Source organism: Ruegeria sp. YTSB088, assembly GCF_059609825.1.
In genome coordinates, this window is record NZ_JBXWMM010000004.1 from 115,343 (window position 1) to 230,685 (window position 115,343).

101 protein-coding genes and 1 pseudogene (2 of these 102 running past the window's edge) are annotated in these 115,343 nt (G+C 57.4%); 53 read left to right on the forward strand and 49 right to left on the reverse strand.

What is annotated here, in order from left to right; genetic code table 11:
- The 3 genes from AC2FFA_RS08005 to AC2FFA_RS08015 form a co-directional block, all read left to right on the forward strand.
- Nucleotides 1-749, forward strand: partial view of an SIS domain-containing protein gene (locus tag AC2FFA_RS08005; RefSeq protein WP_117873788.1) — the 3' portion only. It extends 280 nt beyond the left edge of the window; only the last 749 of its 1,029 coding nucleotides appear in the window; the start codon falls outside the window, past its left edge; it ends in the stop codon at nucleotides 747-749.
- Entirely contained in the window at nucleotides 746-1,879 is a 1,134-nt protein-coding gene (nagA, locus tag AC2FFA_RS08010; protein WP_496851009.1) for an N-acetylglucosamine-6-phosphate deacetylase, read from the forward strand. The genes AC2FFA_RS08005 and nagA overlap by 4 nt, the downstream gene beginning before the upstream one ends.
- A 324-nt stretch (nucleotides 1,880-2,203) precedes the next feature.
- On the forward strand, nucleotides 2,204-3,073 hold the full coding sequence (locus AC2FFA_RS08015) for a bifunctional allantoicase/(S)-ureidoglycine aminohydrolase (RefSeq protein ID WP_299897355.1): 870 nt from the start codon (nucleotides 2,204-2,206) through the stop codon (nucleotides 3,071-3,073).
- Here AC2FFA_RS08015 and bhcR read toward each other — a convergent pair.
- Entirely contained in the window at nucleotides 3,054-3,902 is an 849-nt protein-coding gene (gene bhcR, locus AC2FFA_RS08020; protein ID WP_496851011.1) for an HTH-type transcriptional regulator BhcR, read from the reverse strand. The two genes, AC2FFA_RS08015 and bhcR, sit on opposite strands and share 20 nt — an antisense overlap.
- A gap of 169 nt (nucleotides 3,903-4,071) precedes the next feature.
- On the opposite strand from bhcR, the gene bhcA reads away from it, so the two are divergent.
- The 4 genes from bhcA (at nucleotide 4,072) to bhcD (ending at nucleotide 8,503) form a co-directional block, all read left to right on the forward strand.
- Nucleotides 4,072-5,262, forward strand: a complete 1,191-nt coding sequence (gene bhcA / locus AC2FFA_RS08025) for an L-aspartate--glyoxylate aminotransferase BhcA (protein WP_496851013.1) — start codon at nucleotides 4,072-4,074, stop codon at nucleotides 5,260-5,262.
- The gene (bhcB, locus tag AC2FFA_RS08030) at nucleotides 5,262-6,230 is read left to right on the forward strand and encodes a beta-hydroxyaspartate dehydratase BhcB (protein WP_496851015.1); all 969 of its coding nucleotides are present in this window, start codon (nucleotides 5,262-5,264) and stop codon (nucleotides 6,228-6,230) included. Before bhcA ends, bhcB begins: the two co-directional genes overlap by 1 nt.
- A 27-nt stretch (nucleotides 6,231-6,257) precedes the next feature.
- A complete protein-coding gene (bhcC, locus tag AC2FFA_RS08035) occupies nucleotides 6,258-7,421 on the forward strand; it encodes a 3-hydroxy-D-aspartate aldolase BhcC (RefSeq protein WP_496851017.1) in 1,164 nt (387 codons plus the stop codon).
- A 116-nt stretch (nucleotides 7,422-7,537) separates the two neighbouring features.
- Nucleotides 7,538-8,503 carry an iminosuccinate reductase BhcD gene (gene bhcD, locus AC2FFA_RS08040; protein ID WP_496718397.1) on the forward strand — a complete coding sequence of 322 codons (966 nt, stop codon included), beginning with the start codon at nucleotides 7,538-7,540 and terminating at the stop codon, nucleotides 8,501-8,503.
- Between the two features lie 166 nt (nucleotides 8,504-8,669).
- Here the strand turns inward: bhcD and AC2FFA_RS08045 are convergent, their stop codons facing one another.
- The 3 genes from AC2FFA_RS08045 to puuE are packed head-to-tail and all read right to left on the reverse strand — an operon-like array spanning nucleotide 8,670 to nucleotide 12,060.
- Nucleotides 8,670-10,094 carry a uracil-xanthine permease family protein gene (locus AC2FFA_RS08045; protein ID WP_496851019.1) on the reverse strand — a complete coding sequence of 475 codons (1,425 nt, stop codon included), beginning with the start codon at nucleotides 10,092-10,094 and terminating at the stop codon, nucleotides 8,670-8,672.
- A 53-nt stretch (nucleotides 10,095-10,147) separates the two neighbouring features.
- Nucleotides 10,148-10,633, reverse strand: coding sequence for an ureidoglycolate lyase (locus AC2FFA_RS08050; protein ID WP_496851020.1), 486 nt, complete (start codon nucleotides 10,631-10,633; stop codon nucleotides 10,148-10,150).
- Nucleotides 10,630-12,060, reverse strand: coding sequence for an allantoinase PuuE (puuE, locus tag AC2FFA_RS08055; protein WP_496851021.1), 1,431 nt, complete (start codon nucleotides 12,058-12,060; stop codon nucleotides 10,630-10,632). The genes AC2FFA_RS08050 and puuE overlap by 4 nt, the downstream gene beginning before the upstream one ends.
- A 128-nt stretch (nucleotides 12,061-12,188) precedes the next feature.
- On the opposite strand from puuE, the gene uraH reads away from it, so the two are divergent.
- Complete coding sequence (gene uraH, locus AC2FFA_RS08060) at nucleotides 12,189-12,542, forward strand: hydroxyisourate hydrolase (protein WP_117873808.1); 354 nt, start codon at nucleotides 12,189-12,191, stop codon at nucleotides 12,540-12,542.
- Between the two features lie 5 nt (nucleotides 12,543-12,547).
- Here uraH and AC2FFA_RS08065 read toward each other — a convergent pair whose 3' ends face one another.
- Entirely contained in the window at nucleotides 12,548-13,468 is a 921-nt protein-coding gene (locus AC2FFA_RS08065; protein ID WP_117873810.1) for a LysR family transcriptional regulator, read from the reverse strand.
- Between the two features lie 101 nt (nucleotides 13,469-13,569).
- Here AC2FFA_RS08065 and AC2FFA_RS08070 point away from each other — a divergent pair, with 101 nt between their 5' ends.
- The gene (locus AC2FFA_RS08070; protein WP_496851023.1) at nucleotides 13,570-14,802 is read left to right on the forward strand and encodes a urate hydroxylase PuuD; all 1,233 of its coding nucleotides are present in this window, start codon (nucleotides 13,570-13,572) and stop codon (nucleotides 14,800-14,802) included.
- Between the two features lie 54 nt (nucleotides 14,803-14,856).
- Here the strand turns inward: AC2FFA_RS08070 and AC2FFA_RS08075 are convergent, their stop codons facing one another.
- Entirely contained in the window at nucleotides 14,857-15,759 is a 903-nt protein-coding gene (locus AC2FFA_RS08075) for a LysR family transcriptional regulator (RefSeq protein ID WP_496851025.1), read from the reverse strand.
- Between the two features lie 154 nt (nucleotides 15,760-15,913).
- On the opposite strand from AC2FFA_RS08075, the gene xdhA reads away from it, so the two are divergent.
- The 8 genes from xdhA (at nucleotide 15,914) to AC2FFA_RS08115 (ending at nucleotide 28,332) form a co-directional block, all read left to right on the forward strand.
- Nucleotides 15,914-17,377: a xanthine dehydrogenase small subunit gene (xdhA, locus tag AC2FFA_RS08080; protein WP_496851027.1), complete on the forward strand. Its 1,464-nt coding sequence runs from the start codon at nucleotides 15,914-15,916 to the stop codon at nucleotides 17,375-17,377.
- Nucleotides 17,378-17,392: 15 nt separating this feature from the next.
- Entirely contained in the window at nucleotides 17,393-19,711 is a 2,319-nt protein-coding gene (gene xdhB, locus AC2FFA_RS08085; protein WP_496851028.1) for a xanthine dehydrogenase molybdopterin binding subunit, read from the forward strand.
- 3 nt (nucleotides 19,712-19,714) lie between these two features.
- Nucleotides 19,715-20,593 (forward strand): xanthine dehydrogenase accessory protein XdhC, encoded by an 879-nt coding sequence (xdhC, locus tag AC2FFA_RS08090; protein WP_496851030.1) that lies wholly within the window; start codon nucleotides 19,715-19,717, stop codon nucleotides 20,591-20,593.
- Nucleotides 20,594-20,636: 43 nt separating this feature from the next.
- Entirely contained in the window at nucleotides 20,637-22,238 is a 1,602-nt protein-coding gene (locus tag AC2FFA_RS08095; protein WP_496851032.1) for a xanthine/uracil/vitamin C permease, read from the forward strand.
- A 535-nt stretch (nucleotides 22,239-22,773) separates the two neighbouring features.
- A complete protein-coding gene (locus AC2FFA_RS08100) occupies nucleotides 22,774-24,870 on the forward strand; it encodes a hydantoinase/oxoprolinase family protein (protein ID WP_496851034.1) in 2,097 nt (698 codons plus the stop codon).
- A complete protein-coding gene (locus AC2FFA_RS08105; protein WP_496851036.1) occupies nucleotides 24,870-26,534 on the forward strand; it encodes a hydantoinase B/oxoprolinase family protein in 1,665 nt (554 codons plus the stop codon). Before AC2FFA_RS08100 ends, AC2FFA_RS08105 begins: the two co-directional genes overlap by 1 nt.
- Nucleotides 26,531-27,598 carry a pyridoxal phosphate-dependent aminotransferase gene (locus AC2FFA_RS08110; protein WP_496851037.1) on the forward strand — a complete coding sequence of 356 codons (1,068 nt, stop codon included), beginning with the start codon at nucleotides 26,531-26,533 and terminating at the stop codon, nucleotides 27,596-27,598. The genes AC2FFA_RS08105 and AC2FFA_RS08110 overlap by 4 nt, the downstream gene beginning before the upstream one ends.
- A complete protein-coding gene (locus tag AC2FFA_RS08115; RefSeq protein ID WP_496851039.1) occupies nucleotides 27,595-28,332 on the forward strand; it encodes a maleate cis-trans isomerase family protein in 738 nt (245 codons plus the stop codon). Before AC2FFA_RS08110 ends, AC2FFA_RS08115 begins: the two co-directional genes overlap by 4 nt.
- A 162-nt stretch (nucleotides 28,333-28,494) precedes the next feature.
- Here AC2FFA_RS08115 and AC2FFA_RS08120 read toward each other — a convergent pair whose 3' ends face one another.
- Together AC2FFA_RS08120 and AC2FFA_RS08125 are read right to left on the reverse strand one after the other, a co-directional pair.
- Nucleotides 28,495-28,644 carry a hypothetical protein gene (locus AC2FFA_RS08120; RefSeq protein WP_299897408.1) on the reverse strand — a complete coding sequence of 50 codons (150 nt, stop codon included), beginning with the start codon at nucleotides 28,642-28,644 and terminating at the stop codon, nucleotides 28,495-28,497.
- Nucleotides 28,645-28,662: 18 nt separating this feature from the next.
- Nucleotides 28,663-30,018 carry an MmgE/PrpD family protein gene (locus AC2FFA_RS08125; protein ID WP_496851041.1) on the reverse strand — a complete coding sequence of 452 codons (1,356 nt, stop codon included), beginning with the start codon at nucleotides 30,016-30,018 and terminating at the stop codon, nucleotides 28,663-28,665.
- Nucleotides 30,019-30,247: 229 nt separating this feature from the next.
- Between AC2FFA_RS08125 and AC2FFA_RS08130 the strand changes: the two genes are divergently transcribed.
- Both AC2FFA_RS08130 and AC2FFA_RS08135 read left to right on the forward strand, forming a co-directional pair.
- Complete coding sequence (locus AC2FFA_RS08130) at nucleotides 30,248-31,135, forward strand: LysR substrate-binding domain-containing protein (RefSeq protein WP_496851043.1); 888 nt, start codon at nucleotides 30,248-30,250, stop codon at nucleotides 31,133-31,135.
- Nucleotides 31,136-31,507: 372 nt separating this feature from the next.
- Entirely contained in the window at nucleotides 31,508-32,812 is a 1,305-nt protein-coding gene (locus tag AC2FFA_RS08135; RefSeq protein ID WP_496851045.1) for a UDP-glucose dehydrogenase family protein, read from the forward strand.
- 72 nt (nucleotides 32,813-32,884) lie between these two features.
- On the opposite strand, the gene AC2FFA_RS08140 is transcribed toward AC2FFA_RS08135, so the two are convergent.
- Nucleotides 32,885-33,886 (reverse strand): sterol desaturase family protein, encoded by a 1,002-nt coding sequence (locus tag AC2FFA_RS08140; protein WP_496851047.1) that lies wholly within the window; start codon nucleotides 33,884-33,886, stop codon nucleotides 32,885-32,887.
- A gap of 107 nt (nucleotides 33,887-33,993) precedes the next feature.
- Here AC2FFA_RS08140 and AC2FFA_RS08145 point away from each other — a divergent pair, with 107 nt between their 5' ends.
- Entirely contained in the window at nucleotides 33,994-34,884 is an 891-nt protein-coding gene (locus AC2FFA_RS08145) for a LysR family transcriptional regulator (RefSeq protein WP_496851049.1), read from the forward strand.
- Here the strand turns inward: AC2FFA_RS08145 and AC2FFA_RS08150 are convergent.
- The 3 genes from AC2FFA_RS08150 to AC2FFA_RS08160 are packed head-to-tail and all read right to left on the reverse strand — an operon-like array spanning nucleotide 34,857 to nucleotide 37,242.
- On the reverse strand, nucleotides 34,857-35,936 hold the full coding sequence (locus tag AC2FFA_RS08150) for a helix-turn-helix domain-containing protein (protein ID WP_496851051.1): 1,080 nt from the start codon (nucleotides 35,934-35,936) through the stop codon (nucleotides 34,857-34,859). The two genes, AC2FFA_RS08145 and AC2FFA_RS08150, sit on opposite strands and share 28 nt — an antisense overlap.
- 47 nt (nucleotides 35,937-35,983) lie before the next feature.
- On the reverse strand, nucleotides 35,984-36,721 hold the full coding sequence (locus AC2FFA_RS08155; protein ID WP_496851053.1) for a hypothetical protein: 738 nt from the start codon (nucleotides 36,719-36,721) through the stop codon (nucleotides 35,984-35,986).
- Nucleotides 36,718-37,242 carry an RNA polymerase sigma factor gene (locus AC2FFA_RS08160; protein WP_254683861.1) on the reverse strand — a complete coding sequence of 175 codons (525 nt, stop codon included), beginning with the start codon at nucleotides 37,240-37,242 and terminating at the stop codon, nucleotides 36,718-36,720. The genes AC2FFA_RS08155 and AC2FFA_RS08160 overlap by 4 nt, the downstream gene beginning before the upstream one ends.
- 96 nt (nucleotides 37,243-37,338) lie before the next feature.
- Between AC2FFA_RS08160 and AC2FFA_RS08165 the strand changes: the two genes are divergently transcribed.
- On the forward strand, nucleotides 37,339-38,274 hold the full coding sequence (locus tag AC2FFA_RS08165) for a c-type cytochrome (RefSeq protein ID WP_496851055.1): 936 nt from the start codon (nucleotides 37,339-37,341) through the stop codon (nucleotides 38,272-38,274).
- Between the two features lie 454 nt (nucleotides 38,275-38,728).
- The gene (locus tag AC2FFA_RS08170; protein ID WP_496851057.1) at nucleotides 38,729-40,513 is read left to right on the forward strand and encodes an ABC transporter ATP-binding protein; all 1,785 of its coding nucleotides are present in this window, start codon (nucleotides 38,729-38,731) and stop codon (nucleotides 40,511-40,513) included.
- A gap of 453 nt (nucleotides 40,514-40,966) precedes the next feature.
- On the opposite strand, the gene AC2FFA_RS08175 is transcribed toward AC2FFA_RS08170, so the two are convergent.
- The 10 genes from AC2FFA_RS08175 to AC2FFA_RS08220 form a co-directional block, all read right to left on the reverse strand.
- The gene (locus AC2FFA_RS08175) at nucleotides 40,967-41,920 is read right to left on the reverse strand and encodes an ABC transporter ATP-binding protein (protein WP_496851059.1); all 954 of its coding nucleotides are present in this window, start codon (nucleotides 41,918-41,920) and stop codon (nucleotides 40,967-40,969) included.
- Nucleotides 41,917-42,894 (reverse strand): ABC transporter ATP-binding protein, encoded by a 978-nt coding sequence (locus tag AC2FFA_RS08180; RefSeq protein WP_496851061.1) that lies wholly within the window; start codon nucleotides 42,892-42,894, stop codon nucleotides 41,917-41,919. The genes AC2FFA_RS08175 and AC2FFA_RS08180 overlap by 4 nt, the downstream gene beginning before the upstream one ends.
- Nucleotides 42,895-42,898: 4 nt before the next feature.
- On the reverse strand, nucleotides 42,899-43,801 hold the full coding sequence (locus AC2FFA_RS08185) for an ABC transporter permease subunit (protein WP_496718372.1): 903 nt from the start codon (nucleotides 43,799-43,801) through the stop codon (nucleotides 42,899-42,901).
- A complete protein-coding gene (locus AC2FFA_RS08190) occupies nucleotides 43,801-44,808 on the reverse strand; it encodes an ABC transporter permease subunit (protein ID WP_496851063.1) in 1,008 nt (335 codons plus the stop codon). The genes AC2FFA_RS08185 and AC2FFA_RS08190 overlap by 1 nt, the downstream gene beginning before the upstream one ends.
- Nucleotides 44,808-45,902: a M24 family metallopeptidase gene (locus tag AC2FFA_RS08195; protein WP_496851065.1), complete on the reverse strand. Its 1,095-nt coding sequence runs from the start codon at nucleotides 45,900-45,902 to the stop codon at nucleotides 44,808-44,810. Before AC2FFA_RS08195 ends, AC2FFA_RS08190 begins: the two co-directional genes overlap by 1 nt.
- Before the next feature lie 68 nt (nucleotides 45,903-45,970).
- Nucleotides 45,971-47,554, reverse strand: coding sequence for an ABC transporter substrate-binding protein (locus tag AC2FFA_RS08200; protein WP_496851067.1), 1,584 nt, complete (start codon nucleotides 47,552-47,554; stop codon nucleotides 45,971-45,973).
- Nucleotides 47,555-47,819: 265 nt separating this feature from the next.
- Complete coding sequence (locus AC2FFA_RS08205; RefSeq protein ID WP_496851069.1) at nucleotides 47,820-49,877, reverse strand: adenylate/guanylate cyclase domain-containing protein; 2,058 nt, start codon at nucleotides 49,875-49,877, stop codon at nucleotides 47,820-47,822.
- Between the two features lie 224 nt (nucleotides 49,878-50,101).
- Nucleotides 50,102-52,078, reverse strand: a complete 1,977-nt coding sequence (locus tag AC2FFA_RS08210; protein ID WP_496851071.1) for a DEAD/DEAH box helicase — start codon at nucleotides 52,076-52,078, stop codon at nucleotides 50,102-50,104.
- Nucleotides 52,079-52,465: 387 nt separating this feature from the next.
- Nucleotides 52,466-54,847 carry a thiamine pyrophosphate-binding protein gene (locus AC2FFA_RS08215; protein ID WP_496851073.1) on the reverse strand — a complete coding sequence of 794 codons (2,382 nt, stop codon included), beginning with the start codon at nucleotides 54,845-54,847 and terminating at the stop codon, nucleotides 52,466-52,468.
- Nucleotides 54,848-54,861: 14 nt separating this feature from the next.
- Nucleotides 54,862-56,061 carry a methionine gamma-lyase gene (locus AC2FFA_RS08220; RefSeq protein ID WP_496851075.1) on the reverse strand — a complete coding sequence of 400 codons (1,200 nt, stop codon included), beginning with the start codon at nucleotides 56,059-56,061 and terminating at the stop codon, nucleotides 54,862-54,864.
- 115 nt (nucleotides 56,062-56,176) lie between these two features.
- Between AC2FFA_RS08220 and AC2FFA_RS08225 the strand changes: the two genes are divergently transcribed.
- Complete coding sequence (locus tag AC2FFA_RS08225; RefSeq protein WP_117873868.1) at nucleotides 56,177-56,629, forward strand: Lrp/AsnC family transcriptional regulator; 453 nt, start codon at nucleotides 56,177-56,179, stop codon at nucleotides 56,627-56,629.
- Nucleotides 56,630-56,697: 68 nt separating this feature from the next.
- Here the strand turns inward: AC2FFA_RS08225 and AC2FFA_RS08230 are convergent.
- From AC2FFA_RS08230 to AC2FFA_RS08260, 7 genes and pseudogenes are all read right to left on the reverse strand, one after another.
- Nucleotides 56,698-56,864: pseudogene (locus tag AC2FFA_RS08230) on the reverse strand (IS5/IS1182 family transposase); the annotation flags it as partial.
- A gap of 90 nt (nucleotides 56,865-56,954) precedes the next feature.
- Nucleotides 56,955-58,985 carry a phenylacetic acid degradation bifunctional protein PaaZ gene (gene paaZ, locus AC2FFA_RS08235; protein ID WP_496851076.1) on the reverse strand — a complete coding sequence of 677 codons (2,031 nt, stop codon included), beginning with the start codon at nucleotides 58,983-58,985 and terminating at the stop codon, nucleotides 56,955-56,957.
- A gap of 118 nt (nucleotides 58,986-59,103) precedes the next feature.
- Complete coding sequence (locus AC2FFA_RS08240) at nucleotides 59,104-60,291, reverse strand: cytochrome P450 (protein WP_496851077.1); 1,188 nt, start codon at nucleotides 60,289-60,291, stop codon at nucleotides 59,104-59,106.
- A complete protein-coding gene (locus AC2FFA_RS08245) occupies nucleotides 60,291-61,643 on the reverse strand; it encodes a TRAP transporter large permease (protein ID WP_496851079.1) in 1,353 nt (450 codons plus the stop codon). Before AC2FFA_RS08245 ends, AC2FFA_RS08240 begins: the two co-directional genes overlap by 1 nt.
- A complete protein-coding gene (locus AC2FFA_RS08250) occupies nucleotides 61,643-62,146 on the reverse strand; it encodes a TRAP transporter small permease (protein ID WP_496851081.1) in 504 nt (167 codons plus the stop codon). The genes AC2FFA_RS08245 and AC2FFA_RS08250 overlap by 1 nt, the downstream gene beginning before the upstream one ends.
- A gap of 57 nt (nucleotides 62,147-62,203) precedes the next feature.
- Nucleotides 62,204-63,223, reverse strand: a complete 1,020-nt coding sequence (locus AC2FFA_RS08255; protein WP_299897476.1) for a TRAP transporter substrate-binding protein — start codon at nucleotides 63,221-63,223, stop codon at nucleotides 62,204-62,206.
- A gap of 70 nt (nucleotides 63,224-63,293) precedes the next feature.
- Nucleotides 63,294-65,327, reverse strand: a complete 2,034-nt coding sequence (locus AC2FFA_RS08260; protein WP_496851083.1) for an FAD-dependent oxidoreductase — start codon at nucleotides 65,325-65,327, stop codon at nucleotides 63,294-63,296.
- Between the two features lie 103 nt (nucleotides 65,328-65,430).
- On the opposite strand from AC2FFA_RS08260, the gene paaG reads away from it, so the two are divergent.
- The 4 genes from paaG to AC2FFA_RS08280 are packed head-to-tail and all read left to right on the forward strand — an operon-like array spanning nucleotide 65,431 to nucleotide 68,579.
- Nucleotides 65,431-66,216, forward strand: coding sequence for a 2-(1,2-epoxy-1,2-dihydrophenyl)acetyl-CoA isomerase PaaG (gene paaG, locus AC2FFA_RS08265; RefSeq protein ID WP_117873880.1), 786 nt, complete (start codon nucleotides 65,431-65,433; stop codon nucleotides 66,214-66,216).
- A 2-nt stretch (nucleotides 66,217-66,218) separates the two neighbouring features.
- Nucleotides 66,219-66,644 carry a hydroxyphenylacetyl-CoA thioesterase PaaI gene (paaI, locus tag AC2FFA_RS08270; protein ID WP_117874108.1) on the forward strand — a complete coding sequence of 142 codons (426 nt, stop codon included), beginning with the start codon at nucleotides 66,219-66,221 and terminating at the stop codon, nucleotides 66,642-66,644.
- A gap of 24 nt (nucleotides 66,645-66,668) precedes the next feature.
- Nucleotides 66,669-67,979 carry a phenylacetate--CoA ligase PaaK gene (gene paaK, locus AC2FFA_RS08275; protein ID WP_496851086.1) on the forward strand — a complete coding sequence of 437 codons (1,311 nt, stop codon included), beginning with the start codon at nucleotides 66,669-66,671 and terminating at the stop codon, nucleotides 67,977-67,979.
- A gap of 3 nt (nucleotides 67,980-67,982) precedes the next feature.
- Nucleotides 67,983-68,579 carry a TetR/AcrR family transcriptional regulator gene (locus tag AC2FFA_RS08280; RefSeq protein WP_299897484.1) on the forward strand — a complete coding sequence of 199 codons (597 nt, stop codon included), beginning with the start codon at nucleotides 67,983-67,985 and terminating at the stop codon, nucleotides 68,577-68,579.
- Nucleotides 68,580-68,676: 97 nt separating this feature from the next.
- On the opposite strand, the gene AC2FFA_RS08285 is transcribed toward AC2FFA_RS08280, so the two are convergent.
- The 7 genes from AC2FFA_RS08285 to AC2FFA_RS08315 are packed head-to-tail and all read right to left on the reverse strand — an operon-like array spanning nucleotide 68,677 to nucleotide 75,655.
- Complete coding sequence (locus AC2FFA_RS08285; RefSeq protein WP_496851088.1) at nucleotides 68,677-69,732, reverse strand: aldolase/citrate lyase family protein; 1,056 nt, start codon at nucleotides 69,730-69,732, stop codon at nucleotides 68,677-68,679.
- An 11-nt stretch (nucleotides 69,733-69,743) separates the two neighbouring features.
- Nucleotides 69,744-70,544, reverse strand: coding sequence for a 2-oxo-hept-4-ene-1,7-dioate hydratase (gene hpaH / locus AC2FFA_RS08290; RefSeq protein ID WP_496672644.1), 801 nt, complete (start codon nucleotides 70,542-70,544; stop codon nucleotides 69,744-69,746).
- On the reverse strand, nucleotides 70,541-71,395 hold the full coding sequence (locus AC2FFA_RS08295; protein WP_496851091.1) for a fumarylacetoacetate hydrolase family protein: 855 nt from the start codon (nucleotides 71,393-71,395) through the stop codon (nucleotides 70,541-70,543). Before AC2FFA_RS08295 ends, hpaH begins: the two co-directional genes overlap by 4 nt.
- Nucleotides 71,392-72,789 (reverse strand): pyridoxal phosphate-dependent decarboxylase family protein, encoded by a 1,398-nt coding sequence (locus AC2FFA_RS08300; RefSeq protein ID WP_117873892.1) that lies wholly within the window; start codon nucleotides 72,787-72,789, stop codon nucleotides 71,392-71,394. The genes AC2FFA_RS08295 and AC2FFA_RS08300 overlap by 4 nt, the downstream gene beginning before the upstream one ends.
- Nucleotides 72,790-72,847: 58 nt before the next feature.
- The gene (gene hpaD, locus AC2FFA_RS08305; protein WP_496851093.1) at nucleotides 72,848-73,690 is read right to left on the reverse strand and encodes a 3,4-dihydroxyphenylacetate 2,3-dioxygenase; all 843 of its coding nucleotides are present in this window, start codon (nucleotides 73,688-73,690) and stop codon (nucleotides 72,848-72,850) included.
- A 54-nt stretch (nucleotides 73,691-73,744) separates the two neighbouring features.
- Nucleotides 73,745-75,253 carry a 5-carboxymethyl-2-hydroxymuconate semialdehyde dehydrogenase gene (gene hpaE, locus AC2FFA_RS08310; RefSeq protein WP_496851095.1) on the reverse strand — a complete coding sequence of 503 codons (1,509 nt, stop codon included), beginning with the start codon at nucleotides 75,251-75,253 and terminating at the stop codon, nucleotides 73,745-73,747.
- 3 nt (nucleotides 75,254-75,256) lie between these two features.
- A complete protein-coding gene (locus tag AC2FFA_RS08315) occupies nucleotides 75,257-75,655 on the reverse strand; it encodes a 5-carboxymethyl-2-hydroxymuconate Delta-isomerase (RefSeq protein WP_117873898.1) in 399 nt (132 codons plus the stop codon).
- A 105-nt stretch (nucleotides 75,656-75,760) separates the two neighbouring features.
- Between AC2FFA_RS08315 and hpaR the strand changes: the two genes are divergently transcribed.
- Nucleotides 75,761-76,201: a homoprotocatechuate degradation operon regulator HpaR gene (gene hpaR, locus AC2FFA_RS08320; RefSeq protein WP_117873900.1), complete on the forward strand. Its 441-nt coding sequence runs from the start codon at nucleotides 75,761-75,763 to the stop codon at nucleotides 76,199-76,201.
- A 33-nt stretch (nucleotides 76,202-76,234) separates the two neighbouring features.
- On the opposite strand, the gene AC2FFA_RS08325 is transcribed toward hpaR, so the two are convergent.
- The gene (locus AC2FFA_RS08325) at nucleotides 76,235-77,587 is read right to left on the reverse strand and encodes an aminotransferase class III-fold pyridoxal phosphate-dependent enzyme (RefSeq protein ID WP_496851097.1); all 1,353 of its coding nucleotides are present in this window, start codon (nucleotides 77,585-77,587) and stop codon (nucleotides 76,235-76,237) included.
- A gap of 34 nt (nucleotides 77,588-77,621) precedes the next feature.
- The gene (locus AC2FFA_RS08330) at nucleotides 77,622-78,401 is read right to left on the reverse strand and encodes an IclR family transcriptional regulator (protein WP_496851099.1); all 780 of its coding nucleotides are present in this window, start codon (nucleotides 78,399-78,401) and stop codon (nucleotides 77,622-77,624) included.
- A gap of 108 nt (nucleotides 78,402-78,509) precedes the next feature.
- On the opposite strand from AC2FFA_RS08330, the gene AC2FFA_RS08335 reads away from it, so the two are divergent.
- The 7 genes from AC2FFA_RS08335 (at nucleotide 78,510) to AC2FFA_RS08365 (ending at nucleotide 86,554) form a co-directional block, all read left to right on the forward strand.
- Complete coding sequence (locus AC2FFA_RS08335) at nucleotides 78,510-79,439, forward strand: tripartite tricarboxylate transporter substrate binding protein (RefSeq protein ID WP_496851101.1); 930 nt, start codon at nucleotides 78,510-78,512, stop codon at nucleotides 79,437-79,439.
- Nucleotides 79,440-79,502: 63 nt separating this feature from the next.
- Nucleotides 79,503-80,039: a tripartite tricarboxylate transporter TctB family protein gene (locus AC2FFA_RS08340; RefSeq protein WP_496851103.1), complete on the forward strand. Its 537-nt coding sequence runs from the start codon at nucleotides 79,503-79,505 to the stop codon at nucleotides 80,037-80,039.
- A 7-nt stretch (nucleotides 80,040-80,046) separates the two neighbouring features.
- Nucleotides 80,047-81,567 carry a tripartite tricarboxylate transporter permease gene (locus tag AC2FFA_RS08345; RefSeq protein ID WP_170345164.1) on the forward strand — a complete coding sequence of 507 codons (1,521 nt, stop codon included), beginning with the start codon at nucleotides 80,047-80,049 and terminating at the stop codon, nucleotides 81,565-81,567.
- A gap of 6 nt (nucleotides 81,568-81,573) precedes the next feature.
- A complete protein-coding gene (locus AC2FFA_RS08350) occupies nucleotides 81,574-83,058 on the forward strand; it encodes an aldehyde dehydrogenase (protein ID WP_496851105.1) in 1,485 nt (494 codons plus the stop codon).
- Nucleotides 83,059-83,071: 13 nt separating this feature from the next.
- On the forward strand, nucleotides 83,072-84,367 hold the full coding sequence (locus AC2FFA_RS08355) for an aspartate aminotransferase family protein (RefSeq protein WP_496851107.1): 1,296 nt from the start codon (nucleotides 83,072-83,074) through the stop codon (nucleotides 84,365-84,367).
- Nucleotides 84,364-85,305, forward strand: coding sequence for a phosphotransferase enzyme family protein (locus AC2FFA_RS08360; RefSeq protein WP_496718339.1), 942 nt, complete (start codon nucleotides 84,364-84,366; stop codon nucleotides 85,303-85,305). Before AC2FFA_RS08355 ends, AC2FFA_RS08360 begins: the two co-directional genes overlap by 4 nt.
- A gap of 13 nt (nucleotides 85,306-85,318) precedes the next feature.
- Complete coding sequence (locus AC2FFA_RS08365; RefSeq protein WP_496718338.1) at nucleotides 85,319-86,554, forward strand: Tm-1-like ATP-binding domain-containing protein; 1,236 nt, start codon at nucleotides 85,319-85,321, stop codon at nucleotides 86,552-86,554.
- Between the two features lie 61 nt (nucleotides 86,555-86,615).
- Here AC2FFA_RS08365 and AC2FFA_RS08370 read toward each other — a convergent pair whose 3' ends face one another.
- Nucleotides 86,616-87,083 (reverse strand): YqfO family protein, encoded by a 468-nt coding sequence (locus tag AC2FFA_RS08370; RefSeq protein WP_299638431.1) that lies wholly within the window; start codon nucleotides 87,081-87,083, stop codon nucleotides 86,616-86,618.
- Nucleotides 87,084-87,162: 79 nt separating this feature from the next.
- Nucleotides 87,163-87,867, reverse strand: a complete 705-nt coding sequence (locus AC2FFA_RS08375) for an ArsR/SmtB family transcription factor (protein ID WP_496851110.1) — start codon at nucleotides 87,865-87,867, stop codon at nucleotides 87,163-87,165.
- A gap of 267 nt (nucleotides 87,868-88,134) precedes the next feature.
- Here AC2FFA_RS08375 and AC2FFA_RS08380 point away from each other — a divergent pair, with 267 nt between their 5' ends.
- The 13 genes from AC2FFA_RS08380 to AC2FFA_RS08440 all read left to right on the forward strand — a co-directional run bounded on the left by AC2FFA_RS08380 (nucleotide 88,135) and on the right by AC2FFA_RS08440 (nucleotide 101,069).
- Nucleotides 88,135-88,935, forward strand: a complete 801-nt coding sequence (locus tag AC2FFA_RS08380) for a transporter substrate-binding domain-containing protein (RefSeq protein WP_496851112.1) — start codon at nucleotides 88,135-88,137, stop codon at nucleotides 88,933-88,935.
- A gap of 105 nt (nucleotides 88,936-89,040) precedes the next feature.
- Entirely contained in the window at nucleotides 89,041-89,670 is a 630-nt protein-coding gene (locus AC2FFA_RS08385; protein ID WP_496851114.1) for an amino acid ABC transporter permease, read from the forward strand.
- Nucleotides 89,671-89,681: 11 nt separating this feature from the next.
- Nucleotides 89,682-90,344 (forward strand): amino acid ABC transporter permease, encoded by a 663-nt coding sequence (locus tag AC2FFA_RS08390; protein WP_496851116.1) that lies wholly within the window; start codon nucleotides 89,682-89,684, stop codon nucleotides 90,342-90,344.
- The gene (locus AC2FFA_RS08395) at nucleotides 90,341-91,063 is read left to right on the forward strand and encodes an amino acid ABC transporter ATP-binding protein (RefSeq protein WP_496851118.1); all 723 of its coding nucleotides are present in this window, start codon (nucleotides 90,341-90,343) and stop codon (nucleotides 91,061-91,063) included. The genes AC2FFA_RS08390 and AC2FFA_RS08395 overlap by 4 nt, the downstream gene beginning before the upstream one ends.
- Before the next feature lie 39 nt (nucleotides 91,064-91,102).
- Nucleotides 91,103-92,062, forward strand: coding sequence for a dihydrodipicolinate synthase family protein (locus tag AC2FFA_RS08400; RefSeq protein ID WP_117873928.1), 960 nt, complete (start codon nucleotides 91,103-91,105; stop codon nucleotides 92,060-92,062).
- Nucleotides 92,053-92,985 carry a 4-hydroxyproline epimerase gene (locus tag AC2FFA_RS08405; RefSeq protein ID WP_496851120.1) on the forward strand — a complete coding sequence of 311 codons (933 nt, stop codon included), beginning with the start codon at nucleotides 92,053-92,055 and terminating at the stop codon, nucleotides 92,983-92,985. The genes AC2FFA_RS08400 and AC2FFA_RS08405 overlap by 10 nt, the downstream gene beginning before the upstream one ends.
- Before the next feature lie 66 nt (nucleotides 92,986-93,051).
- Nucleotides 93,052-94,302 carry an NAD(P)/FAD-dependent oxidoreductase gene (locus AC2FFA_RS08410; protein WP_496851122.1) on the forward strand — a complete coding sequence of 417 codons (1,251 nt, stop codon included), beginning with the start codon at nucleotides 93,052-93,054 and terminating at the stop codon, nucleotides 94,300-94,302.
- Nucleotides 94,303-94,317: 15 nt separating this feature from the next.
- Nucleotides 94,318-95,421: a cis-3-hydroxy-L-proline dehydratase gene (locus AC2FFA_RS08415; protein ID WP_496851124.1), complete on the forward strand. Its 1,104-nt coding sequence runs from the start codon at nucleotides 94,318-94,320 to the stop codon at nucleotides 95,419-95,421.
- 7 nt (nucleotides 95,422-95,428) lie between these two features.
- A complete protein-coding gene (locus tag AC2FFA_RS08420) occupies nucleotides 95,429-96,454 on the forward strand; it encodes a trans-3-hydroxy-L-proline dehydratase (RefSeq protein ID WP_496851126.1) in 1,026 nt (341 codons plus the stop codon).
- A gap of 315 nt (nucleotides 96,455-96,769) precedes the next feature.
- Nucleotides 96,770-97,450, forward strand: a complete 681-nt coding sequence (locus AC2FFA_RS08425; protein WP_117874114.1) for a GntR family transcriptional regulator — start codon at nucleotides 96,770-96,772, stop codon at nucleotides 97,448-97,450.
- Between the two features lie 72 nt (nucleotides 97,451-97,522).
- Nucleotides 97,523-99,037 (forward strand): aldehyde dehydrogenase (NADP(+)), encoded by a 1,515-nt coding sequence (locus tag AC2FFA_RS08430; RefSeq protein WP_496851128.1) that lies wholly within the window; start codon nucleotides 97,523-97,525, stop codon nucleotides 99,035-99,037.
- Nucleotides 99,038-99,264: 227 nt separating this feature from the next.
- Nucleotides 99,265-99,549: a malonyl-CoA decarboxylase domain-containing protein gene (locus AC2FFA_RS08435; RefSeq protein WP_496851130.1), complete on the forward strand. Its 285-nt coding sequence runs from the start codon at nucleotides 99,265-99,267 to the stop codon at nucleotides 99,547-99,549.
- A gap of 5 nt (nucleotides 99,550-99,554) precedes the next feature.
- The gene (locus tag AC2FFA_RS08440) at nucleotides 99,555-101,069 is read left to right on the forward strand and encodes a malonate--CoA ligase (protein ID WP_496851132.1); all 1,515 of its coding nucleotides are present in this window, start codon (nucleotides 99,555-99,557) and stop codon (nucleotides 101,067-101,069) included.
- Between the two features lie 87 nt (nucleotides 101,070-101,156).
- Here AC2FFA_RS08440 and katG read toward each other — a convergent pair whose 3' ends face one another.
- Nucleotides 101,157-103,337 (reverse strand): catalase/peroxidase HPI, encoded by a 2,181-nt coding sequence (gene katG / locus AC2FFA_RS08445; RefSeq protein ID WP_496851134.1) that lies wholly within the window; start codon nucleotides 103,335-103,337, stop codon nucleotides 101,157-101,159.
- 107 nt (nucleotides 103,338-103,444) lie between these two features.
- Here katG and AC2FFA_RS08450 point away from each other — a divergent pair, with 107 nt between their 5' ends.
- Nucleotides 103,445-104,377 carry a hydrogen peroxide-inducible genes activator gene (locus tag AC2FFA_RS08450; RefSeq protein WP_496851136.1) on the forward strand — a complete coding sequence of 311 codons (933 nt, stop codon included), beginning with the start codon at nucleotides 103,445-103,447 and terminating at the stop codon, nucleotides 104,375-104,377.
- 49 nt (nucleotides 104,378-104,426) lie between these two features.
- Here AC2FFA_RS08450 and AC2FFA_RS08455 read toward each other — a convergent pair whose 3' ends face one another.
- A complete protein-coding gene (locus tag AC2FFA_RS08455; RefSeq protein WP_299897567.1) occupies nucleotides 104,427-105,008 on the reverse strand; it encodes a carboxymuconolactone decarboxylase family protein in 582 nt (193 codons plus the stop codon).
- A gap of 153 nt (nucleotides 105,009-105,161) precedes the next feature.
- Between AC2FFA_RS08455 and AC2FFA_RS08460 the strand changes: the two genes are divergently transcribed.
- On the forward strand, nucleotides 105,162-106,268 hold the full coding sequence (locus AC2FFA_RS08460) for a hypothetical protein (RefSeq protein ID WP_496851138.1): 1,107 nt from the start codon (nucleotides 105,162-105,164) through the stop codon (nucleotides 106,266-106,268).
- On the opposite strand, the gene AC2FFA_RS08465 is transcribed toward AC2FFA_RS08460, so the two are convergent.
- Genes AC2FFA_RS08465 through AC2FFA_RS08480 form a run of 4 tightly spaced genes read right to left on the reverse strand, consistent with a single transcriptional unit; the run spans nucleotide 106,269 to nucleotide 109,178 of the window.
- Nucleotides 106,269-107,318 (reverse strand): aromatic ring-hydroxylating dioxygenase subunit alpha, encoded by a 1,050-nt coding sequence (locus tag AC2FFA_RS08465; RefSeq protein WP_496851140.1) that lies wholly within the window; start codon nucleotides 107,316-107,318, stop codon nucleotides 106,269-106,271.
- Between the two features lie 5 nt (nucleotides 107,319-107,323).
- On the reverse strand, nucleotides 107,324-107,659 hold the full coding sequence (locus AC2FFA_RS08470; protein WP_496851142.1) for a carboxymuconolactone decarboxylase family protein: 336 nt from the start codon (nucleotides 107,657-107,659) through the stop codon (nucleotides 107,324-107,326).
- Between the two features lie 10 nt (nucleotides 107,660-107,669).
- Nucleotides 107,670-108,428 (reverse strand): amino acid ABC transporter permease, encoded by a 759-nt coding sequence (locus AC2FFA_RS08475; RefSeq protein ID WP_299897579.1) that lies wholly within the window; start codon nucleotides 108,426-108,428, stop codon nucleotides 107,670-107,672.
- Between the two features lie 9 nt (nucleotides 108,429-108,437).
- Entirely contained in the window at nucleotides 108,438-109,178 is a 741-nt protein-coding gene (locus tag AC2FFA_RS08480) for an amino acid ABC transporter ATP-binding protein (RefSeq protein ID WP_117873952.1), read from the reverse strand.
- Between the two features lie 121 nt (nucleotides 109,179-109,299).
- Between AC2FFA_RS08480 and AC2FFA_RS08485 the strand changes: the two genes are divergently transcribed.
- Complete coding sequence (locus tag AC2FFA_RS08485) at nucleotides 109,300-110,070, forward strand: transporter substrate-binding domain-containing protein (protein ID WP_117873954.1); 771 nt, start codon at nucleotides 109,300-109,302, stop codon at nucleotides 110,068-110,070.
- A gap of 53 nt (nucleotides 110,071-110,123) precedes the next feature.
- Here AC2FFA_RS08485 and AC2FFA_RS08490 read toward each other — a convergent pair whose 3' ends face one another.
- The 3 genes from AC2FFA_RS08490 to AC2FFA_RS08500 form a co-directional block, all read right to left on the reverse strand.
- Nucleotides 110,124-110,732, reverse strand: a complete 609-nt coding sequence (locus AC2FFA_RS08490) for a helix-turn-helix domain-containing protein (RefSeq protein WP_117873956.1) — start codon at nucleotides 110,730-110,732, stop codon at nucleotides 110,124-110,126.
- A gap of 78 nt (nucleotides 110,733-110,810) precedes the next feature.
- Nucleotides 110,811-111,950 carry an aminotransferase class I/II-fold pyridoxal phosphate-dependent enzyme gene (locus tag AC2FFA_RS08495; protein WP_496851145.1) on the reverse strand — a complete coding sequence of 380 codons (1,140 nt, stop codon included), beginning with the start codon at nucleotides 111,948-111,950 and terminating at the stop codon, nucleotides 110,811-110,813.
- A 40-nt stretch (nucleotides 111,951-111,990) separates the two neighbouring features.
- Nucleotides 111,991-112,674, reverse strand: coding sequence for a DnaA N-terminal domain-containing protein (locus AC2FFA_RS08500; protein ID WP_496851147.1), 684 nt, complete (start codon nucleotides 112,672-112,674; stop codon nucleotides 111,991-111,993).
- A 468-nt stretch (nucleotides 112,675-113,142) separates the two neighbouring features.
- Between AC2FFA_RS08500 and AC2FFA_RS08505 the strand changes: the two genes are divergently transcribed.
- Nucleotides 113,143-114,450: an AAA family ATPase gene (locus tag AC2FFA_RS08505; protein ID WP_117873962.1), complete on the forward strand. Its 1,308-nt coding sequence runs from the start codon at nucleotides 113,143-113,145 to the stop codon at nucleotides 114,448-114,450.
- Nucleotides 114,447-115,343 carry the 5' portion of a ParB/RepB/Spo0J family partition protein gene (locus AC2FFA_RS08510; protein ID WP_496851149.1) on the forward strand. 213 nt of this gene lie beyond the right edge of the window, so 897 of the gene's 1,110 nt are visible here — the first part of the coding sequence; it begins with the start codon at nucleotides 114,447-114,449; the stop codon falls past the right edge of the window. The genes AC2FFA_RS08505 and AC2FFA_RS08510 overlap by 4 nt, the downstream gene beginning before the upstream one ends.

Below are 115,343 nucleotides of genomic sequence, written 5' to 3' on the forward strand. Positions count from 1 at the left end.
GCATCTCTGTTTCACAATCCGGCCAGAGCCCGGATATCGTGCAACTCACGCAGTCGCTCACATCCGGCGGAGCTTACTCGGTCGCGATCACGAACAACACTGCCTCTGCACTGGCCGACGCAGCCACGGCAACGCTGCCAATTCACGCGGGCCCCGAACTGAGCGTGGCGGCGACGAAGACATTCGTGACGTCTCTGGTCGCCGGGTTGTGGTTGATTGCGCAGGTGAAGCGCGATGATCATTTGTTACGCGCCATCCATGGGCTGCCGGACAGTTTGTCGACTGCAATTGCCTGCGACTGGAGCGCCGTGGCGGACGCGGTGGATGGTCGCTCTTTGTTTACACTGGGGCGCGGCATGTCTTTGGCAATTTCCAACGAAGCCGCGTTGAAATTCAAGGAAACCTGCCAGATTCACGCGGAAAGCTATTCGGCAGCCGAGGTTCTGCACGGCCCTGTTTCCATCGTGGATCAGGGCTTTCCTGTGCTTGCCTTGTCGTCCGGGGATGCAGCAGAGGACAATCTGGCTGAAGTTGCAGACGCACTGGCGTCCAAAGGCGCTGTGGTTTTCGCCACAACCGGCCGCGTGAAACACGCAACAGAACTGCCGCATGTCCGAACGTCCCATTGGATGACGGACCCCATACCAACAATTGCGTCGTTTTATGGAATGGTGGAGAAGGTTGCCACACAACGAGGGATTGACCCGGACACACCACGCCATCTGAAAAAAGTAACGGAAACGGTATGACCAGTTCTACCATCACCTTTGCGGGCGGCCCGATCTTCGATGGCACTGAATTGCGTGAAGGATACGCCGCACGGTTCAGAAACGGGCTGTTGGATGCGTTGGTCCCCTTGGACCAGATAGCGCATGAAGACCAGATCGAGGATCTGCATGGCGACATCCTCAGCCCTGGCTATGCTGATCTGCAGGTGAACGGCGGTGGTGGCGTGATGTTCAACGACGATCCATCTGTTCAGTCACTGACCCAAATCGCACGTGCTCATCGCGCGCTGGGTGCGATGAGCATCCTGCCCACCCTGATCACTGACACGGCCGAGAAAACCCGAGCCGCTATTGATTCCGCCATCAAGGCCGTTCAGACTGGTGTTTCCGGTATTGCGGGCCTGCATCTGGAAGGTCCTCACCTGTCTGAGCGGCGCAAGGGCGCACATGATGCTGCGATGATCCGCCCGATGCGGCAAACCGACCTGGAAACTTTGATCGATGCTGCAAAACACCTGCCTGCGTTGATGGTGACGCTGGCGCCCGAAAGTACAACACTGCAGCAAGTTGAAGCATTGAAGCGCGCAGGGGTGATCGTCTCTTTGGGCCACACGGACGCGCCTTTTGAGACCTGCCTGGCGTTCTCAAGGGCCGGGGCGCAGTGCGCAACGCATCTGTTCAATGCGATGAGCCAGCTTGGCAGCCGAGAACCCGGACTGGTTGGCGCGGCGCTATCCTGCGGATCGCTATCGGCGGGCTTGATCGCGGATGGTATCCACGTTCATCCCGACACAATGCGGATTGCCTGGGCCGCCAAGCGCGGACCTGGGCGGATTTTTCTTGTCAGCGATGCGATGGCGGTCGCTGGCACGTCACTGGCGGAGTTTCAGTTGGAAGGGCGCCCCATCCGGCGGGAAAACGGCAGGCTGACGTTAGAGGATGGCACTCTGGCCGGCGCCGATTTGTGTCTGACAACAGCGGTACAGGTTCTGACGGACCAAGCGGAGATCCCGTTTCAAGAAGCACTCGCAGCAGCAACAAGCGTTCCGTTAGCGATGATTTCCGGCAAGAGTACAGGACAAAAGCCAGCGCTCTCGCAGATGATACTGATTTCCCCGGATTTGTCCCGGGTCAGACCTGTGCAACCCTGATCACTTCCGGAGCCAACAAAATCGCATGTTCCAAGAATGAAACGGATGAACTGAACGTCCAGCCCGCGTAACATTCAGCCGATTTCCGACTGGACCAAACTGGCGTGAGACGGGTTGATAACAAGATCGGCGTCAACCGGCCCAAATCATCGTTGATCCGACCGGTCGTGCAGCGCGTGCGCGATGTCAGCGCTGCGTGCGTTTACTGGCGGCCAAATTTTGATTTTTCAAAACTTCGCGAATAGAGCTGTCACCTTTTTGCGGGTGGTCCGCACCGATCTCTCAGCGCATATTTCAGACATAGGACATTTTTCAGGAGCATGCATGACCGCCAAGTATTTTTCGCCACACGGTGGGCATCCTGGTCAGGAGCAATTGCTGACTGACCGCGCCGTATTTACTGACGCTTATGCAGTGATCCCAAAGGGAACGATGCGGGATATCGTGACCAGTTTTCTGCCGTTTTGGGAAGACACCCGCTTGTGGGTGATATCACGCCCGCTAAGCGGCTTTGCAGAAACCTTTTCGCAATACATCATGGAAGTTCAACCCGGCGGTGGCTCTGACCGACCCGAGACCGATCCCGAAGCCGAAGGCGTTTTGTTCGTGGTCGAAGGCACAGCGACCTTGACTGCCGACGGCACAACCTATGAGCTGACGCCCGGCGGCTATGCCTACCTGCCCGCTGAATGCAATTGGACCTTACGAAACCGAGGCGGCGAAATCCTGCGGTTCCATTGGATTCGAAAGGCTTATGAAGCGGTAGAAGGGCTTGACCGCCCAGACGTTCTGGTTCTCAACGAAAACGAGATCACGCCGACGCCGATGCCCGGAACGGACGGCAAATGGGCCACGACTCGCTTTGTCGACCCAAGTGACTTGCGGCACGATATGCACGTGACCGTGGTGACTTTCGAGCCCGGCGCCGTCATTCCTTTCCTTGAAACACATGTGATGGAACATGGTCTGTATGTTCTTGAGGGAAAGGCCGTTTACAGGCTGAACAATGACTGGGTAGAGGTCGAGGCCGGCGATTACATGTGGTTGCGCGCGTTCTGCCCACAGGCCTGTTATGCAGGTGGCCCGGGTAAGTTCCGTTACTTGCTATACAAAGACGTGAACCGCCATATGGCACTGCGGCCAGGTCCAGCCGCTTACCCGCAGCACCGGCGTCTCAGGACAGCGGCGGAGTAATAGTCCCGCCGATGGCCAGAGTTAACTGATGCGCCGCCTCGATGACGGGGCGGCTTAGTCGCTGAATCTCGACTTCGCTGACGCGACTTGTCGGTCCGGACACTGAAATCCCGGCAACCGCCTCTCGGTTGGTATCGAAGACCGGCGCAGCAATGCACCGCATTCCCGCGTTCTTTTCTTCGTTGTCTATCGAGAAGCCTTGTACCCGAACCATGGCAAGATCTTCTTTCAGCGCGGTCGGGCTGGTAATCGACCTGTCCGTGAAGGCCTGTAGTTCTGTCTTGGCCAACAGCCGGTCCAACCGATCTTCATCCATATATGCCAACAAAGCTTTCCCGATGCCCGACGCGTGCATCGGAGAAAGCGTGCCCGGAGGGAAAAACGCGCGAATGCTGGCATGGGTTTCCACCTGGCTCAGGAATAATACCATTCCTTCTTTCTCGACCCCCAGGTTTGCGGTCTCGCCGGTGGCCTCCATCAGCTTTCGCATCACGGGTCGGGCCCGGTCCACAAGGCTGGTGCGACGCAGGAAGCGCGAGCCGATTACGAACGCACGAGGACCGATGTGCCAGACCTGCTCGTCGTGATCGAACTCGACAAGGCCCCTGCCCTCAAGTGTAACGAGTATTCGGTAAACTGTGGCGGGCGACTGGCCCATTTCGTCGGATAGCGCGGTTAACGCCTTGCCCTGCGCTTCACTCAAATACTCAAAAACTTCCATCGCACGGTCGAGAGACTTGATCGTGTTTTGCGCTGTCTTGTCGTCCCATCCCCTTGGTCTTCCACGGGCTTTTCTGCGGACTTCGCGAGTATTGTCTTGAGAATCCATAAAAACCCTTTGATTATTCGTGAAAGACTAATTCATCATATGAAAAATATAAGGCACTGACAATTATAAATTATATTCGAAGCGTGGCGTTTTGAAAGTCTTTTTCAAAAATATATCAGACTGAGTGACGGGTGTTTATCGTTTGGTCAACGACGGAAGGAGACCATCCATGAGCTTTCAAAACCCCGTTTTCATCCCGGGTCCGACCAACATCCCGGAAAGCCTGCGCAAGGCCTGTGATATGCCCACGATCGACCATCGCTCGCCGCTGTTCGGGCAAATCCTGCACCCCGCGCGTGCTGGCGTTCAGAAAGTCCTGAAAAGCAACAGCGCCCAAATCTTCATCTTCCCGTCGACCGGAACCGGAGGCTGGGAGACCGCACTGACCAATACCCTGTCGGCCGGTGACAAGGTTCTGGCAGCGCGCAACGGCATGTTCAGCCATCGCTGGATCGATATGTGCCAGCGTCACGGTCTGAATGTCGAGATCGTCGAAACCCCTTGGGGCGACGGGCTGCCAGCTGATCGTTACGAAGAGATTTTGACCGCCGACACAAGCCACGAAATCAAGGCTGTTCTTGCCACGCACAACGAAACGGCAACCGGTGTGAAATCGGATATTGCGGCTGTACGCAAGGCGCTGAGGGCCGCCCGTCACCCTGCCATGCTGTTCGTCGATGGTGTTTCATCGATCGGGTCCATGGATTTCCGTTTTGACGAATGGGGCGTCGACGTGGCCGTCACGGGTTCGCAGAAAGGGTTCATGCTGCCTGCGGGTCTTGCCATCGTCGGGTTTAGCCAGAGAGCAATGGACGCGACCAAGACGGACACCCTGCCCCGCACCTTCTTTGATGTTCATGACATGGTCCAGGGGTACGCCAACAACGCCTATCCCTATACGCCTGCCGTTGGTTTGATGAATGGCCTCAACCAGGCCTGCGATATGTTGCTGAGTGAAGGTTTGGAAAACGTCTTTGCCCGGCATCACCGTATTGCCGAAGGAGTACGTGCCGCCGTGGGTGCGTGGGGGCTGGACCTTTGTGCGGCGAACCCGTCGGTATATTCTGACACCGTCAGCGCGATCCGAACGCCAAACGGCTTCAATGCGACGGGTATAGTCACCCATGCCGCTGAAAAATACGGCGTTGCCTTCGGTGTCGGCCTTGGTGAAGTCGCAGGCAAGGTATTCCGCATCGGACATCTGGGTAGCCTGACGGATGTCATGGCTCTGTCCGGGATTGCCACCGCTGAAATGTGCATGGTCGACCTGGGCCTGAACATCCAGCTGGGCTCCGGCGTGGCGGCTGCGCAGGAATATTATCGCGGTCATCCCGGTGCAGTTCAGAAGGATGCTGCGTGATGAAGGACTGCAACATGTACATCCCAACCTACGAGGACATGCTCGAAGCCCACAATCGGATCGAGCCCTTTATCCGCCGTACCCCGGTCCGAACCTCGGACTACCTGAATGAATTGGCCGGGGCGCAGCTGTTCTTCAAATGTGAGAACTTTCAGGAACCGGGTGCCTTCAAGGTGCGTGGGGCAGCAAATGCCGTGTTTGGCCTTGACGACGAACAAGCAAGGAAAGGCGTTGCAACCCATTCCTCGGGCAACCACGCCTCGTGCCTGTCCTATGCGGCGATGAAGCGGGGCATACCGTGCAACGTCGTCATGCCACGCACAGCGCCGCAGGCCAAGAAAGACACGGTGCGGCGCTATGGCGGGAAGATCACGGAATGTGAGCCCTCAACCTCGTCGCGCGAGGCCACGTTTGCCGAGGTTCAGGCCGCCACGGGCGGGGATTTTGTCCACCCCTACAATGATCCGCGCGTGATAGCCGGGCAAGGCACCTGCTCGCGCGAGTTCATCGAACAGACCGATTGGCTGGACGCGGTAGTCGCCCCCATCGGTGGCGGCGGCATGGTATCAGGCACTTGCCTGACATTGTCTACTCTGGCCCCTGAAACCGCGATCATCGCCGCAGAACCTGAACAGGCCGACGATGCCTATCGCAGCTTCAAGGCCGGCCACATCATAGCGGATGACGCACCCAAGACGATTGCCGACGGGCTGCTGGTTCCGCTCAAGGACCTCACCTGGCATTTCGTGTCGAACCACGTCTCCGAAATCTACACGGCTTCCGAGCAAGAGATCATCGACGCGATGAAACTAACGTGGAAACACCTACGGATCGTGATGGAGCCATCTTCGGCCGTTCCGCTGGCTACGATCCTGAAAAACCCGGACGCTTTCAAAGGCAAGCGGGTCGGCCTGATCATAACCGGGGGCAATGTCGATCTGGACAAGCTGCCCTGGCTGAACGCGTAACATCAATCCCGACATAGGAATACGGAAATGAAAGATATGACCAATCTCGACAATTTCGAAGTAGGCTTTGACATTCCGGCCAAGCCCGGAATGGATGAAGCAGATATCCAGACTCCCAGCCTGATTCTGGATCTCGACGCGCTAGAACGCAACATCAAGAAGATGGGCGACTATGCCAGGGCGCATGGCATGCGCCACCGCGTGCATGGAAAAATGCACAAATCGGTAGACGTGGCCAAGTTGCAGGAGAAGATCGGAGGCGCTGTTGGCGTTTGCTGCCAGAAAGTTTCAGAGGCCGAAGTGTTCGTGCGCGGTGGCATCAAGGACGTTCTGGTGTCGAACCAGGTGCGTGACCCCGCCAAGATCGACCGTCTTGCCAGCCTGCCAAAGCTGGGCAGCCGCATCATCGTTTGCGTCGACGATCTGGACAACGTTGCAGATCTTTCCGGCGCGGCGGTGGATCATGGAACACAGCTGGAAGTCTTTATCGAGATCGACTGCGGTGCCGGGCGGTGCGGCGTGACAACGACCCCGGAAGTGATCGAGATTGCCAAAGCAGTAGAAGCTGCTGACAACCTGAAGTTCACCGGGATCCAAGCCTACCAGGGGGCCATGCAGCACCTTGACAGCTATGAAGCGCGCAAGGAAAAGCTCGACACCGCCATCGCCATGGTGAAAGACGCCGTCGAGGGCCTCAAAGCTGAAGGCATCGAGTGCGAATTGGTCTCGGGCGGTGGCACCGGTTCATACTACTTCGAGTCCAACTCGGGCGTGTACAACGAACTGCAATGCGGGTCCTACGCGTTCATGGATGCCGATTACGGCCGCATCCTGGACAAGGATGGAAACCGGATCGATCAGGGCGAGTGGGAAAACGCCTTCTTCATCCTGACCAGCGTCATGAGCCACACCAAGGCGGATAAGGCGATCGTCGATGCAGGCCTCAAGGCGCAATCGGTGGACAGCGGCCTGCCGGTTGTCTTTGGCCGCGACGATGTCGAATACATCAAATGTTCGGACGAACACGGCGTCGTCATGGATCCGAACGGTGCGCTGAAGGTCAACGACAAGCTCAAGCTGGTTCCGGGACACTGCGACCCAACCGCAAATGTACACGATTGGTATGTCGGTGTTCGCAACGGCAAGGTCGAGACCGTCTGGCCCGTGTCCGCCCGCGGACGCGCTTATTGATCTGAACTTGCTCTGTTTGGGAGGGCTGGCTCGGAAGCAGCCAGACAGCCGCCCGCGTTTATGCTCTCCTTCCGGCAGGGGCACGCGGGCGCACGATTGTTTGATTGGAGAAAGAAATGCTGATCGTACCCGAGCGTGAGATCGCTGACCTTATGACCCGACAAGCGGCTTTTGACGCGGTCGAACAGGTCTTTGCTGCAATGGCGTCCGGCGACGCCTACAACTTCCCTGTCGTGCGTGAAGCCATCGGGCACGAAGATGCACTATACGGCTTCAAGGGTGGATTTGACCGCGCTGGCCTGACGCTTGGACTGAAGGCGGGCGGCTATTGGCCAAACAATCTGGAAAAACGCGGGCTGATCAACCACCAGTCCACGGTTTTTCTTTTCGACCCCGACACTGGCAAGCCATCTGCGATGGTCGGCGGCAACCTTCTGACGGCCCTTCGAACGGCGGCAGCATCTTCGGTATCGATCAAGCATCTCGCACGTACGGACGCCAGGGTCATAGGCATGATTGGCGCTGGCCACCAGGCAGCCTTTCAGCTTCGCGCGGCATTGGAGCAGCGCGATTTTGACAAAGTCATTGGTTGGAACTACCACCCCGAAATGCTGCCGAATATCGAAAAGGTCGCCAATGAAGCAGGTGTTCCGTTCCAGGCGGTCAAGCTTGACGAAATGACTGAGGCGGATGTGATTATTTCGATCACTTCGGCCTTTGCACCCTCACTGATGGCGAACCATGTCAGCCCCGGAACTCATATCGCCTGCATGGGCACGGACACAAAAGGAAAACAGGAAGTTGAAACCGCCCTTCTGGCCAAGGCGAGCGTGTTCACGGACGAAGTCGCGCAATCCGTCAGCATCGGCGAAGCGCAGCACGCCGTGGCCGAAGGCCTGATCCAAGAAAGCGATGTGGCGCAGCTTGGCGCGGTCATCAACGGCACCAATCCGGGCCGGATATCGGACAATCAGATCACGCTGTTCGATGGCACGGGTGTGGGCCTTCAAGATCTTGCGGTCGCCGCGTCCGTGGTTGACCTCGCCGTTCGGAAAGGGATCGCGATCGAGGTCGATTTCTGAAGCCAGACGGCAACACCTCCTTGGGCATTGTCTCGGCGGTCCTTTTGGGTGGAGAGCTTTTGACAGCAGATCTCCATTAAATGGTGACAAAACAATGAATCGCGGCGCGCCAAGGCGCGCCGCTTCATGTTTTTTCCAGGACGATCAGTGTATCACGTCGAACGCATCAGACGTGGTCGTCTTGCTCGATGGACCCAAGACCATGACCGGCCATGCCGCCCGAGACCTCTTCCGTCGCTTCGTCGGAAAGTTCTTCGGGAAGAACAAGATTCAATACAATGGCGATGACGGCGGCGGGCAGGATTCCTGATGTCGCCAGAACCTTCAATGTGCCGGGCAAGTATTGCAACGCGTTGGGTTCCAGCTGCAAACCCAGCCCAAGGCTCAGGGCGATTGCAAAAATCACCATGTTGCGCCGGTTCCAGTTCACGTCCGACAGCATCGAGACACCTGCCGCCACAACCATGCCGAACATCACGATCACGCCCCCACCGAGAACCTCAATCGGAATGGACGAGATTATCGCCCCGATTTTGGGAATAAGCCCGCATACGATCAGGAAAACTGCACCGATGGTCACGACCATTCGGCTCATGACGCCGGTCATCGCAATCAATCCGACATTCTGACTGAACGACGTGTTCGGCAGCGCTCCAAACAGGCCAGAGATCGCAGTGCCAAGACCATCGGCATAGGTCGCGCCCTGAATTTCCCTGTCGGTTGCTTCTCGCCCAGCGCCCCCTTTGGTGATACCGGATACGTCCCCAACGGTTTCAACTGCGGAAACAAAGGACATTGCACAGAAACCGATGATGGCCGCGACCGAGAATTCAATACCGAAATGCAACGGGTTCGGCAGAGCAAAGGATGCCGCGTTCCCGACGTTGCCCAGGTGGACCTGGCCAAGTAGGAACGCCACGGCGTATCCGACCAGCAGACCGATCAGAACAGCCGACACGGACAGCATGCCCCGTGTAAAGAATTTCAGGCCAAGCGTGACCACGATTACAGTTCCGGCCATGAACCAGTTCAGACCCGAGCCGTATTCCTCGGTCCCAATCGCAGGAACACCCCCCGCGGCATACTGAATGCCGACCTTCACAAGTGCCAAGCCAATCATGGTCACCACAAGGCCCGTAACCAGTGGCGGAAGAGCAAAGCGAATGCGTCCAATGAACAGCCCAAGCAAGGCGTGAAACAAACCACCGACAACAACCCCGCCCATCAGGACGGCAATACCGTCAACGCCCTTCCCCACCACCAGTGGAATCATGATCGGGATAAAGGCAAACGATGTTCCCTGCACGATAGGCAGCCGGGCACCGACCGGGCCCATGCCAACAGATTGAAACAACGTGGCGACACCTGCAAAGAACATCGACATCTGGATCATATAGATCATCTGCGGGAAATCGGGGCTGTTCGAGCCAAAACCGAAACCAGCTGCACCACAAACGATAATGGCTGGCGTGACGTTTGACACGAACATCGCCAGTACATGCTGAATTCCCAGTGGCACCGCCTTTAGCAGCGGCGGAGTATAATTCGGATCGCGGAGTTGTTCCGGCGTTCCGATGGATGCATCTGACATTTGGTTTTTCCTCCCTTGAAGTTCGCAGCCGGCTCCTCATCCGGCAACGCACCTCATTCTGTGATTTCAAAAGCCTCCTCGAACCAATGCTCTTCGAGGTTGGGCCCGGATCCAATTCGGTCGACCACCGCAAAAAGTCCGGGCGCATGAAGCGGGGTCAGAACGCCATGCCAAGTGTTGCGATGATAATTCACACCCTGTCCGGGCGCTGTTTTGAAGGCGATTGGCTGTCCCGGCGTGCCGTCTTCATCCGGGGCCACAACCACGACAAAAGGTTTATCCGACAAAGGCAAAAAGGCCTGGCTGCCATCAGGATGGCGTTCCACCATTTCCAATTTGATCGGCAAGCAGAAGACTTCGGACTGAAACACGCTGATACCCGCGTGCCCATCATGGAAATCCAACGCGGCCCGGTCGTGATAGCGCGCGCATTTACCCTGATTAATAAGTTTGTCCACCTGACCAGCCGCCTCGATGACATCGCCGAAAGGTGCAAATGCCTCTGACGTCAAAGGTCGGAGCTTCAAGGCAGCCGTCATTCCGCGAACTTCTCAATCAGGCGCAATTCGGCAATGCGCTCAACCTGACGGCAGGCTTCGGCAAATTCCCTGTCACGGTCATTGTCGATACGACGGTGAAAGGCTTCCAGAATGCTGGCTTTCGTGTTGTCCTTGACCGCGATGATGAAGGGAAAGCCAAACTTGGTTGTGTAGGCTTCGTTCAACGCCGTGAACATCGCGCGCTCTTCATCGGTCAGCATGTCCAGGCCTGCACCGGCCTGTTCCGCAGTACTTTCCTTGGTCAGGCGGCCGGCGGCGGCCAGCTTGCCCGCCAAGTCCGGGTGGGCTGTCAGAACGCCAAGGCGCTGCTCGGACGAGGCAGAACGGAATATACGCGCCAGTGCGTTGTGGACACCAGCAGCATTGTCATGCGTCGGGCCCAATTCCAGTTCATACGCACCTTCGGCAATCCACGGGCTGTGCTCGAACACGCCACCGAATTCTGACACAAAGGTTGGTCGATCCATTTCGGACGGGGTCAGACCTTGCACAGGTGGGTGTTCCTTGGCCCAATGATCGGCAATCTGCTCGCGCGTTGCGAACCAGACACCGTCGTGTTTCCTGAAGTAATCAAGTGCGCGTTTCAGCGCCATGGCACGACCTGGGCGACCAATCAGACGGCAGTGCAACCCGATCGAAAGCATCTTGGGCGCGCCCGCCTCACCTTCGGCATAGAGCATGTCAAAGCTGTCTTTCAGATAGCTTTCGAACTGTTCCCCATTGGTGAATCCAGCCTGGATTGCAAAGCGCATATCGTTGCAGTCCAGTGTATAGGGCATGATCAGTTGATCCTTGCCCCCTGCCTTGGTCCAGTATGGCAGATCGTCGGCGTAGCTGTCGGCGATATAGGCAAAGTCGCCTTCCCCGGCGGCCAGTTCGACCGTTTTCATCGAACAGCGGCCCGTATACCAACCACGGGGCGGCTGACCCGTAACCTCTGTGTGCAGCCGGATTGCTTCGCGGATCTGGGCGCGCTCTTCTTCGGCGTCCATGTCCTTGTGTTCAATCCACTTCAAACCGTGGCTGGCTATCTCCCATCCTGCGTGCTTCATCGCCGCAACCTGAGAAGGAGCACGGGCCAAGGCGGTTGCAACGCCATAGACTGTAACAGGCAGATCCTGCAGAAGGTGATGCACGCGCCAGAACCCCGCGCGGCTGCCGTATTCGTAGATCGATTCCATGTTCCAATGCCGTTGCCCCGGCCAAGGGGCGGCTCCGGTGATCTCGGACAGAAACGCTTCGGATGCGGCATCGCCGTGCAGAACGTTGTTTTCACCGCCCTCTTCGTAATTCAGCACGATCTGAATTGCGATTTTGGCATTGGCCGGCCAGTTTGCTTTGGGAACTTGCCCACCGTAACCGGTCATGTCTCGTGGATAAGGCTTCACATCGGTTTCCTTCTTCATGAATTGATCAATACCCCAGATAATCAAATATGTTTTTCAAAAAATACTGAAAGCAGCTTCCCACAGACTGCCTTTGCCCCTTGGGGCGAAAACAGACTAGTAACTGTATAACTTGAGGAGTAGCGCAAATGACCGGTTACCTTACAACACATGTTCTGGATACGGCGCGAGGGTGTCCCGCCGAAGGATTGAAGATCGAACTGTTCCGCATTGAAGGTGCAAACCGCGAGTTGCTGAAAACTCTGGTCACCAATGACGACGGCAGGACCGACAAACAAATTCTGCCCGAAGCAGAGTTTTCAACAGGTGAATACGAACTTGTCTTCCATGCCGGAGATTACCTTGATGCCTCTGGCACACCACCTGAAAACCCACGCTTTCTGAACGTCATCCCGATCCGCTTTGGAATGTCCGAACACTCGCATTACCACGTGCCTCTGCTGCTTTCACCCTTCGGATACGCGACCTATCGCGGCAGCTGAGCATCCTACCGGGACGTATTTGCTGCCGCAATCGACGACCCGATGCGTTCTATTATGAATTCCATGAAAAGCCGCGTTTTGGGGTCCTGCATACGGCGGTGCGTAAACAGACATGCCATCTGAATTGGTTCCGGCGGCGTCTTCTCTGCCACCGGAACCAGATTTCCCGCCTTGAGATGCTGCGCAATCTCAAATTTCGGCTTCAACGCGATGCCATGCCCGCCAAGCGCCCAGTCTGTCAGCACGTCGCCGTCGTCTGACTCGAAACGTCCGGAAACCCGGAACCGTTTTGGCCCCGCATCGGTCCTCAAGAGCCATTGAAACTCGGTCGCTCCGGGGAACCGCAAATTGAGACACTCGTGCTCATCAGCGATTAACGCGTCGCCGCTTTCAGGCATCCCACGTTTTTTGATGTATTTCGGAGATGCACAAAGCACCCTTTCGACATCGGCGATCTTGCGAATACGCAAGTTGCTGTCTTCTGGCTGACCCAGGAAAAAAGCCAGATCCAGACCCTCGGTTGTCAGATCAACCTTACGGTCCGTCAGCCTCAGCCTGACGTTCACCTCGGGGTACTCGGCAAGAAACTTTGGGACCTGCGGTGCTATCAACCGACGCCCAACCCCCAAGGGCGCAGCGACATAGAGTGACCCTTTCAGGTTCTCGGTAAGATTGACGATCTGGGCTTCGGCACTTTCGACTGCTTCTAGGATCTCTGCTGCGCCACGATAGAAAGATTTTCCCTGCTCGGTGGGCGTCAGGCTGCGTGTCGTGCGTTGGAACAAACGCACGCCAAGATGCTCTTCCAATTGCGATATACGCGCCGACGTAACAGCTGGCGAAACCCTCAAATCACGGCCCGCGGCAGACATGCTGCCCAGTTCGTAGACCCGGACAAAGGTTCTGATGTTATCAAGGTAGGACATTTTTTTGCATTTTTTGATACTGCTTGGTCTTTACCAGCAATACCAGAACAAAACACACTCGCATAGAGTAACCGGAACTATAGAATCTTAGGAGCAAAGCCATGTATGACTTGGCCGTAATGTGGGAGTGGATCGCCTTTTCCGTCCGTTGGCTGCATGTGATCACCGCGATGGCGTGGATTGGTGCGTCATTCTACTTTATCGCGCTGGACCTCATGTTGAAGCCAAACCCTGCCTTGCCGGACGGAGCCTACGGCGAAGAATGGGAAGTACATGGCGGCGGTTTCTACCACACCGTCAAGTATCTGGTTGCACCCTCGCGCATGCCCGAGCACCTGACCTGGCACAAATGGCAGAGTTACACGACTTGGCTGTCGGGCGCGGCGTTGCTCATGATCATATATTGGGTCGGGGGCGAGTTGTTCCTGCTTGATCCGACCAAAGTGGACCTGGCGCTGTGGCAGGGGGTCCTGATTTCTGGCGGATCGCTGACCATTGGCTGGTTGCTCTACGACCAGATGTGCAAATCGAAGCTGAGTGATCACCCGACCGTTCTGATGCTGCTGTTGTTCGTGATCCTGGTGATCATGTCGTGGGGTTACAACCAGATCTTCACCGGTCGCGCCGCGCTTTTGCATCTTGGAGCCTTCACTGCGACAATCATGACGGCCAACGTGTTCTTTCAGATCATGCCGAACCAACGGATTGTGGTCGAAGACCTCAAGGCCGGTCGGACGCCTGATGCCAAATACGGCAAGATCGCCAAGGTACGATCCACGCATAACAACTACCTGACTTTGCCGGTCGTTTTCCTGATGCTGTCGAACCACTATCCGCTTGCTTTCGGCACCGAGTATTCCTGGATCATCGCCAGCCTGATCTTTCTGACGGGCGTCACCATCCGTCACTACTTCAACACGATGCATGCAACCGGGAAAGGCCCGCACTGGACTTGGGGGGTGACGGTTCTGCTAATGGTCGTGATCGCCTGGCTGTCTTCGGTGAGAAACACTGAGACATGGGAGGACGCCGAAGCGCGTGACCTGACGCCATACGAACAGAAATTTGCGTCAGCCGCGGGCTTCGAAGACGCCTATGACACGGTCTTGGGCAATTGCTCGATGTGCCACGCCCGCGAGCCGGTGTACGGCACCATGAAATGGGCCCCGAAGAAGGTTTATCTTGAGACACCCGGCGATGTCGCCCGCAACGCCGACCAAATCTATCTGCAAGCCGGCATCAGTCACGCAATGCCACCACCATCTGCAGTGCAAATGGATGAAGAGGCACGCCAAACCATCATCGCATGGGTGCGTGAGGTCAGAGACCAATAGACGCCTGCGCGCAAAACGAAGATTGTTAACCGGGTCGTGATGCCCGGTTTTTCTTTATGCGAAAAAGCGTTTGCTGTGCTGCGCGATGTGTTCGACAAACAGACGCACCTTGGGGTCTTGCAGCTTTTTGTGCGGATAAAGACATCCGAAAATCGTTGGCAATGGGGGCGTCTCGGGCAGGACTTCGACCAGTCGCCCATCCTTGAGAAACTCCCGTACGTCAAAGCGCGGCTTGTTGACGATCCCCTTGCCCGCCAAGGCCCAGTCTGTCAGTACATCACCATCATCCGCGTCGTATTTACCGCGAACTTCAAGTTTTCGCGGACCCATATCAGTGCGGAGCGTCCAGTAGTATTCCGGAGACCTTGGATAACGCAGCAACAGGCAGTTATGGGGCATGTGCAACAAATCGTCTGGTGTTTTGGGCGTGCCAAACTGCGACAAGTAATCGGGCGAAGCGCACAGAACACGATCACAATCCGCGAACTTCCGCAGTTTCATGGTTGAATCACCGGGCTCACCAATGAAAAAGGCTATGTCCAGACCGTCGGCCAGAATGTCCACCTTGCGGTCGGACAAACGCATGCGAATCTCTGTTTCCGGGTAGCGATCAGAGAATTCCGGGACAAGTGGCGCAACAATTCTGCGCCCGACACCCAAAGGCGCGGTGATGCGGATGGCCCCCCGAGGCGCGTCGGAAAAGCTGGCGACACGCGCTTCAGCGTGATCAAGCGCCAGCAGGACCGCCTTGGCTTCATCGTAGAAAACCGTCCCCACTTCCGTTGGTGTCATCGACCGGGTCGTTCTGTTGAACAGCCGTACACCCAGATGGTTTTCAAGCTCTTTCAACCGTTTGCTGGCCACCGCCGGGGTCAACCGAAGATCACGCCCGCCAGACGTGATGCTGCCCAGTTCCATCACTCGGACAAAAACACGCAGACTTTCGATGTAAGACATTGGAACCTCCCAGCAGCGAAAGAATGCGTCATGGCCCTATCTTTTTCAACGATATGTTGAAAGTATTTGCCGTTTGCGGCGATTTTCCGACTCAATCTTTGCACCTATGGTTCCAGTGACCGCCCTCCGGAAGGCAGGGCAGAGGGAGAATTCCATGACGCATCGCACCCACATCCGATTTGTCCTGAACGGCAAGGATGTCTCCGCCCCAAACGTCTCAGCAGACCAGACACTTCTCGATTTCCTGCGCCTGGAACGTCGACTGACAGGAACGAAAGAAGGCTGCGCCGAAGGCGACTGTGGCGCGTGCACCGTGCTTGTCGGACGGCTTGGGCGCACGGGCCTGCACTATGCTCCGGTCAATGCCTGTATCCGGTTTCTTGCCTCTGTCGACGGCTGTCATGTCGTGACGGTTGAAAACCTGACCGGACCTGAAGGCCGACTACACCCGGTTCAACAAGCCATGGTCAATCATCATGGCAGCCAGTGCGGGTTCTGCACGCCAGGCTTCGTCATGGCCCTCTATGCGCTTTGGATGCAAACTCCGGAACCAACCGAAGTGCAGGTTCAAACCGCACTGCAGGGTAATCTGTGCCGCTGCACAGGGTATGAGCCTATCATCCGAGCGGCCATTGCCGTCAGCCGCTACGGCACCCCGGCTTCTGACCATCTGAACACCGAACGCGAAACCATGACGGCGCGCCTGGCGGCCCTGAAAGACGGGCGGCGCGTGGTGTCCGGTCCTGAAGGCAACCTGAGCATTCTCCCGTCCAGCGTTGATGATCTTGCCGCATGTCTGCAAGCTTATCCAAACGCCACGATCGTGGCCGGAGCCACCGATGTGGGCCTTTGGGTGACCAAGTTCCTGCGCGACATTGGCCCCGCCATCTTCACCGGTCATCTCGAAGACCTGAGAACAGTTGAAAGACAGGGGTCCCTCCTCCTGATCGGTGCCGGCGCCAGCTACACCGATTGCCAGGAACTTCTGTCTGAGCACCTGCCACACCTGTCCTCCTACTGGGATCGCATCGCAGGGTGGCAGGTGCGGAATATGGGAACTGTTGGCGGGAATATCGCCAACGGCTCCCCTATCGGGGATACGCCGCCGGTTCTGATTGCGCTAGGCGCAGAAATCACGCTGCGGCGCGGTTCCGAAAGCCGGACGCTGCCTCTGGCTGATTTCTTCATCGACTATGGCAAGCAAGATCGCCAACCCGATGAATTTGTCGCAAGCATCCACGTGCCCCTGCCCGGCCCCAACGATCTGAACGCGGCCTACAAGATTTCCAAGCGGCGTGACGAGGACATCTCTTCCGTCGCTGCCGGTGTCCACATGACGGTCACGGATGGCACGATCAGCAATGCGCGCATCGCATTCGGCGGCATGGCCGCTACGCCTAAGCGAGCCGCAGCTGCCGAGGCCGCGCTAAACGGTCAACCCTGGTCGCGCGAAAGCTTTGAAGCTGCCGCTGTGGCGCTGGCACAGGATTTCTCTCCTCTGACCGATTGGCGTGCATCGTCTGACTACCGGATGCTGACCGCCCAGAACCTGCTGCGTCGGTTCTTCCTTGAGAATGACGCTAAAACCGACACCCCCGTTCAACTGGCTAGCGCGTAATTAGGAGACGGCAAAATGAAAGATAACGTTTCCATCATTGGATCAGCCCACACCAACGTCAAACATGACAGCGCGATCAAGCACGTCACAGGGCGTGCCGACTATACCGACGATATTGCCCAGCCCGAAGGCACGCTGCATGCCTATCTGGGTGTCTCCGACGTCGCCCATGCCAAGTTATTGGACATTGATTTCACCGAAGTGCTGGCCACGCCGGGGGTCGTCGGTGTACTGACCGCAGACGACGTGCCGGGGGTCAATGACATCAGCCCGACACATCTGAACGACGAGCCGGTTTTCCCGACCGACGCCATTCAGTTTCACGGGCAGCCTTTATTTGCCGTAGCAGCGGAAACCCGTGACATTGCGCGCCGGGCCGCAGAACTGGCAAAGATCGAATACGAAACCCTGCCCCACGCGCTGGACCCGATTGCCGCGCAAGAAGCCGGATACCCGCATGTCACAGCCCCGCTCAAGCTGGAACGCGGCGACGTCGCCCCGGCGCAGGCCGCGGCACCAAACCGGATCAAAGGCCGCATGAATGTTGGCGGCCAGGACCACATGTACCTCGAAGGTCACATCGCCTTTGCCATACCGGGCGAAGACGATGATGTGGTTGTGCATTGCTCCACCCAGCACCCGTCCGAAGCGCAGCATATGGTCGCGCATGTCCTTGGAGTGCCGTCTAACGCCGTTGTCGTTAACGTGCGCCGCATGGGCGGCGGATTTGGCGGCAAAGAAAGCCAGATGAACCTGTTCTGCGCTGTTGCCGCTATGGCTGCCAAAAAGTGGAACCGCGCCGTGAAAATCCGCCCTGATCGGGATCAGGACATGACGGCGACGGGCAAACGTCATGACTTCGTAATCGACTATGACGTCGCCTTTGACGACGACGGCCGTATTCAGGCGGTCGAAGGCAGCTTTGCCGCGCGCTGCGGGTTCTCGGCGGACCTGTCCGGCCCTGTGACCGACCGGGCGCTTTTCCACGCGGATAACGCTTATTTCTATCCGAACGTGCGCCTGAACAGCCGTCCGATGAAAACCAACACGGTGTCGAATACCGCGTTTCGCGGATTTGGCGGCCCGCAAGGCGTTATCGCGGCTGAGCGGATGATCGAAGAAATTGCCTATGCCACGGGGCAGGACCCGCTGGATGTGCGCAAGGTCAATTTCTACGGTACCGAAGACCGCAACATCACCCCATATCATCAGGAGGTCGAAGACAGCATTCTCGACCGACTTATCGGAGAGCTGGAAGAGACATCGGGATACCGCAAGCGCCGTCAGGACATCATTGAATTCAACAAGACATCGCCAATCCTGAAAAAAGGCATCGCGCTTACTCCGGTCAAGTTTGGCATTTCGTTTACCGCGACCTGGTACAATCAGGCGGGCGCTCTGGTTCATGTTTACAATGACGGTTCGATCCATCTGAACCACGGTGGCACCGAAATGGGGCAAGGTCTCAACACCAAGGTTGCTCAGGTCGTCGCCGAGGCCTTCCAGGTCGATTTCAACCGGATCAAGATTACCAAGACAACGACCGAGAAGGTTCCCAACACCTCGGCCACTGCGGCGTCCAGCGGGACCGACCTGAATGGCATGGCAGCGTTGAACGCGGTCGAACAGATCAAGGAACGTCTGGTGAAGTTCGCTGCTGAAAACTGGAAAGTCGCTCCTGAGGAAGTCGGATTCCACGCCAATCAGGTGCATATCGGCCAAGACGTTCTGGCCTTCGATGCATTCATCAAACAGGCCTATCTGGCGCGCGTACAACTGTCGGCGGCCGGGTTCTACAAGACACCAAAAATCCATTGGGACCGAGCCAAGGGGCAAGGCCGCCCGTTCTATTACTTCGCCTATGGTGCGTCCTGTTCGGAAGTCACAATTGATACTCTGACCGGTGAATACCACGTGGATCGGACGGATCTACTGCACGACGTCGGACATTCGCTGAACCCTGTGCTGGACAAAGGTCAGGTCGAAGGTGCCTTTATTCAGGGCATGGGATGGCTGACCACCGAAGAGCTTTGGTGGGACGATGCCGGTCGTCTGCGCACCCATGCTCCATCAACATACAAAATCCCACTCGCATCAGACCGCCCGCGCATCTTCAATGTGAACCTCGCCGATTGGTCGGAAAACCGGGAACTGACCATCAAACGCTCCAAGGCTGTTGGCGAGCCGCCGTTTATGCTCGGTATCTCGGTGTTCGAGGCGTTGTCGATGGCCGTGGCTTCTGTTGCTGATTACCGGGAATGTCCGCGCCTCGACGCACCGGCCACGCCCGAACGCGTCCTGATGGCCGTTGCGCGGTTGCAAGCGGGGCCCTGAACTATGGCTGCCCCGCATTCTCTGAGCAGATTTCTGTCCGCGCAGCTTTGCGTGATCCGCGTTGCGTTGACGCGTGTACGCGGGTCTTCGCCGCGCAATGAGGGAACAGAGATGTTCGTGGCACCCGGATCGTTGTGGGGAACCATTGGCGGTGGGCAATTGGAGTTTATTGCCATCAACGCCGCGCGGGACATGCTGCGTGATGGAGCGTTGCATCGGGACATGGATGTGCCTCTGGGCCCGGAAATCGGGCAATGCTGCGGTGGCAGGGTCGAACTGAAACTGACCCGCATGCGGGCCTCAGACAAATGGGCGGCAAAAGAACGCGCCGCCCAGCGCGAAGACGATTCGCCTAAAGTCTACGTCATGGGCGCGGGCCACGTTGGTCGGGCTCTGGCCAATCTCCTTCAGTACCTGCCGGTGTGCTGCATCCTCGTCGACACCCGGCCCGAAGAGATTGAGCTTTGCACCGCAAATGTCGAAACCCGGGTCAGTGCAATCCCCGAAGCCGAAATCTGGCGCGCACCCGAAGGCAGCGCCTTTATCGTTCTGACCCATGATCACGGATTGGATTTCCTGCTGACGACCGCCGCGCTGGAACGAAAGGATGCCGCTTATGTGGGGATGATCGGTTCCGCAACAAAGCGGGTAAAGCTCAGGAACTGGGCGCAGAAACACTGCGACGGACTATCCGTCGAACAACTGAATTGCCCCATCGGGGCAAGCGGTAGCCGCGACAAGCGGCCCAGCGTCATCGCCGCTTTCGTGGTGGCCGAAGTGATGGCTGAATTGACCTCTGAAACTGCCGCGACCGCCCTGACCGGGGCAAACCAGGCGCCCCTGCGGGCCCACCATCACGACCGGAAAGGGAGATCGGCCTGACACCCGTCGGGCCAACCCGGTCACATCAGAGGAGGAGACCGTCATGGACGGGAGGACCTATGAATACAAGCTGTTTACCCGCAGCGACTTCAGCGCTTTCTGGGCGCTGTTCACGGACAACCTTGTAAACCTGCTGATCCTGTCGGGGGTCTGCCAGTTCGTGTTCCAAATGCCAGCGGAAATCGTCTTTGGCCGCATCGTACCCGGCGCCGCCATCGCGATTTTGGCCGGTGTCGCGGTCTACACATACCTCGCCAAGTGGGCGGCAAATGCTCAAGGTAAAGACGTAACCGCGTTGCCCTACGGCATCTCGACGCCGGTAATGTTCGTCTACCTGTTCGGTGTGATCGGTCCCATCTATTGGGCAACCAACGATCCGATGCTGGCTTGGCAAGTCGGTATCGGAGCCGGATTCATGGGCGGCATTGTTGCGGCGTTGGGCGCAATCGTGGGGCCATACCTCAAGAAGATCACGCCCCGCGCAGGAATGCTGGGAACGCTTTGCGGGATCGCTCTGGTTTTCATCGGCTCCGTCCCTCTGGCCGAAGTGTTCGAGAACCCCGTCATCGGCTTTACGTCGCTGCTGTTTATCCTTTGGGGTCTGATCGGGCGCTTCCGTCTTCCCGGCAACGTACCGGCCGGTCTGGTTGCAATTGCCGCTGGTACGGTGATTGCCATCATCCTTGGTGAGTCAAGGATTGATGTCAGCGGCATCGGGTTCTACCCGCCAATCCCTTACATCGGGGACCTTATTACCGGCGTGCAATACCTTTTCGCCAACCCTGAGCTGTTTCTGGTGCTGATTCCGGTGCAGATATACAACTTCATCGAAACCATGAACAACGTCGAATCGGCCGAGGCCGCGGGGGATCACTACCCGGTTGGGCTGTGCCAGGTCACGGACGGCGCGGGCACGATGCTGGGTGCTCTTTTTGGGTCCCCATTCCCGACAACCGTGTACATCGGCCATCCGGCCTATAAACGACTGGATGCGCATGCGGGGTATATTGTCGGTGTGGCCGTTGTAATTGCCGCCGCCGCCTTCCTTGGGTTCCTGTCATTCCTTGCTGGCCTGATCCCGATCGCCGCAGCTGCACCAGTACTGGTCTTTGTCTCAGTCAGCCTGATCACCAACACGGCATGGGCTGTCAAACCGATGCACATGGCTGCGGTATCCTTTGCGATCCTGCCCCATATCTCGGCCTTCCTGATGGTCAAATGGGGATCTTTGATGAACGCCCTGCGCAGCAGCGGTGTCGAAGGACTGCCGTCTTTGGGAGATGCAAATCTGACCTCGGCCCTTCTCATGGAAGGGGCTCATTACGAGGGACACCTTGCCCTGAGTCAGGGGGCGATCATCACCGGACTGGTCTGGGGCGCCATCGTGGCCGATGTGATTGACGGACGCTTCCGGATGGCCGGCGCGTTTGCCGTCGCAGGTGGGCTGATGTCTTCGATCGGCATCATCCATTCCTACACGCTACAGATGCCTCAGTTCGACGGGATAACCATCGGCTATCTGATCATCGGCGCATTCCTCTATGTCTACCCGATGTTCGCACCTACAGAGGATCTCGAACATCGTATCATCGTACCGGATGAGCCCGATCTCATCGATGACGATTCACCCGCTCAACAAGCCTGATCGACAGCGGGGCAGTCGCACGGCTGCCCCAAAAACCTTCCAGTCCCGTTCAATCAAGGTCGTTCGCGAGGCAGAGATTGCTCTGCGACCGCTTGCTGATCTTTCTCTCGCCTTTCTCCGGGCGACGGCATGTGGTTCGGAAGGGTCTTCCAGCGGATCACCCATGGCGGTTTCTCACAACACAACTGCACCGCCTTGACTCCGTCCATCATGAACACGATCAAAGCCTTGGCTGAGGTTACATAAAACAAACGACCGCAAGTGATTTGCGCGAGGTTATGAACCTCACCTGTGGGCCCCGCGATCGGCCGTCAGCCGATCAACCGTGGCGAATTTTGTCGTTTGCAGGCTTTTCTGTCGCTTTCCCGCTTGTCGCGGCAAGCTGGTATGAACAAGAATACCTGCTTATGAATAGTTGTTTTCCAAATCCTATGGACCGCCGTGCCACCGGCTGTGACCTTGTGATCCTAGCCTGATTTCAGGGCCCCTGGCCCATATGCATCAGGCTGTGACTACGGATTTTTCGGATAACCTCATGACAACTCAAGCGCTGCGCCTGGCCATCGATATTGGCGGCACGTTCACGGATACGGTTCTTGTCTCTGGCGAAGAGACGATACTTGCCTCGACCAAAACCCTGACCACGCATCACAACCCCGCCGACGGCGCCATGCAAGGCGCAGCGCGCGTAATGCAACAGACTGGGCACCATCTGAGCGAAGTCACCGGTTTTATTCACGGCACCACGCTGGCCACCAACGCACTGATCGAAAAACGCGGTGCGGTCGTGGCAACCGTGACCACCGAAGGGTTCAGGGACATTCTGGAAATCGCCTACGAGCGGCGCTATTCGCAATACGACATCAATCTGGAAAAACCTGATCTTCTGGTCCCACGTGAGCGCGCGCTGACAGTCCGCGAACGCGTTTCGGCGGATGGCAAGGTATTGATTCCGCTAGAAGGCACAGCCGTCGACGCGTTGCTGAAGGACATCGACGCCAGCGGAGCGGAAGCCATCGCCATCTGCCTGATGCATGCTTATGCAAACCCCGAGCACGAGCGCAGGCTGCGCGATAGACTAGCGGACAGGCGCCCCGATCTGACCGTCTCGATCTCGTCGGACGTCAGCCCCGAGGCGCGCGAATTCGACCGGCTGTGCACGACAGTCGCCAACGCCTATATCCAGCCTCTGATGGAGACGTATCTGGCCCGGTTTGTCGAACAATTCGAGGCCCGGGGCGTCACCTGTCCGATCCTGATGATGACGGCAGGTGGCGGAATGTGCACCCTGCACACCGCCGCGCGGTTTCCAATCCGGCTTGTAGAATCCGGCCCTGCCGGCGGAGCCATTCTAGCCGCCCGCGTCGCCGCCTGCGCCGGTCTGGATCAGGTACTGTCCTTTGACGTCGGCGGCACCACCGCCAAGCTGTGCCTGATCGACAACGCCCATCCGCAGACTTCACGCCAGTTCGAGATTGCCCGCGCCGCCCGGTTCATCAAAGGATCCGGAATGCCGGTACGTATACCGGTCATCGATATGATCGAAATCGGCGCCGGAGGCGGTTCGATCGCCGAGGTTGATCGGTTGGGACGGCTGACCGTGGGGCCAAAATCAGCGGGATCCGAGCCCGGCCCCGTCGCCTTCATGCGCGGTGGAACCGAACCCACGGTGACGGACAGTGATATTACACTGGGTTATATCGTACCGGACACGTTTGCCGAGGGGCATATTCAGCTTGATTCCGAAGGCTCGAAACAGGCGCTGAGCCGGTTAATCGGGTCGAAGCTGGAGCTGGATGCCGTCGGAGCCGCCGATGGCGTCAGCCGTATCGTCGACGAAAGCATGGCCAGCGCGGGTCGGATGCACGCGGTGGAATCCGGCAAGGACCTTGGCCCACGAACAATGATTGCTTTTGGGGGCAACGGGCCATTGCACGCCAGCCGGGTGGCGCGATCCGCCCGGGTCAGCCGCATAGTGATCCCACCCAACCCGGGCGTCGGCTCGGCTGTCGGTTTCCTGTTCGCTCCGGTGTCTTTCGAAATCGTCCGCTCGCGCTATTCGTTGCTGGGCAGCATGGAGCTGAACGGAATCAACGCTTTGTTCGAAGCCATGATTTCCGAGGCAAGAGACGTCGTCTTCCAAGGGTCCGGTGAGGCCCCGACCGAGACGTCGCGTACTGCCTTCATGCGCTACCACGGACAGGGACACGAGATCGAGATCTCCCTTCCTGACCGCCCCCTGACCGCCGAAGATTTCGTGCCGCTGACCGCTGCATTCGAACAGGAATACCGCAAGCAATTCTCGCGCCCGGTACCGGGAATGCAGATCGAGATTCTCAATTGGGCAGTACGGGTCGCGACCTGTGACAGCGTCGTGCCGGCGGTTCCTGAAACGCCCCGGTTGAAGACAATCTCGGTGTCGGAAACCCGTCCGATCACGTGTGACGTGGACGGAGTATCAAAGCCAGCGGCCTTCATCGCGCGAGCGGATCTGAAGCCCGGCGACCACCTTCACGGCCCCGCACTGATCACCGAGCCGCAGACAACCACGCTCGTATCCGCCGACTTCTCGGTGCATGTGGATGCCCTTGGAAACCTCGTCCTCGTTCAGGACCAGAAAGGAGGCGCATGATGTCAGCCGATCTTTCACATGATCTGTCGCCCGCCCGAATGCAAGTGATGTGGAATCGTCTGCTGGCGGTGGTCGAAGAACAGGGCCAAACCCTGATCCGCGCCGCCTTCAGCCCGATTGTACGCGAATGTGGTGATATCTCCGCCGGGATTTTTGATGCCGATGGCCGAATGCTGGCGCAAGCCGTGACCGGCACACCGGGGCACATCAACACCATGGCCGAGGCAGTGCAGCACCTGCGCCGGGTTTTCCCGGTTCAGACCATGAAGCCGGGCGACATCTACATGACAAACGACCCATGGCTGGCCTCGGGACACCTGAACGATTTCCTGCTGATGATGCCCGCATTCAAGGATGGCAGGGTGGTGGGCTTCACCTCCTGCACCTCGCATCTCGTTGATCTGGGTGGGTTGGGCATGGGCCCCGAAGGATCCGATATCTATGACGAGGGTCTTCTGATCCCGCCCTGCAAGCTGGTTGAAGAAGGCACTCCCAACGCTCTGCTTCTGGACATCATCCGTGCCAACAGCCGCGAACCCATTGCCAATGATGGCGACATCTATGCGCTGATCGCCTGTTGCGAGGCCGGTGTTACAAGACTGCTGTCGATGATGGAGGAATTTGGCCTCGACGATCTGGACACGCTCGGCGCCTACATCATCGACACGTCGCGCCGCGGTACGCTGGAGGCCATCGCCGAAGTGCCCGAAGGTGTCTACAAGAATGTTCTGAAAATGGACGGTTATGAGAATGAGCTGGAATTGCACGCCACCCTGACCGTGAAGAAGGATGGCATGCATGTGGATTTCTCCGGTACCTCGGGCTGTTCACGCAAGGGCATCAACGTGCCGCTGAACTATGCCACCGCCTACACGGTGTTTGCCTTGCGCTGCATTGTCGGCTCGGACATTCCCAACAATGCGGGATCACTGGAGCCATTTACCGTTGACGGGCCCAAAGGCTGCATCCTGAATGCGCAGCGCCCGGTGCCGGTTGCGATGCGGCACACGCTGGGTCAGGTAACGCCCGATCTGGTTCTGGGCTGCCTGCATCAGGCCCTGCCCAATGCGGTCCCCGCCGAAGGCGCAAGCTGCATGTTCGACCTGCCCATGCGCCATGCCCCTGAAGTCGCACGAGAAGGCGGTCGCGAATTCGCGGTGGAACCCGTGCACAATGGCGGAACCGGCGCGAGACCTCATGCCGACGGTCTGTCGGCCACGGCCTACCCGTCCGGCGTGTTCGGCAGTCAGGTCGAAATCACCGAAAGCGTCGCACCTGTGACGATCTGGCGGCGCGAACTGCGCCACGATTCCGGCGGCGCGGGCAAGTATCGCGGCGGTCTGGGACAAAGGATCGAGATGACCTCGTCCAACGGTGCACCCTTTATCGTTTTCCTGTCGGTTGAACGGCTGAAATACCCGGCGCTTGGCCGTATGGGCGGCAAACCCGGCGCGCCCGGCCGCATCCGTTTCAGGGACGGTGCAAACGATATTCCGGGCAAAGGCGAATTGCGGGTGGAACAAGATGATTACCTGATCTTCGATACTCCGGGCGGTGGCGGCCTTGGTGACCCCGCCGAACGCGACCCGGATGCGCTGGCGCTGGACATCAAACGAGGGTTGGTGAGCGAAGAGGGTGCCAAGACTTACAGAGGTGACGCATGATCCGACCGGTTCCTTACGTTGGCGCCATGGGCGCTTATGCGCTGGCTGATCCGAGCGGCGCAGGTACGATTTCACTGGCGCAGAACGAAAGCGCCTTTCCCGCAAGCCCCGCCGCCATTGCGGCTGGGCAGGCAGCGCTGGCGGATCTGGCCCTTTATCCTGATCCAGAATGGGCCGAAATGCGCTCGGCCATTGCCGAAATACACAAGCTCGACCCGGCGCACATTTTATGTGGGGCAGGCTCAATGGAACTGATTGGCTGTCTGATCCGCGCCTTTGCCGGGCCAGGAGATCAGGTGCTGGGCACACAATATGGCTATGCCTTTGTCGCCTCGGCTACAGCACAGGCGCAGGCCGAATATGTGGCAGCGCCCGAGGTCGATTTGACCGTATCGGTGGACGCGCTTCTGGCAGCCGTCACACCTGCCACCCGCATCGTGTTTGTCTGCAATCCGGGCAACCCCACCGGCACGCTGATCCCGAATGACGAAATTGTCCGCCTCCGATCGAATCTGCCCGGCGAGACACTGCTGGTGGTAGACCAGGCCTATGCGGAATTTGCCGATGCCACGAACGATCCCGCGCAAATCTTTGCGCTGGTGGACCGGGGCGATACCGTGATCACGCGTACATTTTCCAAAGCCCACGGGCTGGCTGGGGCGCGGGCCGGCTGGGGCTGTTTCCCAAGCGAAATCTCGGGCGGGGTCCGCAAACTTCTGAATCCCAACAATATCTCTATTGCCTCGCAGGCAGCAGCGGCGGCGGCGATGCGCGATCAGGCCCATATGCGCAACGTGGTCGCACGGACAGGCGAAATTCGGGACCGGTTTGCGCAGGCATGCCGCGAACTGGGCCTGAGCGTGCCGAAAAGCCACACCAATTTCGTGCTGATCCGCTTTGCCTCGACCGCGCAGGCACAATGCGCCGATGCGGCTCTGCGGGCGGAAGGCCTGATGATGCGCGGCATGAACGGCTATGGTTTGTCGGACTGTTTGCGCGCCACAATCTGTGCGCCCGGCGTGATGGACAAGGCCCGCGACGTGTTGAAAGGAACGTTGAGATGACCGAGACCCGCACAGCCGCCAAGATCGGTGTTCTGGTGCCCTTCACCAACACCAATCTGGAACCGGATATGGAGATGCTGCGACCGCCAAACACCACTATCCATTTCCAGCGTATGGGCGGCTATGACGTGGATGAAATTCCCGGCTCGGATCAAATGGCAGGTTTGGGCGCTTCAGATATCAGCCACGATCTGCACATGATCTCAGGGGTGCGGCCCGATGTGGTGCTGTACGGCTGCACCTCGGCCACCCTGACCCATGGACCGTCTTTCGACGCTGAGCTGGCGCAACAGATCAAATCCGGATCCGGGGCGCTGTCGCTGACCGCGGCCGGATCATTGATCGCCGCAATCAAAACGCTGGAGGCCACAAAGGTCGGCTTTTCCTCGCCCTATCTGGGCGAAATAAACGTACAGGCGATGGATTTCATGGCCCAGAACGGAATCCAGACCGTTCGATGCGCCGATGTGGGCCGCAAGCTGGGCAATTACGGTCAGGGCGAGCTGACACCGGATGAAGTCTATGATCTGGCCTGTCAGGCCGATCACCCGCAGGCGCAGGCCATAATTCTCAGCTGCACCGACATGCGCGCGGTCGAGGCGATCGACCGGATTGAAGCAACGCTTGGCAAGCCGGTGGTCACCTCAAATCAGGCGATGATGTTCTGCCTTATGCGGGCTCTGAACCTGCCGCGTCGCGACGCGCTTCCAGGGCGATTGTTCGACCTGCTCTGAACGGATCAGGGCGCAAGGCGACAGTGTAAAGGAGCAAGCTCACCTCGTACACTTCTTGGATCAGCTAGGCTTGTTGCCAGCTTCAGTTGCGCGCCGCGGCGTGTTCTTGACCGAAGCAGCCGCCCAGATTTCCCGGAGCAGCCAGTCGCACAGCATCGGTCTTCAAACCCCTGTTTCGAAGCGTGACATCCTGTAGGCGGCTCCAATTAGCGCCTTGGCGTTCTGTTCAACCTGTGCAGCGGGCAGCAAGACCGGGGTCATCGCCGCCATCAGGATCCAGGGTGCCGATGTGCTGGTCGGAATGCGTTTCAACGGCATCTTCGGCAGGTTTTACGTCTGGTCGGCGGGGGCGTAGATCAACGCGCCAAGGTCAGAGAATTTCGAACCTGGCGCACTCAGTCCCAGAACCGCATCACAAATGGCGGCAGCACGGGATGCACCCAGCGATGGTATCGCAAATTCCATGAACTTGTCGATCACTTCTGCCTCGTCCATTGGTGCCTCGGGTCCGCCGCGTGCGTGTACGTCGCCCGACTCAAGTATCCGCCCGTCGGTCAGGGTGATGCTGACATCGGCAAACCGGCTTTTGGGGAAACGGTCGGAATGGCGTGCTGCCTCTGCTACCGAGATACGCTCGACGACCGAGGCGACCAAAGGGTCGGCCAGACCCGCCCCGGTGATGCTTTCGACCCCGATCCGGCCATGCGCAACCATCGTGGCGACGGCAAACGGCAGCGAATACTGCGCCTTGGACGTATCATCCGGCATGCCTTGAAAGAGGCAGGCGCTTTCCCGAAACGTGTTTACCTGGATCGCCGCAATATCCTGATGCGCTAGGTCGTTTTCACGCATCAGCGCCCGGGTGGCGTCAATCGCCGCATGAGCCCAGCGGCAAATCGGATAGGGTTTCACATATTGATGTTCCATCTGCCAGAAATGGCCCAGATCTTGCCAATGCGGGGCAACGTCTGCCGCTTCGATGGTGATGGCTGGTGCCCCGGTAAAACCTTTTTCGGCCAAAACCGCTGAAGAAATGCCAACCAACGCGCCCCAGCCCGAACCGTCATGTAGCATTGTGGGATTGGCGATCTCGCGCATCATCTGGCTGCGCGGGCCGTGATATTCGGCAATCCCCATGGCTTGCCGCATCTGCTCAGCCGTAAATCCGCGCATGCGCGCCGCCACAGCCACCACGCCAAGCGCGTTCCAAGCTCCGGATGTGTGATAATCGCTGACAGTGTCATGCAAAGAAATACCCGCTCGTCCCGCGATCTCGTATCCAACGACCACCGCCGCCAATGCTTTGGGCCCCGAGAAGTCTTGAACAGTTTCAGCCAGTGCCGCCAATGCCGGAATAACGGCAACTCCGATGTGGCCTTTGGTTGGATTGTATCCATCATGGCCGTCCAGATTGTCGGTCTGTGTGGCTGCTGCATAGGCCGCGCCCGCGACACTGACGCGGCGGCCGTCGAAAAGCATACGCGCGCTCAGCCCCGGGTCGCCCACGCCAAACAGCGCTGCCGCACTCTCGCGCGCAATCCGTCCGGCCTGCATTGGGCCCGATCCTATGGTGATCCCCAGCGTATCCAGCAGCATCAACGCCGCAGCCTTACGGGCTGTTTCGGGAAAATCCTGCGCCGCGCGACCCAGCGTAAAATCTGCAACGGTCTGAAAGGTATCTGTCACGGTGTCCAGTCGAGGTTTTTCTTTCGGGTTCCGGTTACAAGAAAAAGCCTATGTGAGTTTGCGCATAACGGCACGAAAACAATCATGGGGCAATGGCCCCGGATTATTTGTGACTAGGACCAGATCGCATTTCGAGTCAGAACCATTCTTGTGAGTCGCTCATGGGCAAGACAGCAAGCTCTGGGCTTTTTAATTCTTTGCGATGTGCCTTGCCTGAGAAAAGCCTGTCATGATGAACCTTCCACACCTGACCTTTCTGCGTTCGTTCGAAGCGGCGGCACGGCACCTGAGCTTCACCGCTGCTGCCGAAGAGTTGAACTGCACTCAATCTGCCGTCAGCAATCATGTCCGCTCGTTGGAAGAGTTTTTGCAGCGCCCCCTGTTCGTGCGCCATCCCCGATCCCTGTCGCTGACAGATGTGGGAGAGGCCTATCTGCCGTCAGTGCGCCATGCCCTGCAGGAAATCAACGCCGCAACGCAATCGGTCATCGTACGCTCGCATACCCGCAAAGTGGTGGTATCTTGCCCGGTCAGTCTGGCCGAGAACTGGTTGCCGGAAGTGATCCGCGGTTTCAATGCGGTGCATCCCGATATTGATCTGACGGTTCATGGCACTGTCTGGGCGGATGTCGAACAAAATGTTTCGGATATCTCGCTGACAATCAATCATATCGACGATGTTACGCCGGACACACAACAGTTATGGGTCGAAAAGCTGGCCCTGGTCTGTGCACCCGGTTTTCTGGTCGATGGCATTCCGCTTACCGACCCCAAGCAATTGCAGAATGCACCGCTGATCCATATCCTGGGCCGCCCCTCCTATTGGGAGCATGCGGCACGGCATTTCGGATTGTCCGACCTGAGCCAGAAGGACGGTTTGCGGACAAATGCCTCGAATCTGGCGATGGAAATGGCGGCCAAGTCACTGGGGTGCGTCGTCCTGCCCCGGTCTCTGGCTCGGTCTTATGTCGAGCGGGGGCTGCTGATCGAGCCTTTCCAGTTCGATCTGAACAGCCCTTGGACCTATTTCATGCGTCTCAAGGAAAAACCAGTTTCGCCACCGGTACGGCTGTTTCAGAACTGGCTGTTGCAAGCCGCCGCTGAAATGGACACCTGACCGGAAGGGTATTCGCCGGGGTATTTCAGGCGGCTCCTTTTATCCCTTACGCCGTCTTGTCGGTGGCGAGAACGCGCAATCACTTCCGCGCGTCATCAATACTTAAAGCAGGGGCTATTCCAGTCATCAACCGCACCCTCTGTTCAACCGAATTTAGACACCAACCGGTTCTTCCTGGTCCTCGGTTCCGTTGAACAAAGCGGACATGATCGCGGTTTCGAAGGGCTTTGCACAATCTGCGTTCATATTGCCTCAAAATCCGCAAGAATCTATGGAATGCATCACGCAACTGCTGGCAGCCATTGAAACCGGCGTCAGCTTCTTTGATTGTGCCCACGCCGTCCGTGGTAATTGGTAAGAAGGATTTTTTGGATGCGTATTGCAATGATCGGCACCGGATATGTTGGCTTAGTGTCCGGTGTATGCTTTTCGGACTTTGGTCATGACGTGATTTGCGTCGACAAGGCTGAGCAAAAGATCGACATGCTCAAGGCCGGAGAAGTGCCGATCTATGAACCGGGCCTGGATGTGCTGATGGCCAAAAACGTTGCTGCGGGTCGCCTGAGTTTTTCAACCGATCTGAAGACTGCAGTTGATGGTGCCGACGCGGTTTTCATCGCGGTCGGAACCCCGACCCGGCGAGGGGACGGCCACGCGGATTTGACCTATGTGATGGCGGCGGCAGAAGAAATCGCCCAGGCCATTACCGGATACACTGTCATTGTCACCAAATCGACCGTGCCGGTGGGTACCAATAGAAGAGTTCAGGAGGTCGTTACCACTGCCAACCCCACAGCCGAATTCGACGTGGCATCGAACCCTGAATTTCTGCGCGAAGGTGCTGCGATCGATGACTTCATGCGCCCGGATCGCGTCGTGGTCGGTATTGAAAACGATCGCGCCGCCGAAGTGATGGCCGAAATCTACCGACCGCTCTATCTGCGTGACTTCCCGATCCTGACCACCGATCTGGAAAGCGCCGAGATGATCAAATACGCTGCCAACGCATTTCTGGCGACCAAGATCACCTTCATCAATGAAATCGCGGGCCTGTGTGAAAAGGTCGGTGCGGATGTCAAGGAAGTTTCACGCGGCATCGGTCTGGACGGACGAATTGGCAACAAGTTCCTGCACGCCGGGCCAGGCTATGGTGGCTCTTGTTTTCCGAAGGATACGGCCGCGCTGGCGCGGATCGGACAGGATCACGCTTATCCGATGCAGATCACGGAAACCGTCATTCGGGTGAATGACGAGGTCAAGAAACGGATGATCGAGAAAATCCGCGACGCCTGCGACGACCGCCTCAATGGCAAGACGGTGGCGGTTCTGGGTGTCACCTTCAAACCCAACACCGACGACATGCGCGACGCGCCATCACTGTCCATCATTCCCGCTTTGATCGGTGGAGGGGCCAAAGTGCGCGTCGTCGATCCGCAGGGCAAAGCGGAAGGCGATGCACTGTTGCCCGGAGTCGAATGGTGCGACGACCCCTATGCAGCAGTTCAAGGGGCTGACGTTGTGGTGTTGCTGACGGAGTGGAACGAGTTCCGCGCGTTGAACCTGACCGAGCTGGCCGGTTCCATGAACTCTGCCCGAATGGTAGATCTGCGCAATATCTATTCGAAGTCACAGGCGCTGAAATCCGGCTTTGAAACTTATGTCGGCGTTGGACGCTGAACGCACACCGCCTGTTGGATCAAACACGCCCACCGGACCAGTTTGGGTCCGGCAGGGCTCGGCCTTCACGGGCTATTCGGCGGCCCAGATATTGCGGCGGCGTTCCTTGGCCATTTCATTGCCTTCATCGGTGCCGTCGTGGAACGTGTTGAACCATTCATCCCAAGGGGTTTCCCAGGTGCCGTAGTTGCAATCGAAAAACCGATGGTGCAGCTGGTGAAAGAAATCCCCGACCTGAAACTTGGCCTTGTTGCCGAACTTCACATGCTCGAACCCGGCATGAGAGGTTGGTGCACCGATGCCGTGATGGAACAGCAGAAAAATGGCGTGGATCGGATGCGACGGCAGCAGAAAAAAGATCATCGTGTCGAACATCAGGAAAAAGCTCTCGACCGGATGCATCGCAAGCCCCGACCAAGGGCCGGTGTTGATATTGCGGTGATGCCAAGCGTGGACTTTTGAATAGAGCACACCCACGTGCAGCAGCCTGTGCAACCAGTAGAAATGGAACCCGGCCCAGACTGGCACAAAAACGGTCACGGCGATGAACCAGATCGGGTTGCTGTCAAGTGTGATCATCGTGATCCAGCCATTGGCATAGGAGTACAGGATCAGACATTCCCAGAACGTCCAGAACGTCAACGCCGGGCCCAAGGTCCAGAACACATTGTCCCAGACCTGGTTTTTGAACGTGAATACCTTTGCGCCCTTCATCATCGGGCGCATGTCATAGCGGTATTCGTCCTGTTGCGTGCGGAACCTCCAAAGGGCCAGGTGCAAGCCGCCTGCGACCACCATCAGGATGCAGAAATTACGGAACCAGATTTCCACAACCCAGTCCCAGCCGAAGGTCTCAATCCTGCTCAATGAAGGCGTCAGATAGGTCCAGGTGATGACCGCAAAGACCAGCAACAGCGCCCGCAATGCAAGTGGGTTCCAGCTTTGCAACAGGTATTTCAACGCGGCCAGAGGTTTCATCGGCCAATCCCAGTAGGGCGCAGTCTGAATCGGCAGCTGGGGCGTGTAGTTCCAGATCTTGCGCTTGGCACGTGGCGGCAGGTCGGGGTCTGACATAGTGGGCTCATTTCATCAGTTCACTGATCACAAGCCTAAGGCCAAGGATCAAAAGCTCAGACCATAATGTCTTGCCGGTGAGGCTAAGTTTTGCTTAGCCTGTTGGAATGAACACCCGTGTCCCTTCCCTTAACTGGCTGCGAGTATTCGAGGCTGCGGCCCGAACCGAAAGCTTTGCTCGTGCCGCGACCCAGTTGAACATGACACCTGCTGCGGTCAGCCAGCAGGTCAAGGCGTTGGAGACAAGACTGGGCACACCCTTGTTTCACCGTCACGCGCATGCGGTTACGTTGACCGAGACCGGGCGCGCCTATCTGCCGTCGGTACAGCAATCATTGCTCATGCTTGAAACAGCAACCACCGGTCTGTTTGGCGAAACCCGCGAGCAGAGGCTTTACGTGCAGTCGGTGCTGCTTTTTGCACATGGCATTCTGGCCGGGGGCGTTCCTGAATTTCAGGCGGCGCATCCTCAGATCAACCTTTCGCTTTCGACGGGCAATGGTGTGTCGGACTTTGCCAATCGGTTTACTGACCTTCAGATCGTGTTCGGTAACCCTGCTCTGTTCGGCTCGGAAAGTGACGAGTTGATGCGCGAACATCTCTATCCCATCGCCCCACCTGAGATTGCTGCTCAGATTCAAGCACCAGAAGACTTGTTCAAGTTCACCTTGGTTGAAGTTTCGACGCACCGTGCAAGTTGGCCGCATTGGTTCGAACACCTGCGGCTGCCAGCGGGACAGGCACGATACTTCTTTGCCGACAATTCGGTGATGGCGGCAGAGCTCTGCGCCAGCGGATGCGGCATTGCATTGGCGCGCGCGCCGGCATCAGATCGGATTATGAAGCTGTCCGGTTTGATCCCCTGCCTGCCAGACATCTCATGTCCGGGGCAAGAAGCCTATCACCTGGTCTACCCTTCCCGAACGGCGCTGCGCCCGGCAGCGCGTACGTTTCGCGATTGGCTGATGGGCTACAGCCCCGCCGTCCAGACGCGGTAACGCCCCTGCCCGGTGACCTCGCGAACCAGACCCCGCTGCGCGAACAGGTCGAAGTTGCGCTGTACCGCCGCACGAGAAGCCTTGGTCAGTTCTTCGGCCAACGGCGCTGACACCATGGGCCAAGCTGTCAAAGCGTCGATCAGGCGCGGTGGGGTGCGACCGCTCAGATCCTGCGTGACCTCTCTGGCCTTGTCCTCCCAGGCGCTGATCCGGTCCAGATGCAACAACCCTGCAAGGGCAGCCTGCCCTGCCCCAAGAATCCAAGCACTCAGTTTTTCCGTCGGATCCCCCGATCCGCGCAGCGCGCCGGGCCCGGACAAGGCCAACGGCATGAACAGCGCACCGCCACGCCCCATGGACGCTGCATGCCGCGCGGCAATGACGGCTGCTTCCGTGTCCTGTCCAATGCCTTGTGACACCGCCCGCCACGCATGGAACGCAATTGCTGACTGCGTCACGGGATGCAACCCGTCCGCGTTTTGCATGACCTCAGCCAAATCAACAATAGATTCAGGGGTGGCGTCGGCCCCCTGAGCAAGCCTGTCAAGAAACGCAGTCAGACCAGTTTCCCAGCCGCCGGCGGCAGGTGCTGCACCCGAACTCAGGCGCCGAACCGCCCATCCCGCCCGGAACAACGCCTGCACGTCGTCATGCGTCGCACCGATCCGCAACCCTGCCCACAATGCCAACCGATCAACGCTGATCCGGTCTCCCGTCCACCACCCCAGATCGGATGTCTCCATCAATGCCAAGCGGTGCGTCCACCCTTCGGGACCTGCCCGCAGCCGTTCGTCCAGCGCCCCAAAAGTCAGGGTCAGATCGGCAAGTTCCGCAGAAAGTTCGGACTGCGCGGCACGCCAATCGCGCGGATCGAACAGCAGGCGCTGTTCGGGCCGCGGTCCGGGCAGGAAGAAATCATCGTCTGCCACGTCTTCATCCGGTGGCAAGAACCAAAGGTCGTCCTCTTCGGACGGATCCCCGTCATATATACTGGCGGGGCCAAGATCTTCGGCCTCGTCTTCAGGAAGGGGCAAGGGTTTCTTCGGCGTCATACCCCGCATTCTTCGGGCATTCCTGTCGGTTCACAAGGGGTATTCCGTCAGCCCGCAAAGGTTCGGGTCAGAACATCCAGTTCGCCACTTAAATCGGTCTGCGGAGAGCTACCCAACAGCATGTAACCATAGCCATCCTGTGCCCAAGTCGCTGTTGCCAAACCACTCCGAACGGCCTGCTTGACCTCTGCCTTCGGGGCGTTTGGCCCCTGACGGATAACACAGAAGGCAAAAGGTTGACCCTGCTCATCGGCGAAAACGACCTGAACCAAGGGCTTTCCCTTGAACGACAGAACCTGTGCACGCTTCAGCGCCAACCCCGGCAGGGATTCCAGCGCTTCACGGTTCAGAGACCTGCCAAGTGCTGCCTCGGCCATCGCGAACTGTTTGTCCAGCGATGCCTCGGAACTGTCCAGCGAGACAATCGTCTCGGGCACATAAAGCGACTGATAGATCGCCGCTTGCTGCGCCCAGCCCAGTTCTGCCGGGCGCGTTGCCCAGAACGTCAGGGCGACGGCTGCGACCCCGGCACTCGCGGCCACGGCCAGAAGGCGCAAAAATCCGCCATTGGCGTGACGCGCCACGGGTTCCGGAAAATCGACCTTCGGCGCCTCGGTGGGCAGTTTCTCAAAAACGTCCTGAACGACAGGCGCGAACGGATCCAGCGCCATCAAGCGGCGTTCAAGCTCAACGTCATCCTCAACTGCAGCCTCGATGGCGCAGCTCTGAGCTTCATCCAGTGTGCCTTCCAGATACGCCAACAGCGTCTCGTCGGAAAACGTCATTTGCCACTCCGTCGCGCGGCGACTGCCGCATCAAACTGCATCACGGTTTTCAGTTTCTGCCGGGCATTCGACAGCCGGCTCATGATTGTGCCGATGGGAACGTCCAGCAGAGCAGCGGCTTCGCGGTAGCTGTACCCTTCGACGAACACAAGCATGACCGTTTCCCGCTGCGCTTCTGGCAGCTGCATCACTTGAGTAAACACTTCAGCCGCAAAAATATTCGTTTCTGAATCCGGCCCGATTGCGACCAGTTCCGCTTCCGGCGTCACCGACAGCGCCTGTGCCCGCCGGACAGATCGAGACCGCACTTCGTTCAACCAGATTGACCGGCAGATCGTCATCAGCCAACTGTCCAGACGATCATGCGACGTCACTTGATGATGTCGCTCAAGCGCACGCAGGCATGTGGCCTGCACCAGATCGTCCGCCACATCCGATGCCCCCGACAAAGCCAGAGCAAACCGCCAGACGCGTTTTGAATGCGCCTGCACCGCTTCTCTGACGGCCTGTTCGGAAGTCATCTCGGCACTCATCGAATAAAATGCGACCTGTGTGTGTTTGTCAGTAACGGACCCGGCCCGCAGGGCCAGAATTGACATAAACTGCGGAGGAAAGAAATGAAACTTCTGTTGAAGGCTGTCACGTTTGCGTCGGCAATTGTTGCAACACCCATTTGGGCGGAAGGATGGCTACTGGATTCCGAACGCTCGCATCTGGCCTATGGGTCGATCAAGAAAGACTCGGTGGGCGAGGTCAACAGTTTCACCAACCTCAACGGGCACGTCCGGGATGGCATGGCTGAAATCGAAATCGACCTGTCCTCGGTCGAAACCAATATCGATATTCGCAATGAACGAATGATCGAATTTGTCTTTCGCCAGGCACCCACTGCATCCCTGACTGCCGAATTCGATATGGCAAAGGTTTCAGACCTGGCCGTCGGTGAAACTACGACGGTAGATGCTGCATCCGTGCTTTCGCTGGCCGGCACGGATGTTGAGTTTGACGCAGAAATGTTCGTCGCGCGCTTGTCTGAAACTTCGGTACTTGTTTCGACAAACGACATGGTGTTTCTCAGTACGGAAGACGCCGGTCTCAACACGGGCGTGGACACGCTTATGGAGCTGGCAGACTTACCCGGTATCACCCGAACGGTACCAATCACGGCCCGGCTGATCTTTCACAGCGATGAGGAACAGGCCGCAGCGGCATCGGATGCAACGGCTGTTGTTGCTGCCGCAACTGTCCAAGGTGACCCAACAGCCGGCAAAAAGGTCTTTCGCAAGTGCAGCGCCTGCCACAAACTGGAAGAAGGCCGCCATGGCGTCGGTCCGTCCTTGCACGGTATCCTCGGCGCAAAGGCTGGTCAGGCAGAGGGATTCAAATACTCGACAGCACTGAAAGGTTCCGACATCGTCTGGACGCATAGGACCCTGAGCGCGTTCCTGGCGGATCCCAAAGGCTATCTTCAGGGCAATCGAATGCAGTTTCGCGGCCTGAAAAAGAACGAGGATATTGTCGACCTTCTGGCATATTTGCAGGGAGAGGGGTGACAGCGACCCGTAAGAGATATGGTCTTTGCGCCAAATATCGACGTCAAACAACTGGACCCAGTAAAGGTCAGATACCTGGCCTGCGCCCGTCTCCTGTCTGTTTTCTGGACCAGTAAGGATTCAAAGTAGTCCGATATCCAGAAAACAGAGCTCTCTGTTAGCGGATTCTTGCCGAACGTTGCGAATCCTTAGCTGCGGGGCAAATCACATTTTGCGGTTTTTTTTGCAAATCCAAGCATGCACCAATCTTGTCCGCACCTATACAACGGGGCAAATCGCGATGTCCATCGCTGCCTCCCGCTCTTGTCCGATCTTCAACCAGCTACTATCTAGCGAGGGTACATCTCAGATAGTCGGAATGGGCCGCTCTGCCGCAGCGTGGAATCTGTCCTTTAGGCCCGACAAAATATAGGTTATCTGAGCGTGCGCACAGTTTCACGATTTGGAGAACGCAATGATAAAGCGCGCCTGGAACAAGTGGCGATCTGGCCATATGGGCCGTCTTGTAGGTGAAAGCTTTTACGCGCAAGGCAGGCTGTATGGTGTTGCGATTCTGGCTATGATTGCCGTGGCCGTCACAACGGCCGGTTCCGCATACATGATGGAGTACATTGTCGATGCCATGACCAGCCCCGATTTGCAGGGCTGGGCGCATGTCATTGCGCTGGGGGTCGTGCTCCTGTTTCTGGTCAAAGCGATCGCATCCTATATTCAGGCAATCTACCTTGCTCGCGCAGGCAATCGGATCGTGGCAGAGCAACAGGACAAGGTTTACCGAAAACTGCTCAGACATGGCGTCTCGTTCTTTTCGAACAATGAATCATCGGACCTTCTGATGCGCACCACCCATGGCGCGCAGGCGGCCAGAAACCTGATCGATGTGCTGGTCACCGGGTTTGTGCGCGACTCCCTGACTCTGGTCGGGCTGGTTGCGGTCATGGTGTATCAGCAACCTGTTTTGTCCGTCTTGTTCTTTGTCGTGGGTCCGATTGCCTTGTTGGGCGTTCGCTATCTGTTGAAGAGCGTGCGCACGATCATGCAGGCCGAATTCAAGTCGCTGGCGGAAATCATTCGGGTGTTGCAGGAGACCTCGGCAGGGATCAAGGTCATCAAAGTGTTCTCACTCGAAGACCGAATGATCAACCGCATGGATACCGCCATCCGGAAAGTTGAACAACGCTCGAACGACATCGCCAAGTTGCAGTCCATTGCCAGCCCTCTTATGGAGTTTCTGGCTGGCCTCGCCGTGGCAGGTGTACTTGTGGTCAGCACGATGGGCATCGCAGGCACCGAACAGCCCAGCGCAGGCCAGTTGATGTCCTTTATCACGGCGTTGCTGATGGCCTATGAACCGGCCAAGCGGCTGTCGAAAATGCGTGTTCAGATCGAAACCAACATGGTTGGTGTCGGCATGTTGTTCGGCCTGCTGGATCAGGACGACACAATGGTGGAAAGCCCAGAAGCCCATGACCTGATCGAAGGCCCCGGCCAGATCACGTTGCGCAATGTAACTTTCGGCTACCAGGGTGCCGTATCTGTGATCGAAGATATGAATGTCACGTTCGAGGCCGGTAAAACCACGGCGCTCGTCGGTCAGTCCGGCGGTGGCAAGTCTACGTTGTTTGGACTGATCATGCGGTTCTACGATCCAGATGAGGGCAGCGTCGAGATCGATGGTCAGGATCTGCGCGAGGTAAGCTTTGCGTCCCTGCGAAAAAAAATCTCTTATGTCGGGCAGGATACGTTCCTGTTTTCGACGTCGATCATGGACAACCTGCGCTGCTCGGCCCCCGACGCTTCGGATGAAGACGTTGTTGCCGCAGCCAAGGCCGCACATGCGCATGAGTTTATCATGGAACTACCACAGGGTTACGAAACGCAAGTCGGTGAAAACGGAACCTTCCTGTCAGGTGGTCAGAAACAGCGAATTGCAATTGCGCGCGCTATTCTGAGAAAATCAGAAATTCTGCTTCTGGATGAGGCCACAAGCGCATTGGATGCCGAGTCGGAATCTCTGGTCAAAAAGGCGCTGGACACCCTGACGAAGGATGTCACCGTCGTTGTCATTGCACACCGTCTGTCGACTGTTCTGGAAGCGGACAAAATTTTCGTGGTTCAGGATGGCTCTATCGTGGAACAGGGCAGTCTGGAAGAGTTGATGAAAAAGAACGGAAGTTTCCGCAACCTTTTCGATCAGCAATTCAAAAAACACGAACCCAAGGCGGAAGTGGCCGAGTAACCCCGGTCTTTGGTCCGGTATTCGATTTTTTTCCCGGGCATGACCTGTCCGGGAAAACGGGCACATGTACCTCCAGAACTCCGGGGCCAATTTTTTGGTCCGCGCGACGCAAGGAAATGTACATTATGTATTTCGACATATGAGTTCTTCCAACGTAACCGGTGGGCCAAAAACGCCTCTGCGATGCGGGAGACTCGCGCTGCTCCCCTTATGTGACGAACGGCCCATATGCACACAGGATCAGAGGTGGTGATCTTCGGCGGCACCGAATTGAACTTGGGGACATGATCGATCAGTCGCATTCAGAGCCAGCGCCTTTACATCAAACCTTAAGAAGTACGTCGCACGCGCGCGCCGCTCATATCGGCGCTTCGGAGAGGTTAAAAACCGTGGCGCAGATAGACACTGCCGCATTGACCACCGTCACAGCACGAACAAAGCAAACCTGTTGCACTATAGCGGGTACAGACACGCAACCTGATGCGTTTCTCCGTCCAGTTCGGGCAATGTTGCCCTGCACTGATCAGTTGCCAACCAACATCTTTGCGCGAAGGCGCAACCATTTGGAATATTCATCGGCGAAGGCAGTTCGCCCTCAAGCTTGATCCGTTCTTTTCGGGCCGTAGGATCGGCCCGGGGAGTCGTGGACAACAACGCCTTTGAATAGGGGTGACGCGGCGCGGCGAACAGTTGCTCTTTGGGCGCTTTTTCAACAGCGCGCCCCAGATACATGACGATCACTTCGTCGGCAAAATGCCGGACCACCGAAAGATCATGCGAAATGAACAGATAGGCGAGGTCAAGCCGTTCCTGTAAATCCACAAGCAGGTTCAGGATCTGCGACTGGATTGAGACGTCCAGTGCTGAAACCGGCTCATCCAGGACCAGGACCCTGGGATTCAGCATAAGCGCACGTGCAATGGCGATCCGCTGACGCTGCCCGCCAGAAAACATATGCGGATAGCGGTCATAATGCTCGGGGCGCAAGCCGACCATCTGGATCATGTCGCGCGCTTGTGTCTCGCGGTCTGCGGCGGACATGTCCGGACGATTGATGATCAGCGGCTCCTGCAAGATCTGACCGATGCGTTGACGTGGATTCAGTGATCCATAAGGATCCTGGAACACGATTTGCACCGTCTCTCGCATCTTGCTCCATTGCGACGGGGTAATGTCGACACCGTCAATCGTCAGCCTGCCCGACGTCGGTTCTTCAATCATCGTTACCAATCGCGCCAACGTTGACTTGCCGCAGCCGGACTCTCCGACGATGGCCAGTGTCTTTCCCGGTTTCAGTTCGAAATCCACCCCCGAAAGGGCCTTTACCGTCGCTGACTTGGACAGCAACCCGCCCTTCACCGTGTAAAATCGGGTCAGATCTTCTGCCTGAACGATTGGGTCGGTCATGCCAATTCTCCGGCAGCAATTCTTTCAACGTGGTGGCAGCGTGCTTTGCCAAAGGCCTCGGCATGAGGGGTCGGTGGCTTTTCCGCGCAAGTTGTATCGGCAAACCGGCATCGCGGGCTGAACAGGCACCCTTTGGGGCGATCGAACTGCCCAGGCACAACGCCGGGAATCGTCGGAAGGACCTTTGAGGTCGCGCGCTCGGGCAAAGCGCTCAGTAGGGCCGATGTGTAGGGATGACGCGGCGTGCGGAACAAATCACGCACGGGCTGCTCTTCGACTTTTTGTCCAGCATATTGCACCTGAACCCGTTCGGCGGTTTCGGCCACCACCCCCATGTCATGGGTGATCAGTACAAGGCCCATGTCGTTGTCGTCACGCAAACGAACCAGCAGGTCGAGAATCTGCGCCTGAATGGTTACGTCCAGCGCCGTGGTCGGTTCATCTGCAATCAGAAGCTTGGGCTTGCAGGCAATTGCCATCGCGATCATGACGCGCTGGTTCATGCCGCCCGACATCTGATGTGGAAAGGTGTTCAGGCGACTTTCAGGCGCGGGAATGCCGACCTGTTCGAACAGCTCAATCGCGCGCTGGTGGCGGTCCTTGCGGTTCAAACCCAGATGGATGCGCAAAGCCTCTTTGATCTGGAATCCCACCGTGAAACAGGGGTTCAGCGATGACATCGGCTCCTGAAAGATCATCGCCATGTCCTTGCCGATGATCTTGCGGCGCTCACGGGCCGAAAGACCGGCCAGATCGAGCCCTTCAAAGCGCATCTCGTCAGCGGTGATCGTCGCGGTCCAGGGCAACAACCCCATCAGTGCCAACATCGACACCGATTTACCCGAGCCGCTTTCACCCACGATGGCCAGCAACTCACCCTTGTCCACCGACAGATCTACACCATCCACGGCGCGGAACTTGCCCGAGGCTGTGGCGAATTCAACAGTCAGGTTGCGGATCTGCAAAAGGCTCATGCGATCAGCTCCGTTTCAGTTTCGGGTCCAGCGCATCGCGCAGGCCGTCGCCCATCAGGTTGATGGCAAGTACGGTGACAAGGATTGCCAGACCGGGGAAGGTAACCACCCACCAGGCGCGTAGAATGAATTCGCGCGCTTCGGCCAGCATGGTGCCCCATTCCGGCGTGGGCGGCTGTGCACCCATGCCCAAAAAGCCCAAGGCGGCTGCGTCCAGAATCGCTGTCGAGAAGGACAGCGCCGCCTGTACGATGATGGGTGCCAGACAATTGGGCAGCACAGTGATGAACATCAGCCGTGACCTGCCCGCACCGGCCACACGCGCCGAAGTGACATAATCCTTCTGACGTTCCGCCAGAACCGACGCGCGGGTCAGGCGCACGTAGTGGGGTTGGAAAACAATGGCGATGGCAATCATCGCGTTGGTCAGCGACGGGCCAAGGATGGCCACCAGCACCAGTGCCAACAGCAGCGACGGAAAGGCCAGAACGATATCCATCACCCGCATGATCAGCGTATCGACCCATTTGGGGGCAAAGCCCGACAGCAGGCCCACCATCACGCCGCCTGACACGGCCACACAGACGACAACGATCCCGACAAAGAAGGAATAGCGTGAGCCCATGATCAGGCGCGACAGCATATCGCGACCCAGCGGATCCGTACCCAACGGGAAAGCCCAGCTTCCGCCCTGCTGCCATGCAGGCGGCTGCAGGATGTGGTCGCGGAACTGTTCGGTTGGGTCATATGGGGCCAGAAGGGGCGCAAAAGCGGCGCAGAATACAAAAGCGGCAAAAACCCACAGCCCAATGACAGCACCGCGGTTTTCGCTGAAATAATACCAAAACTCGCGCAGGGCGCTGGGGCGGTCTTCCGTTCTGGGCGGAGTTGAGGATAGTTCGGCCATCACCGCCTCCGAATTTTGGGGTTGATGATGCCATAAAGGACATCGACCAGCAGGTTCACCAGCATCACGATCACCGCGATCATCAGCAATCCGCCCTGAACAACCGGGTAGTCTCGGCGGAAAATGCTGTCGACCATCCACTTTCCTATGCCCGGCCAGCTGAAGATGGTTTCGGTCAGGATGGCTCCTGCCAGCAACGTGCCCACCGACAGGCCGATCACCGTGACAACCGGAATCAGCGCGTTACGCAGCGCGTGCAACCCGTTGATCCGCGTTGGCGACAAACCCTTGGCGCGCGCGGTGCGGATGTAGTCTTCGCCCAGAACTTCCAACATCGCCGACCTGGTCTGGCGTGCGATAACCGCCAGCGGAATAGTCCCCAGCACAATCGTCGGCAAAATCAGGTGGCGCACGGCTGATCCGAATGCCCCTTCCTGACCCGACAACAGGCTGTCGATCAGCATAAAGCCGGTGACGCTGGGAAAGTAATACAACAGGTCGATCCGACCCGAGACCGGCGTCCAGCCCAGATTGCCCGAGAATACAATGATCAACAGCAGCGCCCACCAGAAGATGGGCATCGAGTATCCGACCAGCGCCGAGGACATCAGCGCCCGGTCAAAGAACTTCCCTCGGTTCACCGCCGCGATCACACCTGCCGGCAGACCCAGCGCAACGGCGAAGATCATGGCGCACAGGGACAACTCCAGCGTTGCGGGGAACAGCGAAAAGAACTCATCCCATACGGGTTTCCTGGTGACAAAGCTTTCGCCCAGATCACCTTGAAGGACTCCGGTGAGGTATTCCCAATACTGCTGCAACACCGGCTTGTCGAAACCCAGCTTTTCGACCATTTCCTGATAACGTTCTTCCGTCATGCCGCGTTCACCGGCCATCACGATGATCGGATCGCCGGGCAGCACCCGGATGAACATGAACGAAATCAGCGTCACGCCCAGAAATGTCGGAACAAACAGGCCAAGACGGGTAAGGAAATAGCCAAACATCAGCGACCTATGATTGTAAGTTCTTTGGGAAAGCGGGTCAGTGACCGACAACCATCCCCGGTGACAAGAACATCATCTTCTATGCGAACGCCGAACTTGTCCAATTCATACAGACCGGGTTCGTTGGTCCAGACCATGCCCGGCAGGATTATCTGACTGTTGCCGCGCATGATATACGGCGCCTCATGCACATCCCGGCCCAGACCGTGACCTGTCTTGGTCCGGATACGATCGGCAAAGGGCGAGGCCTCAAGCACGCCTGTGACGGCGTCGTCGATGTCATGCGCTGTCACGCCGGGGCGGCAGGCTTCGAACCCCGCTTTGTTGGCGCGCAAAACCGTGTCGTAGACGTCCCGGCCTTCGTCCGGGACGACCTGAACGAAAAAAGTTCGCGTGATGTCGGCCGCAAAACCATGTTTTCGAGCGCCAAAGTCGAACAGCAAGGCGTCGCCTGCCTTGATCCGGTAGTCGGCGCGCGCCTTTCCGTGCGGTCGTGCCGAGTTGTCCCCCGCAGCCACGATGGGGGAAAAGGCCAGCGACTCGGCGCCTTCCGCAAAAAGCGCCTGTATCAGCGACTGCTCGATCTGTTTTTCGGTCTGACCTGCACGAACACCCGCAACCACACGCTCCAACGCGCGTTCCGAAATATCGATGGCCGCTTGCAGCGCGGCGATATCTTCTTCGGCTTTGATGATGCGAAGGCCTGAGATTTCGCGTTCGGCGTCCACAATCCGCAGATCCGGAATTGCGCGGGTAAACGCGTCTGACACGAAAACCCGCATCACCTGACCTTCGACAGCCAACGATCTGATCGGACTATGCGCTGCCAGCGCGGAAAAGGCAGCGTCATAGCCGGTTTGATCGCGCCAGTCGAACGCGGCACCCTCAAATCCGACCAGATCCCATGAGGCGAGTTCCAGATTGGGCACGATCGCCGCCGGATCACCCACGGCCGGAATCACCACGACAAAAGGGCGCTCGTGGCTCATGAAGGATTTGCCCAATGCACGGGTGAAATTCGGACCGGGCACCAGGGCCACTGCGTCCACTGACATATCCATTGCCAATTGGCGGTATTCGGACAAATCCGGCATTCAGCCCGACCTCCTCAATAAGAAAGCCGGAGCCACCAATCAGGCGGCTCCGGTTGGTGAGTGGTGGTTTATTCGACGCTCACACCATAAAAGATGTGGCCGCCAAGCGGGTGCACTTTATAGCCTTGCACCTTGTTGCTCATCGGCATGTAAACAACTGAATGCGCGATGGTTGCCCACGGAGCCTGCTCTTTGAACACAACCTGCGCTTCTTCATACAGTTTGGTCCGCTCGGCCTGATCCGTGCTTTGCTTGGCCTTCAGGATCAGGTCTTCGAAGGGCTGGTGACACCACTGCGCCCGGTTGGATGCTTCGACCCCGTCACAGCCCAGCAAAACCGCCAGGAAGTTATCCGGGTCGCCATTGTCCCCGGTCCAGCCCAGCAGAACGGCACCGTCCCGGTTCAGTTCTTTCGAGCGAGACAGGTATTCACCCCATTCGTACGAAACGACTTCGGCACCCACACCGACCTTGGCGAAATCCGCCTGGATAAGCTCGGCCATACGACGGGCATTCGGGTTGTAGGGGCGCTGGACAGGCATTGCCCAGATTTTCATCGACAGGTCCGAAATACCTTCGGCCTCCAGCATCGCTTTGGCGGCTTCGGGATCATAGGGATCGTCCACGATGGCGTCATTGTAGCCCCACATGGTAGGCGGGATCGGGTTCTTGGCCACCTGGCCCGAGCCCTGGAAGACCACGTCGATGATCGCCTGCTTGTCGATCGCCATGTTCAGCGCTTTACGCACCTTCGGATTGTCGAACGGCGCCATCGTGGTGTTGTAGGCCAGATATCCGACGTTCAGGCCCTCTTGTTCCAACATGCTTATGTCCGGATCATCCTTCATTGCCTGAATGTCAGCAGGGTTCGGATAGGGCATCACGTGACATTCGCCGGCTTTCAGCTTTTGATAACGCACAGATGCATCCGGTGTGATGGCAAAGATCAGGTTTTCGACCTGCGCCGGGTCTTTCCAATACTCGCCATTGGCCGCGTAACGGATCACCGCGTCTTTTTGATAAGCCACAAACGAGAATGGTCCGGTACCGATGGGTGCTGTATTCAGTTTTTCCGGCGTTCCGGCCTCCATCATTGCCTCGGCATATTCCGCGGACACGATCGAAGCAAAGTCCATCGCCATATTGGCGACAAATGGCGCTTCTGGTTTGGACAGAGTAAATTTCACTGTGTAGTCATCGATTTTTTCGATGGACTCGACCAGATCAGGCATCCCCATTCCCTGGAAATACTCCCAGGTTCCACCCGATATTTGATGATAAGGATGGGTTTCGTCTTTCTGACGCATGAACGAATAAATTACGTCATCCGCATTGAAATCGCGGGTCGGAGTAAATTCTTCGTTCGAATGGAACTTGACGCCCTGACGCAATTTGAAAGTGTATTCCAGACCGTCATCGCTGGCCTCGACACTTTCAGCCAGACCGGGGACCACATTGGTCGTGCCAGTTTCAAATTCAAGCAACCGATTGTAGATCGGATGTGAAGAGGCATCAAAGGTTGTGCCTGCGGTGTATAGTGCAGGATCGAACCCTTCAGGCGATCCTTCGGAACAATAAACCAGAGTATTAGCCTGCGCCACGGCACCCGTCAGAGCGATCGCAGTGGTTGCGGCCAGAAGTTTGAGTTTCATGATTTTCTCCCAGAAAAGGACTTTTCAAGACAATCGCATGGCTCTTTGTCGTCAGAGCATTCAGTGACAGCATAGGTCGTTGCGATCCCTCTGCTTAATGTATCCAAAATACAAAATATAATGTCAACAGTGTCTTTCTGCGGATGTCTCTGACGACCGTTTCTGCCGCCGCTAACTGTGTCCGGAATTTCATTCTTAACTCCTATACGCAATTAGCCTATTCTGTTCCGTGGGTGGTGATCGCAGACACTCATTGTCCGAGCGCTCACTTTTTGTTTGTATGAGTAACCGCGCGCCAATCTTGTGAAGGAGGGCTTGCCAAAAGCTTTGCTGCGCGCCCCTTCATGGCTGCGGACGCAGGATCCCCGCCCCGTTCTCCATCGGCCACCTCAAACAATGCTATGGCCTGCTCGAAGCGGCCTGCTCGATAATACGCAAGACCTTTTTCGTATGTCTCAATCCACTCAAATGATCCCTCAAAACTATCGGCCATCGCAATCAGTTCATAGACGACCAGTTCTTCGGTCCGTCCGAAAACTGTAAGCGTGTCCAGCTCTCGCACGACAATTGCTTCCGCCGCTTCGCGCCTCGTCTCGGGACCAATCAGAATGCGTGTGCCATAATCCTTGTTCGCCCCTTCCAAACGGCTGGCAACATTCACAACGTCACCTATAGCGGTGTAATTCAACCGCTGTTCTGACCCAATGTTGCCAACCAAAGCTTCACCGCTGTTTAGCCCGATCCTGACACGCAGGGAATTTCCTGCCTCGTCCTCGATGCCCGCATCTTCCACGGTCGCGACAAGATCCAGTGCCGCGCGGCAGGCATTCTCGGCATGGAGGGCATCCATACGCGGCGCCCCCCAGATCGCCATAACCGCGTCACCCATGAATTTATCGATCGTCCCATCATGGCGCGCGACGGCTGCGGCTGCCGCCGTGAAAAAAGGCTCCATCAACTGGATGATTTTGGGGCCGAGCTTTTCCGACAACCCGGTGAATCCGGTCACATCACAGAACAACACGGAGATCTGCTTCATATCGCCGCCCGGCTGTGTCTTGATACCCTCGGCGACCAGCATCTTCACAAGATCGGTAGGCACATATTTTCGGAACGCGGACAACCCTGCGGCCATGCTGGCAGTGGCTGCTGACAGATTGGCCAGCTCGGACAGGTTGGAAGGCCTGCGTGAAATGTGTTCGACATCAAAGCGTTCGATTTTGCTCAGGTCTTCTGCGATGCGCGCCAATGGGTTGGCCACAATTCTACGGATCAACCAGATCGCCAGAGCGGTTGAGACGATCACGACCCCGATCAGGATATAGATCAAGTCTATCAAGGTTTCATCGATACCCGACAAGAAGGCCGATTCCGGAATGACCGTTGCGACGCGCCACCCGTAAAAACCCAAAGGCGTAAGGGCTACCGCATAAGGAACGCCATCGATCACCACGCGTTTCGTCGAACTGCCCGCAGTTTTGCCATCCGGGTCACCCAACAGTTTTTCCCCCGAGATCTTGGCAACCTCGTATAGCTCGCCCTCGCCCATGCGCGCAGGTGTAACTTCGTCCGCTTTTGCGTCGGGAACAGCTATTACTTTGCCATCGGCATCCAGAATAAAGGCGGCTCCAAATTCGCCAGGCTCGAGCGTCGCCAGAAACCGTGACAAACGGTCGGTTTCGATTGCGACCGCAAGGACACCCTGCCGTGTCCTGCTTGCATCAATCGGTCCTGCGAATGCGTATACAGTCTTGTCACTGCCCGGCAGATCGCGCGCTTCGATCCATCCCATCGTGTCCAGAGACATAAAATTACTGAACCAGGCATGATCGCGAGGATCATAGGACGTCTGAGCGAACTTCCTTTCTTCGAACTGGATATCCCCGGGGATAAAAATATACCGATCGGTTCGCAGTTTCCGGTCGCGGATATCCTTGTCGATCTCTATCATCTCAAGCCCGCTGTCGCCCAACCGATGCGACGCGAAAAAATTGCCGTCCGGCCAACCAAAGAAAATCCAGGAGATATTCGGCTGCGCCTGTAACTGAGATAAAAAAACGAACTCTCGCTTATCGGCCTGCCGTGTTGCGATGACATTCTGTACAAAGATCGTGCGCACCGCCGACCATGCAGCTTCGGCGGATCTGAGGGTTGCCCCGACTTCGATGCGAACGGCATTCGCAATCTGGCTGTTGATCTCAGCTGCAAGCATGCGGCTGTTGTCACGCGCGGTCGTCCACCACAGCGAATGAACAACAAATGTCGACACACCGATGGATACGGCGACCAGCATAGATACAGCAATGCCGACGCTAAACCGCATGAAAACCCCGCAAAAGCCTGACTTGTACCACAGTATTCGATTGAGATCGCAAGAAGAGCAAAGCTTACTTTGCTCCAGCCCTGCAAAATCACGCAACTGTTAAGCTAATGTGTCTTCCCCGACAGGAATTCAGAGCAGTTGGTCACCTCATCCGAGGGGAAGTATGATCCACGCAGACGGCCATTAGCCAAAGCCCAGAGGCCAGACCTTGGCCGTGCCTCAATTCAATAGCCTTCTGACTGGGATTTGCGACGTTTGGGGACTGCGTTGCCACCTTTGGCGGACTTTGTGGCCGCAGCGCGTGCACGGTTCTTCTTGCTGCTTGGCTTGCCCTTCGGCGGCGGTGGGCCTTTCGGGGCATCTCCGGCTGGCTTGGCGTGACCACTCTTTTTCTCTACGCTCCCGGCCTTGCGCTTTTTCGGTTTTGCGCCCGAAGCCTTGAACTTACTTTTTGTATCGTCGTCCGACGCTCGGAGGGTTTCTGTTGCGCGCACGGTCTTTGCCGACTGGGCCTCGGGTTTGGGCTGGCGGCGAGGGGCTTTCCGCTCAGCCGGAGCAGCGTCCCTTTTCTGTCCCGAAGGCCTGCCTTTGAACTTGCGATCAAGACCGGGCCGACCGGTTGACGACAGGTCTGGTGCTTTGTTCAACCGCACAAGGTCCTTGGTCCCTTCTATCTTCATATCTGGACCAAGGCTGGTCAGAAATCTGTCGACACTGCCTTCGCGGATTTCGACATAGGTTACATCATCGGCAATCCGGATGGCTCCGATATCATCTTTCGTGAGATCGCCCGCCTTGCATATCATCGGCAGCATGTGACGTGGGGATGCGTTCTGATTGCGCCCCTCGGACACTGAAAACCAGACGCTGGGGCCAAAAGATGCGCGCGGTTTTGGCGAGCGTTGATCGACCGCTGACAGCTCCTCCGGGGCGGAATGGCGCAGTTTGTATTGCCTGAGGTAGGCGGCTGCGATTTGTTCGGGCGTAAAACTTTCAATCAGTTTCTCAACCGACGGGCGTTCGCTTTCCGTGATTTCAGCCTGCCAGTCCTCTGATGCAAACATCCGGGCCTGATCGCGATCGTTCACCTCTTCGGCGGACGGGGCCGATCCCCAATCTGCTGTCAGCTTGGCAAATTTCAGAATACGCTCCGCCTTTTTACGCGATGATGGCTCTACGATCAGCGTACTGACACCCTTGCGCCCGGCGCGGCCTGTACGGCCAGAACGGTGCAGCAGTGTTTCATGGCTGTTGGGCAGTTCGGCATGGACCACCAGATCAAGGTTGGGCAGATCGATGCCGCGGGCCGCAACATCGGTTGCCACGCAGACGCGGGCTCGCCCATCGCGCATTGCTTGCAACGCGTTGGATCGTTCGCTCTGGGTCAATTCACCGGACAGGGCCACGACTGAAAAGCCCCGGTTGGACAGGCGTGCTGTCAGGCGCGAAACCATCGCACGGGTGTTGCAGAAAACGATGGCATTGGGGGCCTCGTAATACCGCAGCACATTGATAATCGCGTTTTCACCGTCACGCGGGGCCACCATCATGGCACGATACTCGATATCCGCGTGCTGTGTCTGTTCGCTGACCGTGCTCACACGCGCTGCGTCGCGCTGATACCGCTTGGCCAGATTGGCAATTGCGCGTGGCACAGTGGCAGAAAACAACAACGTCTGACGATCTGCAGGTGTTTCATCAAGGATGAACTCAAGATCCTCGCGGAACCCCAGATCCAGCATTTCATCGGCTTCGTCCAGTACAACCGCGCGGATAGCGGTCAAATCGATTGAACCCCGATTGATATGGTCACGAAGTCGCCCCGGAGTGGCCACAACGATATGGGCGCCTCTGGCCAATGCGCGACGCTCATCCCGAATGTCCATACCCCCGACGCAGGAGGCCAGAAACGCACCTGCCCCGGAATACAACCAGCCAAGTTCCCGCTTCACCTGCAGTGCCAGTTCCCGGGTCGGCGCAACAACCAGCGCCAACGGCGCTTCGGGCTTGCCGAGCGTTTCTTCCTCCCCCAGCACCCTGTGCGCAATCGCAAGTCCAAACCCAATGGTTTTCCCTGATCCGGTCTGGGCCGATACCAGCATGTCACGCCCTTCCAGCTCGGGCTGGGTGACAGCGCGCTGAACTTGGGTCAATGTTTCATAGCCCTTGCGCGCTAGCGCATCTGCAATGGTTTGTTTCACGGTGGTGGTTCTTTGTATCGGCCAGGTGATAGAAGCTGTGCGGAATTGCGATCAGCGGATCATCCAAGGGTAAAGACAGCCCCATACCGGTTGCCATCCCTATTGTATAGACAGGAATACGGACATTTTCGCCGAAAAGCTTCCCAGTTGGGAACACCGAGGCGGATCGGACGCCGCGCCCCCCGACAGAACCAGACAGCGTCAATTTTCCCGCAACGCCGTCTCAATGTTTAACATTATTGACGGCGGATGACTGACGTCGAACGTCGGAATTCCGCCTCGGACGTTCACGATCAGGCCGATCACTTCGATGACGCGGCCCTCGTCGACCCTCTACGGACCAAACAGGGTCGGAGCGGGCTCGTTCTTGATCTTATTGAACCGAACTCAAGTCCCCGTCGCCCAATGAAGAACTCTACCCCGGGTCAAGCCATTCACTTTTTCGACGATGGCATCGGCGTCAATACAGTGGTGGCGATAGAGATCACCGATCGTTCCTGTCTGACCAAAGTGTTCGACGCCCATCGGAATGGTCTGATGACCGCACACAGCGCCCAGCCATGACAATGTTGCAGGGTGCCCATCAATCACGGTGACCAGATTGCAGTGCGGCGGCAGGCCAGACATCAGGGTTTCGATGTGGGAAAGTGCTGCCGGGTTGCCGCGCGAGCGCGCGCGTTGCGCCGCCGTCCACCCTGCATTCAGCCGATCTGCAGACGTCACGGCCAATACGCCGATATCGCGACGGCCTTCACCAATCATGCCAGCGGCCTTGATTGCTTCGGGCACGACCGCTCCCTGATAGACGATTGCAACTTCGCAATTTGGTCCCGGTTTCCGTAACCAGTATGCGCCGTCAATGGCGCCCTGTCGAAACTCGTCATCCACGCGTTTGCCCGGTTGTTCAATCGGGTTGGTCGTCAGACGCAGATAGACGGAGCCACCAGTTTCGTCTCGCAGCCAAGTGCGCTCGTCCGGTTGTCCTTCACCGTCGCGTTGCAAATAGTCGAAGGCCCATTCCATGATCACCGCCAGTTCATCAGCAAAGGCCGGTTCGAATGCGGCCAGCCCGTCTTGGCTCATCCCGATCAGCGGAGTGCCAATGGATTGATGCGCGCCGCCTTCAGGTGCCAGCGTGACGCCCGACGGCGTTCCAACCAGAAGAAAGCGGGCATCCTGATAGCAGGCGTAGTTCAGCGCATCGAGGCCGCGACTGACAAAGGGGTCGTAAACGGTGCCAATCGGAATCAATCGCTTGCCGAAAAGGGAATGCGACAGACCCGCCGCGCCCAGAAGCAGCATCAGGTTCATTTCGGCGATCCCAAGCTCTATATGCTGCCCTTCCGGCGTGAACTCCCATTTCGCAGTCGATGGGATACGGTGTTCAATGAAGGCGTCGGCTTGCGTGGATCGGGCAAACAGCTTACGCCTGTTTACCCAGGGTCCCAGGTTTGTTGTGCCGGTGACATCCGGGGAGGTTGTCACGATGCGCTCGGCCAGCGGGCCGTCGCCTTTTGACAGATCGTCAAGAATCTTGCCAAACGCCATCTGGGTCGAGATTTCACGGCTGGTGTCGACCTCGATCCGTGGCACATCCAACTTGTCATCAAAATAACGGCGCGGACCTTTGGCAAAGAAAGGCGTATTCGTGAGGAAATCCTTGAGCTTTTCTGGGTTCTGTACTGTCGCAAGCGGCTCCCATTCCTTGCCTTCTGGCACGCCCATATGCGACTGCCACGCGGCGAACTGACTGTTGTTCATCAGCCCTCCGTGATTGTCCTTGTGGCCCGCGATGGGTGTGCCCCATCCTTTGACGGTGTAGGCAAGGAAACATGTCGGGCGATAATGATCGATGGCGGCAAATGTCTGTGCCATGGTCTCGACGCAGTTGCCGCCAAGGTTTTCCATCAGCGCCGCAAGGTCGGCATCCGTCCGCCGTTCGATCAGAGCGGTCACATCCCCCTGATCACCCAGATCATCCATGAGGCGCTGCCGCCATACCGCCCCACCCATGAAGGTCAAAGCCGAGTAGTCCTGATTGGGACACGCGTCGATCCAGTCGCGCAGGCGCTCGCCGCCCGGTTCTTCAAAGGCCGCGCGTTGCAGAACCCCATATTTCACGCGCACGACATCCCAACCGAACGCATCGAAGATTTTCTCGATCCGTTCGAACAGCCCTTCACGGACGATACCGTCCAGTGACTGTCGGTTGTAGTCAATGATCCACCACGTATTGCGCAGGTCGTTCTTCCAGCCTTCCTGCAAAGCCTCATACACATTGCCTTCGTCCAGTTCGGCATCGCCAACAAGGGCCACCATTCGCCCCATTGGCGCGTCTGCCCCCCAGCTTTTGGCCTTGATGTAATCCTGAATGATCGAGGCAAACGAGGTGATCGCGACACCCAAACCCACCGAGCCGGTGGAAAAATCAACGTCGTCGATATCCTTGGTCCGGCTGGGATAGCTTTGCACACCGCCAAAACTACGGAAATTTTCCATCTTCTCGCGGGTTTGATTGCCCATGAGGTATTGCATCGCATGAAAAACCGGAGAGGCATGGGGTTTGACTGCCACCCGGTCTTCAGGGCGCAGCGCTGAAAAATAGAGCGCGGTCATGATCGACACCATCGAAGCAGACGATGCCTGATGGCCACCAACTTTGATCCCATCCACCTTTGGCCGGATGTGGTTGGCATGGTGGATCATCCAATGCGACAACCATAGCAAGCGCTGTTCGACGATCTTCAACTGGGTGGGATCAATGTGCATGGCGGTCTCCTGGTTCAGGCAGCGCTGCGGGCAGGATAGGGCAAAGCTTGATCCAGGTCTGCGAGGATATCTTCGACATCTTCAAGCCCGACGGACAAACGGATCAAACCATCGCTAATCCCATGCTCGGCCCGTTCTTCCGGAGTATACGTCGAATGAGTCATGGATGCAGGGTGCTGGATCAGCGTTTCGGCATCGCCCAAGGACACCGCGCGCTGGATCATGTTGAGGCGGTTCATGAATTCAATCCCACCGGACAGGCCGGACTTGATCTCGAACGCGATCATGGCGCCGGATTGGGACATTTGCCGCTGCGCTACGTCGTGCTGGGCAAAGCTTTTCAGCCCGGGGAAATAAACCTCGGCGACGGCGGGATGGGCTTCGAGGAAATCTGCAACGACCCTGGCGGACGCACAGTGACGATCCAGACGCAGGTTCAGTGTTTTCAGTCCGCGCAGGATCAGCATCGCGTTGAAAGGGGCCATGACCGCACCGGTCATATCCTTCATACCGACCAGGCGGATTTCGGCAATCTGTTCGGCGGTGCCAACAACCAGACCGGCGACCACATCGCCATGCCCGCCGAGATATTTGGTGGCAGAGTGCAGAACGATATCCGCCCCGTGCTCGATCGGGCGGGTCAGATAGGGGCTGGCATAGGTGTTGTCGACGACAACCGTTGCGCCTGCCGAATGCGCAATCTCGGCGCTGGCGGCAATGTCCACCAGACGCATGTTCGGGTTGGCCGGAGTTTCGAAATAGACAACGCGGGTATTCTCGGAAACCGCCGCTTTTAGGTTCTCGGGGTCTGTCATGTCGACATGGGTGATTTTGACCCCCCATTTTGCCAAACCGTGGCGCATGAAAGCGAAGGTGCAGCCATAGAGTGTTTTGTCCACGATGACTTCGTCCCCTGGCGACAGCAGGGTCCAAAGCACTGCCGTTATCGCCCCCATGCCGCTGGAAAGGGCCAGTCCGGCCTCGGCACCTTCAAGCACGGCAATGCGTTGTTCTAGAAGGTCACATGTGGGGTTCGAAATACGGCTGTAGATATGACCTGCGCGTTCACCGGCGAACATCTCTCCACCAGCCTCTGCGGTTTCGAAGGTAAACGTGGACGTCAAATGCAGCGGTGGCGTAAGCGCGCCTTCATTTTCCAAAGGGTTATAAGCGTGGTGAATGGCGCGGGTGGCAAATCCGGTTGAACGAGTCATTGCAAGCTCCTGTTTCAAGCTGACGCCAGTTTGAGCTTTTACTTTGGGCTTTTGCTTGCAAATAATACCAAGAATACGACTAATATTGGCATTTTCTGCCAAGATTGAGGTTGAAATGGACGATAAAGACAGACAAATCATTCGGGCGCTGCAAAAGGACGGGCGCATGACGAACCAGGATCTTGCCGACGAGGTGAACTTGTCTCCATCGCCGTGTCTGCGCCGGGTCAAGAACCTCGAGTCTCGCGGAATCATAAAGGGTTACAGCGCAGATGTGGACGCCGCCGCGTACGGCATAGGCATTACCGTTTTTGTGCGGATCCGGTTGGAGCGGCACAATGAAACGGACGTTCAGAATTTCGAGAAACGCGTTCGGATGATCGACGAAGTTCTCGAATGCCACGTGCTGACCGGGGCGATGGACTACCAGTTGCGGGTGCTGGTATCGGATCTCGAGGCATATGAGGAGTTCATTCGAAACAGAATTCACCCGATCGGTGGGATTGCCTCGATCGACACAAGCTTTGTTTATGGAACGGTAAAGAAGACCGCTGTTTTTCCGCCCTGACGGAACGCGTCCGCTTAATCTGCGAACTCAGGCTGAGGTGCATGTTTAACAGGCGCTGGGATCAGGGTTCATAGCCAATAGATGACGATGGCGGCGCGGGCGAGTGGATCTTTGAGCCTCTGTGGCACAGGGTTGCGACACGCCGCCAGTCCTTGAGCCTGTCAAACATGGCCTTGACGCGATTGGGCCGCTTGGTGTGCTTCGCAGGCAACCAACACTGTTTGCGACCCTGGATTCAGGCGCGCATCCCAGAGATCAGACATGTTCGCCGCTCGTTTTTCGAACCGTGAACACGCTGACCTGCCAAATTCAATGGGTTCCGGGCCTAGTAGGCGACCATCGTCAACAGCTCATATTCCGCGACCATTTCATCATCCTGCTGAGTCAGGGTGACATGCCAGCGGACTTCGCCGTACTCTTCGTTCCGCTTGGTCTTGGCCTTGACCGTCAACCGCACCTTGATGGTATCACCCGCCTCGACAGGCTTCATGAATCGCAATCCGTCGAGGCCAGTGTTTGCCAGAACCGGGCCCTCGTTCGGTTCAACAAACAATCCGGCTGCAAATGACAAAAGCAGGTAGCCATGGGCCACTCGGCCCGGGAAGAACGGGTTCCGTTCCGCCGCTGCCTGATCCATATGCGCGTAGAACGTATCGCCGGTGAAATTGGCAAAGTGTTCGATGTCTTCCATCGTGATTGTACGGGGCGCTGTGTGGATGGTCTCGCCAATCGCCAGCTCATGGAACCGGCGCGTGAACGGATGGGCTGGCCCTTCGACCTCGGTCGCGCCGGGAACCCATGTGTTCCCGATTGCGGTCAGCAGATCGGGCGATCCCTGAATGGCTGTCCTTTGCATGTAATGCTTCACGCCACGCACACCGCCCATCTCCTCGCCGCCACCAGCGCGCCCGGGACCGCCGTGAACCATATGCGGCAGCGGAGAGCCGTGGCCGGTAGATTCCTTCATCGAGTCGCGATTGTTGAAGTACAGGCGCCCATGATAAGCCCCTGCCCCCATGGCAACGTGCCGTGCCACATCGGCGTCACGGGTTATGACCGACGCCACCAGCGACCCTTGCCCGCGATTTGCCAGTTCGATCGCATGGTCGAGATCGCGATAGCCCATCACAGTGCTGACCGGGCCAAAAGCCTCGGTGTCGTGGACACGCCGGGCCGCATCCGGATTGGCACAATGGTACAGCATCGGCGGCAGGAACGCGCCTTTCTCGGCATCCGCCCCATCAACCACAAAATCAACAGGGTTTCCGAAAACGCGTTCGGCTTCTTGCCCGATGATTGCCACCTTTTCCAGGACATCGCGTTTCTGACCGTTCGAGACCAACGCACCCATGCGTGTCGTTTCCAGCCTAGGGTCACCGATGACCGTTTTGGCCAGCCTCGCGGACAGGGCTTCGATCACCGCCTGCACCAGAGGCTCTGGGGCCATGATCCGACGGATTGCGGTACATTTCTGCCCAGCCTTCGTGGTCATCTCGCGCTGGACTTCTTTAACGAAGAGGTCGAATTCCGGCGTGCCCGGTTCGGCATCAGGGCCGAGGATCGAGCAGTTCAGACTGTCCTGCTCGGCCACGAAACGAACTGAATTCTCCAGAATCACCGGGTTGGAACGCAGTTTTGACGCCGTTTCTGCAGATCCGGTGAAACTGACTACGTCCTGCATGGTCAGACGATCCAGCATATCGCCCAAACCACCCGAAACCAGCTGCAACGCGCCCGCAGGCAAAATGCCGGAGTCCAGCATCAGCCGGACGCATAGTTCGGTTACATAGCACGAGTTCGTTGCCGGCTTTACGATGGCCGGAACGCCTGCCAAGAGTGTCGGGGCCAGCTTTTCCAACATCCCCCAGACAGGAAAGTTGAACGCGTTGATATGAACCGCCACGCCGTGCAACGGGGTGCAGATGTGTTGCCCCAGAAAGGTGCCGTTGCGGGACAGTTGCTCAACCTCACCGTCCAGGTAGACATGTCCGTCCGGCATCTCACGTCGGCCTTTCGAAGCGAAGACGAACATCGTGCCGATGCCGCCGTCAATGTCGATCAAGTGGTCCGACTGTGTAGCACCTGTGCTGAAAGACAGGTCATACATTGCCTGCTTATGCTGACCCAAATGAATGGACAGTGCTTTGAGCATCTTGGCCCGTTCATGGAACGTCATCTTCCGCAGCGCCGGCCCACCGACATTGCGCGCATAGTCCAGCATCCCCTGCACATCCAAGGCGCTATTGCCGGCCGCGGCGATCACCTCGCCTGTGACCGCGCTTGTAATATTGCGGGCACCCGCACCGGGCGAAACCCATTCACCGGCCGCGAAGCTGGAAATCTGTTGGATTGTCATGAGCGTCTCCTCATCTGTTGTGTGATCTTCGCGCAGCCGTATGCCCGTCTCACGAAATCATAATATAAACCGTACGGTCGGTCAATAAATTGGCGAATTGGAATCGAAACCGTACATCTCAGACTTGCGCTGGCAGTCGCGCGAAACCCCGAAACCGAATGCGTCCGCCTCGTTCAGCGCCGTCAGTGATGCGATAGGTCGGAAATCGCGCCAGAAACCGTCCGACGGCCACGCGTCCCTCCATACGCGCCAAGGTCAGGCCAACGCAGGTATGGGGGCCTCCGGCAAACGCATGATGCTTGTTGGGGCGTCGATCCAATACAACTTCATCAGGTTGTTCAAACTGCCGCAGATCGCGATTGGCTGCGCCGATGCACAGGTGAATGTCTGTACCTGCTGGAATGGTCTGACCATGGAACGTCACATCTTCAGTGGTCAGACGGTTGCCAAATTGATTTGGGCTTTCCAGCCGCAGGAACTCGTCCACCGCCGTGTTGATCAGATCCGGATTGGCCAGCAGCTCGGCCCGTTTGTCGCGGTGCCGTTCCAACAGTTCCAATGCGTTGCCGATCAGGTTGGTGGTGGTCTCGTGCCCCGCATTCAGAATGAAAATGCAGTTCTGGTAGAGCTCGACCTCGGTCAGGCCACCATCGGTGTCATCCTGCATCAACCGTGTCAGGACATCCGTCGCAGGATCTCCGGGGTTGGCCCGGCGATCTTCAATGATGTGCCGAAGAAAGTCCTTGAAATCAGAAACCGAGCGGTTGCCCCACTCTTCCTGCTCGGGCGTCAACTGAGGCTCCAATGCGCCCAGTATGGCCAGAGACCAATCCCGCAAAGGCCCGCGTTCTGATCGGGGAATGCCAAGCAGGTTGCCGATGATCTCGATCGGGATGGCCCCGGCGAAATCCTCGATCAATTCTACCGGGCCCTTGGCTTGCATCTCGTCCAGCAACCCATCGACAAGTTGAACCAGGCCCGGTTCCATCTGCCCCAGCGCCCGTGGGTTCATCGCGCCAACCATGACCTTGCGGACGCGGGTATGCAGGGGCGGGTCATTGAACACAAGGCTGGTGGTATGGTGTTCGTACAGCGGGCTGTCGATCCCGTATTTTGGGCCGAAAACCGCCTTTTTATCCGATATGAAACGCACCGTATCCCGGTAAACCAGATCCAGGTCATCATATCGCGACAGGATCACCGATCCGTCGGGCTGCCAGCAGACGGGCGTGTCTTCGCGCAACGCGGCGTAGGTTGGATAGGGATCCGTATGAAACCCGTCCGGGAGCGCTGTCAGAGAGAACATCAGTGACCCATCGCTCCCATTTGTTCGGGAAGGACCAGAACCAGCCAGGGCACCAGAACAATCAGGGCCAGACGGAAGATGTCTGCCACCCAGAACGGGGTGACTCCTTTGAAGATTGTTCCGGTCGATACGTCCCCGACCACGCCTTTCAGAATGAACACGTTCAGGCCCACGGGCGGCGTGATCAAACTGATCTCGGTCACGACGACAACGACAATGCCGAACCAGATCGGATCATATCCCATTGACGTGACCAATGGGAAAAAGATCGGCACCGTAAGCAACAGCATCGACAGCGATTCAAAGACGCATCCCAGAATAATGTAGATCCCGAGGATCATCAGGATCACGACGAAGGGTTCCACCTCATACGCGGTGACCAGAGCGATCAACGCTTCGGGCAGACCAGCCAGGTTGATGAAATTCGAGAAGATCTGCGCCCCGATCAGAACCGAGAACAGCGCCGCGGCGGTGAAACTGGTTTCCTTCAGCACTTCAAAGGTCGAACCAAGGGTCAGCCCACCGCGCGACAATGCAATCAGGAATGCACCCATCGCGCCCATACCGGCAGCCTCGGTCGGGCTGAACGTCAGGTTCAGAGGATAGAAATCGAACACTCCGTACAAACCGCCGATCACCAGGAAGAACAGCAGCAACACGGCCCAGACCGAGCGCAACGCCGTAAGGCGCTCGCCCCAGCCGTGGCGTTCACCTGCAGGGCCGGACTCGGGCCTGCGCCAAACAGTCCAGCGCACGGCGAACAGATAAAAGAGGATACCAAGTACGCCTGGGATGATGCCAGCAACGAAAAGTTTGCCGATCGAGGTTTCGGTCAGCAGGCCGTAGATCACCAGAATAACCGACGGTGGGATCAGGATGCCCAGCGTGCCACCGGCGGCAATCGACGCCGTTGACAGCTCATCCGCGTACCCATAGCGGCGCATTTCCGGCATCGCGACTTTGGACATGGTCGCAGCCGTTGCCAGCGAGGATCCGCAAATGGCCGAAAAGCCACCGCACGCGGCGACCGTCGCCATTGCGATACCACCGCGGAAGTGACCCAGAAAAGCGTTTGAAACCGCGTATAGTTCGCGCGCGAGCCCGCCCTTGTTCACGAACAGGCCCATGAGGATGAACAGTGGCACGACCGACAGGCCGTAGTCCTGTGCCGTGTCCGTAATCTGACGACCCACCATCGACATCGCGGCCTTCAGTCCGCGCTCGGACAGGATGCTGCCACCGCGCTCATATGCAAACCCAAGCGTCCCCACTAGACCCATCGCAAACACAATGGGCAAGCGTACCAACACAAGAACCAGGACAAGGGCGAAACCGATCAGTGCGGCAGTCATTAGGAGTGCTCCGACAAGGTTTGGGGGGCAAAAATGTACAAAAGACCGGTGATGAACATCGCAACGGCCGTGATTGCAGTGAAGGCGGCGATGAACCAACCAACATAGAAGACCGGGATTGAAAGGTATTCGGTAACGTCGCCGTAATCCCGTGCACGTTCAGCCAAAATCCAGACGCGCTGAATCGGCCAGATCAGCATGATGCCGGACACCAGATAGACGATCGCATCGCGCGCTCTGCTCAGCCGCAAGCGTGAGAAAATTCCATCCGTCAGGTCGACTGCGATTTGCCCTTTCCCTGCCGAGATCATCGGCAAGACCGAGAACACAAGGATCGCCATCAGAATCCGCGTCAGTTCGGTTGCCGCCTCGATCGGAGCATTGAAGACAGAGCGCAGGATAACGTCAAAAAAGGTCATCACCATCAGGATGAACAGCGCCACACAGGCCAGCACCGTCGGAATGATACTGACGCGACGCGCTAAGGTCACGATAGATTGCATGATTGGCCCCCAACGGGTGAAGATGGCTGGCGGGTCAACCCCGCCAGCCGGGCTGCGTTACTGAGCAGCCATTTCGTTAACGATCATGTCATATGCGGCTTGCGCATCAACACCGGTGCCATTGACCTCTTCGATGACCGTGGCGCGCACATCGGCAGCAATCGCATTGAACTTTTCCAGATCTTCAGCGGACGCTGCATTGATCGCGTTGCCCTCGGTCTGTTCGGTCGCCTCACGGCCGATCGCGTCGATCTCATCCCAGATTTTACCGATTTCGCGGCTCAGCGGTTCACCGAAAACCTTTTCTTCCAAAGCAGCCTGCACATCGGCGGGCAGATCCGCAAACGTGTCTTCGTTCATGATAAACGCAAACGACCCGCGATACAGGCCACCCGGAACTTCATAGACATTTTGCGCCACTTCGGTCAGCTTGAAGCCTTTGCGGGATTCAAACGGCATGACGACACCATCAGCAGCTTTCGAAGCGAGTGTCTCGTATACTTTCGGCGCAGGTACCTGGATTCCGGTTGCGCCCAGCGCCGTGCCGACGTCGCCGCCCACACCACCTGGGATACGAACCTTGAGACCCGCCACTTCGTCAAGCGTGGTCACCGGGCTACTGGAGTGAAGCTGTGCCGGGCCATGGGTGTGCAGCGCGACCACTTTAACACCGCGATGTTCGTCCGCCGCCTTGAGATACTGGTCGTATGTACGCCAATACGCGACCGAGGCCGCTTCGGCCGAGCCCTCATATCCGGGCAGCTCAATCATCTTGGTGGTAACGAAACGACCGGGCTGGTATCCATGAAAGATGATCGAAGCATCCGCTGCGCCATCCATGATCAGGTCCATCTGCGCCGGCGGGGGGGCAATTCCCAGCTTCAATTCTGCAGTGACTTTGCCGTCGGTAGCTTCTTCGACCATTTCCACGAACTTCGGCCACATCTTCGCGTTGATGCCGTGGGTTGGCGGTGCCCAGCTGGAAATCGTCAGCGTATAATCCGCCGCCAGTGCCACTGTGCCCGATACGGCCATCGCGGCCGAGGCCAAAAGAGTGCTCAACTTGGTGAATTTCATGGTTTTGTCTCCTCCCTGTGAAACATGACTCGAGAATGCGTTAATGGTCACTTTTGTAACCATCAACATGTTAATAGTTTTCGGATCGACCCGCGACACGCCACGAACCGGGGCTTTCATTCGCTACGGTTAGCATATTTGCGGCGGACCGGCTGTTTCCGATTTCATTGCAATAGTTCATCGGCCCTCCTCTCCAGCGCGGGAAGCCGTATCCATGGATTTGAACCATATCGACGACTTCTGCGTTTTCCGCGGTCCCTTCTTCAATGATCAAAGCGCCTTCGTTGGCCAGAACCGCCAGCAGTCTTGAAGAGATATCTTCGTCCGAAAAAGCCCGTCGGGTGATGCCCTGCTGGTCAGAATAGGCTTCGATCAATGCCTCAACTTCGGAATCCCGAACTGAGTTGCGACTGCCTTCTTCGTAGCGATACCACCCTTTGCCAGTACGCTGGCCAAAACGCTCCATCTCACAAAGCTGGTCTGCGATGGTGACATAGCGTTCATTCGGGTCGCGGTGTGCTGCATTGCGTTTGCGGTTCGCCCAGGCAATTTGAAGACCGGTCAAGTCCTGAAGCTCATAAGGACCCATGGGCATCCCGAACGCCCGCATCGCATGGTCCACCTGATAGGGAAGCGCCCCATCTGCCAGCAGATAATCGGCCGCGCGCCGATAGGCTGCCAACATGCGGTTCCCAATGAACCCATCGCAGATACCCGACAGCACCGAAACCTTGCGAAGCTTTTTCCCAAGCGCGAATCCGGTTGCGACAACTTCGGGAGACGTTTGCGGAGTGTGCACGACCTCGAGCAGCTTCATGACATGGGCCGGGCTAAAGAAATGCAGACCTATGCAACGGGTCTGATTGCCGACGCCCGCGAAAATCTCGAGCGGGTCCAGATAGGACGTATTGGTGGCCAAAATCGCATCGCTGCTCATATGCTTGGCCAGCTCGTCAATTACCTGCTGCTTGACGGACAGGTCTTCAAAAACAGCCTCGATCGCCAGTTCAGCATCCGCAGCTTCTGAATACCGGTTCACCGCACGAAACGAAGCAAGGCGATCCCGAAGCTGCGCCTCGGACATCTTACCTCTCTTGACCGAGCCTTGCAGCAGACTCTCAACCCGATCGTGCGCTGCCGCCGCGGCGTCCGCGTCTCGCTCGATCAACGTCACGGACAGCCCGCCGTTCAGGGCCGCAGTTGCGATCCCTGCCCCCATTAATCCTCCTCCGACAACGGCTATCCGTGTTATGTCACGGGCGGCCACCCCTTTGATCAACGAAGGTTTGGACACGGCACGTTCAGCAAAAAACGCGTAGCGCAAAGCGCGGCTTTCCGGGCTTTGGCGCAACTCCAGATGGCGCGCGCGCTCTTTCGGTTGTGCGGTGGTAAATGGCTCAACCGACCAACCAAGCGCCGTCAGGTTTTCCAACGGCGATTTCTGACCCTTGGCGCGCTTCTTCAAAGCCTGGCGGCTCGCCTTCAACAGATCCGGCGCAAATTCCGCCACAGCACGCTGGCTGACAGGTATTGGGCGTTCGGGCAGGTCGGCAACCAAGTCCAGAACAGCACTCTTGGGGTCTTCGGCGACGCGGTCGACGCCGCCAAGCTCGGCCAGTGTCTCTGCCTTGAGAATTTTGCCCGAACAGGCCATGTCAATTGCAGCCCGCATCCCGACCAGACGCGGCAATCGTTGTGTGCCCCCTGCCCCGGGGATCAAACCCACATTGACTTCCGGCAGGCCAAAACCTGTTCTCGGCGCTGCGATCCGCCATGCACAGGCCATGGCGATTTCGAACCCGCCACCCAGCACGTTGCCATACATGCAAGCGATGAACGGAACCTCGCTGTCTTCGATTTTCTGAACCACGTCAGGCAAATGTGGCTCGGCCGGCGGTGCGTCGAATTCGGACATGTCGCCGCCCGCGACAAAGGTTTTACCAGCGCAACACAGCACGGCCACGCGCGCGCCCTTGACCGCATCAACCGCGTCAGACAGCCCCTGGCGAACACCTGTCGACGTCGCGTTTACCGGCGGGTTGTCAATTGTGACCCACGCCACGTCGCCCTTAAATTCAACGCTCACCAGCGACGACTGCGACATTTGCAATCCCTTTGATCGGTTCAGATTCGGTTCGGGTTTATATATTGACCAACCGTTCGGTTAATGCAATGATTAAGTTGAAACGAGAACAGATGAGACAGTCATGAACGATACGATTCTTGTACAAGACAACGGGAACTGGGTCGAAATCACCCTGAACCGCCCGGACAAGTTGAACTCGTTCAATGAAGAAATGCACATGGCGCTGCAGGATGCACTGAAAGCCGCGCGCGACGGCGGCGCCCGCGCGGTATTGCTGACCGGTGCCGGGCGTGGCTTTTGTGCTGGTCAGGACCTCAGTGATCGCGATCCGTCGAAAATGGATGGCCCGCCGGATTTAAGCAAGACGGTACGCATGTTCTATGGCCCTCTTGTCCGTTTGATCCGGTCGATGAATATCCCGGTGATCTGCGCCGTGAACGGAGTAGCAGCCGGGGCGGGTGCAAATCTTGCGCTGGCCTGTGATATGGTTCTGGCCGCGGAAAGTGCGAAATTCATTCAGAGCTTTTCCAAGGTGGGCCTGATTCCAGACACGGGCGGCAGTTGGCACTTGCCGCGTCTGTTGGGCGAGGCACGCGCCAAGGGGCTGGCCCTGACAGCCCAACCCCTTCTGGCCAAACAAGCCGAAGATTGGGGGTTGATCTGGAAGGCAGTGGCCGACGATCAATTGATGACCGAAGCGCGCGTTCTTGCCGCGCAATTGGCAAACGGCCCTACCCTCGGGCTCGGGCTGACCAAACAGTGCATTCAAACCGCTGCCACCACGTCCCTCTCGGATCAGCTTGAGATCGAAGCGGACGCAATGAAGACCTGCGGGGAAAGCGCGGATTACGCCGAAGGCGTATCCAGTTTTCTTGAAAAGCGGGCACCGAATTTCCAGGGACACTGATGATGACACCCAAGGAACGTGCCACGAGATCCGCTGAAGCGATGTGGGCGAATGACCAAGCCAGCAAATGGTTCGGGATGAATCTGGTCGAAGTCGACGAAGGCCGTGCAGTCCTGACCCTGACAGTCGCGGACCATCACTGCAACGGGCACGGCATTTGCCACGGGGGCGTCACTCATGCCCTGGCCGACAGCGCCTTTGCCTTCGCCTGCAACAGCCGCAACGTGGCAACCGTCGGCCAGCATACGATGATGAGCTATCTCGCGCCCGGAAAAAAAGGGGACCTTCTGACCGCAACCGCGACAGAGGTTGCCGTCACCGGCCGAAGTGGCATCTATGACGTTCGCGTCACCAATCAAGACAACACCCTGATCGCCGAGTTTCGCGGAATGTCCCGCGCGGTTGGCGGGCAGAATTTTCAGGAATAGCTTCGCGACTGGAGGAGTGACGCGATGGAAGACCTTTCCCCAAACAAAGCGGATCTGGACCCGATCGAGATCGCCTCGGTCGACGAAATCCGTGCGACGCAGCTTGAACGCCTCAAATGGTCCGTACGCCACGCCTATGAAAACGTGTCGATGTACAAGCAACGGTTCGACGAATCCGGTGTGCATCCTGACGATCTTCAGCAGCTCTCGGATCTGGCTAAGTTTCCGTTCACGTATAAGAATGATCTGCGTGACAACTATCCGTTCGGCCTGTTCGCCGTTCCACGCAGCCAGATCATTCGTCTGCACGCCTCGTCCGGTACGACAGGCAAACCGACGGTGGTGGGCTACACAAAAAACGACATCGACAATTGGGCGGATCTGGGCGCAAGGTCCCTGCGCGCATCGGGGTTGCGTAAAGGTGACATGGTGCACAACGCCTATGGTTATGGGTTGTTCACCGGCGGTCTTGGCGCACATTACGGGATCGAGCGTCTTGGCGCGACCGTCGTCCCCATGTCCGGCGGGCAAACCGAAAAGCAAGTCAACCTGATCAACGACTTCCGGCCCGACGGGATCATGGTTACGCCCTCCTATATGCTCAATATCCTTGAGCAGTTCCACAAGGTGGGACTCGACCCGCGTGAAAGCTCGCTGAAGGTTGGTGTGTTCGGTGCTGAACCCTGGACTGACGCCATGCGTGCCGAAGTCGAGGCTGCGTTTGATATGCACGCGGTCGATATCTATGGCCTGTCCGAAATCATGGGGCCCGGGGTGGCCAATGAATGCGTTGAAACCAAGGACGGGCCGGTGATCTGGGAAGATCACTTCCTGCCTGAAATCATTGATCCCGCAACCGGAGAGGTCTTGCCCGATGGCGAAACCGGCGAGTTGGTGTTCACGACCCTGACCAAGGAGGGGTTGCCGATGATACGCTATCGAACCCGCGACCTGACCTGCCTGCTGCAGGGTACAGCACGGTCCATGCGCCGTATGGCCAAGATCACCGGTCGCAGCGACGACATGATGATCCTGCGCGGTGTCAACGTCTTTCCCAGCCAGATTGAAGAACAGGTCATGGCAACAGGGGGCCTTGCCCCTTATTATCAGATCGAGCTGTACAAATCCGGCCGCATGGACGCCATGCGGGTTTTTGTTGAATCGTCCCCAGATTCCACCGACGAACTGTCCAAGACAGCCGCAGCACGGATGCTGACGAAGCGGATCAAGGACGTCGTTGGCGTCTCAACGGAAATTGTTGTAGGTGACCCCGGCGACGTCGAACGCTCTCAGGGCAAGGCGAAGCGCGTCGTCGACAATCGCGATAAGGAATAAGCCGTGGCCCGTACAATCGCTAAAGACCACGACCAGAAGCGGGAACAAATCCTTAAAACGGCAGCCAAAGTGTTCGCCGACCAAGGGTTTGATCGCGCCTCCATGACCCTGTTGGCAAAAGAGTGCGGGATTTCCAAGGCAAACATCTACCACTACTATGACAGCAAGGATGCCATCCTGTATGACATCCTCGAAACCTACCTGCGCGAGCTTCGCGACCGCATCTGCAATGTGGACCTGAATGGTCTCACACCTGAGCAGAAGCTGCGGAAAGCGATACGCGAAATCCTGTTTGCCTACCAAGGCGCAGATGACGAACACCGGGTGCAGATCAGCGGCATGAGCGCATTGACCGAGGAACAACAGAAGCTTCTGCGCGGGTATCAGCTGGAATTGGTGAATTTTGTGCGCGACATCCTGAAGGAACTGTCTCCGGAAGCCTTCAACGACAACAGGGACAAGCTGCGCGGCGCCACGATGTCAGTTTTTGGGATGCTGAACTGGTATTACATGTGGAACACCGGAGCAGGGTCCAGGGCCCGCGAAGACTATGCTGATCTGGTCAGCACTCTGACCGTCCATGGTATCCACAAGCTTTAGCTGTGGCCTTCGGACAAAGCTGTTCGAAATCTATCGCAGGTATGCCTACCTTTGTCCCGTTGCCACAGTGCCAGTTTCAGGGCCGTAACGCGGTTCCTCATCCTGACCAGTCAATGCAGAACTCTTCCCGAAAGGCAAAACGCACCAGATGAGCCTCAATTACCCGTTGCCATCCGGCCAGATCACCGCGCGCCCGGGTGGCGGCGGTTACGGCCAGGCTGGTAGCGCTTGCTGAAAGGGTGACGCGGTTCCCGTCTGGAAAGCTTACACTGCCCCGCGTTTCATCGAATGTTACCTGGGCCTTGTGCGACCAGTGTTTGCAAAGCTGTTGCAGGTATATCGACGCCGCGCCTGTCTGCGCAATTCCCGAAGCCACCTGATCGGGCAGCAGGCTGAGCCCATCAGCGGCAGCGGCCCGGATCGCCTTGGCAAACAAGGTCACATCGATATCAGTGGCCACGAATGTTGCCCCCAGATCCAGACATTTTCGCTGCATGACCGGATCCAGCGACAATATCCCTGCTGCCTTGCCTGCCGCAACGATGCGCTGGATCGCATCCAGCACGGCCTCGATCACGTCCGGGTGCCCGGCATTGCCGATATGGCCCATATCAGCGGCCAAATCCGACGGGCCGACGAACACCCCATCGACTTCGGTCGCCAGAATGTCGCCCAGCGCCTCCAGCCCAAGCCTGTTTTCGACCTGCACCAAAAGACAGATCTGCTCGTCCGCCGTTTTCAGATAATCCGGGATAGCCGCAAAACGCGAGGCCCGCGCCAAGGCGGAACCCACACCCCGAACGCCACGAGGTGGATACTGCACGGCCCGCACCAGTTCGCGCGCCTGATCGCCGCTTTCCACCATCGGCACCAAAATGTTCTGCACGCCGGCATCAAGGTATTGCTTGATCATCCAGGTCTCGCCAATCGGCAGGCGTGCGACGGGGGTACTGCCAGATCCTTCAATCACCCTCACTTGCTCGAGGATCGAGCGCAGATCGTTTGGCGCATGCTCTCCGTCGACCAGCAGCCAGTCAAATTGCGCGGTCGCGGCGATCTCGGCGGTGTAGGCATTGGCCAAGCCGACCCAGCACCCGATCAAAGGGGTTCCCAACGTCAGCGCGGCCTTGAACGTATTGCTTGGCGCGGGCATTGGCGAACCTTTCAGGCGAAATTGATATCGACTGAGCCGAACGGCCCGAAATCCGCGTGGATTTCTGTTCCCGAGGGGCATTCGACCGGGCGGATAAAGCTGCCTGACAGAATAACTTGGCCCGGCGCGATGCTTTGACCGTATTGCGCCATGCGGCGCGCCAGCCAGACGACGCTTTCGACCGGATCGTTCAGCACCCCCGCGCCCAGACCGGTTTCTTCGATTTCGCCATTGCGGAAGGTCAGCGCACCAACCCATCGCAGATCAAAAGCATCGACCGGATGACGTTCTGCACCCAGAACGATACCTGCATTGGCGGCATTATCACTGATAGTGTCAAACACCGTGCGGGCCTTGCCGGTTTCAGGATCCACACGTTGAATCCGTGTATCCAGAATTTCGATGGACGGCGCGACGTAATCCGTCGCAGCGATGATTTCTTCGCGGGACACGTTTTCTCCGCCAATGGCCGATTTCATCACCAAGGCAATTTCAGCCTCGATCCGGGGCTGAATGAATCGCCCGGCCGGAACGGTGGCACCCCGTTCAAACACCATGTCGTCAAACAGAATCCCACTATCAGGAATGTCGATGTTCAGCGCGTATTGCATGGCTTTCGAAGTCAGGCCGATCTTCCACCCAATCACTTTGCGCCCTTCGGACAGTTTCTGGCGATAGATGGCGTTCTGCACATCGTAAGCGTCATCCATGTCCATCTCGGGGTGGCGCAGACTTAGCAGGCCAATCTGTTCATGCGTGCGTTCTGCCTGCAAAAGGTCAGCGGCCGCGCGCACATGGTCTTCGGGTGTCATACCTTTTCATCCTCAACCGTGTTTCGCAGCGTACCGATGCCTTCGACCCAGACCTCGACCACATCACCGGGTGCCAGATATTTCGGCGGGTCGAACCGCGCGCCCGCCCCGGTAGGTGTACCGGTCACAATGATATCGCCGGGCAGAAGCGTCATGAAAGTCGAAATATACTCAATCTCGCGCCGGATCGGGAACATCATGCGGTTCAGTGTATCATCCTGCCGCAACTCACCATTCACGCGGGTTTGAAGACGCGCCTTATCCAGCTGGGCCGCATCCGTGAAAGGAACCAGCCACGGGCCGATGGCCCCAGAGCGGTCCCAGTTCTTGCCTTGGGTGACATTGAACTTGGCGTGCCGAACCCAGTCGCGAATGGTTCCTTCATTGCACAGCGTCAGCGCGGCGATGTGGTCATACGCGTCCTGCTGCGAAATGCGGCGGCCAGCCTTGCCAATCACGATGGCCACTTCGCCTTCGTAATCCAGCGTGTGGTTTTCCGGCGGGCGGATCAAAGGCCGGTTATGGCCGGTAAACCCACTGGCGAAACGCGGGAACAGCGACATGTGTTTTGGCTGCACGCTGCCATCCTTGTATTCCGCATTCCGGTCGGGAAAGTTCACCCCGACGCAAAGGATACGTCGCGCATCCGGCATCACCATGTCATATGTAAACTCGGAATGGGTGACAGGTTTGCCGTCGGCGGCTTCTGCCAGTTGATCAAATGCACCGGCAGCGATCACCTCGTAGAGGCTGGCGTATTCGGGGAAGACCGGATTCAAAGCAATTGCACCACCGTCGTTGATTGCCCCAAAAAAACGCTCATCACCCGAAAAGAAAGTAGCAAACTTCATTCAATAGTCTCCCACACGTCCCGGATCACGTCCGCCGCCATCAGCACGTCATCGCGGGTGGTATCGAACTGCCCGACCTGAAAGCGGATGATTTTGCGGCCATCGAACAAGCCTTGGGTCAGGTAAATCCGGCCATCGTCATTCAGCGCGTCCACCAGACGCTGTTGCTGGGCGTCGTCCCCGGGACAGCGGAAGGAAAACAAGCTGAGGATCGGGCCGGTTGTTATCTCGAACCCCTCGATCGAACCGATCTTTTCCGCCAGTTCGCTGGCCCATGTCACGTGGTTGCGGATGCGTTCGCGCAATCCTTCCAACCCGTATGACCGCAACAGGAACCAGATTTTCAACGCCCGGAACCTGCGGCCCAAAGGGATGGTCCACTCAGAGTAATTTGTCACCTCTGCACCGGTTGTCTTGAGGTATTCCGGTTCAATTTTCAGCGTATTGAGCTGGGGCGCGGCGTCTCGCAGGAACTGGATGGCACAATCGAATTGCGCGCCCATCCATTTATGCGGGTTGAAGACAATGCTGTCATAGCGACCGGCCCCCTGCCACAAAGCCTTGCGAAATTCCGGGCAGATCATGGCCGATCCCGCCCAAGCGGCGTCGAGATGGGTGTAGAGGTCGTATTTTTTCGCAATGTCAGCTACGGCCATAAGGTCGTCGCAAGCCCCCACTCCTGTGCCGCCGGTAATGGCAACGATCCCGGCCGGAATATGCCCGGCGGCAATGTCATTCTGAACGGCGGCCTCAAGCGCCGAGGGAACAATCCCGAAGTTCGGCCCCTGTGTGGGCAATTTGACCAGATTGTCCTGACCAATCCCAGCGACCCAGCAGGCCCGGTCAATCGACGAATGCACCTGATCCGAACAATAAATCCGCAATGCACCCTTCGCGTTCAGACCTTCTCGGTTGCCGGTAAAGCCGGTGGCCCGTTCCCGCATGGTCAGCACTGCTGATAACGTAGCCGAAGAGGCGCTGTCCTGAATGACGCCGGTCATGCCCTCAGGCAATCCAAGGGCCTGCCGCAACCATTCGACCATGACGCCTTCAACCTCGGTCGCGGCAGGCGATGTCTGCCACAACATGCATTGCGCTGCGATAGTCGTCACCAGCATCTCGGCCAACATGGACGGGGGCGCGGCATTGGCCGGGAAATACGCAAAGAAGCGTGGATGCTGCCAATGGGTGATGCCCGGCATCACGATCCGTTCGAAATCGGCCAGGATGGCGTCCATCGGCTCGCCTGTCTCGGGTGGTACTGGCACAAGCTGGGCCGCGATTTCCCCCGGCGCGGTCTGCGCCCGCACGGGACGTTCAGCAAGTGTCTTGTGATAATCCGCCGCCCATTTCGAGATGTGCTGACCCCAATACGAAAACGTGTCCCAGTTCATCTACTGACTTTCCTTTGTGACGGGATCACCGCCGAATCCTCGTGTTCCGTTGCTTGCGTCACACCGAAAAGCTGACATTTGCCTGACCGGTGCCAGAGCTGCCGAAATACGGGGTGTAAATGTCAATTTCACCCTTGTAGCTTCCCCAACCCAACGCACCAAACAGCAAAGCGGTGTCATTCATGGCGCATTCGCCAGTGCATTTCGTTGCATAGTCCGGCAGCATTTCAAGGAACTCTTCAAACTTGCCCTGCTGCCACAACTCCAGAACGCGCATGTCCATCTGGCGGTTGAACTCGCCATTCACTGCATTCAACCCGTCGACCGAGCGTTCATTCGGAGTGAAGTCGTGGCTGAGCGAGCCGGACGCCAGAATGGAAACATTGCGGTCCGAACGTCGGATGCCTTCGGCAATGGCCTCGCCCCAGGCCCGGTTTTCTGCAATCGACGAGAATTGATTGACTGCCACCGGCAATACCCGGGCATTCACATCGTCGTTGATGAAATGCATCGGCAGCAGGGTGCCGTATTCCATGCCCATGTCGGGGTGCGAATGGCCCAGCGCCCGCTCTCCCCGTTCGCGCAGAACGTCTAGGATGGTTTCCCCAAGTTCATGATCGCCGCGATAATCGAACTCCATATCCGCCAACATATGCGGCAGTTCGTGACTGATGAATCGACCCTTGTGACGTTCTTTCGTATTCAGGTGAAACCCTTGATTGGTGATCCAATGGGTGTCGAACACAATAAACGTCTCGACCCCGCGATCTATCGCGTCCTGACGCAGGCGTTCATACCCATCAATGGCAGATTGCCGGATGCCTTTGTATTTTGGCATCGTGTGGGACATCCAGATGCTGGGTACATGCGTAATCTTTGCGGCCTGTACTATCTTTCCCATGGCAATTCCTCCTCGTGAAATGGGCTTGCCCCAGCCGGGGTCGGCCTATGAGATCTACTTACCCAACTGCATGATCTTGTGCTGACCGGTGGCAAAGCCAATGTGTTTCTGTTCCATATAGAATTCAAAGCTCCAGTCGCCGCCATCCCGGCCGATGCCGGACGCCTTGACCCCTCCGAACGGCGTTGGCAAGTGACGTACGTTCTCCGAATTCACCCAGATCATTCCAGCCTCCAGCCTGTCTGTAAACCGAAGCGCGCGGGTCAGATCATTGGTCCAGACATAGCCGGTCAGGCCATAAGGTGTGTCGTTGGCGATCTCCAGCGCCTCGTCCTCGGTCGAGAACGGGATCGAGGTCAGGACAGGGCCAAATATCTCTTCCCGTGCGATGCGCATTTGGTTGGTGGCATTGGTGAACAGGGTCGGCCGGACAAAATAGCCCGCATCCCCCACCGTGACGCCGCCAGCGGCGACAGTTGCGCCATCTTCCTTGGCGACGTCGAAATAGCTCGTAACCTTGTTGTAGTGTTCTTCAGTCACCAACGGCCCAATCTCGGTCTCCGGGTCCAAGGGGTGGCCCACCTTGATGCTGTTGACGCGTTCAATCAGTCTGGCTTCGAATTCTTCCTTGATCGTGTCCTGCACCAGAAGTCGCGAAGACGAGGTGCAGCGTTCGCCATTGATCGAATAGATCATAAAGATCACGGCATCCAACGCGCGGTCCAGATCTGCATCGTCAAACACGACAACGGGGTTTTTTCCGCCCAATTCCAAATGGTTGCGCTTATGGGTGTCTGCGCCTTGCTTGACGATCAGACTGCCGGTACGACTTTCGCCCACAAAAGCAATGGCCTTGATCAGTTCATGCTCGCACAAAACCTTGCCAGCGTCGGGGCCAAATCCGTTGACCGTGTTCAGCACACCTTTGGGCAGCCCTGCCTGTTCGGCGATTTCCACCAGCAGGCGAGCCGTCAGAGGGGAATCCTCGGCGGGTTTGTGAACCACCGTGCAACCCGCAGCCAACGCAGGCGCGATCTTCCAGGTCGACAGCATGAACGGCGTGTTCCACGGGGTGATCACGCCAACCGGGCCAATTGGCACACGGGTCGTAACATTCATCAGTGTCGGAGACTTCAGGTGCTGCCCGTCCCGTGCCTGAATCACCTGATCCGCGAAATACCGGAAGTTCTCTGCGCCCCGCAACGCTGCCTTTGACATGAAGCGCAGAGTCTGCCCTGTGTCCCAGCACTCGCACAGTGCTATTTCCTCGGCGCGGGCTTCAATGCCATCAGCCACATTCAACAAAATGCGACGGCGTTCGGTGGCGGGAATGTCTCGCCACTCTGAAAAGGCTGCATGAGCGGCCTTGGCTGCCGCGTCAATATCATCACCCGTGCCATGGGCAACATCACAGATCACGGATTTATCGACGGGCGAGACAGACTGAAACACTCCGGCAGATCCGTCCCGATCTTCACCCGCTATACGGTTGCGGATGCCAGTTTCCCGGAACCGGTCCAGAAAGCCGTTCAGCTTTTCGATGTTTGTGTCCAATGCACTCATGCGTCAGGTCTCCTGCGTGGTCGCGTCCAAGTGGTCGCGGATCGTACCAGCCTTGGGCGACAGCTTGGGGTCGATGTCACGCATCTCAAGCGAGAGCGCGATGGAATGCTGTGAAAAAACCGGCGCCAGATATGCTTTGACCGCCTCAAAAATGCGCTGGGTGGCGTCGTGTTTGACATCAGCGGGCCGGCCTGCCCGCAGGCGGATCGAGATATCAATAAGCCCATGCGCCGGGTTGCCGTCCGCTATGGCGTAATGATCGACCCGCGTCGCGCGCACACGAATGCCCGGCATCGGAAAGGTCTCAATCTCAGCAGCCGTTGCCCGAATGCATTCGCATAGGCCATCCATGTCGATCCTGTCTTCCAGATTACCGGAGTATTCGACGTGGAAGTGGGGCATGGTTTCTCCTCTATTAGTTAACATGTTTAGTATTTAATGCATTCCCTGTCAAGAGATTGCTTTGTTAATCTTTGCAATTTCCGAGATGACATTCTAGAAGGCCGCATGAACACTCAAAGCCATTCCAAAAGCACCGCCCGGTCCCTTCCGATCGCGCTGCTGCGAGCCCGCGAAACCGTCATGGCTCCGATCCGGGACATGCTGCAAGGCATCCAACTGACCGAGCAGAAATGGCGCATCCTGCGTGTTCTGGACGAGCTGGGCGAAGTGGAACAAAGCACCATCGCGCACGAGGCATGCCTGCTGCTACCCAGCGTGACCCGCATTTTGCGCACGATGGAGGCCGATGGCCAGATCACCCGCCGTCAGGATAGCGACGACAAGCGCCGCACCATGGTCAAGATCACGGATTCAGGCCGCTCTATCCTCAAGGAGAACCTGGCCACATCACTCGCCATCTCCAGTAATATCGAAGCGCAGATGGGCACCGAGAAGCTGGATCAACTGCTGGACCTGCTCGAGGAATTGCAGGCCATCAAAGCCTGACCCCGCCCCAACAGGACGGGGTCGTTTGAATACTTACAGGGTCCCCAATCCAGCGTCCAAAGCCGATAGAATTTTAGTCACCTCTTCCGAAGTGACGATCAGCGGCGGCGACAGAATGATGTTGTTGCCTGATACGCGGACCATCACGCCGTCTTCATATGCAGCTTTCTGAACCTGTAGCGGCAGGTGTTTTGCGATAGGTGCCTTGGTCGCCCGATCCGAGACCAGTTCCAATGCACACATCAGGCCCTCACCGCCCCGCACGTCCCCGATCGCGTCATGCTTGTCGGCCAGCTTTTGCAAGCCGGCAAACAACTCATCCCCGCGCGCGGCAGCGTTTTCCCAGATCCGTAGGCGGTTGATCTCGGACAGGGCGGCCAAAGCTGCGGCCGCCCCGACCGGATGGCCGGAATAGGTATACCCCTGATCGACGGATGCCAGACCCGTGGTGTCACTTTCAAAAACCTCTGCGACCGCGCCCGAAATCATGGCCGCGCCAAAAGGGAAATACCCATTGGTGATCGCCTTTGCCGTCGTCATGATATCCGGCTGGACGCCCCAGTGCCGCGCACCGCTTTCACTGCCGGTGCGACCAAAAGCGGTGATAATCTCGTCCGAGATCAGCAGGATGCCGTGCCTGGAACAGACCTCGCGCACCATGGGCATGAAACTCTTGTGCGGCGGTATTACGCCTCCTGCCCCGAGAACCGGCTCCATGATGAAGGCCGCAACAGTGCTTGCACCCTGAAATGCGATCTCGGCCTCAAGCGCCTTGACACAAAGCTGCGCCAGACGCTCGGGATCGGTTTCGTCAAACGGATTGCGATAAGTCCAGGGGGCCGGCACGTGGTAGCAGCCCGGCATCATCGGCTCATACACCGCGCGGAACTTCTGGTTGCCGTTGACAGAGGCGGCAGCAAAATGAGTGCCGTGATAGCCCTGCTTAAGGCTGATGAACTTGGTACGTCCGGCTTCACCCCGGACTTTGTGATACTGGCGTGCAAGTTTCAGAGCTATTTCGACAGAATCCGACCCACCCGACGTAAAGAAAGCGCGGGTCAGCCCGTCAGGCTCAAAGAACTGGGCCAGTTCATAAGACAGCTCAATCGCCTTGTCGTTGCTGGTGCCCCGAAAGGTGGAGTAGTAGGGCAACGCATTCAGTTGATCCGCTATGGCCCGCTTCACCGGTTCACAGGAATAGCCCAGATTGACGTTCCACAGCCCCCCTACGGCGTCCAGCGCCCTGTGGCCATCGACATCAATGATGCTGACCCCTTCACCACCGCTGAGAATGGTCGGCGGGTTCTTCCGGCTGTCGGCGGGATGCGCCATCGGGTGCCAGAAGTATCGGGCGTTGTTTTCCTTCAGAAAGTTGGAGTCTTTCATGTCGCGGGTCTCCGAGTGTTGAATCCGCCCCGGGTCACGGGTGGAATTCGGTTGGAAAGGAGTCGGGCAACTGGCCGCCAAAACCAGCGGTCAGATCAGCCGAAAGTGAATGCAACGTTGACAGTATTGCCGGAAGGCGGTCGCTGGTTGCCCGGGTTTCAGGGACAGCTATTGCGATGGTTCCCAGTGCAATCTGATCGATGCCGAAGATCGGCGCGGCATATCCAAAAACACCTTCTTCGTAACTGCCGCGGCTGTCGGCCCAGCCTGAAACTCTGATCTTTGCGACCCGCTCTTTGATGAGCTTCGGATCAGTAAGCGTGGCTTGTGTAAACCGTGCCTGCACGTCCTGATCCAACTGCTCCAAAAGGTGAGCCGGTCCGAAACTGAGCATGCACAGACCGGAAGCCGTCGCATTGAGCGGAAGCATCTCGCTGGGATCAAGACTGACCCGGACACTGTGCCGCGTTGTTTCCACCACCAGCGCTGTCTGTAATCCCGTTTTCTCCAGCAAGGACAGATGCAGGGATTCACCGACCATCTGCATTGCGGCCTGCATTTTTTGGCGCGCGCCCTCAATGCCGGGTCTGGCGATCTCTCGCAGTGCGGCCAAACGCAATGCCGCCGGCCCGATGGCATAAGTTTTTGTCATCGGATTCTGTTCGATCAACCCGAACTCCTCAAGCGCGCGCAGGTGGCGCAATGCCGTTGCCTTGTTCAGCCCGGACAACCGCGCCAGGTGACTCAGCCCGATCTCTGGGCGGGCATTGGAAAAGTAATCCAGCATTTTTAGGGCGTTAAGGGCTGTGCCCATGTGCGTATCGTCCTCTTGCTCAGGTAATACTTGACAGAACTAACTTAACAAAGCAACATTATTATTGTTAACGAGGTTCAAATATTGAACCACTAACGGGAGGTGTCAATGAAGAAATTTCTAACAGCCGCCGCTTTTGCTGCTTCGGCCACTGTCGCACTGGCAGAGTACCCTGAGAAGCCGGTAAGCTTTGTCGTACCTTGGCCTCCGGGCGATCTGGAAGATGTCCTTACCCGGATGGTCGCCGACGAATTCCAGGCCATGTACGGCGTGCCTGCTGCTGTCGTGAACAAACCCGGAGGAGGCGGTGGCCCATTCCCCGGCGCTGTCGAGGTAGCAACCGCTCCGGCGGATGGTTACACCATCGGCTCTTTCGTCATCGGTGTACCCGTCATTGGCCCCGAGATCGGAATTCCCGAACTCAACCCGAATCCTTTCGATCCAATTGGCATCTTCCTGACTTATCCCTTCGTCATCGCAGCGAGCAAAGACGCACCGTTTTCAAGCTGGGAAGAACTCGCTGAACATGGCAAGGAAAATGATGTTGCGCTTGGCCATTTCGGATCGGTTCTACCGCCCACTCAGGTCACCTTTGCAGCAGCCGTCGGCAGCGGGTTCGACTTTGCCAGCGAAGCGGCATTTGACGCCCTGGATTGCAACACGCTGGCCTCAGGCGACGTGGATGTAATCAATACGACGCTACAGCTTATCCTTCCCTGCCTTGATCAGGTGAACGTCCTTGCCAGCATCGGTGGCGAGCGGATTTCACTGGTTCCGGATACGCCAACGATCGTGGAACTCAATCCGGACCTGCCATTGGCTCTTTGGAACGGGCTGTTTGTGCACAAAGACACGCCTGATGACGCTCGTGAAAAGATCTCGGCTGCCGCCCAGAAAGCGTTGTCCTCGGACAAAGCCAAGAAGCTGGCTGAGGAAACAGGCGCACTGATCTACTGGCAGGACCCGGACGCATCCAATGCTCAGATCGAGCAGGACAAAGCCTCTTTTGCCAAGATCGAAGAGATTCTGGGCGAATAGTCCGAAGATGGCCCGGCAAGGTCGAACAACGCCGGGCCTTTTTCTTTCAAACAGGAGGCCAAAATGATAGCAAAGACGCTGCAAGACATGTTCCGACGTTATCGACGTCCTGGCGATATTGTCTTTGCCTTCCTTTTCTTCGGTTTCTCCTTGTTCCTTCTCAGCCAGATCGGCACTGAGACTCAGGCTGTCAAACGAACCAAGTGGTTTGCCCAGCCCGCCCTTTGGCCCAAGATCGCGATCTGGGGCATGGTTTTGTTCAGCGGCCTCCACTTGCTGAGCTCTTTCCTGTCCCCGCGCATTCCCGGACGTTTGCGAGAGGTGACGTTCTGGTTTATGTCCCTCGAATACGTTGCCTACTTCCTGATCTATGTCGTGGCGGTTCCGTGGCTTGGATACCTGCCATCGACCATGCTTTTTGCAGCCCTGCTGACGATACGATTGGGGTTTCGACTACCTAGGGCTTTTTGCGTTGCACTTGCCTTCGGCGCGGTTGTGGCAGTCGTTTTCCGCGCGTTGCTTCAGGTGAACATTCCTGCCGGTCGGATATACGAATACCTGCCCGACGGGCTGCGCGCCTTTGCGCTGACCTACCTGTGAGGCCAAGATGGACAATCTGATTTCCGGCTTTGCAATTCTGGCGCAGTGGCAGGTCGTCGTGGCGCTGATCATCGGATCGGTGGGCGGGGTCATCATCGGCGCGTTGCCCGGCGTCGGCGCTGCTGTCGCAATTGCCATTCTGCTGCCCGCCACCTTCGCGTTTGAGCCCATCGTCGGCCTGACCCTTCTGTTGGGCATTTACGGGTCGTCCATGTATGGCGGTGCAATTCCTGCCATTCTGATCAACACGCCTGGCACGGCCGTCAACGCACTGACCACCTATGACGGCTATCCCATGACCAAGCGCGGCGAGGGACACCGAGCCCTGTCGCTGGCCTATTCGGCGTCGTTTTTCGGCGGCATCTTCTCGATCCTCTGTCTGATCATCCTATCGCCTGTGTTGGCCTGGGTTGCCCCACATTTCGGAAGCCGCGAAATATTCCTGGCTGCGTTAATGGGTATCCTTCTGGTGATCCTGGCCCATCGCGGGCAGACCTTTTCGGCCGCGATGCTGGCGTTCTTCGGCATTTTCCTCAGCACCGTCGGTCTGGAACCCGTCAAATACACCAAACGTTTTACCTTTGACCAAACCTGGCTTTCGTCAGGTGTCGATCTGATCGTGGTGGTTCTTGGGCTGTTCGCCATCAGTCAGGCGCTGCTGCTGCTGGTCGACAAAGAACACGCGCCGGGCGAGGCCCATGTGCGCGGCAGCATCTTCGCGGGCCTCAAAGAACTACTGGGCCTGAAACGCATCGCAACGGTGTCGTCATCGCTGGGTGTGCTCATGGGCATGGTACCGGGCACAGGCGAATTCACATCACAGTTCCTCTCATACACATACGCACAGAAAACCTCTGAAGACCCCGACAAATTCGGCGATGGGTCACCAGAAGGTCTGGTGGCGTCCGAGGCGGCCAACAATGCCGTTCCTGGGGCCGCAATGATTCCGCTGCTGGCGCTGGGTATTCCTGGCGAAGCGCTGACCGCGATGATGCTTTCGGTCTTCTATGTTCACAACGTCATTCCCGGACCACAGCTTTTTGCCGATCAGATGGATTTTGTCATGGCACTGTACATGTCGCTGATCCTGCTCAATGTGATCGTTCTGGTCTTTTTGTTGTTCTCGACCAATCTGTTGCTGAAGATCATTCAGATCCCGACGCGCTTTCTGGGGATCATGATCCTGACGCTTTCATTTGTCGGTGTATTTAGCCTGCGCAACTCAGTCACGGACTGCGCCATTGCCGCCGGGTTCGGCGTGTTCGGGCTGATCCTGAAGCGCCTGAACCTGCCCATTGTTCCGATCATTCTGGGCATGGTTCTGGGCGGGATCATGGAAGTCAAACTGCGCAGCGCCATGGCGCGGGTGAAGACACCACTTGATTTCATCGACCGGCCGATTGCCGCAATACTATTCATCATGATCCTTGGGATCATTCTGCTCCACGTTCGCTCGCTGATCAAGGAACACAAGGAGCGCATCACACCGCAACCGGTTCTCGACGAAGACTCAACTCAGCAAGGATAACCCCCCATGGACCAATCCTCGATTGATGCGCTGCGTGCGCAGGACATTGCTCCGCGCGGGCATTTCATAAACGGCCGCTTTCAGGATGGCGAAACCGGGGCCCGGCATCAAGTTCTGTCTCCGATCAACGGTCAGCCTCTGGCGCTGATCGCCGAGGGCACGCCTGCGGATGTCGAGTCAGCCGTTCGTGCGGCGCGCCTAGCGTTCGAGGATGGGCGATGGTCGCGCATGGCCCCTGCCGACCGCAAGAAAGCATTGCTGAAACTGGCTGACCTGATAGAAGCACGCGCGCTTGAGCTAGCCGTGCTGGGCGTGCGCGACAACGGAACCGAGATCACCATGGCTTACAAGGCCGAGGCACTCTCGGCGGCTGCTACTTTCCGGTACTACGCCGAGGCGATCGACAAGATTTATGGACAAATCGCCCCGACAAGCGGTGATGTTCTGGGGCTTGTACATCACGCTCCGGTCGGGGTTGTCGGGGCCATCGTACCGTGGAACTTTCCACTGATGATCGGCAGCTGGAAAATTGCACCTGCACTGGCCGCAGGCAATTCCGTCGTCCTGAAACCTGCCGAAAGCGCCTCACTCAGCCTGCTGAAGATTGCCGAGCTTGCCGCGGAAGCCGGAGTGCCCGACGGGGTGTTCAATGTCGTGACCGGGCGTGGCTCGGTCGTGGGTGAGGCTCTGGCCCTGTCGATGGACGTCGACATCATGGTGTTTACCGGGTCGGGCACAACCGGACGGCGGCTGCTGGAGTATTCCGCTCGATCGAACCTGAAACGCTGCTATCTGGAACTAGGCGGCAAGTCCCCGAACATCGTTTTTACCGACGCCCCTGATCTGTCCGAAGCGGCCAAGGTCTCAGCCGCTGGCATCTTCCGCAATTCTGGTCAGGTCTGTGTCGCCGGATCTCGCCTGCTGGTCCAGCAAGAGATTTACGAGGACTTCGTGACCGAGATCAGCCGCCATGCTGAAAGCTTCCGCGTCGGCGACCCGCTGGACCTGAACAGCCAGATCGGCGCGGTACACAGCCTGCCAGAGCTTCAGGCCAATCTGGATTTCGTGACCAAAGCCGAAGCAGAAGGCGCCGAGCGCTGCACCGGTGGCACCCGCATCCTAACAGAGACCGGAGGCTATTACATGGCGCCGACCGTCATGGCCAACGTGAAAGAGACCGACAACCTGTTCCAGAACGAAGTCTTCGGCCCTGTACTGGCGGTTACGCCTTTCAAGGATGAAGACGAAGCGATCCGTCTGGCCAATGCCACGGTCTATGGGCTGGCTGGCGGTGTCTGGACCTCGAACTTCAGCCGCGCGCATCGCATGGTGGCTGGCATTCGCGCCGGTGTTGTGCACGTCAACACATATGGCGGTGCCGACCTGACTGTGCCGCTGGGCGGGGTTCGCCAGTCGGGCAATGGGCACGACAAATCTCTGCACGCACTGGAAAAATACTTCGATCTGAAAACCGCATGGATAAAACTCTGAGAAGGCCGACCTCATGACTCTTCCAGCGAAATCTGTTGAACTCATTGAGCGCCGGGCCAGGCTATTGGGCCCTAACGTGTCGACGTTCTACGACGAGCCGGTTCATTTTGTAAAAGGCGAAGGCGTCTGGTTGTGGGATGCGGACGGGCGTAAATATCTGGATTGCTACAACAACGTGCCACATGTGGGGCATTGCAATCCGCGCGTGGTCGAGGCGATCTGTCGTCAGGCGCGCACGCTCAACACGCACACCCGGTATCTGCACGACGGGATTCTGGACTATGTGGAAAAACTGACCGGGACGATGGATGCAGCGCTGAATACGGCCATCCTCACCTGCACCGGTTCCGAGGCAAATGACATTGCTTTGCGAATGGCAGAGGCAATGACCGGAAAACGAGGGATCATTGCCACTGACACCACCTATCATGGAAATACAGCGCTGGTCAGCCAGTTGAGCAAATCGAACATCCCGACAGTCGGCTTCGGGCTGAGCAAGTATTTCCGTTTTGTCGGCGCACCCGACAGCTATCGCGATCCTGACCCGGACGGGTCAAAATTCGCCGATGCCGTGGCGGAACAGATTGCCGAGCACGAAAAGGCCGGCACCGGTTTTGCCGCATTGATCGTCTGCCCTTATTTTCTGAACGAAGGCTTTCCAGACAATCCGGACGGTTGGCTGGCACCCACGGCCAAGGTGGTACGCCAGGCCGGCGGCCTGTTGATCTGCGACGAGGTGCAATCAGGCTTTGGCCGAACCGGCACCCATATGTGGGCGCATCAGAAGATGGGCGTTGTGCCGGATGTCATGACTTTGGGCAAACCCATGGCCAACGGCCATCCGGTGGGCAGCGTGGTCACACGTTCCGAGATCATTTCGGCGTTCCGCAAGGGATATCGGTACTTCAACACGTTTGGCGGAAACCCTGTTTCCTGTGCTGCAGCGATGGCGGTTTTGGAAGAGATCGAAGACCAGAGCCTGGTCGCACATGCCAAATCCGTTGGCGACCATGCGCGAAAACGACTGAAGCTTTTGAAAGAAAAGTATGACGTCATCGGAGACATACGCGGCTCGGGGCTGATATTCGGGGCCGAAATGGTCCTTGATCGCGACAGCAAGCAGCCCGCCAGTGAATTCACTGACCGTATCATCAACGCCATGCGCCAGCGCGGGATTATTCACTCCAAGCTTGGACGCCATAAGAATGCTCTGAAAATTCGACCACCCATGCCATTCTCTATCAAAAACGCGGATCTTCTCTTTGACACGCTGGACGAAGTTTTGGCGAAAACGCCACTGGTCGCATGAAGCAGATCGTGGAACAGGCGCTGACCCTTTGGGAACTGGTCGATAGCGAATGGTCTCTCGTGGCTGCTCGGGAAAACTGCGTCTATCGCGTTCAGGCAGGCCAGACCGCCTATGCTCTGCGACTGCATCGCAAAGGGTTGCGAACGGATGTCGAACTCCGTTCAGAGCTACAATGGATGGCCGTTCTCGGCAAAAACGGGGTCGGAGTTCCAACTCCTGTCCCGGCCGCAGATCGACGCTATCTGCATCTGGTGGACGGCATTCAGGTCGACATGCTCAACTGGTTGCCGGGCAGCCCTTTGGGTGCGACCGGATCAGCCTTGGAGCAGCGCGACAGAAACGGCGTCTTCCACACAATTGGCAGAGAAACGGCGCGACTGCATGACATCAGTGACCAATGGACTCGTCCGCACGACTTCACGCGTTGGTCATGGGATCGTAGCGGGCTGCTTGGAGACACCCCTCTCTGGGGTCGATTCTGGGAGAACCCAACGCTTGGGAAAACGGACCGGTCACTTTTCCTGGCGTTCCGAGACGTTGCAGATCGTGACCTTCAGCGCGTGGAAAACCAGTTGGATTACGGGCTGATCCACGCCGACCTTGTCCGCGAAAACATCATGGTTGATGGTGACAAACTGTGGCTGATCGACTTCGACGATGCCGGTTTCGGTTTTCGCCTGTTTGATATCGCGACAATACTCCTCAAGAATCTGCGCGAACCGGATTTCAACCAGTTGCACGATGCTTTGCTGGCCGGGTACCGATCGGAACGAACGATCTGCACCACGCAACTTGACCTGTTCATGGCACTTCGCGCGGCAACATATGTGGGATGGGTTGCATCCCGCCTGAATGAAGAAGGATCGGACATACGCAATGTGCGGTTCATTGAAACCGCCCGAGGGTTGATGACCAAATACCTCGAACGCCACACTTAGACGGGAGGCACCAATGGCCAAAAAGACAATCCTGCTGATTGGTACTTATGACACCAAAGAGCCCGAGATGCGGTTCATCGAAAAGGCGGTCAGAGCGCAGGGTGCCGACGTCCTGACCATGGATGTCTCGGTTCTGGGTGATCCGTCCGATCCAACTGATATCTCTAAGCACGACGTGGCCGCAGCCGGTGGCATGGCCATTGAAGAAGTCATCGCGCAAGGAGACGAAAACAAAGCCTTTCGCGCAATGTCGGCCGGGGCAGCAAAGGTCGTTGCAAAGGCTTATTCAGAAGGTCGGTTTGACGGAATGCTTGCCACGGGTGGAACCATGGGCACGGACCTTGCGCTGGATTGTGCGCAGGCGCTGCCGATGGGCGTTCCCAAATACATCGTATCAACGGTCAGCTTCTCACCTCTGATTCCTCCGCATCGGCTTGCACCTGACATTCAGATGATCCTCTGGGCCGGCGGCCTGTATGGCATGAACTCGATCTGCAAGTCTTCGCTCAGCCAAGCTGCCGGGGCCGTCGTGGGCGCAACCAAAGCGGCGACCGCCCCCGATCGCAGCAAACCTCTGATCGGTATGACCAGCCTTGGTTCGTCCTGCCTGCGTTACATGAAAACTCTGAAACCGGCATTGGAAGACCGCGGGTTTGAAGTGGCCGTGTTCCACTCTACCGGCATGGGCGGCATGGCTTATGAAAAACTGGCAGGCGAAGGCGCGTTTGCCTGCGTGATGGACTTCTGCATGCAGGAATTCGGCAACCTGATGGCGGGTTCCGTTGTCTCCAGCGGCGATGACCGTGTCACCAATGCCGGACGTGTAGGAACACCACAGATGGTGGCCCCAGGTGCGCTGGATCTATTGGACTTTGCGGGTTGGCAGGATATCCCCGAGCAATACGCTGATCGCCCGTTCCATGAACACAACCGCCTGATCAAAAGCTCGGTCTTCAACGGGGCTGAACGACGTTCCTGGATTCGGGAACTCACGAACCGGCTGGAAGCCGCAACCGGGCCCGTGCATTTCTTTTTGCCCGTTCAGGGCGTCGAGGATTGGGACAAGGAAGGCGAAGAAGCGCATGATCCAAAGGCACTGGCCGAAATGGTGGATGAAGCGCGCAAGGTCATGCCCGGTCGGGTGCCGATGACTGAACTGGACGTTCACATCAACGACGCGGCTTTCTGCGAAGCAGTTCTGTCCCGGTTTGACAGGTGGGTTGAAACCGGGGTTGTCAGAACAGACTGAACGCCATTGGAAGTAGTGGGAAAGGGGAAAAAGACACCCTGCGCATTGTCTGATAAACGTATTATGGGATCTGGCCGGATTTGTGCGGCTTGATTCTGTGAACCTCTGGCACCCAGTCTTCAGACGGACGGTTCCAGAACTTGTTGGGGTTGTCTTCGTCCATCCCGGCCCGGTGCAAGGTGCGCCACGCGGACCGGATCAGAATGACCGGCTCTTCATAGGGATGCTGTGCAAAAAGCGTTTCCACAACGTTTTTAACGATTTGATGATCGGCAACGAAGAACGAGAGTTCGACGCAAGGCACTTCGACCACTTGATCGGTCGCAGCGTTTCGCCCTCCCGGTAAGGAACGAAACCGTTGAGTGCCGACCTCAGTCTGAAAAGAAACATGGTCGTAGTCGCCATAGTCAAGCGCGGTCACCTGGTAAACAGCCTGAAGCAGAGCTTTTGCATGTGGTTGCGGAACCTGCACGGTAATTTCGAAACCCGCTTCGAGGTCGAAACGATTGGATTGGATTTGCCAGATCATGGTGTCCCCTTTGTTTTGGCAAGTCATGGTCGGGGACACCGGCCTTCGCTACTATGAACAGTTCGCCTTCGGCCGAAGTTCAAGTGACTTCAAAGCGACGAAACAACATGTCTTTGGAGATGCCAAAATACAGCTCGAAAGCAGCAAGACCTTTCGGCTCGATGTACAAAGCCCTGCCGTTGCGCGGGCGGGTTACCCATTTCCTTGACAGAGCCTGATCGAGAAGATTGACCCCGAACGGCCCGGAAAAATGGTGGCGACGCTCGGACCAGTCCAGACAGCATTTGACCGGTAGAGATGATGCAGCGTCAGACAGAATTCCAATACGCTTCAGATGCGCACCTCCGCTTTGGGTCAGGCGCGCGCTTGTCCCTTCGACAGACATCCAGCCTTGGTCCACAAATCGCCGGGCCAAGACGACTCCAAGACGACCGGCGATGTGGTTGTAACAGGTCCGCGCCACCAAATCAGGCGGACATTCCCCGTTTCGGCCTCTGTACAGATGATCGGTGGGCGACAATGCAGACAGCTGTTCAAGAGTTTCCGCGACCTCATCGCTGGCGATGCGGTAATAGACGCACCGACCGCTTTTCTCGGCGACGATCATATCTGCACCCAGAAGTTTCGACAGGTGCTCACTTGCGGTGTTCGGGGCGATCCCGGCAACGGATGCCAGTTCTTTTCCGGTGTGCGCCCGACCATCCATCAACTCGCACAGAATGCGGGTCCTACTTGAATCCGCAAGTGCAGCGCCGACAATATCCAGCCTGGGTTCATATGACATGCCGCAGCTTAACCGAAACAACCTGTTTGGCACATGTTTCGTTGTTCGGTGATTGTCGAACTGAACGAGGAACGGAGGTCATTGAGTTTGGATCGAACAGCGAAACCTCAAGACAATCAATGAGCGACTAGGCGTTCTTTGAATAGTTGTTCCGTCCGATAGCCGGGTAGAGGCGCATGCCGAGTGCAGCCCGATAGAACTTTTTTGTGGATGTTGGATACAATATCCGTTATTCGTGTTCACATCTTTTGATTCAGGGAGGATCACATGCTCAAGAAACTCGTCGCACTGGCGGCCTTCACTACTTTCACAACAGGTCCTGCGATGGCGGACACGCTCGACGATGTCGTGGATCGCGGCACTCTTCGATGTGGCGTTGTTCTGGACTTTCCGCCGATCGGGTATCGCGACGCCAACAACGAACCGGCGGGTTTTGACGTGGAATACTGCAATGATCTGGCTGCGGCGCTTGAAGTCGAGGCGGAAATCCTTCCTTTGACCTGGGCCGAGCGCCTGCCGGTCATCGTGACCGGGCGCGCAGATGTCGTGTTCGGTGCGACCTCGGACAGCCTCGAACGGGCGCGGACCGCAGGCTTTTCCATTCCCTATGCAATCTACTACGCGCAGGGCGTCGTGAACGCGGACAGTGGGATCGAAACCTTCGAAGACATCCGCGGTAAACGGGTCGCCGCCGCGATTGGCACAGTGCCAGAGCAGGAATGGCTAAAGATCGCTGCCGAATGGGGTGAAGAAGGCAACTATCAGGGCTACCAGTCGGAAAACGAGGTGTTTCTGGCGGTCGCACAGGGCAAGGCCGATATCGGTATCACCACCAACACCGCCGTTCTGCCGGTCACCCAGCAGTATGAAACCGTGCTGGCCGGTCCGCGTATGCCCTGGACCACCGATTACACCTCGGTCGTTGGCAAAAGACAGGACGTCACCTGGCTGAACTTCCTGAACCTGTTTGTTACACATCAGGTGCGTTCGGGCCGTTATCAGGAACTGTGGGGCAAATATGTCGGAGGCGAAACACCCGAGCTGCGCATTCCCGGTGTGATGTACTGATCCCACTCCCAAACACTCTTTCGCCGGGCTTCTGCCGGGCGAAAGAGCTGGGTAATTTCGGAAAAGAAACCTGTGTTCGATTATAACTTCCACTGGCGGCCGGTCATGAAAAGCCTGCCGGACTTGCTTGAGGCATCGCTGCTGACCTTGCAAGTCGCGGTAATGGCGATGATCCTCAGCATCATCATCGGCCTGTGTCTGGCATTGGCGCGCATGCACCTGAAGGGGCCGATGTATTGGTTTGCTTCAACCTGGGTCGAACTGGCACGTAATACACCTGCTTTGTTCCAGCTGTTCTTTTTCGGCTTTGGGCTTGGCGCATTCGGCCTGCACCTGTCGCCTTACTTCATTGTGCTGGCCGCGTTGACATTCAATTGTGCCGGCTATCTGGCCGAGAACTTTCGCGGAGGCTTTCAGGCCGTTCCCGAGACTCAGTTACGCGCCTCTCGTTCTCTGGGCATGACTGCGTGGCAGGCTTACACACGCGTGGTGATCCCACAGGTGTTTCGCATTGTCTATCACCCAATCACCAACCAGATGGTCTGGGCCGTGCTCATGTCATCGCTGGGCATGCTGGTCGGCTTCCGGGAACTGTCAGGAGAGACGCAGTTCTTTGCCTCACGCACCTTCCGCATCTTCGAATATTTCGCCGTCACGGCGGTCATCTACTACGTGATCGTCAAAATCATTCTCGGAGCCTCACGCCTGCTGGCGACCCGGCTCTTTCGCTACTGAAGGACGCTCAGATGCAACCCACTGTCAGCTTTTTCAGCAGCTTCAACATCAATGATCTGTGGTTTCTGGCCGAAGCCGCCCTGCGGACACTCTGGATTTCAGTTCTGTCAATAACCATCGGAACGTTTCTTGGAGTGGTGTGCGGGTGGATCCTTTACGAAGGCAAACTGGCAGCCACCCTGACAGTGGCCCCGTTTCTGGACATTTTTCGTTCGGTGCCGCTGATCATCCAACTGGTGCTGTTCTACAACTTTGCGCCCATTGTCGGGCTTAACCTGGACCCGTTTGCCTCGGGCGTGGTGATCCTGTCGATCTACACTGCGGCTTTGGTTGCGAATGTCGCGCGCGGCGGGATCGAGGCCGTCGGTGCGCCGATGCGCCGTGCCGCGCGCAGTCTGGGCATGACCTATTGGCAGGACTTGCGCTATGTCGTCTTCCCTATCGGCGGACGCGCAGTGTTCCCGGCATGGGTCGGTGTTGCACTGGGTGTGATGAAGGACAGCGCATTGGTGTCGGTATTGGGCTACGTCGAATTGCTCAAGGCTAGCCAGATCCTGATCACCCGAACGCAGGAACCCTTCTTGATCCTGGCAATCGCGGGCGCGTTCTACTTCGCGCTCAGCTATCCAATTTCGCGCTATTCCGCGTCTCTTGAAAAAAGGTGGGCCCAATGATCGAAATTCGCGACCTGCACAAGTATTTCGGCGCGCTGCATGTGCTGAAAGGTATCGATCTGGATGTGCAGAAAGGTGAGGTCCTGTCGGTGATCGGCGCGTCGGGTTCCGGCAAATCGACCCTTCTCTATTGCATCAACGGGCTGGAACTGATCCAGCAAGGCTTGGTCAGGGTCGATGGCACCGATGTTCATGCGAAGGGCACCGACATCAACAAGCTGCGCACAAAGCTGGGGATGGTATTTCAGCAATGGAACAGCTTTCCCCACCTGACAGCGCTGGAAAACGTCGCGCTCGCCCCCAAAATCGTCAAGAGATTGTCAAAGCAAGAGGCCCGTGATGTCGCGGCCAAACAACTGACCCACGTCGGCTTGGGCGAAAAGCTCAACGCCTACCCTTCGGCCCTGTCCGGCGGCCAGCAACAGCGTCTGGCCATCGCCCGCGCGCTGGCGATGGAACCGGAATACATGCTGTTTGATGAGGCGACGTCGGCGCTGGATCCTGAACTGGTGGGCGAGGTTCTCGACACGATGCGCCTTTTGGCCGAAGAAGGGATGACCATGATCTGTGTCACGCACGAGATGGGTTTCGCGCGAGATGTATCGGACCGGGTTGCTTATTTCCATCAGGGTGTGATGGAAGAGATTGGCCCACCCGGGCAAGTATTCGGTGATGCGCAATCCGAAAACACCCGTAAATTCCTGGCCAATGTGCGCTAAGTGCACCGGCCCCCTGAAACAACGAGGAAGATCGCCTTCATGTCCAAGAATATCTTCACCGGCACCATGCCAGCCCTGATGACCCCCTGCAAAGCCGACCGGACACCGGATTTCGATGCTCTGGTCAAAAAGGGCAAGGAAATGATCGAGGCAGGCATGTCGGCCGTCGTGTATTGCGGCTCTATGGGCGACTGGCCGTTGCTGTCAGTTGCCGAACGCATGCAAGGCGTCGAACGCTTGATCGAGGCAGGCCTGCCCGTCGTCGTCGGCACAGGTGCGATAAACTCGAAATCTGCCGTGGCCTTGGCTGCGCATGCGCAAAAGGTCGGCGCGGCAGGGCTTATGGTCATCCCACGTGTGCTGTCGCGCGGATCGTCCATCGCGGCACAGCGTAACCACTTCAAGGCAATCCTGTCAGCGGCGCCGGATATCCCGGCTATCATTTACAACAGCCCCGTTTACGGCTTCGCCACCCGCGCCGATTTGTTCCTGGAATTGCGTGCGGATCATCCGAACCTGGTTGGATTCAAGGAATTCGGCGGCAAAAGCGATCTGCGTTATGCGGCGGAACACATCACCTCGAAAGATGATCAGGTGACACTGATGGTGGGCGTGGATACTGAAGTTTATCATGGCTTCGTCAATTGCGGCGCCACGGGTTCGATTACCGGCATCGGTACCGCCTTGCCCAAAGAGGCACTTCTGCTGGCTGCCCTGTGTCAGAAAGCGGCGGCGGGTCATACCGAAGCGCGCCTGCGCGCGCGTGAGCTTGAAGAAGCCTTTGGCGTGCTGGCCAGCTTTGACGAAGGCACCGATCTGGTGCTGTATTACAAACACCTGCTGGTCCTGAACGGCGAAGAGGAATACCGTTTGCACTTCAACGAAACCGACGAACTGACCGATGCCCAGCGCAACTATTGCGAACAGCAATACAGCCTGTTCCGCACCTGGTTTGCCGACTGGTCCAGCCAGGGTGGGGTCATCGCTGAATGCATGTGATCGACAGCCATACCGGAGGCATGCCCACGCGGGTTATCCTGGACGGCGGCCCCGATCTGAGGTCGGGCCCGCTGGCCGAGCGCGCACAACGCCTGGCCACCGAGCATGAGGCTTTCTACAAATCGGTCCTTCTGGAGCCGCGCGGTCAACCCGGCATGGTCGGGGCGCTTCTTGTCACCCCGGAAACGTCAGGCTGTGAGACCGGCGTGATCTATTTCGATGCCGACGCCGTTTTGGGCATGTGCGGCCATGGCACCATCGGGCTTGGGGTTACTCTGGCGCATCTGGGCCGGATTGGGCCGGGGACGCACAGGGTTGAAACGCCGGCCGGCGTCATCTCGGTTGACCTGTTGGACGCCAACACCGTGCGCGTCACCAATATCGAAAGTCGCCGGGTCAGGGCCTCTGTATCTGTTGATGTCGACGGCCATGGAAAAGTGACCGGCGATCTGGCCTATGGTGGCAACTGGTTCTTCATTGTCGATCCCAGTCCGATAGAAGTGAACCCCGGCAACATCCGAGCCCTCACTGACCTGACCATTGCAATACGCGAAGCCTGCATCGCGCAAAACCTGCGTGGTGAAAACGGGGAACCGGTGGACCACGTGATCTTGCAGGACAAATCCCCTGACGAAAACGTTCACAGCCGGAACTTTGTCCTGTGCCCGGACGATCAATACGACCGATCCCCGTGCGGGACCGGCAGTTCGGCGCGTCTGGCCTGTCTGGCGGCGGATGGGGTTCTGGTTCCCGGAGTAGAGATCGTGCAGGAAAGCGTGATCGGCAGTTCTTACCGACTAAGCTATCAGCCCGGCCCCAATGGCGGCGTCATCCCGACCCTGACCGGGCAGGCCCATATCATGGCCCAGGGCAAAATGATTTTCGCGCAAAACGATCCGTTCCGCAGTGGGATCCTTCTTTGACAAAACTATCGGGGATTGGCGCAATCCGGCCTCCGGTACCGAACCACAGTTTGAAAAGATCTGGCCATGCTGCAAGACAACCTGACGGATATTGTTGTGATCGGCGCTGGTATCATTGGGATCAGCACGGCACTGGAATTGCAAAAGCGCGGCAAACAGGTTCTGGTGTTGGATCGCCAAGGCGTAGGAACTGGTGCCTCGAAAGGGAATGCCGGAGCTTTTGCGTTTACCGACATCGTGCCGTTGGCCACCCCCGGGATCATGCGCAAAGCTCCGAAATGGCTGTTTGATCCATTGGGTCCGCTTTCAATCCCCCCCTCTTACGCTTTGAACATCGCACCGTGGATGCTGAGGTTCTGGCGGGCCAGTTGGCAGGATCGCTATGCTGCTGCTCTGTCTGCACAGGCTGCTTTGATGGATCACAGCCGCGCGGCGCTGGAACGCCAGATTGCGGATGTCGACGGCGAAGCGCTAATGCAACGCGAAGGCCAGTTGCAGTTGTTCGAAAGTGAAGGCGAATTCCGCGCTAGTCTTCCCACGTGGGATATCCGCAAGGATCACGGCATCCCCTTTGACCTGCTGGACAGCCCCGACGCGATTGCGGAAATCCAGCCTGGGCTTCACCGACGATTTACCCACGCGGGATTTACGCCCACCTGGATAAACACGGTCGATCCGGCCAGTTGGACAAGACATTTGGCCACCCGGTTCACTGCGCGTGGCGGTCAGGTTGAAATCGCGGCAATCAACGCGCTCACACCGATGGATGCAGGCGTACACCTGACGACTTCGATCGGTGAAATTGATGCAAGACACGTGATCGTGGCCGCCGGGGCCTGGTCTCACCAACTCGCGAAAACCCTGGGCGATCGCATCCCTCTTGAAACCGAGCGCGGTTATAACACCACCCTGCCCGAAGGGGCCTTTGACCTGCGCACCCATCTGACCTTTGGTGGACATGGGTTCGTGGTGACACGGATCAACGGCGGTGTGCGCATCGGTGGTGCGGTCGAGTTGGGAGGGCTGGAACTGCCGCCCAATTACAAGCGGGCCGACACGCTGCTGGCAAAGGCCGGGCGCTTCATGCCTGATCTGAACCTAGAAGGCGGTACGCAATGGATGGGGTTCCGGCCATCGCTTCCCGACAGTTTGCCGGTGATCGATCGCTCGGCCCGTGCGTCACAGGTTTTTTATGCCTTTGGACACGGTCATCTGGGCCTGACGCAATCCGCAGGCACGGCGGATCTGGTCGCGGATCTGGTCACGAACGCCAAGCCCGCGCTCGACATGAAGCCTTACGCATCCACACGCTTCTGATCTGGAGAACATCACATGAAAATCACCGCACTGAACGTATATCAGGTGGATCTGCCGCTGAAGGAAGGTCGTTACAACTGGTCCAATGGCAACTATGTCGAAGTCTTCGACAGCACCGTTCTCGAGATCATCACGGATGAAGGTCTGAAGGGTTATGCCGAATGCTGCCCGCTGGGATCGGCTTATCTTCCGTCCTTCGCACTTGGCGTCAGGGCCGGGCTGGCCGAATTGTCGCCACATCTGATCGGGCAGAATCCGCTTAATATAGGCCAGATCAATCGCACCATGGATGCTGCCCTGCGTGGCCACCCTTATGCCAAGGCTCCTGTTGATATTGCCTGCTGGGATCTTCTGGGCAAGGCGACCGGGCAACCGCTTTACACCCTTTTGGGCGGCGCGGCACAGGAAGATGTGGTGCTTTATCGTGCGATCAGTCAGGAAGCGCCGGACATCATGGCGAAGAAGATCGAAGGCTATGCGGCCGAAGGCTACACGAAGTTTCAACTGAAAGTGGGCGGCGACGCCAATGACGACATCGACCGCATTCACGCCACCCGCGCGGTTCTGAAAAAGACCGATCTTCTGGTGGCAGATGCCAACACTGGCTGGACCCGGCACGAGGCTGCTCGTGTCGTGGGCGCGGTCTCGGGTCTGGATGTCTATGTGGAACAACCCTGTTTGACCTATGAGGAATGCGTTTCGATCCGCCGCCGTACTGCGCTGCCGTTTGTGATGGATGAGGTCATCGACACTCCCAACACATTGGTTCGCGGCATTGCCGACGACGCTATGGACGTGATCAATCTGAAAATCTCCAAAGTCGGTGGTTTGACCAAGGCAAAACTGATGCGGGATCTGTGCGTGGCGCACGGTATTCCCATGACCATCGAGGACACATGGGGCGGCGACATCACCACAGCCACCATCGCCCATCTGGCGCGGTCAACACCGTCCGAGTTCACATTCTCGGCCACCGATTTCAATTCCTATGGTACCGTGGACATCGCCGAAGGCGCACCAAAGCGTGTCAATGGTCGGATGACCGCAGCAGATCGTCCCGGTCTGGGCGTGACACCGATCTTCGACGCGCTGGGTGCCCCTGTCGCGCAATATAGCTGAGGTAAACATGCGCAGCAGCAAAACCGTACATGTGATCTCGGCCCATGCCGAAGGTGAGGTTGGAGATGTCATCGTCGGAGGTGTCGCCCCACCGCCCGGCGACACTCTCTGGGATCAGCGAAGCTTCATCGCGCGGGATCAAACCCTGCGCAACTTTGTTCTGAACGAACCGCGCGGCGGTGTGTTCCGGCATGTCAACCTTCTGGTTCCGCCAAAACACCCCGAGGCGGACGCCGCCTGGATCATCATGGAACCCGAAGACACGCCGCCCATGTCGGGGTCCAACTCAATCTGTGTCTCAACCGTATTACTGGATAGTGGGATCATTCCGATGAAAGAGCCGGAAACTCATATGGTGCTGGAGGCACCGGGAGGGCTGGTCCGGGTACGTGCGGAATGCCGCGATGGCAAGGCACAACGCATCTTTGTCCAGAACCTGCCCAGCTTTGCCGACAAGCTGTCGGTCCCGCTCGAGGTATCCGGACTGGGCACGATCACGGTAGATACCGCTTATGGCGGCGATAGCTTTGTGGTCGTCGATGCGCAGACGCTTGGGTTTGCAATCGTCGATCATGAGGCCCGCGACATAGCCCAGTTGGGGGTAAAGATCACAAACGCCGCCAATGAACAGCTTGGGTTCTCTCATCCCGAGAACCCGGACTGGGATCATATATCGTTCTGCGCCTTTTGCGGACCGCTGAGCGAGACGGAAACCGGTCTGAGCGGCAAGTCCGCCGTGGCGATCCAGCCGGGTAAGGTTGACCGTTCGCCGACGGGTACCGCGGTGTCTGCCCGCATGGCGCTGATGGCAGCCAAAGGGTTGATGAAACCCGGCCAGACCTTCGAGGCGGTTTCGATCATCGGATCACGATTTACCGGTCGGATCCTTGACACAGCGCAGATAGGTGGCCGCCCGGCAATCGTTCCTGAAATCAGCGGTCGCGGTTGGATCACCGGAATTCATCAGCACATGCTGGACCCTGACGACCCGTGGCCGGGTGGTTATCGACTGTCTGACACCTGGGGTGTCTGAGATCTGATGTCGCGCAATTTTCGTTGATGGCAAAGTCTGCATATCCGCGACCCGAGTTTGGTAGTTCGGGATAACTCAAGGCCCTGGCCGCCGATAACCGTCCCACCAACACTTAGGGTTAAGGACGGTTGATCTTGTTTCAAACCTGCTTGCCTTCACTTTGACAGAAGTGGGATTGATACATCCTGGATGATGGATTCATCACCAGATCCATACTTTTCAAACTCTCTGAAATGGGTCGAAATCCAAGTTCGGCTTGGAAAAGTCGGTGATTACGGGTAATTGTATCCAAAAAACCGCGGCGGGATATTGGAAATGGCAGGAAAACGCGCGATCACGAAACAAAGCCTACCGGACGTCATCGCAAATGATCTGCGTGAACGTATCCTGAGCGGCGAACTCGCCGAAGGTGAGACGATCCGGCAGGAAGCACTGGCCGAGGAATATGATGTCTCGCGTATGCCAATCCGCGAGGCGCTGAAACGCCTGAATGCCGAAGGCCTGGTACAATGGGCCAACAATCGCGGCGGCTCGGTGACCAAACACTCCCTCGACGAAATCGGTGAGATTTTCGATCTTCGCATCCTGATCGAAGTGGATCTGTTTCGCCGAGCCATCCCTAATATGGGCCCAAGGGAATTTGCTCGTTGCGACGAGATCCTCAAACAGATGGAAGCGTCATACGATGAAAATGACGTCGGCAAGTGGGGGATATTGAACTATCAATATCACTCGGCGCTTTATGCGGCTTCACAGCGGAAGCTGACCAACGAATTGCTGGACCGCGTCAACCTGCAATCGGATCGCTATGTAAGGATGCACCTGAGCGTGATGAAACAGCGCGAACCCGCAAAAAAGGAACATCGTGATCTGTTGCGGCTGGCCCGGGAAGGCAAGGTGGACAAAGCATGCGAGGTCTTGACGCAGCACATACGCCGGACGAAGGAACAGCTTCTGGAAATGATCGCCTCGAAGCGCGGGACAGACGAACCCTAGGGCGGTCTTGCATGTCCTGTCATTTTGGATACATTATCCATTAGACTGAACATCATGAAATACGAGGCCCAAATGAACTTTACTCCGCATGGCAAGCATCTGATCGCAGGCAACTGGATTGCAGGTGACGATTTCTTTGCATCACAACCCGCACATGGGCTATCGCATGACTATTCGAAAGGTCGCATTTCAGACGTCGATGCCGCTGCGCAGGCCGCGGAAGATGTCTTTTGGAGTTATGGCTATTCCACTCGGGAAAAACGTGCCGCCTTCCTGAACACCATTGCCGACGAGATCGAAGCGCGCGCCGATGCAATCACCGAGATTGGCACACAGGAAACCGGCCTGCCCGAAGCTCGGTTGCAAGGTGAGCGAGGCCGCACGTCGGGGCAGCTAAGGCTGTTTGCAACGCATATCATCAGCGGCGATTATCTGGACCGGCGCCACGACGGCGCGCTGCCGGACCGTGCACCCCTGCCCCGGCCCGATCTGAAAATGATCCAGCGTCCGATCGGCCCGGTTGCAGTGTTCGGCGCATCAAATTTCCCGTTGGCATTTTCCACCGCCGGGGGGGACACCGCCGCCGCACTGGCTGCTGGCTGCCCGGTTGTCGTCAAAGGCCACAGCGCCCATCCTGGCACCGGCGAGATCATCGCTGAAGCAATCTTCGCTGCTGCCCGCCGTTGCAACATTCATCCCGGTGTTTTCAGCCTGATCCAGGACGGCGGGCCGGCTGTGGGTTCAGCCTTGGTGCAGCACCCTCTGATCAAGGCAGTCGGGTTCACCGGGTCGCTTACGGGCGGTCGCGCCCTGTTCGACCTGTGCGCCGCGCGCCGCGAACCGATTCCGTTTTTTGGTGAGCTTGGATCGGTCAACCCCATGTTCATTCTGGATGCGGCACTCGCGAACCGGGGCGAAGACATCGCCAAAGACTGGGCCGGATCGCTGACCATGGGCGCAGGTCAGTTCTGCACCAACCCGGGCGTCGTCGTGATACCGGCAGGTGAAGCAACAGACCGCTTCGCCGAGATCACACGGACCGCATTGACCGAAGTTCCGGCGCAGACCATGCTGACCGACGGCATCGCCGAAGCCTATCGCAACGGTCAGGCCCGCGTCGCGGAAAACGGTGGCGTTCAGGAGGTTCTGACGTCGACATGCGACCAGCGCAACGCAGCCCCCTTCCTTTACCGAACAAGCGCCGCGACATGGCTGGCCAACGAAACCCTCGCAGAAGAGGTGTTTGGCCCGTTGGGCATCATCGTTACCGCCGAAACATCCGACGAGATGCGCGACGTCGCGCGCAGCTTGCACGGTCAGTTGACCTGCACGCTGCAAATGGACGAGGCCGACATGGACATGGCCCGGTCCCTGCTGCCGATCCTTGAACGCAAAGCCGGGCGCGTGTTGTCCAATGGCTTCCCCACGGGGGTCGAGGTGTGCGACAGCATGGTCCATGGCGGCCCCTACCCGGCTTCGACCAATTTCGGTGCCACATCTGTCGGCACATTGTCGATCCGACGTTTCCTGCGTCCTGTTTGCTATCAGAACCTGCCGGATGCCTTGTTGCCGGAACGATTCTCGTAGAGCTTCGGGGGAACGCCCGCTCGCCGACACTCTGAGAGCAATAAGCACTGCAGAGGCTGGCGGGTGCATTTGAAGCCAACCGTCAGCCTCTGCCGAGCGATCTTGGTTCATCCTTTCTGTTTCAGCGCCCGCGTAAAAAGGATGGGGCAGAACCGCCACCTATAAGCCTGCATGTTCAACCACGGTATTCTGGTGTTGCGTCCGATCAACCGGGAAATTCCGATCAAATGAGAGCTTTGGCACCGAATTGCTTGATGAACGCCAAAGGAAAAGGGAGCACGCCCTTCGATCCGATTGCGCAGTTTCATTTGGGTAACAGTGCGCTTGCTCATTCGCTGCATGCCAACGCAGACACCGCCCAGTGCGTTGGCACCATGGTCAACTACCTGAATGATTTGACCCGCGTGGCCCTGAACCACGAACAATTCGCCAACACCCATGAGATGACCGCCTCCACCGAGACAAAATTCTCCGCTGCATCCACCTCTCTCTCCATGCTTCAAGAAAGGTAAACCTGATGGCTAACCCCCTCTATGACGGCCTGTTCGGCATTCATGCTGGCAAAGGCACACCTTTTTTGCGGCTGCTGGATGGGACAACAATCACCCATCAGGACTTTCTCGGCAACGCGGCGCAGATCGCGCATGTCGCCACGCGTCTAGGTCTGAATCCCGGTGATCGCGTTGCGGCGCAGGTTGAGAAGTCACCCGAGGCGCTGGCGCTTTATGCAGCTTGCGCCCAAGCCGGTCTGGTGTTCCTACCGCTCAATACCGCCTACACGGTAGATGAATTAACCTATTTCATAGAAAACAGTGGAGCCGCACTGATTATCTGTGACGCCAAAAGTGAGGAAAAACTCACCCCTGTCGGCGCGCAGCTGGGGGCGCGAATAGAGACCCTGAACGCGGATGGCAGCGGGTCCCTGACAGATCAGGCCGCAACCATGCCGACAAGTTTCGAAACCGTCGCCCGCGATGGCGAGGACCTTGCCGCGTTCCTCTATACATCGGGAACCACAGGCCGGTCCAAGGGGGCCATGCTGACCCAGAATAATCTGCTGTCGAATGCGCGGACACTGATCAAGGAATGGCGCTTCACCTCGCAGGATGTGCTGCTGCATGCCCTGCCAATCTTCCACACCCACGGGCTGTTCGTCGCGACCAACATCATGCTGGCCGCGGGCGGATGCATGATCTGGCTACCAAAATTCGATCTGGATCAAATCATAGACAATTTGCCCTATGCCACGTCGATGATGGGCGTCCCAACCTTCTATACGCGCCTATTGGACGACCGCCGCTTTACCAAGGAACTGGCCACCCATATGCGCCTGTTCGTATCGGGATCGGCACCACTGCGGGCGGAAACCCATGTGCAGTTCGAGAAACGAACGGGTCATCGCATCCTTGAGCGCTACGGCATGACTGAAACCAACATGAACACGTCAAACCCTTATGACGGCGATCGGCGCGCCGGAACGGTTGGGCACCCGCTACCCGGGGTTGAACTGAAGATCTGTGATTCAGACGGCAATACCCTGCCCGTGGGCGAGATCGGCGAGATTGAGGTGCGTGGGCCCAACGTCTTCAAAGGGTATTGGCAGATGCCTGAAAAAACCGCTGCCGAACTGCGCGACAACGGCTTTTTCATCACCGGTGATCTGGGCCGCATCGACGAGGATGGGTACGTCCATATCGTTGGTCGCAACAAGGATCTGATCATTTCGGGCGGCTACAACATCTACCCAAAAGAGATCGAGATGGTTCTCGATGATCAACCCGGTGTTCTGGAAAGCGCCGTGATCGGCGTGCCTCATCCCGATTTCGGTGAAACGGTTGTTGGTGTCATCGTCGCAGAGCCCGACCAGACCCCTGATCCGGAGGCGATAACGGGCGCGGTCTGCGAAGGTCTGGCCCGGTTCAAGCATCCGCGCAAGCTGATCGTTCTGGATGAACTGCCCCGCAACACGATGGGCAAGGTTCAAAAGAACATTCTGCGTGACCGATACAAAGATCTCTTCATGACTGTGTGAGTGAGTCTCGGCAAAGCGGGGATCAGCGGATGCACCCCCTAAAAAGAAAATCAGGCGAGGGTGTCCCCGCCTGATTTATTACATGAGTCAGGCAACCAGATCGAACCGGTCGTTGTTCATGATTTTGGTCCATGCCGCCACAAAGTCGCGTACGAACTTCTCGGCGTTGTCGTCCTGAGCATAAACCTCTGCATAACCGCGCAGGATCGAGTTCGAGCCGAAGACCAGATCAGCGCTGGTTGCGGTGAACTTGACCTCACCCGAGGCGCGGTCGCGCAGTTCGTAGGTTCCGTCGTCAACCGGATGCCAGCTCAGCGACATATTCGTCAGGTTGACAAAGAAGTCTGTTGTCAGCTGGCCCACCCGGTCAGTGAAGACACCATGTGGCGATCCGCCATGGTTGGCACCCAGCACACGCAGGCCACCGACCAGAACGGTCATCTCGGCTGCGGTCAGACCCAGCAGTTGCGCGCGATCCAGCATCATTGCCTCAGGAGATACTGCGTATTCCTTCAGTTGCCAGTTGCGGAACCCGTCCGCCAGCGGCTCAAGCACCGAGAAACTGTCCACATCGGTCTGCTCGTCCGACGCGTCGCCGCGACCGGCCGAGAACGGAACCGCCACGTCAAAGCCTGCGGCCTTGATTGCCTGCTCCAGTCCGACATTGCCCGCCAGAACGATCACGTCGGCAATCGAGGCACCGGTTTCCGCTGCGATCGGCTCCAGCACACCCAGCACTTTTGCCAGACGCTCGGGCTCGTTGCCTGCCCAGTCCTTTTGCGGCGCCAGTCGGATGCGCGCCCCATTTGCGCCACCGCGTTTGTCCGAGCCACGGAAGGTGCGGGCACTGTCCCAGGCTGTGGTGATCATCTCGACTGCCGTCAGGCCGCTGTCTGCGATCTTCGCCTTGACGGCATTTATGTCATAATCTGTCGAACCAGCCGGGATCGGATCCTGCCAGATCAGGTCTTCTGACGGCACGTTTGGACCATAATAGTTGACGCGTGGACCCATATCACGGTGAGTCAACTTGAACCAGGAACGTGCAAATGTATCGGCAAAATAGTCCGGATCCGCCATGAACTTCTGACAGATCGCGTTGTAGGTCGGGTCGACTTTCATCGCCATATCCGCATCAGTCATCATGGGCATGCGACGAACAGACGGGTCGGTCGGGTCGACCGGCTTTTCGTTTTCGGGCATGTCGACGGGCTGCCACTGATGGGCGCCGGCGGGCGATTTGCCCAGCTCCCACTCGTAGCCGAACAGGTAGTCGAAATAGCCCATGTCAAACTTCAGGGGCTCTTTCGTCCACGCCCCTTCGATCCCCGAAGTAAAGGCGTTGGTCGCTTTACCGTTCTGATCAGGGTTCTCCCATCCCAGACCCTGGCTGGACACGGGGCAGGCTTCGGGCTCGGCGCCGATATTGTCGCCTGGCATCGCACCATGGGCCTTGCCGACCGTATGACCACCGCAGGTCAACGCCGCAGTCTCTTCGTCATCCATCGCCATACGGGCAAAGGTTTCACGGATATGCAGCGCGGTTTTGGCCGGATCCGGATTGCCGTTCACACCTTCGGGGTTCACATAGATCAAGCCCATATGCACCGCACCCAGAGGGTTTTCCAGCGTACTGGGAGTTTCCAGATCTCCATATCGGTTCTCGGATGGGGCCAACCACTGGTTTTCCGACCCCCAGTAAACATCTTTCTCCGGGCCCCAGATATCCTCGCGACCAAATCCGAAGCCAAAGGTCTTCAGCCCCATGGCTTCATATGCAACGGTTCCCGACAGAACGATCAGGTCAGCCCAGGAAAGCGCGTTGCCATATTTCTTTTTCACCGGCCACAACAGACGCCGGGCTTTATCCAGGCTGGCGTTGTCCGGCCACGAGTTCAGCGGCGCAAACCGGATGTTGCCCGAACCGGCGCCACCTCGACCATCCCCCAGACGATAAGACCCGGCCGAGTGCCACGCCAGACGGATCATCAGGCCACCGTAGTGACCCCAGTCTGCCGGCCACCAGTCCTGACTGACAGTCAGCAGCGCCTCGACATCGGCGCGAACCGCCTTGAAGTCCAGCCCTTTGACCGCTTCGCGGTGGTTGTAATCCGCATCCATCGGGTTCGTGCGCGTGTCGTGCTGGCTCAGAATGTCCAGGTTCAGCGAATCCGGCCACCACTTGGTAACGGAATTGCCCGTTCCAGTATTGCCGCCATGCATGACAGGGCAGCCGCCGGATTGGTGATTGTGGGGGGTACCGTCCATTGTAAATCTCCTGAGTATTTACCTAGGGGTTCAGATATCTTGACTCGTACCTTACAGCTTCGATAATTGGAAATTTGTAATTACTATCGTTGCGATTAGTTTTTCATATGAAAGCACTCACGCTTAAACACCTGCGCTATTTCGAGGCGCTCGCCACGCACGGCCACTTTGGAAAGGCCGCCGCGGCCAGTGCGATATCGCAGCCCGCGCTTTCCATACAAATCAAAGAGCTGGAAGCAATCATGGGTGGGCCGCTGGTCGAACGCGCGGCCCGTCAAACCCGCCTGACAGCACTTGGCGAAGACGTGCTGAAACATGGCCGCGAAATCCTGACCCGGGTCGAGGATTTGGGGAATTTGGTGCAATCCCCCTCAGGCCCCTTGTCCGGCCGCATCAGAATCGGGGTCATTCCCACGGTTGCACCTTATTTGCTGCCCTCGATCATCAAAGCTTTGTCGCAACGTTTCCCGCAACTGACCATCGAACCAAAGGAAACGATAACCAAGACGTTAATCGGTGAAATACTGGATTCAAAACTGGATTTTGGCGTCGTTGCCCTGCCTGTCTCGGAACCCAACCTCCGAGAATTCTCGCTGTTCAACGAAGACTTTCTGCTGGTTCGCCCGGCGCAGGATGCCAAGCTGCCGATGCCAAGTTCCTCGCAGCTCAGAACCATGCGCCTGCTGTTGCTGGAAGAGGGGCATTGCTTCAGGGATCAGGCCCTGTCCTTCTGCTCAATCCGCAATATCGAACCGCAGCACATCATGGAGGGCAGTTCGCTTTCCACACTGGTTCAGATGGTCGGCGCCGGCATCGGTGTAACCCTGATACCGGAAATGGCGGTTGGGCTGGAAACCCGATCCGCGGATGTGTCCATTGCCCGGTTTCAGGACACACCGCCGACGCGGACGATTGGTCTGATCTGGCGAAAGACCAACCCGCTTAGCGAAAATCTATTGAAGATCGGCGCGATCATCCGCAAAACAGCGGAAGAAAACAGGTGGGGCATGAAACCACCGCAACCCAAAGCTATCAGCTGACCCCCCAAAACGTTGTTCCACGGCACGGAGTCAGACCCGCCGCAACCCATCAGTCGTCACCCGTATAAAAGCCGATCACATCATTCTCGGTCGTTGCGCCAAGACCGTTCAGCAATCGGTTGGAATAGTTGAAATAGGCGCAGACCTGGTTGACCTCCAGGATCTCTCCGTCTTCGCAGCCTGCGATCTTGAGCACTTCGAAGTCGGACTTGACCATTTTACCGACATCCGTCGTCAGCTTGGCGGCATAGCGCAGCAGCGCCAGTTCTTTGCCTTCGAATTCATCCTCGGGCCGATGGGCCTTGAGCGCGACAAAAATCCGGTCGCTGCGCGGCTGGTCCTTCAGCAGGTTGCGCACGTTCATGAAGTGATGGGTCAGTGAATAGGTGCAATCATTCAGGATCGAAGTATAGCTGGCGACAACCTCGAGAAACCAGAATGGCAACTGGTTGTCATCGGAATGCAGGACCGAACGATACAGCGTCACATGCCCGTTCATCGTTTCGGGGCGCAATGAATGCACACGCATGACCGTGTCAACGGTGCCATGAGGGGTGCGGGCCTTGTCCAGCAGCTCTTTCAGGCGGCCGTCGGCCTTGCCGTCCGAGATCATCTCGATCCAAGCACTCATTGCTATGTCTCCTGTCCTGTTCGGGCCCAGCTTATGAACAAAGCCCTCAAGCATGTCAGTTAATTTTTTTCTTAAGGTGAAATTTTTTCTGGATCACAGAAACGTGAAAGATGTAAAACACCAACGCGGGGGATTTTTTGAGGATCAGCGGAAATGCACAGTCCAGATCTCATGGCGGGTGCTGAAAACCTGTTGTTCAGATGCGGTGGCCTGACGGCGGGCGACCAGTTGCTTGTGGTCTGCGAAGATGCGGCCAACGGTTATTATGATGCCGAGATCACAGGGGCTATCGTCGACTGTGCCCGACAGAACCGGATCAAAACCGCAGTTCGAACTCTCCCATTCGAACCCATGGGTCCCTTGGTGCCTGAAGAGCTGAAATCGGCGATGAAGTCGGCGGACTGCACCCTGTTTCTGTCCCGCACCGGCGATCAGATAAGGTTCGACGCGGCCATGGAGGACGTTCGGCCCATCATGTCGTACGCGCTGGACGCCGGAATGCTGGCGTCGGGTTTCGGGCGAGCCAACTACACTGGGTTCGTCGAGCTGAAAAACGCTGTCAACACGCTGCTGGCCAACGCCGGGCGCATCCACGTGACCTGCCCGCTTGGCACCAACTTCGCTGGCCCGGGCGCCGCCTTCCCGCCATCAGGTGCCACGGATGTCAGCATCACGCGTTTTCCGATGTCGGTTTTTGCCCCGGTTCCCGCGCAGCGGTTCTCTGGTGTGCTGGTTCAGGACGGGTTTCTGGTCGGCACCGGATCGAAGTTCTATGAACCATACGGCTGTGACCTGCGAGAACCGCTGACCATCCGGTTCGAAAACAACCGCCTGACCGGTTTTGACGGCCATCCCATGGATGTGCATTGCGCGCAGATGCATTACGAAAAGGTCGGTCGGATGTTCGGTCTTGATCCCCTGACCATGCATTCCTGGCACGCAGGTATCCATCCGGGCTGCGCCTATACCACCCCTGCCCAAAGCAGCTTTGAACGTTGGAGCGGATCTGCCTTTGGCAATCCGCGCCTGCTGCACTTTCACACTTGCGGGCATTATGCGCCGGGTGAGATTTCACTCAACGTGCTGGATCCCACGATCCGGGTGGATGGTGTTGCAATCTGGGATGCCGGTGTTCTCCGGGCCGATCTGTTGCCAGGTGGAACGGAAATCCTCGAACAGTATCCCTGTATCAAAGCGGTGTTCGACGACCCGGCCCGACACGTAGGCCAGGGCGCGAACGGGCGCTTGTCGGCCGGTTGATCAGCCAGCCTCCTGCGCAATCAGTTTTGCAACCCGCGCGCGGAAGCGCATCGCGCCCGCGTCCAGCCCGAGATTGATATAGCCGGTCTTGCGCCGTGCCATGCCTGTTTGGACGTATTCCAGAACCTCTTTGTCCTCGTTGAAGGCCATGATCGCGCCCTCAAACATGCGCTGCGACATGGCTGCGTCATCCGCGTGCATGTTGCGGTGCTGGAACCAGAAATACCGAGAGGTTTCCGCATCGACCGGCGTGATGAAATTGTACGAAATGTTCACAAAGGCATTGGGCGACATCGGTCGATCCGCCCCGCCCTCATCCGTCGGAGTGTAAACGGACATGTTGATCGCCGTGGACGGCAGACGGCATTCGTAATGCTGCTTGCGGTCACAACTTGGCCCAAACGGCAGTATCGGCGCGTAGTAGGGCGGCGCGGGTTCGTCCGCGATCCAGCGCGAAACAATGACACCGCTTTCGGTTTCTTCAAGATCCAGCGGGCGGTTGTCGGTCCCTGCCCCGGCAAACGAGGTCAGATGCACCCAGGCCACATGGCTTGGATCCAGCAGGTTGTCTATGATGTAAAGGTAGTGGCACGCCATCTCCATCGCTCCGGTCCGGGTCTTGCCCCAGGACGGGTTGTCGAAATTGGGGATATCGATGATATCGTCAGTGCTGGCGTTATCCGGGTCTCCCATCCAGAGCCACAGAAACCCCCAGCGATCTTCGGCCGGGAAGGCATGCACGGCGGCGCGGCGCGGAGGATTGTCCAGCTGTGTGGGGGCGCTGACGCATTCACCGCCGCAGCCGAAAGTCAGACCGTGATAGCCGCAAACCACATGGTCCCCTTCAATGGTGCCCCGAGACAGCGGCAGCTTTCTATGCGGGCAAGCGTCCTCCAACGCGATCGCTTTGCCTGTTGTGTCACGATAGACTACTATCTCTTCGCCCAGCATTCGCACGGCGCTCAGGCTGCGGCCAAAATCCTCGGACCGTCCGGCGACATACCAGCTGTTGCGAATAAACCCCTCTGCTCCGGCCAGATCAGGACGCATGTTTCTTACTCCGAAAACACATCAAAAGCCTTGAGCGCCTTGGCGCTATACGCATAGGACGGCCCTCCGCCCATATAGGTGGCCATGGCCAACGCCTCGCACATCTCTTCGCGGGTAGCGCCCAGCCGGACCAGCGAACGCACATGAAATCCAATGCAACTGTCGCAGCGGGTCGCGATCGCAATGCCAAGCGCCATGAACTCCTTGGTTTTCTCGCTCAGCGCTCCATCGGTCTTGGCGGCCTTTCCCATGATGCCAAAGCCGCGCACTGTTTCAGGCACCTCCTTTGACAAGGCCCCGATATTGGCCTCGGTCTCGGCCATGAAATCTTTCCAGTCCATTTTTTACTCCTTATCCGCGCTCGTCCGCGCCCATGCGACGCTCCAGCCAGCGCACCCCGGCTGAGATGATCAGAACCAGGATCAGATACTCGAAAATCAGCAGGGTATAGATTTCCAGTGGGCGGTATTCCGTCACCACCAACTCATTCGCGCGGCGGGTCAGTTCCTGCATCCCGATGACGCTGGCGAAGGCGCTCATCTTGACGATGTAGATGAACTGGTTTGCCAGCGGCGGCAGAATACGCCGGATTGCCTGTGGCAGGATCACGTAGCGCATGGTCTGCACATAGTTCAGCCCAATGGTTTGCGCCGCCTCGCGCTGGCCTCGGGCAATGGATTGAATCCCCGCGCGGTAGATTTCGGCAGTAAAGGCACTGTCAGAAATCGCCAACGTAAGGATCGCACCCCAAAAGGGATCAATGGGGATGTTCACCCCCATGGACTGAAACACGATCGGCAAGCCGTAAAACACCCAGAACAACATCGGCAGCAGAGGGATGGCGCGGATGAACTCCACGTAAATTCGGTTAAGCATCCGCCAGCCGCGTTTCTCGGACAACCCCGGCAAGGCGACCAGCAGCCCGATGGCGATCGAAATAACGGCGGCGATCAACGAAATCTGGATCGTCGCGCCCATGCCCGAGATCAAGAATTTCACATTGGTCCAACCCGACGCCGTGGTCGGATCGATCACGTACCAGCCCCAGGTCTGGGACGACGAACATCCTGCCAGCAGAAAAAGTGGAAGAATCAGAAGAGTTTTTTTCATCGGCTCCACTCAGTGCTGCAAAATCTGGCTGAGGAATTGGCGGCACCGTTCGGATTGAGGTGCCGTGAAGAAATGTTCGGGGTTGCCTTCCTCGACAATTTCGCCTGCATCCATGAAGATCATCTTGTCCGCCACCTTGCGGGCAAATCCCATCTCGTGCGTGACAACCACCATGGTCATGCCCTCATTCGCCAGTTCGACCATCACATCCAGCACTTCCGAAATCATCTCGGGGTCCAGCGCCGAAGTGGGTTCATCAAACAACAAGACGCGCGGCTCCATGCACAGGGATCGCGCTATGGCGACGCGTTGCTGCTGACCGCCCGACAACTGAATGGGCTTTTTTTCGGCCTGATCGGGAATATGCACCCGATCCAGATAATGACGTGCTTTTTCCTCTGCCTCTTTGCGGCTTAGACCGCGCGCTTTGACCGGGCCCAAGGTCAGGTTCTCCAACACGGTCAGATGAGGGAACAGGTTGAATTGCTGGAACACCATGCCGACCTCGGACCGGATTCTGGCCACGGATTTTGCCTCATCCGTCAACTCGATCCCATCTACGCGAATGGTTCCTTTCTGGTGCTTTTCCAACTGGTTGATACATCGCACAACAGTGGATTTTCCTGACCCGGACGGTCCGCAGATCACCACCTTTTCGCCGCTGTTAACTGTCAGATTGATATCCTTGAGAACGTGAAACGTGTCGAACCACTTGTTCACGCCCACAAGTTCGATTGCGGCGTCTGGCATAAGCTGAGCTGCCCCTGTTTTAGTCCCAGTATAATATTTTCTTGAGGTTATCTTTCCCTTTGGGCTTAAATCAATGAAGAATACGGCCACAAGGTCGAAACGCCACCAACGGGAGAAACCTATGAACACTTTTTGGAAAGCTGCGGCAGCCGCTGCGCTTGGGCTTGTATTGTCAGGCGCTGCGAACGCGCAATCTGCACTGAACGAGGTGCTGGATTCCGGCGTGCTCAAGGTTGGCACCACGGGCGATTGGAACCCCATGTCCCTCCGCGACCCTGCGACCAACAGCTACAAGGGGTATGACATCGACATCATGAACGAGCTGGCCGCCGATCTGGGTGTTGAGGTCGAATATGTCCCTACCGACTGGAAAACACTGGTCAACGGTGTGGTGGCAGGCAAGTATCACCTGACCGGGTCAGCTTCGATTTCGCCACCGCGTATGAAGGTCGCGGGCTTTTCCGACAGCTATATTTCAGTGGAGCTCTTCCCATACACGACGAAGGATAAGGCCGACAAATTCGACGGTTATGACTCGATCAACCAACCCGGCGTGACGGTTGCAACGACTTTGGGCACCACATTCGAAAAACGAGTCCGCGAGTGGTTCCCGAATGCTGAGATCAAGGTGGTCGAGGCGCCGGCCCGCGGTTTTCAGGAAGTAATCGCCGGTCGGGCCGACGTGTTCATCACGTCGAACATCGAAGGTTCGACCCTAGAGGAAAAGTTTCCCATAGTACGCGTCAAAAACGCGGGCCCCCGTTCGCCGTCGCCCATCGCGATGATCCTGCCGCAGGCGGATCAGGTCTGGATAAACTATGTGAACAACTGGATCGAAGTGAAAAAGGCACAAGGGTTTTTCGAAGCAAATCGCAAGAAATGGGGTCTCTGACCCTTTTCACATTGCTTTGTTCCCCGAACGCCCGGCCCTGTTGCCGGGCGTTTTCAATTGTCGCCCGACACGGCTTTAGAAACCACGGTGACAAAGCTGACCTTGTCTGTTTTCAACTCGATCGGCCCGTGGGTGGCATTTGAATCAAAACTCAGGCTGTCGCCCGGACGCATATGATAAGCCGCTTCACCGCAACCATAGACCATCTCACCAGCTGTAACATGGATGAATTCGACACCCTGATGTTGGTAAAGCGGACGCTCGTCCAACGGGCCTTCCAATGTAACGCTGAAACTCTCGAAACTGACATGTTTTGCTTCCGCCCGACCGATCAGCTTGTAACTGTGCCCAAAACCGCTGCCCAACCGTTGAACGGTTACGCCTTCGCCTGCGGCCACAAATGACACGTCCGTGCGTTCGACCGTGCCGGCGAAAAAGTTGATCAGGGGAACGCCAATTCCTCCTGCCAGGGCCTCAAGCGTCGCCAGTGAAGCAGACACCTGACCGCGCTCGATCTTGGAAATCATCGCCGTGGATACACCGGACCGCTGAGACAGTTCGGCCAGAGTCAACCCTGTCAGCGTCCGGTGAGTCTTAACTGCTGACCCAACCAGTTGATCCAGAGGCGGTTTTTCGGCGGAAAGAACAGGTGAATCTTCCATTTGCGAAGCCTATCGACACGAATGAAAAAGGCAAAAGAAATGTCATCGAACCACTCGCATAAATTCGACGGCAACCCCTTAACCTCCGTTCAGAATGTCTCCTGTAAGATCATTCAACTTTGCCAACCCGTCCCGCAAATGATCTTCGGGCAGGGCCGAGCTGAACCGAAAATGACTCTCGACCCCGAACCGCGACCCAGGAATGACCAACACGTCTTTCTCGCGCAACAGGCGCATGCTGAAATCCTCCGATGCGATCGGTAGATTGAACCGCACGAACGACATGGCCGACGCCTGAGGTGGTACAACGGAAAACACCCCCTGATGCCGCGCCAGTTCTTCCGTCAGAACGTCAAACCCCGTGCGGATCAGACGGCGCGCGCGGGCTTTCAGTTTGGATCGCGCTGGTTCGGCAAGTGCCTTGTCCGCCAGTTCCATCGACAACATGGATGCCGCGATCGAGGCATATTCGTGCCGCCGCCAGCATTGCTGAATGATATCTTCCGGCCCCACAAGCCAACCCAGCCTCAGACCCGGAAGTCCATAGGCCTTGGACATGGAGTTCACCACAAGAACCCTGTCCGTACTCCCCCAGAAGGAGGGCGTTTCAGTATCTCCTTCCCGCTCGGTTCCAGCATATACCTCGTCCGAAACAATCCAGGCGCCGACTCGCTCGGCTGCCGACACGATACGCGCACGGTCCGCTTCGCCCAGAATTCGGCCCGTTGGATTGTTCGGATTGACCACATGAATGATGCGGGTCCGGTCATCGACGGCCCGCTCAAGCGCCTCGGCGTCAATGCCCCACCCTGCTGATTCGATCAGATCGACCCAGCGCACCTCGTTTCCACGATTGGCGGCGTTTCCTGAAATCTGCTCATAGGTCGGTCGAAAACACACAACATTGTCGCCGGGCCCTAACACCGTATTGGTGACCAGAGTGTTCGCTTCGGTTGCCCCGACCGTGACCATTATCCCATCCGGAGAAGCCCCCGGGTAAAAACCTGCGATGGTTTCGCGCAGGGATTGCTTTCCATTGACTTGCGGGTAATCGATCATCGTGGTCAGCAGAGTATCGAGATCAATCTGTGCCAGATCCATCAATCCCTGGAGCGACATAGGGTGTACGCCGCTTTCCGAGAAATTGAAGACCACTCCGTGCTCTGTGTCGGATAGGAACTGTTCGACCCGAAAAGGCTGAAAACTCCGGTTGATCATGACTCATCCTTTGTTCGGGTGGGCTTCGTGCCCGTCGCCCTTAATCGGCCGCTTCTATACGAACCGTCCTGATACTGGGATCAACGCGACTGTAAGCGGCCAGCAATCGTGCCGTCCATTTCTGTGCAATGTAGTCAGCCACAAACCGCGAGGGCGCAACCAGGGTGACGCTTCCCCCTGCCCTTTCCGCCTCGGACAGATGCCGAAACCAGCTCGCCCACAGCTCGGGATCACGCCCGTGGAGAATCGATTGCACCTGTGTCCAGACATCCTCAGCCGCAACTTCAGGTCCCACGGGTTTTGCCGCGAAAGGCACGACATTTGTAACGGGCTCAGAATCTTCACTCATCCGGGTCTGGAAATCGGGTCCTATGATCGGCCAGACCTCCTGCGTATCAATCATGATCTGTTTAAGGTCGATTTCGTAGACAGCGACCCGACCCCGTGCAGCAGGCCGTTTTACCGTTACCCATCCTAATGCGCGAAAATTGGCCATTTCGCGCTTTACGGTCCTTTCGTTCACTGCCCACAGGCGCGAAATTTCTTCACGCCCAATCGATAATTCATTGTTCCGCCAGTTATATCGGGTCGTAATCAAGGCGATGATGCGCAGTATACTTCGCTGTCGATGCTTGTCGCCTGACAACGCGTAAATGGTGAGCGCCGATAATATATCGTATTTTAAGGCCGCCGCATTTCGCCCGACCGGTTTAGCCAGCTGCATACCCGTTCTCACCGCTCTGTCTGCCTCGGACGGGTGTGTCCCGTCTATCTTGCGTTGTTTGCCAACGCTTTTCGTCATCTTGGCCTAATTAGCGTCCAAAGCTTCGATTCTGTCAAGAAGAGTCTGAAAAAGGTCAGAAACTTGCGCCAATCCAGATCAAAAAATAAAAGAAATCTGGTGAAATATTGGTGAGGGGGGACATACAGCGCGTCCCCCTATTCTTGTATTATGTCCCCCTATATGTCGCTGTTTCAGGACAAATGCCCCCCTAAATGCGGTTGAGGGTTCCATGCGAATCGTCGCCCTACATCTTTCGACCACCCGAATCGGATTCAGGCTTGTAGGCCCTTGTTTTCTTACCCGTGGGTAAGATTGTAGTTTCATCATATTTTCTTTTGCGTAAAGCGCAAATTAAGCGTAAATAACAAATGAACAGAAATTTACGTTCCAAGAAAAGAGACATGAGGCATGTACACGCACGAAGACCTGAATGCATTGCGCAATCAATCTCTCAAACTACAGGGGTGGATTCGTCAGCAGACTTTTAGCCCCGAGATGGAGAAGACACTCCGCCGGTTCTCGAGCTGGGAGGTTTCCGAGCTGATCTTCCGGGTCAACCAGTCAACTTTTCGTGGAAAGCTTGCCGCTGATCCATCTCTGCCTGGTGGCGAAGTTGAGCCCGAGGGACGGCAGCGCTGGTTTAGCCTGGAAGAAGTGAATGAGTTGCGACGGCGGCTCAAAGTGAATCGCAAGTCCCTTATGCCACCTCGTCCTGAGGGTAAACGCGCCATTCGCGCGGCTGTGGCAAACTTCAAGGGCGGTGCGGGCAAGTCGACCGTGGCGTTGCATCTTGCTCATGCGGCCGCGCTTGATGGTTATCGCGTTCTCGTCGTGGACTTCGACCCTCAGGCAACGTTGAGCCATTCGATGGGTCTGACCGATGTGGCCGAAGACTATACTGTCTGGGGGATCATGGCACGTGACCTGATCCGCGAGACGGAACGTATGAACAACCGGCCCGCAGCCGCGGAGTCTGGAACCGCCCTACCCCACCGGGAGTTGCCGCCGGCGATTACGGATATGGGGCTTGGTGACCTGCGGATCAGCGATTTCATCAGAAAGACATCATGGTCCACCATCGATGCAATACCATCCTGTGCGAACGCTGCCTTCGTCGAGTTCGCCTCGGCGCAATATCGCCACCTGAACCCAGAATGGTCTTTCTTTGCTGCGGTGTCCCGCTACCTGGATCAAATCCCTGATGATGCCTATGACCTGATTCTGTTCGATTGCCCTCCTGCCATTGGATATCAGTCAATGAACGCGGTGTTCGCGGCGGACATGTTGTATATCCCGTCCGGCCCGGGGTACTGGGAATATGATTCGACCACATCCTTTATCGGTCAGCTGGCCGAGGCTTTAGAGGATCTGGCTTACGGGTTCGACAAAACCTTACCCACGGGTAAGATCGGCCTTCCCAAAACGTTCTGCGAGTTGCGGTTCCTGCTCACGCGGTACGAGCCCGGCAACGCTTTGCATCTGGCGATGTTTGATGCCTTTCAGAAAGTTTTCGGGGACCACGTAGCCCAGCACCCGGTTGAAATGACCCGCGCGGTTGAACAATCGGGCCGCTTTCTGAGCTCAGTCTACGAAATGGATTATCGCGAAATGACCCGGGAAACCTGGCGCCGGGCGCGTTCGACTTTTGACAATGTTTACGAGGAATTCCGGGGTGTGATGCTGTCTGCCTGGGACAAGCTGGAGGATGACGCATGAGCCGTAAGCGCAGAATGTTTGATATCGACCTACCTGCAATGGATGATATTCCTGTCGGCAAGGTTCCGGACAAGGTTCTTGAAAAGCGGCGCGGCCCGATGGCTGCGGCCATTTCGGAAAATGCCGATGCGCTACGCGACCAGCAATCGACGGAAGAATCAATTCGTGCAGAGAATGATCGCCTTGCGCATGAACTGGTTCGCCTGCGGTCCGAAGGTCTGGTAACGGAACGGGTGGCATTGGCTGACATCCTTTTTGAAAAGCTGACGCGGGATCGCAAGCCGGGACCGGATCCTGAACTGGACGAACTAAAGGCGTCAATCCGGGAAATCGGATTGTCCAACCCGATCCGACTTGAGCGTCGTTCAGATGGTCGATTTGAATTGATCCAGGGAATGCGACGCCTGTCAGCCTATCGGGCCTTGTATGAAGAAACGGGCGATGAGTTCTACGCCAGAATTCCGGCGGGTATCTCAGAGGCGGGCGATCTCGATAACAGTTACCGGCGCATGGTGGATGAGAACCTGGTCCGCAAGGATATCTCTTTTGCTGAAATGGGCGCTCTCGCACGCGCGTATGCCGAAGACCCGGCAAATGATTGCCCGGATGTAGACAAGGCGGTTTCCACGCTGTTTAAATCTGCCAGTTATACAAAGCGGAGTTACATCAGATCATTTGCCAGTTTGCTGATGATGTTGGACAAGGTGCTGAAACATCCGAACGAAATTCCGCGCAACGTAGGCGTTGAGCTGAAGCGCAAACTGGATGCAACGCCAGGTTTGGTGCGCCAGGTGAGTGACGCGGTCATGAGCGAGCCGGACCGAGACGGAGCGCGGGAGGTCGCAATTCTCAGGTCTTTTCTGGGCGCTCCGGAAACAGGCGTGGCAAAGAAG

Coding starts and splice junctions, on each gene's coding strand:
- nagA (WP_496851009.1), top strand. CDS start 746: ATGACCAGTTCTACCATCACCTTTGCGGGCGGCCCGATCTTCGATGGC.
- AC2FFA_RS08015 (WP_299897355.1), top strand. CDS start 2,204: ATGACCGCCAAGTATTTTTCGCCACACGGTGGGCATCCTGGTCAGGAG.
- bhcR (WP_496851011.1), bottom strand. CDS start 3,902: ATGGATTCTCAAGACAATACTCGCGAAGTCCGCAGAAAAGCCCGTGGA.
- bhcA (WP_496851013.1), top strand. CDS start 4,072: ATGAGCTTTCAAAACCCCGTTTTCATCCCGGGTCCGACCAACATCCCG.
- bhcB (WP_496851015.1), top strand. CDS start 5,262: ATGAAGGACTGCAACATGTACATCCCAACCTACGAGGACATGCTCGAA.
- bhcC (WP_496851017.1), top strand. CDS start 6,258: ATGAAAGATATGACCAATCTCGACAATTTCGAAGTAGGCTTTGACATT.
- bhcD (WP_496718397.1), top strand. CDS start 7,538: ATGCTGATCGTACCCGAGCGTGAGATCGCTGACCTTATGACCCGACAA.
- AC2FFA_RS08045 (WP_496851019.1), bottom strand. CDS start 10,094: ATGTCAGATGCATCCATCGGAACGCCGGAACAACTCCGCGATCCGAAT.
- AC2FFA_RS08050 (WP_496851020.1), bottom strand. CDS start 10,633: ATGACGGCTGCCTTGAAGCTCCGACCTTTGACGTCAGAGGCATTTGCA.
- puuE (WP_496851021.1), bottom strand. CDS start 12,060: ATGAAGAAGGAAACCGATGTGAAGCCTTATCCACGAGACATGACCGGT.
- uraH (WP_117873808.1), top strand. CDS start 12,189: ATGACCGGTTACCTTACAACACATGTTCTGGATACGGCGCGAGGGTGT.
- AC2FFA_RS08065 (WP_117873810.1), bottom strand. CDS start 13,468: ATGTCCTACCTTGATAACATCAGAACCTTTGTCCGGGTCTACGAACTG.
- AC2FFA_RS08070 (WP_496851023.1), top strand. CDS start 13,570: ATGTATGACTTGGCCGTAATGTGGGAGTGGATCGCCTTTTCCGTCCGT.
- AC2FFA_RS08075 (WP_496851025.1), bottom strand. CDS start 15,759: ATGTCTTACATCGAAAGTCTGCGTGTTTTTGTCCGAGTGATGGAACTG.
- xdhA (WP_496851027.1), top strand. CDS start 15,914: ATGACGCATCGCACCCACATCCGATTTGTCCTGAACGGCAAGGATGTC.
- xdhB (WP_496851028.1), top strand. CDS start 17,393: ATGAAAGATAACGTTTCCATCATTGGATCAGCCCACACCAACGTCAAA.
- xdhC (WP_496851030.1), top strand. CDS start 19,715: ATGGCTGCCCCGCATTCTCTGAGCAGATTTCTGTCCGCGCAGCTTTGC.
- AC2FFA_RS08095 (WP_496851032.1), top strand. CDS start 20,637: ATGGACGGGAGGACCTATGAATACAAGCTGTTTACCCGCAGCGACTTC.
- AC2FFA_RS08100 (WP_496851034.1), top strand. CDS start 22,774: ATGACAACTCAAGCGCTGCGCCTGGCCATCGATATTGGCGGCACGTTC.
- AC2FFA_RS08105 (WP_496851036.1), top strand. CDS start 24,870: ATGTCAGCCGATCTTTCACATGATCTGTCGCCCGCCCGAATGCAAGTG.
- AC2FFA_RS08110 (WP_496851037.1), top strand. CDS start 26,531: ATGATCCGACCGGTTCCTTACGTTGGCGCCATGGGCGCTTATGCGCTG.
- AC2FFA_RS08115 (WP_496851039.1), top strand. CDS start 27,595: ATGACCGAGACCCGCACAGCCGCCAAGATCGGTGTTCTGGTGCCCTTC.
- AC2FFA_RS08130 (WP_496851043.1), top strand. CDS start 30,248: ATGATGAACCTTCCACACCTGACCTTTCTGCGTTCGTTCGAAGCGGCG.
- AC2FFA_RS08135 (WP_496851045.1), top strand. CDS start 31,508: ATGCGTATTGCAATGATCGGCACCGGATATGTTGGCTTAGTGTCCGGT.
- AC2FFA_RS08140 (WP_496851047.1), bottom strand. CDS start 33,886: ATGTCAGACCCCGACCTGCCGCCACGTGCCAAGCGCAAGATCTGGAAC.
- AC2FFA_RS08145 (WP_496851049.1), top strand. CDS start 33,994: ATGAACACCCGTGTCCCTTCCCTTAACTGGCTGCGAGTATTCGAGGCT.
- AC2FFA_RS08150 (WP_496851051.1), bottom strand. CDS start 35,936: ATGACGCCGAAGAAACCCTTGCCCCTTCCTGAAGACGAGGCCGAAGAT.
- AC2FFA_RS08155 (WP_496851053.1), bottom strand. CDS start 36,721: ATGACGTTTTCCGACGAGACGCTGTTGGCGTATCTGGAAGGCACACTG.
- AC2FFA_RS08160 (WP_254683861.1), bottom strand. CDS start 37,242: ATGACTTCCGAACAGGCCGTCAGAGAAGCGGTGCAGGCGCATTCAAAA.
- AC2FFA_RS08165 (WP_496851055.1), top strand. CDS start 37,339: ATGAAACTTCTGTTGAAGGCTGTCACGTTTGCGTCGGCAATTGTTGCA.
- AC2FFA_RS08170 (WP_496851057.1), top strand. CDS start 38,729: ATGATAAAGCGCGCCTGGAACAAGTGGCGATCTGGCCATATGGGCCGT.
- AC2FFA_RS08175 (WP_496851059.1), bottom strand. CDS start 41,920: ATGACCGACCCAATCGTTCAGGCAGAAGATCTGACCCGATTTTACACG.
- AC2FFA_RS08180 (WP_496851061.1), bottom strand. CDS start 42,894: ATGAGCCTTTTGCAGATCCGCAACCTGACTGTTGAATTCGCCACAGCC.
- AC2FFA_RS08185 (WP_496718372.1), bottom strand. CDS start 43,801: ATGGCCGAACTATCCTCAACTCCGCCCAGAACGGAAGACCGCCCCAGC.
- AC2FFA_RS08190 (WP_496851063.1), bottom strand. CDS start 44,808: ATGTTTGGCTATTTCCTTACCCGTCTTGGCCTGTTTGTTCCGACATTT.
- AC2FFA_RS08195 (WP_496851065.1), bottom strand. CDS start 45,902: ATGCCGGATTTGTCCGAATACCGCCAATTGGCAATGGATATGTCAGTG.
- AC2FFA_RS08200 (WP_496851067.1), bottom strand. CDS start 47,554: ATGAAACTCAAACTTCTGGCCGCAACCACTGCGATCGCTCTGACGGGT.
- AC2FFA_RS08205 (WP_496851069.1), bottom strand. CDS start 49,877: ATGCGGTTTAGCGTCGGCATTGCTGTATCTATGCTGGTCGCCGTATCC.
- AC2FFA_RS08215 (WP_496851073.1), bottom strand. CDS start 54,847: ATGCACATTGATCCCACCCAGTTGAAGATCGTCGAACAGCGCTTGCTA.
- AC2FFA_RS08220 (WP_496851075.1), bottom strand. CDS start 56,061: ATGACTCGTTCAACCGGATTTGCCACCCGCGCCATTCACCACGCTTAT.
- AC2FFA_RS08225 (WP_117873868.1), top strand. CDS start 56,177: ATGGACGATAAAGACAGACAAATCATTCGGGCGCTGCAAAAGGACGGG.
- paaZ (WP_496851076.1), bottom strand. CDS start 58,985: ATGACAATCCAACAGATTTCCAGCTTCGCGGCCGGTGAATGGGTTTCG.
- AC2FFA_RS08240 (WP_496851077.1), bottom strand. CDS start 60,291: ATGTTCTCTCTGACAGCGCTCCCGGACGGGTTTCATACGGATCCCTAT.
- AC2FFA_RS08245 (WP_496851079.1), bottom strand. CDS start 61,643: ATGACTGCCGCACTGATCGGTTTCGCCCTTGTCCTGGTTCTTGTGTTG.
- AC2FFA_RS08250 (WP_496851081.1), bottom strand. CDS start 62,146: ATGCAATCTATCGTGACCTTAGCGCGTCGCGTCAGTATCATTCCGACG.
- AC2FFA_RS08255 (WP_299897476.1), bottom strand. CDS start 63,223: ATGAAATTCACCAAGTTGAGCACTCTTTTGGCCTCGGCCGCGATGGCC.
- AC2FFA_RS08260 (WP_496851083.1), bottom strand. CDS start 65,327: ATGTCGCAGTCGTCGCTGGTGAGCGTTGAATTTAAGGGCGACGTGGCG.
- paaG (WP_117873880.1), top strand. CDS start 65,431: ATGAACGATACGATTCTTGTACAAGACAACGGGAACTGGGTCGAAATC.
- paaI (WP_117874108.1), top strand. CDS start 66,219: ATGACACCCAAGGAACGTGCCACGAGATCCGCTGAAGCGATGTGGGCG.
- paaK (WP_496851086.1), top strand. CDS start 66,669: ATGGAAGACCTTTCCCCAAACAAAGCGGATCTGGACCCGATCGAGATC.
- AC2FFA_RS08285 (WP_496851088.1), bottom strand. CDS start 69,732: ATGCCCGCGCCAAGCAATACGTTCAAGGCCGCGCTGACGTTGGGAACC.
- hpaH (WP_496672644.1), bottom strand. CDS start 70,544: ATGACACCCGAAGACCATGTGCGCGCGGCCGCTGACCTTTTGCAGGCA.
- AC2FFA_RS08295 (WP_496851091.1), bottom strand. CDS start 71,395: ATGAAGTTTGCTACTTTCTTTTCGGGTGATGAGCGTTTTTTTGGGGCA.
- AC2FFA_RS08300 (WP_117873892.1), bottom strand. CDS start 72,789: ATGAACTGGGACACGTTTTCGTATTGGGGTCAGCACATCTCGAAATGG.
- hpaD (WP_496851093.1), bottom strand. CDS start 73,690: ATGGGAAAGATAGTACAGGCCGCAAAGATTACGCATGTACCCAGCATC.
- hpaE (WP_496851095.1), bottom strand. CDS start 75,253: ATGAGTGCATTGGACACAAACATCGAAAAGCTGAACGGCTTTCTGGAC.
- AC2FFA_RS08315 (WP_117873898.1), bottom strand. CDS start 75,655: ATGCCCCACTTCCACGTCGAATACTCCGGTAATCTGGAAGACAGGATC.
- hpaR (WP_117873900.1), top strand. CDS start 75,761: ATGAACACTCAAAGCCATTCCAAAAGCACCGCCCGGTCCCTTCCGATC.
- AC2FFA_RS08325 (WP_496851097.1), bottom strand. CDS start 77,587: ATGAAAGACTCCAACTTTCTGAAGGAAAACAACGCCCGATACTTCTGG.
- AC2FFA_RS08330 (WP_496851099.1), bottom strand. CDS start 78,401: ATGGGCACAGCCCTTAACGCCCTAAAAATGCTGGATTACTTTTCCAAT.
- AC2FFA_RS08335 (WP_496851101.1), top strand. CDS start 78,510: ATGAAGAAATTTCTAACAGCCGCCGCTTTTGCTGCTTCGGCCACTGTC.
- AC2FFA_RS08340 (WP_496851103.1), top strand. CDS start 79,503: ATGATAGCAAAGACGCTGCAAGACATGTTCCGACGTTATCGACGTCCT.
- AC2FFA_RS08345 (WP_170345164.1), top strand. CDS start 80,047: ATGGACAATCTGATTTCCGGCTTTGCAATTCTGGCGCAGTGGCAGGTC.
- AC2FFA_RS08350 (WP_496851105.1), top strand. CDS start 81,574: ATGGACCAATCCTCGATTGATGCGCTGCGTGCGCAGGACATTGCTCCG.
- AC2FFA_RS08355 (WP_496851107.1), top strand. CDS start 83,072: ATGACTCTTCCAGCGAAATCTGTTGAACTCATTGAGCGCCGGGCCAGG.
- AC2FFA_RS08360 (WP_496718339.1), top strand. CDS start 84,364: ATGAAGCAGATCGTGGAACAGGCGCTGACCCTTTGGGAACTGGTCGAT.
- AC2FFA_RS08365 (WP_496718338.1), top strand. CDS start 85,319: ATGGCCAAAAAGACAATCCTGCTGATTGGTACTTATGACACCAAAGAG.
- AC2FFA_RS08370 (WP_299638431.1), bottom strand. CDS start 87,083: ATGATCTGGCAAATCCAATCCAATCGTTTCGACCTCGAAGCGGGTTTC.
- AC2FFA_RS08375 (WP_496851110.1), bottom strand. CDS start 87,867: ATGTCATATGAACCCAGGCTGGATATTGTCGGCGCTGCACTTGCGGAT.
- AC2FFA_RS08380 (WP_496851112.1), top strand. CDS start 88,135: ATGCTCAAGAAACTCGTCGCACTGGCGGCCTTCACTACTTTCACAACA.
- AC2FFA_RS08385 (WP_496851114.1), top strand. CDS start 89,041: ATGAAAAGCCTGCCGGACTTGCTTGAGGCATCGCTGCTGACCTTGCAA.
- AC2FFA_RS08390 (WP_496851116.1), top strand. CDS start 89,682: ATGCAACCCACTGTCAGCTTTTTCAGCAGCTTCAACATCAATGATCTG.
- AC2FFA_RS08395 (WP_496851118.1), top strand. CDS start 90,341: ATGATCGAAATTCGCGACCTGCACAAGTATTTCGGCGCGCTGCATGTG.
- AC2FFA_RS08400 (WP_117873928.1), top strand. CDS start 91,103: ATGTCCAAGAATATCTTCACCGGCACCATGCCAGCCCTGATGACCCCC.
- AC2FFA_RS08405 (WP_496851120.1), top strand. CDS start 92,053: ATGCATGTGATCGACAGCCATACCGGAGGCATGCCCACGCGGGTTATC.
- AC2FFA_RS08410 (WP_496851122.1), top strand. CDS start 93,052: ATGCTGCAAGACAACCTGACGGATATTGTTGTGATCGGCGCTGGTATC.
- AC2FFA_RS08415 (WP_496851124.1), top strand. CDS start 94,318: ATGAAAATCACCGCACTGAACGTATATCAGGTGGATCTGCCGCTGAAG.
- AC2FFA_RS08420 (WP_496851126.1), top strand. CDS start 95,429: ATGCGCAGCAGCAAAACCGTACATGTGATCTCGGCCCATGCCGAAGGT.
- AC2FFA_RS08425 (WP_117874114.1), top strand. CDS start 96,770: ATGGCAGGAAAACGCGCGATCACGAAACAAAGCCTACCGGACGTCATC.
- AC2FFA_RS08430 (WP_496851128.1), top strand. CDS start 97,523: ATGAACTTTACTCCGCATGGCAAGCATCTGATCGCAGGCAACTGGATT.
- AC2FFA_RS08435 (WP_496851130.1), top strand. CDS start 99,265: ATGAGAGCTTTGGCACCGAATTGCTTGATGAACGCCAAAGGAAAAGGG.
- AC2FFA_RS08440 (WP_496851132.1), top strand. CDS start 99,555: ATGGCTAACCCCCTCTATGACGGCCTGTTCGGCATTCATGCTGGCAAA.
- katG (WP_496851134.1), bottom strand. CDS start 103,337: ATGGACGGTACCCCCCACAATCACCAATCCGGCGGCTGCCCTGTCATG.
- AC2FFA_RS08450 (WP_496851136.1), top strand. CDS start 103,445: ATGAAAGCACTCACGCTTAAACACCTGCGCTATTTCGAGGCGCTCGCC.
- AC2FFA_RS08455 (WP_299897567.1), bottom strand. CDS start 105,008: ATGAGTGCTTGGATCGAGATGATCTCGGACGGCAAGGCCGACGGCCGC.
- AC2FFA_RS08460 (WP_496851138.1), top strand. CDS start 105,162: ATGCACAGTCCAGATCTCATGGCGGGTGCTGAAAACCTGTTGTTCAGA.
- AC2FFA_RS08465 (WP_496851140.1), bottom strand. CDS start 107,318: ATGCGTCCTGATCTGGCCGGAGCAGAGGGGTTTATTCGCAACAGCTGG.
- AC2FFA_RS08470 (WP_496851142.1), bottom strand. CDS start 107,659: ATGGACTGGAAAGATTTCATGGCCGAGACCGAGGCCAATATCGGGGCC.
- AC2FFA_RS08475 (WP_299897579.1), bottom strand. CDS start 108,428: ATGAAAAAAACTCTTCTGATTCTTCCACTTTTTCTGCTGGCAGGATGT.
- AC2FFA_RS08480 (WP_117873952.1), bottom strand. CDS start 109,178: ATGCCAGACGCCGCAATCGAACTTGTGGGCGTGAACAAGTGGTTCGAC.
- AC2FFA_RS08485 (WP_117873954.1), top strand. CDS start 109,300: ATGAACACTTTTTGGAAAGCTGCGGCAGCCGCTGCGCTTGGGCTTGTA.
- AC2FFA_RS08490 (WP_117873956.1), bottom strand. CDS start 110,732: ATGGAAGATTCACCTGTTCTTTCCGCCGAAAAACCGCCTCTGGATCAA.
- AC2FFA_RS08495 (WP_496851145.1), bottom strand. CDS start 111,950: ATGATCAACCGGAGTTTTCAGCCTTTTCGGGTCGAACAGTTCCTATCC.
- AC2FFA_RS08500 (WP_496851147.1), bottom strand. CDS start 112,674: ATGCAGCTGGCTAAACCGGTCGGGCGAAATGCGGCGGCCTTAAAATAC.
- AC2FFA_RS08505 (WP_117873962.1), top strand. CDS start 113,143: ATGTACACGCACGAAGACCTGAATGCATTGCGCAATCAATCTCTCAAA.